The 112,811-nt window shown below is 61.3% G+C and carries 104 protein-coding genes, 1 tRNA gene, 1 pseudogene and 1 riboswitch (1 of these 107 running past the window's edge); of the genes and pseudogenes, 59 read left to right on the forward strand and 47 right to left on the reverse strand.

Annotation, left to right across the window (positions count from 1 at the left end):
• The first annotated feature begins 191 nt into the window (after positions 1-191).
• Positions 192-692 carry a cytochrome b gene (locus tag AC1D2N_RS21745; RefSeq protein WP_018448179.1) on the forward strand — a complete coding sequence of 167 codons (501 nt, stop codon included), beginning with the start codon at positions 192-194 and terminating at the stop codon, positions 690-692.
• Positions 693-704: 12 nt separating this feature from the next.
• Here AC1D2N_RS21745 and AC1D2N_RS21750 read toward each other — a convergent pair whose 3' ends face one another.
• From AC1D2N_RS21750 to AC1D2N_RS21760, 3 genes are all read right to left on the reverse strand, one after another.
• Positions 705-1,760, reverse strand: coding sequence for a TraB/GumN family protein (locus AC1D2N_RS21750; RefSeq protein ID WP_130653201.1), 1,056 nt, complete (start codon positions 1,758-1,760; stop codon positions 705-707).
• A 108-nt stretch (positions 1,761-1,868) separates the two neighbouring features.
• Positions 1,869-2,945, reverse strand: a complete 1,077-nt coding sequence (locus AC1D2N_RS21755; protein ID WP_130653200.1) for a TraB/GumN family protein — start codon at positions 2,943-2,945, stop codon at positions 1,869-1,871.
• Positions 2,946-3,127: 182 nt separating this feature from the next.
• Positions 3,128-4,063, reverse strand: coding sequence for a tyrosine recombinase XerC (locus AC1D2N_RS21760; protein ID WP_130653199.1), 936 nt, complete (start codon positions 4,061-4,063; stop codon positions 3,128-3,130).
• Positions 4,064-4,202: 139 nt separating this feature from the next.
• Between AC1D2N_RS21760 and AC1D2N_RS21765 the strand changes: the two genes are divergently transcribed.
• Both AC1D2N_RS21765 and AC1D2N_RS21770 read left to right on the forward strand, forming a co-directional pair.
• Positions 4,203-5,153, forward strand: a complete 951-nt coding sequence (locus tag AC1D2N_RS21765) for a GNAT family N-acetyltransferase (protein ID WP_130653198.1) — start codon at positions 4,203-4,205, stop codon at positions 5,151-5,153.
• Between the two features lie 16 nt (positions 5,154-5,169).
• Entirely contained in the window at positions 5,170-5,667 is a 498-nt protein-coding gene (locus AC1D2N_RS21770) for a GNAT family N-acetyltransferase (protein WP_130653197.1), read from the forward strand.
• On the opposite strand, the gene AC1D2N_RS21775 is transcribed toward AC1D2N_RS21770, so the two are convergent.
• Genes AC1D2N_RS21775 through AC1D2N_RS21785 form a run of 3 tightly spaced genes read right to left on the reverse strand, consistent with a single transcriptional unit; the run spans position 5,648 to position 9,176 of the window.
• On the reverse strand, positions 5,648-6,580 hold the full coding sequence (locus AC1D2N_RS21775; RefSeq protein WP_018448175.1) for a dihydrodipicolinate synthase family protein: 933 nt from the start codon (positions 6,578-6,580) through the stop codon (positions 5,648-5,650). The two genes, AC1D2N_RS21770 and AC1D2N_RS21775, sit on opposite strands and share 20 nt — an antisense overlap.
• 14 nt (positions 6,581-6,594) lie before the next feature.
• The gene (locus AC1D2N_RS21780; protein WP_130653196.1) at positions 6,595-7,467 is read right to left on the reverse strand and encodes an amidohydrolase family protein; all 873 of its coding nucleotides are present in this window, start codon (positions 7,465-7,467) and stop codon (positions 6,595-6,597) included.
• Positions 7,464-9,176 (reverse strand): IlvD/Edd family dehydratase, encoded by a 1,713-nt coding sequence (locus AC1D2N_RS21785; RefSeq protein WP_130653195.1) that lies wholly within the window; start codon positions 9,174-9,176, stop codon positions 7,464-7,466. The genes AC1D2N_RS21780 and AC1D2N_RS21785 overlap by 4 nt, the downstream gene beginning before the upstream one ends.
• A gap of 240 nt (positions 9,177-9,416) precedes the next feature.
• On the opposite strand from AC1D2N_RS21785, the gene AC1D2N_RS21790 reads away from it, so the two are divergent.
• Positions 9,417-10,442: a Gfo/Idh/MocA family protein gene (locus tag AC1D2N_RS21790; RefSeq protein WP_130653194.1), complete on the forward strand. Its 1,026-nt coding sequence runs from the start codon at positions 9,417-9,419 to the stop codon at positions 10,440-10,442.
• Positions 10,443-10,559: 117 nt separating this feature from the next.
• Entirely contained in the window at positions 10,560-11,231 is a 672-nt protein-coding gene (locus AC1D2N_RS21795) for a GntR family transcriptional regulator (protein ID WP_018243866.1), read from the forward strand.
• Positions 11,232-11,291: 60 nt separating this feature from the next.
• Here AC1D2N_RS21795 and AC1D2N_RS21800 read toward each other — a convergent pair whose 3' ends face one another.
• Entirely contained in the window at positions 11,292-12,920 is a 1,629-nt protein-coding gene (locus AC1D2N_RS21800; protein WP_130653193.1) for a GH39 family glycosyl hydrolase, read from the reverse strand.
• A 351-nt stretch (positions 12,921-13,271) separates the two neighbouring features.
• On the opposite strand from AC1D2N_RS21800, the gene AC1D2N_RS21805 reads away from it, so the two are divergent.
• From AC1D2N_RS21805 to AC1D2N_RS21865, 13 genes are all read left to right on the forward strand, one after another.
• Positions 13,272-15,173 (forward strand): ABC transporter substrate-binding protein, encoded by a 1,902-nt coding sequence (locus AC1D2N_RS21805; RefSeq protein WP_130653192.1) that lies wholly within the window; start codon positions 13,272-13,274, stop codon positions 15,171-15,173.
• Positions 15,174-15,240: 67 nt separating this feature from the next.
• Positions 15,241-16,245, forward strand: coding sequence for an ABC transporter permease (locus AC1D2N_RS21810; RefSeq protein ID WP_018243863.1), 1,005 nt, complete (start codon positions 15,241-15,243; stop codon positions 16,243-16,245).
• A 6-nt stretch (positions 16,246-16,251) separates the two neighbouring features.
• Complete coding sequence (locus AC1D2N_RS21815) at positions 16,252-17,109, forward strand: ABC transporter permease (protein ID WP_028734232.1); 858 nt, start codon at positions 16,252-16,254, stop codon at positions 17,107-17,109.
• Between the two features lie 4 nt (positions 17,110-17,113).
• Entirely contained in the window at positions 17,114-18,148 is a 1,035-nt protein-coding gene (locus AC1D2N_RS21820; protein ID WP_080764057.1) for an ABC transporter ATP-binding protein, read from the forward strand.
• Complete coding sequence (locus AC1D2N_RS21825) at positions 18,145-19,035, forward strand: ABC transporter ATP-binding protein (protein WP_477981985.1); 891 nt, start codon at positions 18,145-18,147, stop codon at positions 19,033-19,035. The genes AC1D2N_RS21820 and AC1D2N_RS21825 overlap by 4 nt, the downstream gene beginning before the upstream one ends.
• Before the next feature lie 106 nt (positions 19,036-19,141).
• Entirely contained in the window at positions 19,142-21,358 is a 2,217-nt protein-coding gene (locus tag AC1D2N_RS21830; RefSeq protein WP_477981987.1) for a primosomal protein N', read from the forward strand.
• A 69-nt stretch (positions 21,359-21,427) separates the two neighbouring features.
• Complete coding sequence (locus tag AC1D2N_RS21835; protein ID WP_018243858.1) at positions 21,428-21,817, forward strand: AGROH133_08824 family phage infection protein; 390 nt, start codon at positions 21,428-21,430, stop codon at positions 21,815-21,817.
• Between the two features lie 255 nt (positions 21,818-22,072).
• Positions 22,073-22,639 carry a F0F1 ATP synthase subunit delta gene (locus AC1D2N_RS21840; protein WP_018243857.1) on the forward strand — a complete coding sequence of 189 codons (567 nt, stop codon included), beginning with the start codon at positions 22,073-22,075 and terminating at the stop codon, positions 22,637-22,639.
• A complete protein-coding gene (gene atpA / locus AC1D2N_RS21845) occupies positions 22,639-24,168 on the forward strand; it encodes a F0F1 ATP synthase subunit alpha (protein WP_018243856.1) in 1,530 nt (509 codons plus the stop codon). Before AC1D2N_RS21840 ends, atpA begins: the two co-directional genes overlap by 1 nt.
• 28 nt (positions 24,169-24,196) lie before the next feature.
• Positions 24,197-25,081, forward strand: a complete 885-nt coding sequence (locus AC1D2N_RS21850) for a F0F1 ATP synthase subunit gamma (protein ID WP_018243855.1) — start codon at positions 24,197-24,199, stop codon at positions 25,079-25,081.
• A 23-nt stretch (positions 25,082-25,104) separates the two neighbouring features.
• Positions 25,105-26,541: a F0F1 ATP synthase subunit beta gene (gene atpD / locus AC1D2N_RS21855; RefSeq protein WP_018243854.1), complete on the forward strand. Its 1,437-nt coding sequence runs from the start codon at positions 25,105-25,107 to the stop codon at positions 26,539-26,541.
• Positions 26,541-26,780, forward strand: coding sequence for a hypothetical protein (locus AC1D2N_RS21860; RefSeq protein WP_018243853.1), 240 nt, complete (start codon positions 26,541-26,543; stop codon positions 26,778-26,780). The genes atpD and AC1D2N_RS21860 overlap by 1 nt, the downstream gene beginning before the upstream one ends.
• A complete protein-coding gene (locus AC1D2N_RS21865; protein WP_018243852.1) occupies positions 26,780-27,187 on the forward strand; it encodes a F0F1 ATP synthase subunit epsilon in 408 nt (135 codons plus the stop codon). Before AC1D2N_RS21860 ends, AC1D2N_RS21865 begins: the two co-directional genes overlap by 1 nt.
• A 149-nt stretch (positions 27,188-27,336) precedes the next feature.
• Here AC1D2N_RS21865 and AC1D2N_RS21870 read toward each other — a convergent pair whose 3' ends face one another.
• The 7 genes and pseudogenes from AC1D2N_RS21870 to AC1D2N_RS21900 form a co-directional block, all read right to left on the reverse strand.
• On the reverse strand, positions 27,337-28,074 hold the full coding sequence (locus tag AC1D2N_RS21870) for a sugar transferase (protein WP_018243851.1): 738 nt from the start codon (positions 28,072-28,074) through the stop codon (positions 27,337-27,339).
• Positions 28,075-28,241: 167 nt separating this feature from the next.
• Complete coding sequence (locus tag AC1D2N_RS21875) at positions 28,242-29,462, reverse strand: acyltransferase family protein (protein ID WP_130653189.1); 1,221 nt, start codon at positions 29,460-29,462, stop codon at positions 28,242-28,244.
• A 181-nt stretch (positions 29,463-29,643) separates the two neighbouring features.
• Positions 29,644-30,654 carry an ABC transporter substrate-binding protein gene (locus tag AC1D2N_RS21880; RefSeq protein WP_018243849.1) on the reverse strand — a complete coding sequence of 337 codons (1,011 nt, stop codon included), beginning with the start codon at positions 30,652-30,654 and terminating at the stop codon, positions 29,644-29,646.
• A gap of 68 nt (positions 30,655-30,722) precedes the next feature.
• Positions 30,723-31,533, reverse strand: a pseudogene (locus AC1D2N_RS21885) (ABC transporter ATP-binding protein).
• Entirely contained in the window at positions 31,530-32,336 is an 807-nt protein-coding gene (locus tag AC1D2N_RS21890) for an ABC transporter permease (protein ID WP_130653188.1), read from the reverse strand. The pseudogene AC1D2N_RS21885 and the gene AC1D2N_RS21890 overlap by 4 nt, the downstream one beginning before the upstream one ends.
• A gap of 12 nt (positions 32,337-32,348) precedes the next feature.
• The gene (locus AC1D2N_RS21895; protein ID WP_130653187.1) at positions 32,349-32,957 is read right to left on the reverse strand and encodes a YkoF family thiamine/hydroxymethylpyrimidine-binding protein; all 609 of its coding nucleotides are present in this window, start codon (positions 32,955-32,957) and stop codon (positions 32,349-32,351) included.
• A riboswitch (TPP riboswitch) is annotated at positions 32,948-33,061 on the reverse strand. (Overlaps the previous gene by 10 nt.)
• Positions 33,062-33,305: 244 nt before the next feature.
• Positions 33,306-33,902, reverse strand: coding sequence for an NADPH-dependent FMN reductase (locus AC1D2N_RS21900; RefSeq protein ID WP_028734244.1), 597 nt, complete (start codon positions 33,900-33,902; stop codon positions 33,306-33,308).
• An 83-nt stretch (positions 33,903-33,985) separates the two neighbouring features.
• Between AC1D2N_RS21900 and soxR the strand changes: the two genes are divergently transcribed.
• The 10 genes from soxR (at position 33,986) to AC1D2N_RS21950 (ending at position 44,780) form a co-directional block, all read left to right on the forward strand.
• Complete coding sequence (gene soxR, locus AC1D2N_RS21905; RefSeq protein ID WP_028734245.1) at positions 33,986-34,450, forward strand: redox-sensitive transcriptional activator SoxR; 465 nt, start codon at positions 33,986-33,988, stop codon at positions 34,448-34,450.
• A 150-nt stretch (positions 34,451-34,600) separates the two neighbouring features.
• Entirely contained in the window at positions 34,601-35,371 is a 771-nt protein-coding gene (locus AC1D2N_RS21910; protein WP_018517248.1) for an SDR family NAD(P)-dependent oxidoreductase, read from the forward strand.
• A gap of 106 nt (positions 35,372-35,477) precedes the next feature.
• Complete coding sequence (locus AC1D2N_RS21915) at positions 35,478-35,819, forward strand: ArsR/SmtB family transcription factor (RefSeq protein ID WP_018069028.1); 342 nt, start codon at positions 35,478-35,480, stop codon at positions 35,817-35,819.
• A 78-nt stretch (positions 35,820-35,897) separates the two neighbouring features.
• Positions 35,898-36,791 carry a LysR family transcriptional regulator gene (locus tag AC1D2N_RS21920; RefSeq protein WP_003543441.1) on the forward strand — a complete coding sequence of 298 codons (894 nt, stop codon included), beginning with the start codon at positions 35,898-35,900 and terminating at the stop codon, positions 36,789-36,791.
• A 135-nt stretch (positions 36,792-36,926) separates the two neighbouring features.
• A complete protein-coding gene (locus tag AC1D2N_RS21925; protein WP_064649762.1) occupies positions 36,927-37,406 on the forward strand; it encodes a formate dehydrogenase subunit gamma in 480 nt (159 codons plus the stop codon).
• Positions 37,403-38,959 (forward strand): formate dehydrogenase beta subunit, encoded by a 1,557-nt coding sequence (locus tag AC1D2N_RS21930; protein WP_130653186.1) that lies wholly within the window; start codon positions 37,403-37,405, stop codon positions 38,957-38,959. Before AC1D2N_RS21925 ends, AC1D2N_RS21930 begins: the two co-directional genes overlap by 4 nt.
• A 57-nt stretch (positions 38,960-39,016) precedes the next feature.
• Positions 39,017-41,896, forward strand: coding sequence for a formate dehydrogenase subunit alpha (gene fdhF / locus AC1D2N_RS21935; RefSeq protein WP_112905423.1), 2,880 nt, complete (start codon positions 39,017-39,019; stop codon positions 41,894-41,896).
• A gap of 37 nt (positions 41,897-41,933) precedes the next feature.
• Positions 41,934-42,758 carry a formate dehydrogenase accessory sulfurtransferase FdhD gene (fdhD, locus tag AC1D2N_RS21940; protein WP_028734248.1) on the forward strand — a complete coding sequence of 275 codons (825 nt, stop codon included), beginning with the start codon at positions 41,934-41,936 and terminating at the stop codon, positions 42,756-42,758.
• Entirely contained in the window at positions 42,748-42,978 is a 231-nt protein-coding gene (locus tag AC1D2N_RS21945; protein WP_028734249.1) for a formate dehydrogenase subunit delta, read from the forward strand. Before fdhD ends, AC1D2N_RS21945 begins: the two co-directional genes overlap by 11 nt.
• Positions 42,979-43,121: 143 nt before the next feature.
• Positions 43,122-44,780 (forward strand): OFA family MFS transporter, encoded by a 1,659-nt coding sequence (locus AC1D2N_RS21950; RefSeq protein WP_065276380.1) that lies wholly within the window; start codon positions 43,122-43,124, stop codon positions 44,778-44,780.
• A gap of 119 nt (positions 44,781-44,899) precedes the next feature.
• On the opposite strand, the gene AC1D2N_RS21955 is transcribed toward AC1D2N_RS21950, so the two are convergent.
• From AC1D2N_RS21955 to rocF, 5 genes are all read right to left on the reverse strand, one after another.
• On the reverse strand, positions 44,900-46,660 hold the full coding sequence (locus tag AC1D2N_RS21955) for a methyl-accepting chemotaxis protein (protein WP_028734251.1): 1,761 nt from the start codon (positions 46,658-46,660) through the stop codon (positions 44,900-44,902).
• A gap of 292 nt (positions 46,661-46,952) precedes the next feature.
• Entirely contained in the window at positions 46,953-47,429 is a 477-nt protein-coding gene (locus AC1D2N_RS21960) for a chemotaxis protein CheW (protein WP_003543427.1), read from the reverse strand.
• Positions 47,429-47,659 carry a hypothetical protein gene (locus AC1D2N_RS21965; protein WP_176707448.1) on the reverse strand — a complete coding sequence of 77 codons (231 nt, stop codon included), beginning with the start codon at positions 47,657-47,659 and terminating at the stop codon, positions 47,429-47,431. The genes AC1D2N_RS21960 and AC1D2N_RS21965 overlap by 1 nt, the downstream gene beginning before the upstream one ends.
• A gap of 53 nt (positions 47,660-47,712) precedes the next feature.
• A complete protein-coding gene (gene rocD, locus AC1D2N_RS21970) occupies positions 47,713-48,912 on the reverse strand; it encodes an ornithine--oxo-acid transaminase (RefSeq protein WP_065276382.1) in 1,200 nt (399 codons plus the stop codon).
• Between the two features lie 71 nt (positions 48,913-48,983).
• Positions 48,984-49,919 (reverse strand): arginase, encoded by a 936-nt coding sequence (rocF, locus tag AC1D2N_RS21975; protein ID WP_065276383.1) that lies wholly within the window; start codon positions 49,917-49,919, stop codon positions 48,984-48,986.
• Positions 49,920-50,043: 124 nt separating this feature from the next.
• Here rocF and AC1D2N_RS21980 point away from each other — a divergent pair, with 124 nt between their 5' ends.
• A complete protein-coding gene (locus tag AC1D2N_RS21980; RefSeq protein ID WP_176707449.1) occupies positions 50,044-50,481 on the forward strand; it encodes an Lrp/AsnC family transcriptional regulator in 438 nt (145 codons plus the stop codon).
• 70 nt (positions 50,482-50,551) lie between these two features.
• On the opposite strand, the gene AC1D2N_RS21985 is transcribed toward AC1D2N_RS21980, so the two are convergent.
• From AC1D2N_RS21985 to AC1D2N_RS21995, 3 genes are all read right to left on the reverse strand, one after another.
• A complete protein-coding gene (locus AC1D2N_RS21985) occupies positions 50,552-56,977 on the reverse strand; it encodes a translocation/assembly module TamB domain-containing protein (RefSeq protein ID WP_130653577.1) in 6,426 nt (2,141 codons plus the stop codon).
• A gap of 66 nt (positions 56,978-57,043) precedes the next feature.
• On the reverse strand, positions 57,044-58,972 hold the full coding sequence (locus AC1D2N_RS21990) for an autotransporter assembly complex protein TamA (protein ID WP_197728269.1): 1,929 nt from the start codon (positions 58,970-58,972) through the stop codon (positions 57,044-57,046).
• Between the two features lie 169 nt (positions 58,973-59,141).
• Complete coding sequence (locus AC1D2N_RS21995; protein ID WP_012759223.1) at positions 59,142-59,399, reverse strand: YMGG-like glycine zipper-containing protein; 258 nt, start codon at positions 59,397-59,399, stop codon at positions 59,142-59,144.
• A gap of 325 nt (positions 59,400-59,724) precedes the next feature.
• Here AC1D2N_RS21995 and hemA point away from each other — a divergent pair, with 325 nt between their 5' ends.
• The 7 genes from hemA to AC1D2N_RS22030 all read left to right on the forward strand — a co-directional run bounded on the left by hemA (position 59,725) and on the right by AC1D2N_RS22030 (position 68,453).
• Positions 59,725-60,939 carry a 5-aminolevulinate synthase gene (hemA, locus tag AC1D2N_RS22000; RefSeq protein ID WP_018517247.1) on the forward strand — a complete coding sequence of 405 codons (1,215 nt, stop codon included), beginning with the start codon at positions 59,725-59,727 and terminating at the stop codon, positions 60,937-60,939.
• A gap of 368 nt (positions 60,940-61,307) precedes the next feature.
• A complete protein-coding gene (locus AC1D2N_RS22005; protein WP_245484479.1) occupies positions 61,308-62,267 on the forward strand; it encodes a LacI family DNA-binding transcriptional regulator in 960 nt (319 codons plus the stop codon).
• 54 nt (positions 62,268-62,321) lie between these two features.
• Positions 62,322-63,560: an ABC transporter substrate-binding protein gene (locus AC1D2N_RS22010; RefSeq protein ID WP_018448143.1), complete on the forward strand. Its 1,239-nt coding sequence runs from the start codon at positions 62,322-62,324 to the stop codon at positions 63,558-63,560.
• 74 nt (positions 63,561-63,634) lie between these two features.
• A complete protein-coding gene (locus AC1D2N_RS22015; RefSeq protein ID WP_112905415.1) occupies positions 63,635-64,552 on the forward strand; it encodes a carbohydrate ABC transporter permease in 918 nt (305 codons plus the stop codon).
• Complete coding sequence (locus AC1D2N_RS22020) at positions 64,549-65,412, forward strand: carbohydrate ABC transporter permease (RefSeq protein WP_028734257.1); 864 nt, start codon at positions 64,549-64,551, stop codon at positions 65,410-65,412. The genes AC1D2N_RS22015 and AC1D2N_RS22020 overlap by 4 nt, the downstream gene beginning before the upstream one ends.
• Positions 65,413-65,432: 20 nt before the next feature.
• Positions 65,433-67,355 carry a glycoside hydrolase family 127 protein gene (locus AC1D2N_RS22025; RefSeq protein ID WP_130653185.1) on the forward strand — a complete coding sequence of 641 codons (1,923 nt, stop codon included), beginning with the start codon at positions 65,433-65,435 and terminating at the stop codon, positions 67,353-67,355.
• A gap of 24 nt (positions 67,356-67,379) precedes the next feature.
• On the forward strand, positions 67,380-68,453 hold the full coding sequence (locus AC1D2N_RS22030; protein ID WP_197728268.1) for an ABC transporter ATP-binding protein: 1,074 nt from the start codon (positions 67,380-67,382) through the stop codon (positions 68,451-68,453).
• A 56-nt stretch (positions 68,454-68,509) separates the two neighbouring features.
• On the opposite strand, the gene dxr is transcribed toward AC1D2N_RS22030, so the two are convergent.
• Positions 68,510-69,700, reverse strand: a complete 1,191-nt coding sequence (gene dxr / locus AC1D2N_RS22035) for a 1-deoxy-D-xylulose-5-phosphate reductoisomerase (RefSeq protein WP_112905411.1) — start codon at positions 69,698-69,700, stop codon at positions 68,510-68,512.
• A 383-nt stretch (positions 69,701-70,083) separates the two neighbouring features.
• Here dxr and AC1D2N_RS22040 point away from each other — a divergent pair, with 383 nt between their 5' ends.
• A complete protein-coding gene (locus tag AC1D2N_RS22040; RefSeq protein ID WP_047620344.1) occupies positions 70,084-70,734 on the forward strand; it encodes a hypothetical protein in 651 nt (216 codons plus the stop codon).
• 63 nt (positions 70,735-70,797) lie between these two features.
• On the forward strand, positions 70,798-71,088 hold the full coding sequence (locus tag AC1D2N_RS22045; protein ID WP_112905409.1) for a BON domain-containing protein: 291 nt from the start codon (positions 70,798-70,800) through the stop codon (positions 71,086-71,088).
• 83 nt (positions 71,089-71,171) lie between these two features.
• Here AC1D2N_RS22045 and AC1D2N_RS22050 read toward each other — a convergent pair whose 3' ends face one another.
• Both AC1D2N_RS22050 and AC1D2N_RS22055 read right to left on the reverse strand, forming a co-directional pair.
• Positions 71,172-71,324 carry a hypothetical protein gene (locus AC1D2N_RS22050; protein WP_018243821.1) on the reverse strand — a complete coding sequence of 51 codons (153 nt, stop codon included), beginning with the start codon at positions 71,322-71,324 and terminating at the stop codon, positions 71,172-71,174.
• Positions 71,325-71,442: 118 nt separating this feature from the next.
• The gene (locus tag AC1D2N_RS22055; protein ID WP_130653183.1) at positions 71,443-71,685 is read right to left on the reverse strand and encodes a hypothetical protein; all 243 of its coding nucleotides are present in this window, start codon (positions 71,683-71,685) and stop codon (positions 71,443-71,445) included.
• A 147-nt stretch (positions 71,686-71,832) separates the two neighbouring features.
• On the opposite strand from AC1D2N_RS22055, the gene AC1D2N_RS22060 reads away from it, so the two are divergent.
• On the forward strand, positions 71,833-72,351 hold the full coding sequence (locus AC1D2N_RS22060; RefSeq protein ID WP_113543692.1) for a DUF2937 family protein: 519 nt from the start codon (positions 71,833-71,835) through the stop codon (positions 72,349-72,351).
• Positions 72,352-72,584: 233 nt separating this feature from the next.
• On the opposite strand, the gene eat is transcribed toward AC1D2N_RS22060, so the two are convergent.
• The 5 genes from eat to AC1D2N_RS22085 all read right to left on the reverse strand — a co-directional run bounded on the left by eat (position 72,585) and on the right by AC1D2N_RS22085 (position 78,015).
• The gene (gene eat / locus AC1D2N_RS22065; protein WP_018243818.1) at positions 72,585-73,949 is read right to left on the reverse strand and encodes an ethanolamine permease; all 1,365 of its coding nucleotides are present in this window, start codon (positions 73,947-73,949) and stop codon (positions 72,585-72,587) included.
• A gap of 29 nt (positions 73,950-73,978) precedes the next feature.
• Positions 73,979-74,725, reverse strand: coding sequence for an ethanolamine ammonia-lyase subunit EutC (gene eutC / locus AC1D2N_RS22070; protein ID WP_130653182.1), 747 nt, complete (start codon positions 74,723-74,725; stop codon positions 73,979-73,981).
• Positions 74,722-76,158: an ethanolamine ammonia-lyase subunit EutB gene (locus AC1D2N_RS22075; RefSeq protein ID WP_113543690.1), complete on the reverse strand. Its 1,437-nt coding sequence runs from the start codon at positions 76,156-76,158 to the stop codon at positions 74,722-74,724. Before AC1D2N_RS22075 ends, eutC begins: the two co-directional genes overlap by 4 nt.
• 562 nt (positions 76,159-76,720) lie before the next feature.
• Positions 76,721-76,797 (reverse strand) — tRNA-Arg (locus AC1D2N_RS22080).
• Between the two features lie 54 nt (positions 76,798-76,851).
• Positions 76,852-78,015: a M20 aminoacylase family protein gene (locus tag AC1D2N_RS22085; RefSeq protein ID WP_018517244.1), complete on the reverse strand. Its 1,164-nt coding sequence runs from the start codon at positions 78,013-78,015 to the stop codon at positions 76,852-76,854.
• 157 nt (positions 78,016-78,172) lie between these two features.
• Between AC1D2N_RS22085 and AC1D2N_RS22090 the strand changes: the two genes are divergently transcribed.
• Together AC1D2N_RS22090 and AC1D2N_RS22095 are read left to right on the forward strand one after the other, a co-directional pair.
• Positions 78,173-79,306 (forward strand): D-alanyl-D-alanine carboxypeptidase family protein, encoded by a 1,134-nt coding sequence (locus AC1D2N_RS22090; RefSeq protein WP_018243814.1) that lies wholly within the window; start codon positions 78,173-78,175, stop codon positions 79,304-79,306.
• Positions 79,307-79,324: 18 nt separating this feature from the next.
• Positions 79,325-80,503 (forward strand): CobW family GTP-binding protein, encoded by a 1,179-nt coding sequence (locus AC1D2N_RS22095; RefSeq protein WP_130653181.1) that lies wholly within the window; start codon positions 79,325-79,327, stop codon positions 80,501-80,503.
• A 99-nt stretch (positions 80,504-80,602) separates the two neighbouring features.
• On the opposite strand, the gene AC1D2N_RS22100 is transcribed toward AC1D2N_RS22095, so the two are convergent.
• The 5 genes from AC1D2N_RS22100 to AC1D2N_RS22120 form a co-directional block, all read right to left on the reverse strand.
• Complete coding sequence (locus tag AC1D2N_RS22100) at positions 80,603-80,827, reverse strand: sulfurtransferase TusA family protein (protein ID WP_018448128.1); 225 nt, start codon at positions 80,825-80,827, stop codon at positions 80,603-80,605.
• Positions 80,828-80,832: 5 nt separating this feature from the next.
• The gene (locus AC1D2N_RS22105; protein ID WP_018448127.1) at positions 80,833-82,071 is read right to left on the reverse strand and encodes a L,D-transpeptidase family protein; all 1,239 of its coding nucleotides are present in this window, start codon (positions 82,069-82,071) and stop codon (positions 80,833-80,835) included.
• Between the two features lie 197 nt (positions 82,072-82,268).
• On the reverse strand, positions 82,269-83,222 hold the full coding sequence (locus AC1D2N_RS22110; protein ID WP_018448126.1) for an acetyl-CoA carboxylase carboxyltransferase subunit alpha: 954 nt from the start codon (positions 83,220-83,222) through the stop codon (positions 82,269-82,271).
• Between the two features lie 62 nt (positions 83,223-83,284).
• Complete coding sequence (gene xerD / locus AC1D2N_RS22115; RefSeq protein WP_113543687.1) at positions 83,285-84,238, reverse strand: site-specific tyrosine recombinase XerD; 954 nt, start codon at positions 84,236-84,238, stop codon at positions 83,285-83,287.
• A 5-nt stretch (positions 84,239-84,243) separates the two neighbouring features.
• Entirely contained in the window at positions 84,244-84,420 is a 177-nt protein-coding gene (locus tag AC1D2N_RS22120) for a hypothetical protein (protein WP_012759201.1), read from the reverse strand.
• Between the two features lie 148 nt (positions 84,421-84,568).
• On the opposite strand from AC1D2N_RS22120, the gene AC1D2N_RS22125 reads away from it, so the two are divergent.
• The 3 genes from AC1D2N_RS22125 to AC1D2N_RS22135 are packed head-to-tail and all read left to right on the forward strand — an operon-like array spanning position 84,569 to position 87,596.
• Positions 84,569-85,159, forward strand: a complete 591-nt coding sequence (locus AC1D2N_RS22125) for a shikimate kinase (RefSeq protein ID WP_018243808.1) — start codon at positions 84,569-84,571, stop codon at positions 85,157-85,159.
• Complete coding sequence (gene aroB, locus AC1D2N_RS22130; protein WP_018448123.1) at positions 85,156-86,286, forward strand: 3-dehydroquinate synthase; 1,131 nt, start codon at positions 85,156-85,158, stop codon at positions 86,284-86,286. Before AC1D2N_RS22125 ends, aroB begins: the two co-directional genes overlap by 4 nt.
• A complete protein-coding gene (locus AC1D2N_RS22135) occupies positions 86,286-87,596 on the forward strand; it encodes an HlyC/CorC family transporter (protein ID WP_047620352.1) in 1,311 nt (436 codons plus the stop codon). Before aroB ends, AC1D2N_RS22135 begins: the two co-directional genes overlap by 1 nt.
• A 98-nt stretch (positions 87,597-87,694) precedes the next feature.
• Here the strand turns inward: AC1D2N_RS22135 and AC1D2N_RS22140 are convergent, their stop codons facing one another.
• Positions 87,695-87,979 carry a BolA family protein gene (locus tag AC1D2N_RS22140; protein WP_018243805.1) on the reverse strand — a complete coding sequence of 95 codons (285 nt, stop codon included), beginning with the start codon at positions 87,977-87,979 and terminating at the stop codon, positions 87,695-87,697.
• 102 nt (positions 87,980-88,081) lie between these two features.
• Here AC1D2N_RS22140 and AC1D2N_RS22145 point away from each other — a divergent pair, with 102 nt between their 5' ends.
• The 5 genes from AC1D2N_RS22145 (at position 88,082) to AC1D2N_RS22165 (ending at position 93,688) form a co-directional block, all read left to right on the forward strand.
• Positions 88,082-88,699, forward strand: coding sequence for a J domain-containing protein (locus AC1D2N_RS22145; RefSeq protein WP_018243804.1), 618 nt, complete (start codon positions 88,082-88,084; stop codon positions 88,697-88,699).
• Between the two features lie 310 nt (positions 88,700-89,009).
• The gene (gene cobS, locus AC1D2N_RS22150; RefSeq protein ID WP_018243803.1) at positions 89,010-90,002 is read left to right on the forward strand and encodes a cobaltochelatase subunit CobS; all 993 of its coding nucleotides are present in this window, start codon (positions 89,010-89,012) and stop codon (positions 90,000-90,002) included.
• Positions 90,003-90,014: 12 nt separating this feature from the next.
• A complete protein-coding gene (cobT, locus tag AC1D2N_RS22155; RefSeq protein ID WP_112905400.1) occupies positions 90,015-91,916 on the forward strand; it encodes a cobaltochelatase subunit CobT in 1,902 nt (633 codons plus the stop codon).
• A 24-nt stretch (positions 91,917-91,940) separates the two neighbouring features.
• Positions 91,941-92,978: an esterase-like activity of phytase family protein gene (locus AC1D2N_RS22160; RefSeq protein ID WP_130653180.1), complete on the forward strand. Its 1,038-nt coding sequence runs from the start codon at positions 91,941-91,943 to the stop codon at positions 92,976-92,978.
• Positions 92,979-93,121: 143 nt separating this feature from the next.
• Complete coding sequence (locus AC1D2N_RS22165; protein WP_130653179.1) at positions 93,122-93,688, forward strand: ATP-binding protein; 567 nt, start codon at positions 93,122-93,124, stop codon at positions 93,686-93,688.
• 6 nt (positions 93,689-93,694) lie between these two features.
• Here AC1D2N_RS22165 and AC1D2N_RS22170 read toward each other — a convergent pair whose 3' ends face one another.
• Together AC1D2N_RS22170 and rpmB are read right to left on the reverse strand one after the other, a co-directional pair.
• Positions 93,695-94,330, reverse strand: a complete 636-nt coding sequence (locus tag AC1D2N_RS22170; protein WP_047620355.1) for a VUT family protein — start codon at positions 94,328-94,330, stop codon at positions 93,695-93,697.
• A gap of 112 nt (positions 94,331-94,442) precedes the next feature.
• Positions 94,443-94,739, reverse strand: a complete 297-nt coding sequence (gene rpmB / locus AC1D2N_RS22175) for a 50S ribosomal protein L28 (RefSeq protein WP_018243798.1) — start codon at positions 94,737-94,739, stop codon at positions 94,443-94,445.
• 243 nt (positions 94,740-94,982) lie between these two features.
• On the opposite strand from rpmB, the gene AC1D2N_RS22180 reads away from it, so the two are divergent.
• Together AC1D2N_RS22180 and yddG are read left to right on the forward strand one after the other, a co-directional pair.
• Positions 94,983-95,765, forward strand: coding sequence for a DUF3108 domain-containing protein (locus AC1D2N_RS22180; RefSeq protein ID WP_018448115.1), 783 nt, complete (start codon positions 94,983-94,985; stop codon positions 95,763-95,765).
• A gap of 31 nt (positions 95,766-95,796) precedes the next feature.
• A complete protein-coding gene (gene yddG / locus AC1D2N_RS22185) occupies positions 95,797-96,687 on the forward strand; it encodes an aromatic amino acid exporter YddG (protein WP_130653178.1) in 891 nt (296 codons plus the stop codon).
• A 3-nt stretch (positions 96,688-96,690) separates the two neighbouring features.
• Here yddG and AC1D2N_RS22190 read toward each other — a convergent pair whose 3' ends face one another.
• Positions 96,691-97,113 carry a cupin domain-containing protein gene (locus AC1D2N_RS22190; protein ID WP_130653177.1) on the reverse strand — a complete coding sequence of 141 codons (423 nt, stop codon included), beginning with the start codon at positions 97,111-97,113 and terminating at the stop codon, positions 96,691-96,693.
• On the reverse strand, positions 97,113-97,883 hold the full coding sequence (gene gloB / locus AC1D2N_RS22195) for a hydroxyacylglutathione hydrolase (RefSeq protein ID WP_018243794.1): 771 nt from the start codon (positions 97,881-97,883) through the stop codon (positions 97,113-97,115). The genes AC1D2N_RS22190 and gloB overlap by 1 nt, the downstream gene beginning before the upstream one ends.
• Before the next feature lie 53 nt (positions 97,884-97,936).
• Between gloB and AC1D2N_RS22200 the strand changes: the two genes are divergently transcribed.
• The 4 genes from AC1D2N_RS22200 (at position 97,937) to AC1D2N_RS22215 (ending at position 101,399) form a co-directional block, all read left to right on the forward strand.
• Complete coding sequence (locus AC1D2N_RS22200) at positions 97,937-98,728, forward strand: class I SAM-dependent methyltransferase (RefSeq protein ID WP_018448111.1); 792 nt, start codon at positions 97,937-97,939, stop codon at positions 98,726-98,728.
• 225 nt (positions 98,729-98,953) lie between these two features.
• The gene (gene hisC, locus AC1D2N_RS22205) at positions 98,954-100,051 is read left to right on the forward strand and encodes a histidinol-phosphate transaminase (RefSeq protein WP_018448110.1); all 1,098 of its coding nucleotides are present in this window, start codon (positions 98,954-98,956) and stop codon (positions 100,049-100,051) included.
• Positions 100,048-100,971 carry a prephenate/arogenate dehydrogenase family protein gene (locus tag AC1D2N_RS22210; RefSeq protein WP_018243792.1) on the forward strand — a complete coding sequence of 308 codons (924 nt, stop codon included), beginning with the start codon at positions 100,048-100,050 and terminating at the stop codon, positions 100,969-100,971. Before hisC ends, AC1D2N_RS22210 begins: the two co-directional genes overlap by 4 nt.
• Before the next feature lie 8 nt (positions 100,972-100,979).
• Positions 100,980-101,399 (forward strand): GNAT family N-acetyltransferase, encoded by a 420-nt coding sequence (locus AC1D2N_RS22215; RefSeq protein ID WP_018448109.1) that lies wholly within the window; start codon positions 100,980-100,982, stop codon positions 101,397-101,399.
• A gap of 106 nt (positions 101,400-101,505) precedes the next feature.
• Here AC1D2N_RS22215 and AC1D2N_RS22220 read toward each other — a convergent pair whose 3' ends face one another.
• Positions 101,506-102,522: a DUF2125 domain-containing protein gene (locus AC1D2N_RS22220; protein ID WP_130759063.1), complete on the reverse strand. Its 1,017-nt coding sequence runs from the start codon at positions 102,520-102,522 to the stop codon at positions 101,506-101,508.
• A 51-nt stretch (positions 102,523-102,573) separates the two neighbouring features.
• Between AC1D2N_RS22220 and AC1D2N_RS22225 the strand changes: the two genes are divergently transcribed.
• Entirely contained in the window at positions 102,574-103,116 is a 543-nt protein-coding gene (locus tag AC1D2N_RS22225) for a gamma-glutamylcyclotransferase (RefSeq protein ID WP_018517241.1), read from the forward strand.
• 87 nt (positions 103,117-103,203) lie between these two features.
• Here the strand turns inward: AC1D2N_RS22225 and AC1D2N_RS22230 are convergent, their stop codons facing one another.
• The 4 genes from AC1D2N_RS22230 to ftsE all read right to left on the reverse strand — a co-directional run bounded on the left by AC1D2N_RS22230 (position 103,204) and on the right by ftsE (position 106,691).
• Positions 103,204-104,001, reverse strand: coding sequence for a lysophospholipid acyltransferase family protein (locus AC1D2N_RS22230; RefSeq protein ID WP_018448107.1), 798 nt, complete (start codon positions 103,999-104,001; stop codon positions 103,204-103,206).
• 240 nt (positions 104,002-104,241) lie between these two features.
• Complete coding sequence (locus AC1D2N_RS22235; protein WP_018243787.1) at positions 104,242-104,952, reverse strand: YdcF family protein; 711 nt, start codon at positions 104,950-104,952, stop codon at positions 104,242-104,244.
• 73 nt (positions 104,953-105,025) lie between these two features.
• The gene (locus AC1D2N_RS22240; protein WP_018243786.1) at positions 105,026-106,039 is read right to left on the reverse strand and encodes a cell division protein FtsX; all 1,014 of its coding nucleotides are present in this window, start codon (positions 106,037-106,039) and stop codon (positions 105,026-105,028) included.
• Positions 106,032-106,691, reverse strand: a complete 660-nt coding sequence (gene ftsE / locus AC1D2N_RS22245; protein ID WP_003543317.1) for a cell division ATP-binding protein FtsE — start codon at positions 106,689-106,691, stop codon at positions 106,032-106,034. Before ftsE ends, AC1D2N_RS22240 begins: the two co-directional genes overlap by 8 nt.
• 205 nt (positions 106,692-106,896) lie before the next feature.
• Here ftsE and AC1D2N_RS22250 point away from each other — a divergent pair, with 205 nt between their 5' ends.
• The 3 genes from AC1D2N_RS22250 to AC1D2N_RS22260 all read left to right on the forward strand — a co-directional run bounded on the left by AC1D2N_RS22250 (position 106,897) and on the right by AC1D2N_RS22260 (position 108,703).
• Entirely contained in the window at positions 106,897-107,550 is a 654-nt protein-coding gene (locus tag AC1D2N_RS22250) for a hypothetical protein (RefSeq protein ID WP_130653575.1), read from the forward strand.
• Between the two features lie 134 nt (positions 107,551-107,684).
• Entirely contained in the window at positions 107,685-108,227 is a 543-nt protein-coding gene (gene hpt, locus AC1D2N_RS22255) for a hypoxanthine phosphoribosyltransferase (RefSeq protein WP_003567049.1), read from the forward strand.
• A 116-nt stretch (positions 108,228-108,343) separates the two neighbouring features.
• Positions 108,344-108,703, forward strand: a complete 360-nt coding sequence (locus AC1D2N_RS22260; protein ID WP_003543311.1) for a response regulator — start codon at positions 108,344-108,346, stop codon at positions 108,701-108,703.
• Between the two features lie 241 nt (positions 108,704-108,944).
• On the opposite strand, the gene AC1D2N_RS22265 is transcribed toward AC1D2N_RS22260, so the two are convergent.
• Positions 108,945-111,572, reverse strand: a complete 2,628-nt coding sequence (locus AC1D2N_RS22265; RefSeq protein WP_130653175.1) for a TIGR02302 family protein — start codon at positions 111,570-111,572, stop codon at positions 108,945-108,947.
• Between the two features lie 265 nt (positions 111,573-111,837).
• Positions 111,838-112,811, reverse strand: partial view of a diaminopimelate decarboxylase gene (lysA, locus tag AC1D2N_RS22270; RefSeq protein WP_130653174.1) — the 3' portion only. It continues 295 nt past the right edge of the window; 974 of the gene's 1,269 nt are visible here — the last part of the coding sequence; its start codon lies beyond the right edge, outside the window — the gene reads right to left on this strand; it ends in the stop codon at positions 111,838-111,840.

Genomic DNA, 112,811 nt, shown 5'->3' on the forward strand with positions numbered 1-112,811 from the left:
TGCCCGGCCCTTCGGGTTGGCTGAAACGGGCCGGCTGATCGACCGGCCGGCTTGGCCGTAGAGCTGGGCTACGACGCGCGCCGGCCGGTCGACCATCCGACTCCGTTTGAGCCAACAGAATGCTTCAATCTAACCCGGAAAGGCTCTAGTTGTTGCGTATCGTTGAGTTCAGCATCCGTGAAGGTCCAGAAATGCAGCAGCCGTCCATCGTGAGTTACAGCCTGAGCCAGCGTTTTCTTCACTGGGCCGTGGCGCTGCTGATCTTCTTTAACCTGCTGTTTCCCGATGGCATGAATATCTGGCATCGGCTGATGCGCAGAGGCCAGGTACCGACGCCGGAGCAGATTTCGTCGGCGAATATCCATGCCTATGTCGGCATCGCCATCCTGATGCTTGCCGTCCTCAGGCTCGGGCTGCGTTTTACCAAGGGCGTCCCGGATGAGGTCGCACAGGAGCCGGCGATCTTCCGTCTTGCAGCGAGGCTTGCTCACGCCGGCCTCTACATCCTGATCTTCGCGATGCCGCTTTCGGGCATCGCCGCCTACTATTTCGGTATCGATCCCGCCGGTTCGTTCCACGCGGGTGTCCTGAAGATCATTCTCTGGGCGCTGATCGCGGCGCATGTCGCCGGCGCCCTCGTCCATCAGTTCTATTGGAAAAGCAATGTTCTGCGCCGCATGACGCTCGGCTGACCGCCAGCGGGTTCAGTTCACCGCGGTGACGGTAAAGCCCTGCCGGCGTAGCAGTTCAACCAAGCCGTCGTCGCCGGGCAGGTGCGCCGCTCCGACGGCGATCATGGTGCGCCCCTTGTCGAGGTAGGGCTTCGCCCGCTCCGCCATGACCTTGTTTCGATCCGTGATCATACGGTTTTCGAAGGCTTTTTCAGCAGCGAGATCTGTCGAGACGACCTCCATGAGCGAGAAGATCATTCCGATCTTACCCTGATCGTAGAGGCTGATCATCGTCTCGGTTATGTCATCCATACCATTCGGAAACGCCAACAACTCCCGCAGGTTCTGAAGCATGCGGTCGTCCGGGACATCCGACAGGGCCTTAATTTGCTCGACTGGCGTTTCCAGGCCGACCAGATTGACACCATCATCTAGCGCCTCGAGGGCGAGAGATTCGTCCAGTACCCTGAGGCCGCTTGCTCTGCGCTTGATATCGCAGCCACGTGTCTGGAGGCTGGCGTAGATGAACCAAGGTCGCATCTTAGCCATCAGGTTCACGTTGATGCCCTTTTTCTTCAAGCCGGCAGCGACTTCGCTGGTCGCGTCAGGGGGCAAGATGTGATCGAGGGTCTTGTCACCCGGGAGCGTGGTCAGCTCGGGATGCTTGAAGATCTCCAGCACAAGTTTTTCCGGCTCTGCGATTTCCGCTAACTCGACAGTCAGAGTGTCGATAGCGTCGTACGCTTCGTAAAATCCTTCCGGCATGTCCAATACACGAGAATCGCTCACATGCATCGTGCCGAGCAACCAGGAAGGCTGGAGACCGGGCTTTTCGATTTTCCAGAAGATCGCATTGCCGTTCGGTATCGTCTCGGCTTTCTCGACAGCCTTCCTGAAACGGACGGGATCTTCCTTTTCCAGTTGGATCAAAAGGTTCTGACCCGGGCAAGCCAGTTCGTCATCGGCCAAGGCAGGCGAAAAGGAAAATATCGTTAGCATCGCCGCCGCCACTAGCAGTGCGCCGTTACCGAACGTGGGAAGACCTTTCGAGGCCGCTCTCGAGGTGAAAACCATATTCTGGCTGAGCATTGAAACTCTTTTGGGAACAAAGGGCTGTAAATGCCGCCATGTGACGTATGCAAACTGGAGTTGTCAATCTCAGAGAGCTGCCGCTACCGCAAATTACTGAGGTTGGACCTAATTGACGGCTGTCACCGTGAAGCCCTGCTGGCGTAGCAGTTCGATGACGCCGTCCTTGCCGGGCAGGTGCAGGGCGCCGACGGCCATGAAGACGTTGCCGCCGTCGAGAATGGGGGCGGCGCGTTCGGCCATTACCTTGTTGCGGTCGAGGATGACACGCTGCTCGAAGGCGGCATAATCGTTATTTTCGCCCTCTTCTTCAGGCGTCACCGTTTTCAGCATCGGCATGGTCATGCCAATATCACCGGAGAGGTAGAGGTCGGTCATCGTCTCGACGACATCGCTCATCTTGTCGCCGAGTTCCAGCGTCTCGATCAGCGACTTCAGATGGAATTCGACCGGCAGATCGGCCATGGCCTGGATCTGTTCGGCAAGGGTTTCCAGCCCCTTGACCTGCTTGCCCTGAGCAACGGCATCGGTGGCGATCTTCTGGTCGAGGAACTGTACGCCCTTTGCCTTGCGGGCGATTTCGCAGGCCGGCAGGGCGACGGCGCTCGAGATCATCCAGGGCCGCATGCGGGAAACGGCGCTGAGCGGGATACCGCGCTGCTTGAGGCCGGTCTCGAGGCGCTTGTAGTCCTCGGGAGAAAGCAGCTTGTCGATCGTCGTGCCGTCGGTGAACATCGTCAGTTCCGGCTTTGCGAGCAGGGCGGCGGTCGCCTTCCGCTCATCGAGGATCTCGTCGGATTCGATGATGATCGTGTCGGCAGCGTCATGGGCTGCCTGGGCGCGCGGCGGCAGGGCGAGCACGCGCGGATCGGTGACATGCATGCTGCCGAGCAGCCACGAAGGTGCAAGTCCCGGCTTCTCGATCTTCCAGAAGATGCCCTTGCCGTTCGGCGTGGCGTCGGCTTCCTTCAGCGCCTCGGCATAGCGTGCAGGGTCGTTCTGCTGCAACTCGACCATCAGGTTGCGGCCGGTGCAGGCCACGTCTTCGGCCGCCGCCGGCCTTGCAGCCAGGAAAGCGACAAAGAGGGCCGCAAGAAGCAGCATGTGAAAGGCTGCGATCAGCCAGAGCAACAGATTGGCCGGCACTGCGAGGTAAGACGTCCGGCGGCCGATTGATGTCGTCATGATGGGTGTTCCGATCACATGCCTTGTGCGTTTCATGGTCTACGCCCGGCTTGCGCATATTCCTTTAAGAGAATGCGTTAACGAAAGTTAAAGTGCATCACATCAAATCGGATTCATGACGATGCACTTTAAATCAACGCATCGTGCTTCCAAAAATCAATTCCGATTTCCGGGCCGATGCGCTAGGCGCGCGGATGCGCCCGATCATACACCTCGAGCAGCCGTGACGCATCGACTCCGGTATAGACCTGCGTTGTGGAAAGGCTGGCATGGCCGAGCAATTCCTGAATGGTGCGCAGATCGCCGCCGCCGGCAAGCAGGTGGGTGGCGAAGGAATGGCGCAGGGCATGCGGTGTCGCCGTTTCCGGTAGACCGAAGGCGCTGCGCATCTTCTGCATGGTGCGCTGGATGATCGCCGCCTGCAGCTTGCCGCCGCGGGCGCCGCGAAACAGCGGTTCGCCGCTTTCGAGATGGTATGGGCAGAGCGCGCGGTATTTCTCGACCGCGTCGAAAACCACAGAGAGCAACGGCACCAGCCGCGTCTTGTTGCCCTTGCCGGTGATGCGCAGCACCGTCGCGCCCTTCTGCAGGTCGGCGGGAGCAAGATCAAGCGCTTCGGAGATGCGCAGGCCGCAGCCGTAGAGCAGCGTCATGACAGCCGCATCGCGCGCCGCAATCCAGGGTTCGTCATGCAGTTGGGCGTCGTCGCTGACGACGGCGATCGCCTGCGTGTCCGACAGCGGCTTGGGCAGCGATTTCGGTTGTTTCGGCGAGCGCACTGCGCCGGCGCCGGCGGCGTTGACCAGGCCCTTCTTTTCGAGATGGCGCAGCAGCGAACGGAGACCGGCGAGATTGCGGCCGAGCGAGCGGGCGCCGGAGCCCTGCTTGCGCCGGGCCGCCAGGAAGGCGCGGAAATCGGCGGGGCGCAACTCCTTGATGTCGCGGAGCGTCACCGGGCCGGCGAGATGGCCGGTCAGGAAGGTCAGGAACTGGCGGGTGTCGCGCTCGTAAGCGTCGAGCGTATGCTCGGAAAGACGGCGCTCACGGGCGAGATTTTCAAGCCATGCGGCACGCTCCGCCATCAGGCGCGGATCGGCGATAACAAGCAGTTCGTTCACGTTGCTGGCCTTGATTTTGCCTTCAAGTCCGCCAATTTGGAGCAGGAACAGTTATGGAATTGCTAATGCCGGCCAAGCCTTTGTCATCCTTCGATCATATTGTACTGCGATAGCTTTTACCCCATAGACAGGATCTTTCATGGCACGGCGCGATTCCATGACGGCTTTCGGACAGCTCGCGGAAGCGATCGCTCTCGTTTCACAGGGAAAGCCCGGTCATATCGTCGATACGCTGATTGCCGAACGCGGCCAGAGGATCGTGAAAAATCCGCTCTGGCCGGTCATGCGGCCATTCCTCTACACGCTGCTGCGTTACAACAAGGCGCTCGAATTCGCCAATGCGGTTGCCAAGATGCCGGGTTTCCAGTCGTTCGAATATCTGAGTGATGTGCTGAAGCTCGACATCGGCATCACCAATGGCGAACGCATCCCTGATACCGGCGGCTTCATCCTCGTCAGTAACCATCCCACAGGCATCGCCGATGGCGTTGCCGTGTTCGATCTGTTGAAAGCGCGCCGGCCGGACATGATGTTCTTTGCCAATCGCGATGCCATCCGCGTCAATCCGCGCTTTGCCGAGATGATCATTCCTGTCGAATGGCGGGAGGAGCATAAAAGCAAGCTGAAGGCGCGCGAAACGCTGCAACTGACCAACCATGCGGTGAAGGAAGGCAAGGCGACAGTGCTCTTTCCCTCAGGCCGCATTGCCTACTGGGCGAACGGCCGGCTGAACGAACGGCCGTGGAAGACCTCGGCCGTCGGGCTGGCGCGCAAATACAACCTGCCGATCCTTCCCGTGCATGTGACGGCGCGCAATTCGGGGCTGTTCTACTGGCTGGCGAAATGGTCGACGGAGCTTCGCGACATGACCGTGTTCCACGAACTGTTGAACAAACGCGGCGACCGCTTCGATTTCGTGATCGGCAATCTTATTCCCGCCGAACAGCTAGAGGGCGATCTCAATGAGGTGACGAAGGCGCTGGAGAAACATACGGTGCAGGATATGGCCGGGGATGGCGACGCGACCTTCGTGCCGGTCGGCCCGCCGGCCGCGGCGATGCACCGCGAGGTTCCGGTTCCTGCAATCTAGAACCACCGGCATTGCCATGACAATCAATATCCGCACGTTCCGCGATCGGTTGCCGCAGGAGATCGCAGATCTCGAAAGCGAGGCCCGGCAAGAAGGCTATCGCCATATCGCCCGCCTTATCGACGAATGGTCGACCGGCGCCGTCAGATTCGATCGTGATGGCGAAAGGCTGCTTGGCGCCTATGCCGATGAGGTGCTCGCCGGCATCGGCGGCATGACTGTTGAAACGGCCATGTCAGGGGTGCTGCGGATGCGGCGTTTCTACATCAGTCCCGCAATGCGCGGGCGCGGCATCGGCCGGATGCTTGCCATGGCTCTGCTTGATCATGCGTCGTCCTTCTGTACCGTCGTCACCGTTCATGCGGGAAACGATGGTGCGGCAAGGTTCTGGGAGTCGCTCGGGTTTCAGTCTCACGGACGAGATGGACATAGCCATCTGCTCGCGCTGCAGCACCATAACGGTGGTCCAGCGGCTTCGGATTTGCGCCAGTGTGTTACGCCCCGATCTCCTTGAGGCGGATGGCCTGGCGCGCCAACAGCCGCTCGACATCGGCAATATCCAGTGTCGAGAGCTTGGCGCCCGGCTTGCGCAGGGTGGCGGACTTGATCACGCCGCGCTTGGCAAGCACATATTTGCGCGAGGCAAGGCCAATGCCCTGCTGCTGTTCGTAGCGGGCGAGCGGCAGATAGGCGTCGAAGATCGCATGGGCGCGATCGGGATTTCCGGCTGCATAGGCCTCGACGACGCCAACCATCATCTCCGGATAACAAAAGCCGGTCATTGCGCCATCGGCGCCGCGGCCCATCTCTTCGGGCAGGAAAAGCCCGCCATTGCCGCAAAGGATGGAGATACGCCGCATGGCGCCCTTGTCGCTGGCGGCGCGAAGCGCGGTGATTTTCGATAGACCCGGCCAATCCTCGTGCTTGAGCATGACACAATTCGGCACCTCGTTGACGATGCGCTCGATGACCTTAGGCGCGATGGTCACATTGGTGGTGAGCGGATAATCCTGCAGCACGAAGGGCGTATCGCCCAGGGTCTCGCCAACCGACTGGTAGAAGGCGAAGGCCTGATCGTCAGTCTTGACGGTCCAGGGCGGCGCGACCATGACACCGGCCGCCCCCTCGCCCATAACGGCTTCGGCAAGTTCGCTCATCGGCGCAAGCCCTGGCGCCGAAACGCCGACAACGACGGGGAGGCGCCCGTCGAGGCGCTTCAGCACCCGTTGGACGACTGTCCGCGATTCCTCGGCGGTCAGCTTCGGGGCCTCGCCGAGCTGGCCAAGCACCGTCAGGCCGGTGACGCCGGCGCCCTCGTAGAAATCGACCATGCTGTCGATACTGGCGAGATCGAGCGCGCCGTCATCGGTGAAGGGGGTTACGGCGATCACATAGACGCCCTTGGCATCTTCGGTCAGTCTGGCCATTCGTACTCTCCAATTCAGCGGCCGAAGAACAGCGCCTCGGCATTTCGAACAAAAATCTTTTCGGCAATCGTGGGATCGTCAATGGCGGCCTGTATGGTCTCGATCAGATCGGCGTCATCGGGCATGCCGTCCCACAATTCGGTGTGCGGCCAATCGCTGCCCCAGAGCAGCCTTTCCGCATGGCTGGCGGCAAGGGCGCGGCCGACCTCGGCGAAACCTTGGTCATTCATGTCCTTCGTCAAACGGTAGGGCGCGGTGACTTTGACGTAGGCCTCGGCTCTGTCCATCAGTCTTTTCAGGGCATCGACATGCAACGATCTCGTCTCTCTGGCAAGTGGAATGAAGCCGAGATGGTCGATGACGAGGGACAGGCGGATGCCGGACAGCGTTGCCGCAATATCGGGAAGTTGTTCGGGATTGATCTGCAATTGCAGCGACCAGCCGAGAGGGGCAATGCTTTCCGCCAGTGTCTTGGCGGCGGCGAGCGGGAGGCCACCCTTGTTGCGCGTATTGATCCGCACGCCGCGCACGCCGAGCCGATCCAGACGCTCCATCTCGGTCGCCGTGGTGTCAGGATCGATGACGACGATGCCGCGCAGACGATCTGGATAGGCGGCAAGCGCCTCCAGCAGCACCCTATTGTCGAAGCCATAGACGCTTGGTTGCACCAATACGCCCCTGGCGATGCCAATACTGCCGGAGAATTCGATCCAGTCGGCAATCGTCGCGATGTCAGGCGTGTAGCTGCGTGGAGTGTTGAGCGGAGCGCCGGCGCGAAAGACGTGGAAATGCGTATCGACCGTGCCTTGCGGCAGCGCCGGCTGCGGCAGCCGCGTCAGTTGCCGGCGGGGCAGGCAAAGCGGCGCCTCCCGATCAGCGGCACTCATCGCGCGTCGAGCTCCTCGCTTTGCAGGAAGTCAAAGTCGGCGCCTTCGTCAGCCTGGAGCACGCGCTCCTGATAGAGCTTGGCATAGCCGCGCGCCGGGGCCGGGGAGGGCCGGTTGACGACATCAAGCATGCGGCGATCGAATTCCGCCTGCTCGATGTCGAGGTCGATGCGCCGGCCCTCGACGTCGAGGCGAATGCGATCGCCGGTGCGGACGATAGCCAGAGGACCGCCATCAGCCGCCTCGGGCGCGATATGGAGGATGATCGTGCCGAAGGCCGTGCCGCTCATGCGGGCATCGGAAATCCGCACCATGTCCTTCACGCCCAGGCGGGCGAGCTTGCGGGGGATGGGTAGATAGCCGGCTTCCGGCATGCCGGGCGCACCTTTCGGCCCGGCATTGCGCAGAACCAGAACGTCATCGGCATGAACGTCGAGATCGTCGCTGTCGATGCGCAGCGTCATATCCTCGACGGAATCGAAGACGACGGCGCGTCCGCTATGCTGCAGCAGATCCTTGGAGGCGGCGGATTGTTTGATGACGGCGCCGCGCGGCGCCAGATTGCCGCGCAAGACGGCGATCGTTCCGATCGGCTTCAACGGTTTCTCGACGGTGCGGATAATGGTCTGGCCCGGCTCATCGACGACATCGTCGATGATCTCGCCGATCGTTCTGCCGTAGACGGTCGGGGCGCTGGCGTCGATTTCATGGCGCACCGCCTTCAACAGAGCCGGAACGCCGCCGGCCTCATGGAATTGCTCCATATAATGCTGGCCGGAGGGCTGCAGGTCGACGAGCAAGGGAATGCTCCGGCCCAGCCGGTCGAGCTCGGCCATGTCGAGGCGCAGACCGAGGCGGCCGGTTATCGCGGCAAGATGCACGACGGCATTGGTCGAGCCGCCCATCGCCTGCAGTGCGACGAGGCCATTGCGTATCGCCTGCGGCGTCAGGATATCGCGCACCGTCGGTGCAGCCTCATCCATGGCGAGACGCGCGGCGACACGGCCGGTCTCCTCGGCAAGGCGGACTCGTTCAGATTCGACGGCGGGTGCCGAACCGGCGCGGGGAAGGCAGAGACCCATGACTTCGGTGAGGTTCGCCATGGTGCTCGCCGTGCCCATCACCGTGCAGGTACCGATCGAGCTGGCCAGCTTGTTGTTGACGTCGGCGATCTCGGCCTCGTCGATCTCTCCGGCGCGGAAGCGCCCCCAGAAACGGCGGCAATCCGTGCAGGCGCCAAGCCGTTCGCCCTTGTGGTGGCCGACGGCCATCGGGCCGGTCGGCAGGAAGATCGCCGGTATCTCGCTGCTGGCGGCCGCCATGATCTGGGCCGGCAGGGTCTTGTCGCAGCCGCCGATCAGGACGACGGCATCCATCGGCTGGGCGCGGATCATCTCTTCCGTTTCCATCGCCATCAGATTGCGCAGATACATCGAGGTCGGCGAGGCAAAGCTCTCGTGGATCGAGATTGTCGGAAACACCATGGGCATCGCACCCGTCAGCATGACGCCGCGCTTGGTTGCCTCGATGAGTTGCGGCACATTGCCGTGACAGGGATTGAAATCACTGTAGGTATTGGCGATGCCGACGATCGGACGGTCGAGCGCATCGTCCGAATAGCCCATGGCCTTGATGAATGCCTTGCGCAGGAAAAGGGAGAATCCCTGATCGCCGTAACTCGTCAGCTTGCGACGAAGACCGTTCGACAAACCTGTTCCTCCCTCGCCAAATTGATCCATGGCCGTGGTGTCAGCGTAGAGGGATAAGGATGATTGTCAATAAATAAGATGGTGTCACTGTATCGTATTTTTGGATTTCTTCGACGATCACCATAAATTACAATGGGAATCAGCGAAATTAGCACTTTTGTTCGACTATCAAACGATTGGCTTTTGCGATGAAGATGGATAGATTATTGATAAAATGAGACTGTATGCAGAGGAAGCGCAATGACGGGAACGAGACGACGGCGTATCGGCGTTATCGGTGCCGGCTGGGTCAGCGCCTACCATCTGCCTGCATGGATGCGGCAATCGGAAAGAGCCGAGGTCGTGGCGATTGCCGACCCGTCGCCAAGCGCCGTCGAAGCCCGGCTTGCCGCCTTCGATATCGCGCGCCGCTATGCGAGCGCGCAGGTGATGCTGGATGCCGAGCAGCTCGATGCCGTGGATATCTGCGCGCCACGGGAGTTCCATGCCGAACTGGTGCGTCTGGCGGCGGCAAAGGACTTCGACATCATCTGTCAGAAGCCGCTCGCACCCTCCTACGGCGAGGCGGTCGACCTGCTGGCAGGTCTTTCAGGCAGGGGTAGGTTGATGATCCATGAGAACTGGCGGTTCCGCGCTTATTATCGGCGGCTGAAGGCGTGGCTCGACGAGGGACTTGCCGGCGAGATCCGCCAGGTGCAGTTCGAATTCCTGTCCAGCGGCATGATCGCGGATGCGGAAGGAAAAAGGCCGGCGCTGGTGCGCCAGCCCTTTTTCCGGACGCAGGAGCGATTGCTGGTTATGGAAGTCATGATCCATCATCTCGATACGCTGAGATATCTTCTGGGTGAGATGGAGGTGGTGAGTGCGCGGCTTGAGAGGAGCAATCGCGATATCGTCGCGGAGGATGTCGCAAGCGTCGTCCTGCGCCGGACGAGCGACGGTGTTCTCGTCACCATCAACGCCAATCTCGCCGTGCATGGCGCGCCGCCGGCGCCGCGTGATCACTTACGCATCTTCGGAACACGCGGCACGCTCGAACTTAATGGCAATCTGCTCTCGGCTGAGGGTGCGCGGCAGTGCCGGGAGAACTTCGATCCCGACCAGACCTACCAGGGTTCCTATGACGCGACCATTGCGCATTTCCTCGACAGCCTCGATGGAAAGGTGGCGATGGAGACATCGCCGGGCGATAACATCAAGACGCTTGCTCTGGTCGAGGATATCTATCGCTTGAGCCGGTTCGACCCGGAACGCAATCCACTGTAACATGGCTCGCCGTTAGAGCGCCGCGCGTCCAGGACGCTCTATCACTTTAGATTGGCGCATAATCCCTTTCCGAAAATCGAATCCGGTTTTCGGGGTTATGCTTCAGAGGAGATGACGTTGCAGACGCTCAACGAAAGCCGCGAAGACGGCATCGAGCATGATGATCTAAGCATTGCCCGCGCGCTGGAGGAGGACATCATTTTCGGACGGCTGGCGCCTGGAACCCGCCTGACCGAAGACACGCTCCTTGCCCGCTTTCACGTCACGCGCCATTTCGCCCGGCAGGCGATCGTGCAGCTCGAGACGATGGGTATCGTGGTTCGCGAGCGCAACAAGGGCGCGACCGTCCGCTCGTTGACGGCCCGCCAGGTCCAGGAAATCTACGACGTTCGGGAACTGCTGCAACGGCAGGCAGCGCTGTGGATAAAGCTGCCGGCGCCCGAGGCATTGATCGAGGAACTGCTGGCGCTGCACGAGGAGCATGGCCGCCACATCGAATCCGGCTATCTCAGGGGTGTGCACGAGGCCAACGATAAATTCCACCTGACGCTCTTCGGCGCCTGCGGCAATTCGCATCTGGTGCAATCGATCGAGCTCTATATGCGGCTCAGCCTGCCGGTGCGCGCCAATTCGATGTCGAGCAAGGAATCGCTGCGCATCTCGCACGAACATCACCGGCTGATGATCGAGATGTTGCGCGGTGGGGATAACTGGGTTCTCGCCCAGCTCTGCGTCGACCATCTGCAGCCGAGCAAGAAACGCTATCTCGCCTATGTTAGTGACAACTGACGCGACCGGTCGCTTGAAAGGGAGCGCAATCTTTTGATTGCGCTCCCTCCGCCTACCGGCTCACCAATCGAGGCGCAGGAGAGACACGCCCTGACGCGGTAGGGAGACTTTGAGGGCGATCTTGCCGTCATCGACCTTGACCGACGCCTCGCCGTCGATCTCGGCGAGTTTTCCCGAGGCTTCCAGCCTGGCATAGTCTTCGCCGGCCGGATTCTGCGGCTTGCCCATCGCCTTCCAGACGCCGAAGGCGTTGGAATGCTCCCCGTCCATCCTGAAATGCTTGAGCGAGGCGGAATTGTCGCCCCAGCCGTCGAGATTGACCGTGATGTCGGCGGACGGCCCGGCTTCGTCATCGTCGTGGTAGTGCCAGAGGAGAATGGAAACACCCTTGTCGTCGCGGGTCGCCACGACATTGACATCGGGCTTGCCGCGCACGCCGTGGCTCATAATATCCTCGATATCGCGGCGATAATCGCTTTCCGATTCCAGCCACTCGCCGCCGAGCTTGCCGAGCATGCGGAAGCCGTTGAGAACAGCCTTGTCGACGCCGTTGGTGGCAAGATCGCGGAAGCCGTCGAAATAGGGCTGGTCGTCGAAGAGGAAAGCCCAGGTCACCGCGCCTTCGATATGGATGTCGGCGCGTCTCGCCAGTTCGTAAGTGCGAATCATGCTCTCGACGACATAGACGCCGTAGAGTGGGCCGTTGCGATAACCGTTCTGCGGATGGACGCGTGCAGAGCAGGCCGCACAGCCTTCCGGATCGGATTCGCCGATCACCACGGGCAGGTGTCGGAGTTCCGGAAACTCGTTGATGATCGCAAGGTTCGTCTCGATGTCGCGGAGCTGCTTGTGCAGGCCCATCCGGACGTGACCCTCATAGATCACCGGATTGCCCTTGGCATGGAAGGCGAGGAAATCGATCGGCGACTTGTTGTCGACCACGTGCTGGAGGAAGGCGCGCAGGAAAGTCTGGGCCTTTTCATTGGCAAAGGCGCCGCAAGTGTGCGGGCCGCCGACGCGGGCCTTCGGCAAGGCACGCTTCAGGGCCTTGGCGCTGACATCATACATTTCGCAGAATTGCGGGATGGTTCCGGTCCAGTAGTGACCGTCCGGCTCGTTCCACACTTCCCACGGCCAGCTTGAAACGACGTCTTCGCCATATCTTTCGGCCAGATGGCGCGCCCATGCTTCGATGAGGTCGCCCCATTTCTTCAGATCCGTCGGCGGCGCCGTCCAGCCGGTGGTGATTGTTGCGTATTTGTCGGCCGGCTCCCATTGGTGGCGATAGGGACCGTCGAAATCGGAGAGCGCCTCCGGCGTGAAACCGATCTGGATCAGCGGAATGTTGCCGGCTTCCACATAGGTGTCGAAGATCTTGTCGATGATCGTCCAGTCATAGACCGGATTGCCGTTTGCATCCTCGGTATAGGCATTGGTCGAACCCCATTTGAGCGCAGGCATGCCGTCGCCGCTGGTCAGAAGATTGTGCGCGCGGATGCGGGGCGGCTCGGGGCTCAGCTCTGTCAGTTCCTTGAGCAGCTTCCTGCCGTGCGGGGAGTAGGTGTAGTTCGGCTCGTCGTAACCGAACCAGTTCCATAAGGGTTCGTATTTGCCGGTTGGCCGATTGGCGTGAACGGAGATTGTCACGTCATAGGGGCTGCTCATCCTGGTGTCCTCTTGAACGGTCATGCCAAAGCCTCCTCCCGAAAGCAGCCGACCTGTCTGGTGATGAAGTGCGGCCTCTTGGGAGGGCGCCGCGCTCGCCGCAAAAGCTAAGCCAAACGCTCACTTTGTCAATAATATAAAAAATCAGATCGGCGGCGTTCGCCAAAAATGCCTGTAAATACGCTATTTTTTATGACTGACAAAATTATCAGTTGCCGTTTCTCAAAAAATTGTCGATAACTGTGGCGTGAGTTCGCCCGCCGCCGAGGAGTGCATGTGTCCCTGCGGCACGCGCAGGCAGGGGTTCGCTGGACGCCATCGTCAATCGATTACGGGAAGCGCTCGCCGCGGCGAGTTGAGGAGGAGGAACATCCGATGAAGTTCCGTAAATATGCAGCCATTGCCTTATTGTCGCTCATGGCCCTTCCGGCATTTGCGCAGGATTTCATTGCCGGCATACCGCGCAATGAAACGCTGATCATCCAGGGTACGCCGCAGCAGAATGCAGACTGGTTCAACCTCTGGGCTCCGGGCGGCGGGGCGGCTGCAAATCTCAACGGCCTGCAGCAGCTGACCACCGATACGCTATGGTTCATCAATCCCGAAGGCGGCAAGGATGCCTGGCAGAATGCGCTGGCCAGCGAACCGCCGCACTACAACGCCGATTTCACCGAGATGACGGTGAAGCTGCGCAAGGGGATCTTCTGGAGTGATGGCATCGAATTCACCAGCGACGACGTGGTCTATACCGTGCAGACGCAGATCGACCATCCCGGCATGGCCTGGAGCGCGCCCTTCACCGTCAATGTCGCGAGTATCGAAAATCCGGATCCACAGACGGTCGTCATCCATCTAAAGAAGCCGAACTCGCGCTTCCATACGCTTTTCACCGTGCGCTGGAATGCCGCCTGGATCATGCCGAAACACGTCTTCGAGAAGGCCGCAGATCCGCTGTCCTTTAACAACAACCCGCCGGTTTCACTCGGGCCCTACCAACTGCAGAGTTATGACAAGGGCGGCAACTGGACGATCTGGAAGCTGCGCGACGACTGGCAGCGCACGTCGATCGGCCTGGCTGCAGCACAGCCGCCCGAGGTCAAGTACGTCGTCTATCGCGCCGCCGGCAATCCGGAGGCCCGCGTCATCGAGCAACGCAACCACAATCTCGACGTCATCAACGACATGGCGCCCGAGGGCATGTTCTCGATCATGCGTGACAGCAAGAGCACGGCCTCCTGGCTGAAGGGCTTCCCTTTCGCGCATCCGGACCCGACGCTGCCCTCTGTTCTTTTCAATACGAAGAAGGCGCCCTTTGACAATAAGGACGTGCGCTGGGCTCTCGCTCTGCTGATCGACATCCGCGAAGTGGCGCTTGGTTCCTATCGCGGCGCGGCCAATATCGCCGCCCTTGCCACGCCGCCGACGGGTTCTGCCCCGGACGATTATTACGCACCGATGCAGGACTGGCTGACGAACTTCGAGCTCGACACCGGATCCCGCAAGATCAAGCCCTACGATCCCAACATCTCGTCGCAGATCGCCAATATGGTGCGCAGCCAATGGGCCGATCAGATCCCGACCGATCCGGCCAAGCTGCAGCGTACCTTCGGCTTCGGCTGGTGGAAAAAGGACGTTGAGGCTGCGACCGAGCTGCTGCAGAAGGCGGGCTTCAAGAAGAGCGGTCGCCAGTGGATGAAGCCTGACGGCACGCCCTTTACGATCCGCCTGCAGGTGGAAGGCGATGCCATCCCGACGCTTGCCCGCGCCGGCACCGTGATTGCCCAGCAATGGACGCAAGCCGGCATCGCCACCAAGGTCGATGTCGCCGGCCCGACCAATGGCCAGCGCCTCAGTACCGGCGATTTCGAGACGGCGATCTACTGGAGCATCGAGACCTGGGGCGGTCATCCCGATCTCTCCTTCTTCCTCGACAGCTATCATTCGGAGTTCATCAAGCCGGTCGGGCAGATCCAGCCGCCGCGCAATCTGCAGCGCTGGCAGGATCCGCGTCTCGACCAGCTCATCGAGCGCAATCGGTCGATCGCCTTCGACTCGCCCGATGTCGCCAAACTCGGCCAGGACTTTCTGAAGCTTGCCGTCGAGGAAATGCCGATGATCCCGCTGATGGCCTACAACAAGTTCGCGCCGCTCGATACGACCTACTGGACCAACTATCCGAGCGCGGACAATCCCTATTCGGCCTCGGGTCCGAACTGGTCGAACATTCGCTACATGGTGGTCGGTCTGAAGGCCAATCCGGACGCGCCGAAGCCTTGATCGAGGCAATATCGAGGGAGCAGCCGGCCGCCGGCTGTTCCCGTTCTGCTATTGAAAGGTCGATGTCATGAACGGCTTTCTGATCTATGCGGCAAAACGCTTTCTGCAATTTCTCTTCGTGGTCTTCACCGGCATCACGCTGGCCTTCCTGATCGCGCATTTTTCGCCGGTCGATCCGATCGAGCAGACAGTGTCGCTGTTGACGAGCTTCGGCTCCACCGATCCGCAGGCCGTCGAGATCCTCCGCGAATCGCTGCGTGAACTCTATGGCACCGGCGGCCCGCTGCTGGAGCAGTATTTCACCTTCTGGGGCCGCGTCCTGACCGGCGATTTCGGCCCGTCGCTTTCCTCTTTCCCGACCCCAGTGATGACCGTTATCGGCCGTGCACTGCCCTGGACCGTCGGGCTTCTGACGCTCGCAACGATCATCTCCTGGATCATCGGCAATTTTCTCGGCGCGCTTGCCGGTTATTTCCACAGCAGCAAGCTGCTGAAGGTTGCCGGTATCGTCATCATGGCGCTGCAGCCGATCCCGACCTACATCATCGGTCTCAGCCTGGTGATCCTCTTCGGTTTCATCTGGCCGATCCTGCCGATCAGCGACGGCGCGCAGGTCAATCTCGCGCCTGCCTTCAACTGGGCCTTCATCAGCTCGGTGATCGAGCACGGCATCCTGCCGGCCCTGACCCTCGTGCTTGTCGGCATCGGCGGCTGGTTCATCTCGATGCGCTCGCTGGTTTCCAACATCGTCACCGACGATCACGTCGTCTATGCCGAACTTGGTGGCGTGCGCTCGCGCAGCATCTTTTCGCAATATGTGGCGCGCAACGCCATGCTTCCGCAGGTCACCGGCCTGGCACTCAGTCTCGGCAATGTCTTCGGCGGTGCCGTCATCGTCGAGTTCGTCTTCAACTATCCCGGGATCGGCAAGCTTCTGATCTCCGGCATTTATTCCGGCGATTACAGCCTCGTGCTCGGTGTCACCACAATCGCCATCATCGCGGTTGCCGCCGCGGTCTTCGTGATCGACATCATCTATCCGCTGATCGATCCACGCGTGAAACTGGGGTAATCCGTGATGTTCAAAGTCCTCAGAGACCTGCTGCGTTACAACAAGGAGTTCCTGCTCGGAACTATCCTGATCTCAATCATCCTGGCGCTGATCGCGGCATCGTTCTTTTCGCCCTATGACGAGAATGCCATCTATGTCGTCGCGCCCGACATGCCGCCTTCGGCCGAATTCTGGCTCGGCACCACCTCGCGTGGCCAGGAGGTTTTCTGGCAGATCGCCGCCTCGATGCGCAATACGCTGTTCTTCGGCATCATCGTCGCCTTCGTCAGCCGCATCATCGCCATCGCCGTCGGACTGATCTCCGGCTATATCGGTGGGCGAACCGACCAGATCATCATGGCGGTCAACGATACGCTCGGCGCACTGCCGAATATTCCGATCCTGCTGCTTCTGGTCTTCGTGCTTCGCGACCAGATGACGTGGTTCATGCTGGCGATCACCGCGGCGCTGCTCGGATGGACGCATGACAGCCGCCTGATCCGTTCCGTTGCCCTGTCTCTCCGCCACCGGGAATTTACCCGGCACGCGGTCTTCTCGGGCATGCGGACACGACAGATCCTCATCCGCGAGCATCTGCCCTATGTCATGCCGATCGTCTTCTTCACGACTATGAACAATCTGATCTGGGCGATCGGCCTCGAGGTGACGCTCTCGGTGCTTGGATTTTCCGACATCAACCGGCCGACGATCGGCGGCATGATCTACTGGGCCAATGCGCATTCCGCGATGGTATCGGGCGTATGGTGGTGGGTCGCCTTTCCGATGCTCTTCGTCGTCATCCTGTTCCTTGGCCTGTTCATGCTCGCCATGTCGGTGAACGAATATATCGACCCGCGCTCGCGCCTGGCCCGCATGGGAGCTTGAGGAGATGCAGAACCTGATGAGGACGCAGCCTTTGACCCTTGCCGAAAACGCCATGGATGCACTGACGATCGACGGGCTTAAATGTTATTACGTCAATGATTATTTCGGCGTGCGGCGGGAGATCCGCGCAGTCGACGATATCAGCCTGACCATCCGCAGGAACGAGATCTACGGCATTGCCGGCGAATCCTCGAGCGGCAAGACATCGCTGATCAAGACGCTTGCCGGCGCCATCCGCCCGCCGATGCGCGTCGTCGGCGGAACGGTGAAATTCAATTTTGCCGACGGGCCGATCAATGTCTATGCTGAACCGAGCAAGATGAAGGCGGCACGCTGGCGCCACCTTTCCTACATCATGCAGGGCTCGATGAATGTGCTGAACCCGGTCAGAAGGGTCAAACACGCCTTCACCGATTTCGCTTCCCGCCACATGAACCTCGATCCAGATGCCTTCCGCGCGCGCGTCGAGGCGCATCTTGCCCGCCTGCATCTCGATCCGCATGTGCTCGAGGCCTTTCCGCACCAGCTTTCGGGCGGCATGCGCCAGCGCCTGACGATCGCTCTCGCCACTGTCTGCGAGCCGGAATTCATCATCGCCGACGAACCGACGACGGCGCTTGACGTGCTCGTGCAGCAGGACGTGCTGGCGCTGATCAAGGAAGTGCAGATGCGCTTGCAGTCCTCGGTCATCTTCGTGACCCACGACATGTCGGTGCATGCCGCCATCACCGACCGGCTGGCCATCATGTATGCGGGACGGCTGGCGGAAGAGGGGCCGACGCAGGCGATCTTCGACAATCCCCAGCATCCCTACACCGTTCACCTGATCGGCAGCCTGCCACGCATCGGTGATGTCTCGACGCGAAAGAGCCTCAGGGGCAAGCCGCCGGCACTCTCGGATCCGCCTTCGGGATGCCGGTTCCATCCGCGCTGTCCGATCGCGATCGACAAATGCGCACGGGAGGTGCCGGCCATGCTGCCGAGCGCGACCGGAGGGCGGGTCGCGTGCTTCCGTGCCGGGGAGTACCAGATTCAATGAGCAGCCATTTCCTTCTCGAACTCGACCACGTCACCAAGCTCTTTCCGATCGGCGGTTTCTTCTCGCGCGAAAAGATGAAAGCGGTCGACGATGTCAGCTTTGCCCTCGCCGCCGACAAGCCCGAGATCTTCACGATCGTCGGCGAATCCGGCTCCGGCAAGTCGACACTGGCAAAGATGATTCTCGGTAACGAAAAGGTCGATCGGGGCAGCATCCGCTTCGACGGCGCCGATGTGAAGGCGGTGCGTTCCCGTAGGGATCGTGAGACTTTCATGGCCAAGGTCCAGCCGGTCTTTCAAAATCCGTTCGAGGCCTTCAATCCGCTGACCCGGATCGACGAGTATCTGCTGGCCACCGCCCATCGCTTCAAGGGCGCGAAGAGCCGCGCCGAGAAAGAGGCGCTTGCCGACGTTGCCCTTCAACGTGTCGGCCTGTCGATGGCGGAGATAAAAGGTCGTTTCTCGCATGAGCTTTCAGGCGGCCAATTGCAGCGCATCGCCGTCGCCCGTGCGCTGATCCCTGAGCCGAAGCTGATCGTGGCGGACGAGCCGGTCTCGATGGTCGACGCATCGCTGCGCATGTCGATCGTCAATCTCTTTCGGGATCTGCGCGACGCGCTCAACGTCTCGATCGTCTACATCACCCATGACCTTGCGACCGCTTACTACATTTCCGACCGCGTGGTGATCATGCGCAAGGGCGTGGTGGTGGAGAGCGGCGATGCCAGGGATGTGCTGGAACATCCGAAACACGCCTACTCTATCGCCTTGAAGAACGCGGTCCTGCCGCCCAATCCTCGCGAGGCGTCGGCGATCATTCGCCTGCGGCAGCGCAATGGCAAGGCAAATGAAGCCTATTCCGACGATGGCGACCGCCTTGCCAGGTGAAGCTCAATTTCTGAGCTTCACTCTTTAAATCGCTGCGGCGACCCGCAGTGCGTGGCTCCGTCTTTGCAGTTTCAATTCCATCGATTTGCGGGCATGGTCTCGCGCGATGAGCACAGATTCGTCCGATCTCTTTGGCGCGCTTTTCGAGGCACCGCCCGCGAACCGAACGGTTCCGGTGCTGGTGCCGATGCCGGCGCCCAAACCCTATTCCTATTCGGTGCCGGATGGCATGGCGGTCGAGCCCGGCTCGGTCGTGCAGGTGCCGCTCGGGCCGCGGCAGGTGATCGGCGTCGTCTGGGACGGCGGCGAAGACGGCGTCGATCCGAAGAAGCTTCGGCCGATCAGCCATGTCTTCGACTGCCCGCCGCTTTCCAGGGAGATGCGGGATTTCATCGATTGGGTGGCGACCTATACGCTCTCGCCGCCTGGGCTCGTTGCTCGCATGGCGCTGAGGGCGCCGAACGCCTTCGAGCCGGAACCGATGGTGGAGGGGTTGAAGCTCGTCGGCGGCGAACCGGAGCGGATGACGCCGGCGCGCGCCCGGGTGCTCGATACCGCCTCCGACGGCTTTTCCTGGACACGCAGCGGTCTTGCGCATGCGGCGGGCGTCTCGACGAGTGTCGTCGATGGGCTGATCACGCTCGGCATTTTTGAGGCGATATTCCTGCCGCCGCCGCCGGTTGTGGCGATGCCCGATCCGGATTTTGCTGCCGCACGTCTCGAAGGGCCGCAGAAGGAGGCAGCCGAAGAGATTGTTACCGACGTTCGCAAGGGCGAATTTTCGGTGTCGCTGATCGACGGGGTGACCGGCTCCGGCAAGACCGAGGTTTATTTCGAGGCGATTGCCGAGACGCTGAAACGTGGCAAGCAGGTGCTGATCCTGCTGCCGGAGATCGCGCTGACGGCCAGTTTCATGGAGCGCTTCCAGGACCGCTTCGGGGCAAAGCCGGCCGAATGGCATTCCGATCTTGCGCCGCGCATGCGCGAAAAGGTCTGGCGCCAGGCGGTGACCGGCGAAGTGCGGGTGGTGGCGGGCGCGCGCTCGGCGCTCTTCCTGCCCTTCGAGGATCTTGGCCTGATCATCGTCGACGAGGAGCACGATCCCGCTTACAAGCAGGAGGATCGCGTCTTTTACAATGCTCGCGACATGGCTGTCGTGCGCGGCCGCATCGGCGATTTTCCCGTCATCCTGGTGTCGGCGACGCCGTCGGTCGAAAGCCAGGTCAACGGGCAGAGCGGACGTTACAGCACCGTCCACCTGCCGACCCGTTTCGGCGATGCGGCGATGCCGGATCTGCATCTGGTCGATATGCGCAGGCACGCGCCGGAGCGGGGCGGCTTCCTGTCGCCGGTGCTGATCCGGGCGATCGGCAAGACGGTGGAGAAGCGCGAACAGGCGCTGCTGTTTCTCAACCGGCGCGGTTATGCGCCGCTGACGCTCTGCCGGGTCTGCGGCTATCGATTCCAATGCCCGCAATGTTCGAGCTGGCTGGTGGAGCATCGTTTCCGCAAGCAGCTGCAATGCCACCAATGCGGCCATGCCGAGCGCACGCCGGAGGCCTGCCCGGAATGCGGCACGCTCGATCATCTCGTCGCCTGCGGGCCAGGCGTCGAGCGCATCGCCGAAGAGGTGGAACGGCATTTCCCGGAGGCGCGAACGATCGTTCTCTCCTCGGATATTATGGGTGGGGTGAAGCGGCTGCGGCTGGAGTTGGAAGCGATCGCCAAGGGCGAGGCCGATATCGTCATCGGCACCCAGCTTGTCGCCAAGGGGCATAATTTTCCGCTGATGACGCTGGTCGGCATCGTCGATGCCGATCTCGGCCTTGCCAATGGCGACCCCCGCGCGGCCGAGCGCACCTTCCAGCTTCTGTCGCAGGTGACCGGCCGGGCCGGACGCACCGGACTGAAGAGCCATGGGCTGCTGCAGACCTATCAGCCGCAGCATCCTGTCATGCAGGCGATCGTATCAGGTGATTCCGACGCCTTCTACGAGCGCGAGATCAGCGAACGCGAACGCGCCGTGCTGCCGCCCTTCGGCAGGCTTGCGTCGATCATCGTTTCTGCCGAAACCCGCCATGATGCTGAAAACCATGCGCGCGGCATGCGCAACGCCGCACCGCAGGTGTCGGGTATCTCGGTGCTAGGCCCGGCCGAAGCGCCGCTCGCGCTGGTACGCGCCCGTCATCGCTTCCGCCTCCTGGTGCACGGCCGGCGGAACTCGGACATGCAGGGGTTCCTGCGGGCGATGCTGTCGCAGTCACCCAAGGAGCGCGGATCGGTGCAGGTGCAGCTGGATATCGATCCGCAGAGTTTTCTCTAGACGCCATTTCCTCCTTTTTCGGCCCATGCCATAAAACACTGATTCATCCGGGTGATTTGGGGCTGACGCATGGAGTTTTATTTTCCGACCGAGCTTGGCGAGCAGCTTGCTTTTTGCTCTGCCGCTTTCACGGCGCTTGCCGGCTTCATCATGATGTTCGCGCCGGGGCAGACTTTCCGTCTTCTCGGTCTGCAGGCGCAGGAGGGGCGGCCGGAAGGTTTCGGCGAGGGACGCTCGATGGGCGGTTTCTATCTCGGTTTCGGCCTGTCGGCGATCCTGCTCGCCCAGGACTGGATCTACATGGCGCTCGGCGCCTCTTTCGCGATGGCTGCCTTTGCCCGTATCATCTCGATCCTGTCCGATAAGGGGAGTAATCTCGTCAACTATTTACTCCTGGTTGTGCAGATTGCTTTGGCCGCGCTACCGCTGCTCTACGTTTTCGGCTTCATCCAGACGTGACTCTCTCTGCCGGCAGACGGCATTTCTGGCCTCCTTCCAGGCCATTGCGCAATTTTGCGAACAGAAAATCATATGAAAGGCATATTCGGGCGTTACGCGTGTTGCGAGTCCGTACATCCTATGTTAGACGGACCCCGAATTTCGGAAGAAGCAAGAGGCTTCTCTTGTGATTTCTGGGGGAAATCAAAACGAATTCAAGATCATAGGTTCGGCGCCCGCCGAGAGCCGGATTTTGGGTTGAAATCAGGGAAATTTGTGCCAGTGGCAGACACGTCCCAGCTTACTTCTGGTGTTGCCGAGCGCTATGCCTCGTCGCTTTTCGAACTGGCGCTCGAGCAGGGCGCCGTCGACAGCGTAACCGCCGATCTTGACCATTTCCAGACGATGCTGGATGAGAGCGCCGACCTGAAGCGTTTCGTCGCAAGCCCGGTTTTCTCCGCCGAAGACCAGTTGAAGGCGATCGTCGCCATCAGCGAGAAGGCCGGCATCAGCGGTTTCTTCGCCAATTTTCTGAAGGTCGTGGCGCGCAACCGCCGCCTGTTTGCCCTGCCGGGCATGATCAAGGCCTTCCGCATCATCGCCGCGAACCATCGCGGTGAAATTTCCGCCGAGGTCACCTCGGCGCATGCGCTTTCGCAAGCGCAGGAAACCGAATTGAAGGTGGCACTCAAGAGCGTTACCGGCAAAGACGTGACGATTGCCGTCACGGTTGATCCGTCAATTCTTGGTGGTCTGATCGTGAAGGTCGGGTCCCGTCAGATTGATACGTCTCTTCGTACCAAACTCTCTACCCTTAAGCTCGCATTGAAAGAGGTTGGCTGATGGATATCCGCGCCGCGGAAATTTCCGCAATTCTCAAAGACCAGATCAAAAATTTCGGCAAAGAGGCAGAAGTCTCGGAAGTCGGCCAGGTTCTCTCCGTCGGTGACGGTATCGCTCGTGTCTATGGTCTGGACAATGTCCAGGCCGGTGAAATGGTCGAGTTCCCGGGCGGCGTCCGTGGCATGGCGCTGAACCTCGAATCCGACAATGTCGGCGTCGTCATCTTCGGCGCTGACCGTGACATCAAGGAAGGCGACACCGTCAAGCGGACCGGCGCCATCGTCGACGTTCCGGTCGGACCTGAATTGCTCGGCCGCGTCGTCGACGCGCTCGGCAATCCGATCGACGGCAAAGGCCCGATCAATGCGACGCGCCGCTCGCGCGTCGACATCAAGGCTCCCGGGATCATCCCCCGCAAGTCGGTTCATGAACCGATGTCGACTGGCCTCAAGGCCATCGATGCGCTGATCCCGGTCGGCCGCGGCCAGCGCGAACTCGTCATCGGCGACCGCCAGACCGGCAAGACCGCGATCCTTCTCGATGCCTTCCTCAACCAGAAGGCCATTCACGACAACGGTCCGGAAGGTGAGAAGCTTTACTGCGTCTACGTCGCCATCGGCCAGAAGCGTTCGACTGTCGCGCAGTTCGTCAAGGTGCTCGAAGAGCGCGGCGCTCTGAAATATTCGATCATCGTTGCCGCCACCGCTTCCGATCCGGCGCCGATGCAGTTCCTGGCTCCGTTTGCCGGCTGCACCATGGGCGAATATTTCCGTGATAACGGCATGCATGCGCTGATCGGTTACGACGATCTGTCCAAGCAGGCCGTATCCTACCGTCAGATGTCGCTTCTGCTGCGCCGCCCGCCGGGTCGCGAAGCCTATCCGGGCGACGTTTTCTACCTGCATTCGCGCCTGCTCGAGCGCGCTGCGAAGATGAATGACGACATGGGCGCCGGTTCGCTGACCGCTCTGCCGGTTATCGAGACGCAGGGTAACGACGTTTCGGCCTTCATTCCGACCAATGTGATTTCGATCACCGACGGCCAGATCTTCCTTGAAACCGATCTTTTCTATCAGGGTATCCGTCCTGCCGTGAACGTTGGTCTGTCGGTTTCCCGCGTTGGTTCGGCGGCGCAGATCAAGGCGATGAAACAGGTTGCCGGCTCGATCAAGGGCGAACTCGCGCAGTATCGCGAAATGGCTGCCTTCGCCCAGTTCGGTTCGGACCTCGACGCTGCGACGCAGCGCCTGCTGAACCGTGGCGCACGCCTGACCGAACTCCTGAAGCAGTCGCAGTTCTCGCCGCTGAAGACGGAGGAACAGGTCGCGGTGATCTTCGCGGGCGTCAACGGCTATCTCGACAAGCTGCCGGTTGCTTCGGTCAGCAAGTTCGAGCAGGGTCTCCTCTCATATCTGCGTTCGGAAGGCACCGCCATCCTCGACGCGATCCGCACGGAAAAGGCAATCAGCGATGATACCAGGGGCAAGCTTACCGCTGCTCTCGATAGCTTCGCAAAGTCTTTCTCGTAATCGGGCCCTAAGTTAGGACGGATCACGGATGCCTTCACTTAAGGATCTGAAAAACCGGATCGCCTCCGTCAAGGCGACGCAGAAGATCACCAAGGCGATGAAAATGGTCGCCGCGGCGAAGCTTCGGCGTGCGCAGGAGGCGGCCGAGGCCGCCCGGCCTTATTCGCAGCGCATGGGTGCGGTTCTGGCGAACATCGCCAAGGCCGTCACCGATGCGGATGGCGCGCCGACACTGATGACCGGTACCGGCAAGGACCAGGTTCACCTGCTGGTGGTCTGCACAGCCGAACGCGGTCTTTGCGGTGGCTTCAATTCGCAAATCGCACGCTTTGCGCGCGAGCATGTCCGCAAGCTGCTTGCCGAGGGCAAGACGGTGAAGATCTTTACCGTCGGCAAGAAGGGTTATGACATCCTTCGCCGCGAATATGCTTCTCTAATCATCGAGCGCAAGGAATTGCGCGACGTCAAGCGAATCGGTTTCGAGAATGCGGACCAGATCGGCAAGCGCGTCATCCAGATGTACGAGGCCGGTGAATTTGACGTCTGCACGCTGTTCTATTCCGAATTCAAGTCGGTGATCAGCCAGATTCCAACAGCGCAGCAGCTCATCCCGGCTTCGACGGGCGGAGTACAGAGCGAAGATGCCGCGCATGCAGGCGCCGTCTACGAATATGAGCCGGATCCGGCATCGATCCTCGAAGATCTGATCCCGCGCAATATCTCGGTCCAGGTCTTCCGTGCGCTCCTCGAGAACGTTGCCGGCGAGATGGGTGCGAAGATGAGCGCGATGGATAATGCGACGCGTAACGCCGGTGAGATGATCAACAAGCTGACGCTGAGCTACAACCGCCAGCGTCAGGCGCAGATCACCAAGGAACTCATTGAAATCATTTCGGGCGCGGAAGCGCTCTGAGGTTAGGAAAAGAGGGTCAGAAAATGGCTGAGGCAGCTACCCCCAAGACAGGCTCTGTCGGCAGAGTCACACAGGTTATCGGCGCCGTCGTCGACGTTGCTTTCGAAGGCGAACTGCCGAAGATCCTGAACGCGCTGGAAACCAGCAACAACGGCAATCGCCTCGTTCTCGAAATTGCGCAGCACCTTGGCGAAAACGTCGTTCGTACCATCGCGATGGACTCGACCGACGGTCTCGTGCGCGGCCAGGAAGTCACCGACACGGGCTCTCCGATCATGGTTCCCGTCGGCAATGAGACGCTCGGCCGCATCATGAACGTCATCGGTGAGCCGGTCGACGAAGCAGGTCCGCTGGTTACCGCCCACAAGCGCTCCATCCACCAGGATGCGCCGACCTATGTCGAGCAGTCGACGGAAGCGCAGATCCTCGTCACCGGCATCAAGGTCGTCGACCTTCTCGCCCCCTATGCACGCGGTGGCAAGATCGGTCTCTTCGGTGGCGCCGGCGTCGGCAAGACCGTCTTGATCATGGAACTGATCAACAACGTCGCCAAGGCGCATGGTGGTTACTCGGTTTTTGCGGGCGTCGGTGAACGCACCCGCGAAGGCAACGACCTTTACCATGAAATGATCGAATCGAACGTCAACAAGCACGGTGGTGGCGAAGGCTCGAAGGCTGCGCTGGTTTACGGCCAGATGAACGAGCCGCCGGGTGCGCGCGCGCGCGTTGCTCTGACCGGCCTGACGGTCGCCGAACACTTCCGCGACCAGGGCCAGGACGTGTTGTTCTTCGTCGACAACATCTTCCGCTTCACGCAGGCAGGTTCCGAAGTGTCGGCTCTGCTCGGCCGCATCCCGTCGGCGGTCGGCTATCAGCCGACGCTCGCAACCGACATGGGCCAGATGCAGGAGCGCATCACGACGACAACCACCGGCTCGATCACCTCGGTCCAGGCCATTTACGTTCCGGCCGACGACTTGACTGACCCGGCGCCGGCAACTTCGTTCGCTCACTTGGACGCAACGACGGTTCTGTCGCGCTCGATCGCTGAAAAGGGTATCTACCCGGCCGTCGATCCGCTCGACTCCACGTCGCGCATGCTCGACCCGTTGGTCGTCGGCGAAGAGCATTACGAAGTCGCCCGTAAGGTCCAGTCGACGCTGCAGCGTTACAAGGCCCTCCAGGACATCATTGCGATTCTTGGCATGGATGAACTGTCCGAAGAAGACAAGGTTGCCGTCGCCCGCGCCCGCAAGATCGAGCGCTTCCTGTCGCAGCCGTTCTTCGTCGCCGAAGTTTTCACCGGCTCGCCGGGCAAACTGGTTGCTCTTGAAGACACGATCAAGGGCTTCAAGGGCCTCGTCAACGGCGAATATGATCACTTGCCGGAGGCTGCCTTCTATATGGTCGGCTCTATGGACGAAGCTGTCGAGAAGGCCAAGAAGCTCGTAGCTGCTTGATGAGCGACGCGCTAGACGAAATATTCTGCTGCGACTCCCTGAGGGGGGTCGTGGCGGATCTTCCGGAACCAGCTGCTCCCACCGTTTATCGCGCCGATAATGGTGTGCTGATGATGGTGGTAGGTCTTGTCCAGAGCGAGGAAGGCCTCGGTTATCTCGATCAAGCGATACTGCACTGCCCGTTCTGCGGGACAAAATTGCAAGATGCAAAAGCCATAGCCGAGAAGGTAAGTCACTGATGGCTGACAATTTCAACTTTGAGCTCGTTTCACCGGAGCGCCTGCTGCTGTCGGAGATGGTGACTGAGGTCGTCATTCCTGCGACCGAAGGCGAAATGACGGTCATGGCAAACCATGCTCCGACGATGACGACGATCAAGCCTGGTGTCGTAAGCGTGCGATTCGCCTCCGGTAAGAAACAGGACTATGTGGTGTTCGGCGGTTTTGCTGATATCCTGCCGACCGGCTGTACATTGCTTGCTGAATCTGCAGTTCCGGTCGAAGAACTCCAAAAGGACGAGCTGACCCGCCGCATCGAGGCCGCCCGTAGGGAACTCGAACATGCCGAGTTGCACGAGCATAAGTCGAAGCTCGAGCACTTCATCATGGAAATGACGCATCTGAGCGGCATCGTTCAACAGGACTGATCGCAATCGACTATGACGATGAAAGGCGGCTGTAACAGCCGCCTTTTTTGTGTCCGTTCCATCTCTTAGGGGGCGGAAGACAGCGCCATTGGTGGCTTGAAATGAACAAGCGGTCGATATCGCCGCTTTTGCAACGTGCAAAGTTCGTCTCAGAAGCCCGTGCCGCCGCGCAGCTCGATGACGACCGTCCTGAGCAGTATCTTCAGGTCGAGCAGCAGGCTGAAATTCCTGACATAATAGATATCGCAAGCGATGCGGGCGCGGGCTTGCAGCGATCGCGCCGTCGGGCCCCGCCAGCCGCGTGTCTGCGCAAGACCGGTGATGCCGGGGCGCATGATGTGGCGTTGATGGTAGTCCGGCACCAGTTCTTCGTAGAGCTTGCCGGCTGCCCGCATGTTGATAGCGTGGCAGCGCGGGCCGACCAGCGACATCTCGCCCCTGAGGACGTTGAAAAGCTGCGGCAGCTCGTCGATATTGGTCTTGCGGAGCACCGCGCCGATGCTTGTCACCCGGCTGTCGCCCTTGACGGTCTGTTGAACGCCGCTTGGATCACAAGCTTCGGCGCGCATCGACCGGAACTTGAAGACCGTGATCTTCCGGCCGTTCAGCCCCCAGCGGATCTGGCGGAAAAACACCGGACCGCCATCGTCGAGTTTGATGAAAAGAGCGATGGCCAGAAAAAGCGGCGCCAGCACGAGGAGGGCGCTGACTGAGGCGACGATGTCGATCAACCGCTTCATGGCCAGCCGCAACGCCATTTTTCTTTCTACAGGGGAAAAGCTATCCGGCTGGCGAATGTTGGAGTTCGCTATAACCAGGGTCTTGGTTTTGTCCTGACGCTGAGACGGATCGAAGCGTGAATTCGTCTTCGAAGTAAAAGCATTCATTACGCAAGGTCCACAAGTTTAGATGCGATACTGAACAGCAGTGAGACAGATACATGGTCACGTATCGTTTGTCATCGGTATAAATATGAATTTGATAACCCTAAAGACACCAAAAATGGGAGTATTTCGCGTTAACCTTAATGCCTGTAGTTGCACTTCTGGGGAATTTATACTTTGAAAGGAGTAGCCCGATTGGGTAGGCGAGATGTCAGCCGGTTGCCGAAATCGATCGCCGGTTTTTCCAGCAGGAAGTAGCTGAGGCTCGCGACCAGAAGGATGAGCGCCGCCGCCAGCCCGCAAGATTGCAGCCAGCCGGCGACGACATTTTCCGAGGAAAAGCCAAACGAGCCCGGGTCGAGTCTCTGGATCAATATCAGGATGATCTCCTGCCAGATATAGATGCCGAAGGAGATCTTTGCGATGTAGCGGACAGGAGCGTTGTCGAACAGCCTTCCCAGGTGTTGCGAATGGCTGAGCGAAACGAGTGTCGTTGCGACCGCCAGCGGAAAGACCGGAAAACCGTAGGGGATTTCGAGCCAGCCGTAAGCCTCGTCGGAGCCGCCGGGCGATATGACGAGGCGGTAGCCGGCAACCGCGATCGCCAGGAGCGATACAACATCGAACCAGGAGGCGCGCCTTGTTGGGAGCATGACCTCGACGCTCGCGGCAAGCGCGCCGAGCGCGAAGACGGCAAAGAAGCCGATCGGATTATATCTCGGCATCCACTCCTTCGCGCCGCCCTGCAGGCCGTACTGCCAGCCGCGTCCGATGTCGTCGAGCGGAAATAAGGCCAGAATCAGCACATGGGCGAGAAGTACGGCTGCGATGACGCAAAACCAGGCGAAGCGGGCAAACAACGGGCGCCGCCTCAGGAGGGGCAAACGAAATAGCAGGAGAAAGCAGATCGGCAGGAGCACATAGCTGGTGACCTCGAAGGCAATGGACCAGAGCGGCCCGTCGGCTTCGACAGGAAACAAGGTACGCCAATGCCACTGGCTCATGAACAGCAGCCCGGAGACGTAGCGGAGCACAAGCTCCGGCGTCAGCGGCAGGGCAAGCAGCGTCAGGCTGAGAGCGAAGCCGATGGTGGCGGCGAACCAGAAGCCCGGAGCGATGCGCGCCGCCCTGCGGATCGCGTAATGGCGGAGGCTCGGCATGGCGCTACCGGCGTCGAGCGCGCGCCAGAAGGGATGGGCAAGAAGAAAGCCGCTGAGCACGAAGAAGATGGCGACGCCGAAATTGCCGAAGCGGAGGATATGTGCGGTCGGTCCGAGTTCGTCAGGGATTCTGCGCATATCCAGCCGCAGCGCGAAGTGGTGGGCGAGCACCAGCAGACAGGCCGTCGCACGCAGAAAGTCCGCTCCGGCCAGTCTCTCCTGTTGTCGCATCCTGCCTCCCCACCTTGCCCAGAGCATGATGCCGAAAAGTGTGAGCGGTGCTCGGACGACATCATGCACCACTTCCTTGATTTAGATACGGATTCAGCTCTTAGGCCGGAGCGGCCCAAGATCTGAATCCGTGTCTGCGATTTTGCAGCGGAAAGCCGCGACGGGCAAGGCAGGGCTGGGCTCAGTCGAGAAGTTCGTTGGTATAATAGGTGGAAAAGTCCGGCTTCTCCTTGAGTGCGGCGCCATTCGCATCGACCAGAATGCCATTCTCCATCAGGAAGCCGCCGAGGCCCTCGGCCTTTGCCGGGTCGAGCTTACCGATCACGCCGGCCTCGGATTTCAGGAAGTGCCCCTCGATCAATGCCTTTTGAGAAGCCTTTACCAGTTCCGTGTTCATCAGTGCGCCGTTGCTTCCAGAGATCAGCAGCTCGCAGGCTTCGTCGGGATGGTCGACGGAGTAGGCATAACCCTTTCGTGTCGCCTGGATGAAGGCGCGAGCGTGTTCCCGACTTGCGGAGAGATAGGCGTCGCTGGAGACGATGACCGTCGTCTGCTCGTCGGGAATGCCATAATCGGAATAGTGGAAGCGGCCGATCTTCCGGTTTTCCAGTTCGGCGGCGATGCCTTCCCAGGTGTAGATCTCCAGCGTGAAATCGATCGAGCCATTGTCCAGCGCCTCGTAGGCGGAGGTGCCGAGGGTGACGGTCTTGACGTCGCCTTTGCCGCCGTCATTGCGGATCATCGCGGAGATCAGCGCGCTCTCCCAGGTACCGCCAAAGCCGCCATAGGTCTTGCCGTCGAGGTCTTTCGGGCTCTTGATGTCGTCGCGTCCGCCCTTGAAGATCAGGCGTGCGGTTTCCGTCTGGACGACGCCGTAGACCATCTTCACGTCACCGCCGCCAGCGCGCTGCGTGAGGGTCTCGATCTCGCTGCTGATGCCGAAATCGGCGACGCCGTTGGACACCAGCGTTCCGGCGCTGGTGTCGGTGAAGGGAAGAATCTCGACATCGAGCCCGGCATCGGCATAGAAGCCCTTCGCCTTGGCGACATAGATGCCGATATGGTTGGTGTTGGGTGTCCAGTCGAGCGCGATGCGAACCTTTGCGGGCGCCGATTGGGCGAGGGCGGTACGGCCGGCGAGGCTTGCCGCGATGGCGGCGAAGATCGTCTGGCGACGAGTGAGAAGCAGCATGGTGACCTCCTCAGGTCTCTAGAGCATGATGCCGAAAAATGTGAGCGGTTTTCGGACGACATCATGCTCTAACTCTTTAAATCAGAACAGGATTCAGATTTGAGGCCGACTGGCCTAAAATCATCCTGTTCTAGGATGAAGCAGGGTTTGCAGGATTTCGGTTTCGATCGCCTGGGCCGCCGGCGAGCCGAGATCGGCAATGCTTCTCGGGCGGGGCAGGGGAACGCGGAATTCGCGGATGATACGCGCCGGACGGGCCGAAAGCACGTAGATCCGGTCGGAGAGGAACACGGCCTCGCGAACATCATGGGTGATCAGCAGCGCCGTCCAACGGTGTTCGGTCCACATGCCCTGCAGCCATTCCTGGATCTGCGTGCGCGTCAGCGCGTCGAGCGCGCCGAAAGGCTCGTCGAGCAGCAGCATGTCCTGGGTCTGGACGACGGTGCGCAGCAGCGCGGCGCGCTGGCGCATGCCGCCTGACAGTTCGGAGGGATAGTGGTGTTCGAAGCCGGCAAGGCCGAAGCTCTCGAACAGCGGCGCGACGGCGGCGCGGGCCGCGCGGCGGTTCATGCCTTTCACCTCGAGACCGAGTGCCGCATTGTCGATGATCCGGCGCCAGGGCATCAGCGCGTCGCGCTGCGGCATGAAGGCGAAGGAATGCGGCGCCTGTTCCAGCGGCACGCCCTTAAAAAGCATGGTGCCGGCATCGGGGCGCAGTGCCTGGGTCAGCAGTCGCAGCACCGTCGATTTTCCGGAGCCGGACGGGCCGACGATCGAAACGAACTCGCCGTCTGCGACGGCGAGCGAAATATCGCCGAGCACCTTCATGCCGTCGAAGGACTTCGAGATATTGTGCAGTTCAACCATTGTATCGCTCATCGGCGCCGCTCCGCGGTTGGCTGCCAGGGCATGACGAGGCGCTGGATCAATAGCGTCGCTCCGAAGAGGCAGAGTGTCAGAACGGCGCTGATGACGACGGCGGCGAGCACGAGATCGGGACGGAAATTGTTCTTGGCGTTGAGGATATAGATGCCGAGGCCGCGGGCGGCGCCGGCATATTCGGCAAAGATCGCGCCGACGACAGCATAGGTGATCGAGATCCGCAGGCCGGCGAAGAAATAGGGCAGCGAGGAGGGAAGCCGTGCCAGGCGGAAAATGTGCCAGCGGCTCGCCTTCATCGAATTCAGCAATTCGGCGATGTCGCGGTCAGTCGATTCATAGCCCTGCAGCAAGGCGACGAGCAGCGGGAAGAAGGTGACGAGCGCCACCAGCAGGATCTTCGGCAACAGGCCGAAGCCGAACCAGAGGACGACGAGGGGCGCGATCGCCACCAGCGGCAGGGTCTGGCTGGCGATGAAGATCGGCAGCAATGCCCGGCGCATGAAGGGCACGAAATCCATGAGGATCGAGGCGGCGAAGGCGAAGGCCAGCGACAGCGCGAAACCTCCGAGTGTCGCGCCGAGCGTCGGCCAGGTGTTTGATATCAGCGCCTCGCGGTTCAGCCAGCCCTGGATGACGATGCGCGAAGGCGCCGGCAGGATGGAAGGTTTGATACCGGAAAGATCGACATAGAGTTCCCATGCCGCCAAAAAGACGCAGCCGGCCAGCAAGGCGGGTATGCCCCGGTAGAGAGCGGCGCGGAGCGCGGCAAGGCGCGAAGCCGATGGTTGTGGCAGTGTCATCAGCGTTCGATTTCAGGCTTTCGTCGGGCTATTGGCAGACGCCGTGATGTCGAGGGTAACATGTCCCTCGGGGTCGCCGAAGCGATAGAAGGCCTCACGAATGGTTGCGAAGACGGCACCGGCATCGCCAGAAAGCCTGGTGCAGAAATTCTTGGCACGGTCGAAGGTGCCAGAGCGCTTCAGGAAGTCGATGCAGCCATAAATCTCGTCCATATGGGTACCGGTTGCCATGACGTAGAGCGAGAATTGCGCAGCGGTCGGCTGGCCGGTCTCGGTGGTGGTTTCAACGGCGGCAAGTGCGGCTGTTATGCGCTCGGCAAGCGGCTCCGCCTGACCGAGGGAGGGGTTGACGCCGCAGATGACGTCGTCGGGCTCGCCGGGGCAGCCGCGTGAAACGGCGGCTGACAGGACGCAATGCTCGCCGGTCTTTGCGGCGGCGACGAAAAGATCGTGCATGGCGGCGAAGAGAATGTCAGGCGGGCCGACCAGCAGTGTGGAGATGTCATCGGTCTCGATGCGCAGCCGGTCGCGATAGGGGTCGAGCGCCTTGACGGCATCAAGAATGATGCCGACGAAATTGCCGGACATCGGATAGAGTGACACCTGTGCGCCTGAGAACATCTGAACCTCGCTCCGCTGGCATTACCCAGATCAGCTTTGAAGGGTCCAGAGGCTGGCACCTCACATCTCAGCCCCGGCGATACGGAGCTCCCCTGTTATTTGCGCGGAAACTATCACCGGGGTTTCCTCCCCGCAACAGCAAAATTGCGAACCCGTCTGCGCGGTCGGGATGGACCTGATGCGACGGGAAACACCCGGACGGAGGTCCTGTCCGGGTGTTCCCAATGGTTCCGTACCTGCCGGGAACGGAACCGGAGCTCTCTGCCTCAGGCGGCTAGCGCATAACCCCGAAAATCGGAATCGATTTTCGGAAAGGATTATGCGCAGATTCAAAGTAATAGAGCGTCCTTAGCGCGTCCGAAAAGACGCGCGGCGCTCTGTGTCGGTATAGGGACGATCGCTGCGGGCAGTGACGAGCGCCTGCGTCCACCATTCCAGCCTCGCCATCATCCGATCGAGCAAACGCATTGCGTCGGCGGGATTGTCGAGCCGCCCGTCTGTGTCGAAGCGGTTCCAAGGTGCGGCAAAGCTGACCGAATCGCGGATCGTCACGGCGTGGAGTTCGGCAAAGACGAGCCGCAGTTGTTCGACGGCGCGCAGGCCGCCAGATATGCCGCCATAGGAAACGAAGGCGACCGGCTTGCCCTGCCAGGGCTCGAAGAAGAAATCGATGATCGACTTCAACGAGGCGGTGAAGCTGTGATTGTATTCCGGCGTGACGATGATGAAGGCGTCGGCCATGCCAAGCCGTCCGGCGAGCCTGTCGATTTCGGGGTGCGTCATGTCACGGTTGGCCGGCAGCGCGAAATCCAGCGGGTCGATGATGTCGATATCAAATTGCGGGAAGCGGACGAGCTCCTGCGTCAGCCATTTGACCACCCGGTCGCAGATGCGGCCCTCTCTCGTGCTCCCATAGATGACAGCCAGCCTGGTGGGTGTTTTCACGCGTCGCTCCTTGTTGCGATTGGACTTTACGATTGCAGGAGCCAAGGTTATAAAACCTCAACTAATATTGAGGTCAAGAGGTGATGGATACAATTCCTGCGGCGCCGCTCGGCAAGCTCCTGACGGTCGGTGAAGTGGCAGAGCGCAGCGGCCTGGCCGTCTCGGCGCTGCATTTTTACGAGACCAAGGGGCTGATCTCGAGCATCCGCTCCCGCGGCAACCAGCGGCGCTATGGCCGCGATGTGCTGCGCCGGCTCGGCATCATCAAGGTGGCGCAGCGTGTTGGCATTCCGCTTTCGGAAATCCAGGCGGCGTTCGAGTCCCTGCCGCAGGGACGCACGCCGACCGTCGCCGACTGGCAGACGCTGTCGGCGCGCTGGAAGGATGATCTCGACGCGCGAATCAGGCGGCTTAGCCTGCTGCGCGACCGTCTGACAGGTTGCATCGGCTGCGGCTGCCTGTCGATCGAAAGCTGTCCGTTGCGCAATCCCTGCGACCGGCTCGGCAGGGAGGGGCCAGGCGCGCGGCTTCTGGAGACCGAAAACTAAAAGGCTGGAACTTCTTGGGAAGAGCAGTTTCCGGGGCGAGACCAAGTCTCTCCCGGAAAGATCGATGCACGCCTTTCTTTCGGTCGGCGTGCTCATATGTTAAGGGCGAGTGACGCAACCGGCGGCACTGTCCGCGAGGAGGACGGCTTCGTGTTTCATCCCAGACTGTTCGAAAATCGCAATGTGGTCGTGACCGGCGCCGGTCGCGGCATCGGCCTTGAAGTGGCCCGGCAGTTCCTGGACTGCGGCGCGAAAGTAATCGTCCATACCGGGCGCAAGCCGGGACGCGACCTCCCGGATTTCCTGCTGACGGCTGAATCCGAAAGACGGGCGCTGCTGCTGCATGCCGATTTCTCCGCGGTCGGTGGGGCAGCGCAATTTGCTGAAGATGCTCTCGCCTTCTTCGACAGGGTCGATGTGCTCGTCAACAATGCCGGCACCATGCTTGGTCGGTTTCCCGCTGCGACGCTCACCGACGCAGAATATGAGGCGGTCGTGCGGCTCAACCAGACATCGGTGGTGGCGCTGACGCGCGCGCTGCTGCCGGCATTGAAGGCGGCTGAAGGCGCTGCCATCGTCAACACGGTTTCGATTTCGGCGCTGACCGGCGGCAGCCCCGGTTCCTCGATCTATTCGGCCTCGAAAGCCTTCGTTGCGACCTATTCCAAGGCGCTTGCCCGTGAGCTTGCACCGGACGGAATCCGCGTCAATTGCGTATCGCCAGGAACGATCGAGACGGAATTCCATGAGCGCTATTCTTCCCGCGAAAAGCTGGAGCAGACGAGAAAATCCATCCCCCTGCAACGGCTCGGCACGGCGGAGGACTGCGCTCCCGCCTATCTGTTCCTGGCGGCTCCCTCGCTCTCGGGCTACATCACCGGACAGGTGATCGAGATCAACGGCGGTCAGCTTATCTGCTGATTTGTTTGGACCTTTTTTGGCATTTCATCACTTTTGACCAATTCGCTTGTGCGAATATGCTATTGTGCTGATCTACCTCATCGCCTCCCTTCCGAGATAATACCGAATGCCGTTGCCCAAACCCGAGCCGGGGATGACCGGCCAGGAATTGCACAAACTCGCTGGAAAAGCCCACGAAGCGAGCGATCTGCTGAAAGCGCTAGCGCACCAGACCCGACTTCTGATCCTCTGCATACTGGCGAACGAGGAGCGGACGGTGAGTGAAATCGAGAACATCCTCGGCATACAGCAGGCCATGGTCTCGCAGCAGCTGGCGCGTTTAAGGCTCGAAGGCCTGGTCCATACGCGCCGTCAGGGCAGGCTGGTCTATTACAGCATCGGCAATGTCAGCGTGCTTGCCTTCCTCGAATCGCTGTTCGATCTTTTTCCCGCTGCAGAAAACAGTTAGCGATCGCCCTTGCGGAGCACGGCTGCTGCGTCAAAGATGAACTGACCCGGATGATGTGATGCCGGATCGGGAGACCGGATGATCGACAAGCTGGAATTCTTCATCGCCCTTGCCAACGAAAAGCATTTTGGCCGCGCCGCGGAGGAGTGCGGGATCTCGCAGCCGACGCTTTCGGCTGCCATCCGGCAGCTCGAGGATCAGCTTGGCGTCATGCTGGTGCAGCGCGGTTCGCGGTTCCAGGGGCTGACGCCGGAAGGGCAGCGCGTGCTCGAATGGGCGCGACGCATCGTCGGCGATGCCCGCACCATGCGCGAAGAGATGCGCGCCGCGCGCCGCGGCCTTTCCGGCCACATCCGCCTCGCCGCTATTCCGACCGCGCTCGCCATGCTTTCGCGCATTACTACGCCTTTTCAGGAGCGGCATCCCGGCGTGACCTTTTCGATCGTCTCGCGGAATTCGCTGCAGGTGCTGAGCATGCTCGAAAACCTCGAAATCGATGCCGGCATCACCTATCTCGAAAACGAGCCGCTCGGCCGCGTCACGACCGTTCCCCTCTATGCCGAGCGCTATAATCTGATCACTGCTGCAGGCAGTCCGCTATCCGATCGCGACAACGTGACCTGGCGGGAGATCGGCGATCTTCGGCTTTGTCTATTGACTGCCGACATGCAGAACCGTCGGATCATCAACCGCCACTTGACCGAAGCAGGCGCCACAGCGCATCCGACGCTCGAATCCAACTCGATGATCGTGCTGTTCTCGCATGTCAGGACTGGACGCTGGGCGAGCATCATGCCGCGCAATGTGGCCAAATCCTTTGGATTCCCAGTGGAAATTCGCATGATCCCGATCGTCGAGCCGGAGGCGCATCATCTGGTCGGCCTTGTTGCGCCTTATCGCGAGCCCTTTACGCCGCTTGTATCGGCCTTGCTGCACGAGGCGAGGGTGCTCGTGCAAGACGAAGAACTCTGATAGAAAAAACCTATCAAGCAACGAGATAGCTTTATTGATCGCCGGCTGCTTCCCTGAAATGGTAGTTCCGGAATAGCACTCGGCCGGGGGAGGCCCGCTATTCCGCAACGAGCAAGCCGCCGGGAGGGCTGCCTTATGACCATTCATATCGCCGAAGGCGATATTGCAGCGCGCACCCGAGCCATCGTCGCCGATCTTCGATTTCTCGAAGGGCCGCTGCTTCCCATTCTGCACGAGGTTCAGCAGGAATTCGGCTATGTGCCGCAGGAAGCCATGCCCGTCATCGCGGAGGAATTGAACCTCTCGCGTGCCGAGGTGCATGGCGTGGTGACCTTCTATCACGATTATCGCGACCATCCCGCCGGCCGGCACGTGCTGAAGCTCTGTCGCGCCGAAGCCTGTCAGTCGATGGGTGGCGACGCGCTGGCCGAGCGCGTCAAGGCGCTGCTCGGCATTGATTTTCATCAGACGACGCTCGATGGCGGCGTGACGCTGGAGCCGGTCTACTGTCTCGGGCTCTGCGCCTGCGCGCCGGCGGTGATGCTCGACGGCGAGCTCTATGGCCGGGTCGACGATCAGACGGCGGCGGAACTCGTCGCGGAGGTACGTCGATGACGGTGAGGATATATGTTCCGCGCGATGCCGCAGCGCTGGCGCTCGGGGCCGAAAAGGTGGCAAAGGCGATTGCCCAGGAGATCGCCGCCCGCGGCTTCGATGCCGAGATCGTGCGCAACGGCTCGCGCGGAATGTTCTGGCTGGAGCCGCTGGTCGAGATCGAGGTAGCCGGAAAGCGCATCGGCTATGGACCCGTGAAGTCCAAGGATGTGGCTGATCTGTTCGATGCCGGGATGATTGATGGAGCCGAGCATCGACTCTGTCTCGGGGAGGTTGAAGACCTCCCGTTCCTCAAGGAGCAAACTCGCCTGACCTTCGCCCGTTGCGGCGTCACCGATCCGCTTTCGCTGGCGGATTACGAGGCGCATGGCGGTCTTGCCGGCCTTCGCCGCGCCGTTTCGATGACATCAGCCGAAATCGTCAAGGAAGTCACCGATTCCGGCCTGCGCGGACGCGGCGGCGCCGGCTTTCCCACAGGCATCAAGTGGAAGACCGTTCTCGACGCCGCCGGCGAACGCAAATATATCGTCTGCAATGCCGATGAGGGCGACAGCGGCACTTTTGCCGACCGGATGATCATGGAGGGCGATCCCTTCGTGTTGATCGAGGGCATGGCGATATCAGGGCTGGCGACCGGGGCGACCAAGGGTTTCGTCTATACGCGTTCGGAATATCCGCATGCGATCGCTGTCATGACCGAGGCCGTCGGCCTCGCGCGCCAGGCCGGTATCCTCGGACCATCGGTGCTCGGATCCGGCCGCGCCTTCGATATCGAGGTGCGCACCGGCGCCGGCGCCTATGTCTGCGGTGAGGAGACGGCGCTGCTGAACAGCCTCGAGGGCAAGCGCGGCATCGTGCGCGCCAAGCCGCCGCTGCCGGCGCATAAGGGGCTGTTTAACTGTCCGACCGTCATCAACAACGTGATCTCGCTGGCTTCGGTGCCCGTTATCATGGAAAAGGGTGCGGCCTTCTACCGCGATTTCGGCATGGGCCGCTCACGCGGCACCATCCCGCTGCAGATTGCGGGCAATGTCAGATATGGCGGCCTCTTTGAGACGGCCTTTGGTCTTTCGCTCGGAGATATCGTCGACAAGATCGGTGGCGGTACAGTGACGGGACGGCCGGTCAAAGCCGTGCAGGTCGGCGGACCGCTCGGCGCCTATTTCCCGCGGGCGCTGTTCGACACGCCGTTCGATTACGAATCCTTCGCCGCCAAGGACGGGCTTATCGGCCATGCCGGCATCGTCGTTTTCGACGAAACGGCCGATATGCTGAAGCAGGCGCGTTTCGCGATGGAATTCTGCGCCGTCGAAAGCTGCGGCAAGTGCACGCCCTGCCGCATCGGCTCGACGCGCGGCGTCGAGACGGCCGATAAGATCGCCCGCGGTATCGAGCCGGAGAAGAACCGGGTGTTGCTTGCCGATCTCTGCAACACGATGAAGTTCGGCTCGCTCTGTGCGCTGGGTGGTTTCACGCCCTATCCCGTCATGAGCGCCATGACGCATTTCCCGGAGGATTTTTCGCCGGCACCTCTGGTGGAGGCGGCGGAATGACGAGTTTTTCATGGAACGCCTGCGCTGACGTCACCATCTCAAGCAAGGAGACCAATCATGTCTCTCATCCATGAAATCGACTACGGCACCCCTGCTTCGAAGTCCGAGGCCATGGTGACGCTCACCATCGACGGACAGCAGATCAGCGTGCCGGAGGGCACCTCCATCATGCGCGCCTCGATGGAGGCCGGCATCAAGGTGCCGAAGCTCTGTGCCACCGATATGGTCGACGCTTTCGGCTCCTGCCGGCTCTGCCTCGTCGAGATCGAGGGTCGCAACGGCACACCCTCCTCCTGCACGACGCCGGTGGCGGCAAACATGGTGGTGCACACGCAGACGGGGCGGCTGAAGGATATCCGCCGCGGCGTGATGGAACTCTATATTTCCGACCATCCGCTCGACTGTCTCACCTGCGCAGCCAACGGCGATTGCGAATTGCAGGACATGGCGGGCGCCGTCGGCCTGCGCGATGTGCGCTACGGCTATGAGGGCGACAACCACGTCAAGGCGCGCAGCAATGGCGACATCAATCTGAAATGGATGCCGAAGGACGAATCCAATCCCTACTTCACCTATGATCCCTCCAAGTGCATCGTCTGTTCGCGCTGCGTGCGCGCCTGCGAGGAAGTACAGGGCACCTTCGCGCTGACGATCGAGGGCCGTGGCTTCGGCTCACGCGTTTCGCCCGGCATGCACGAGCATTTCATCGATTCCGAATGCGTGTCCTGCGGCGCCTGCGTCCAGGCCTGCCCGACGGCGACGCTGACGGAGAAATCGGTGATCCAGATCGGCCAGCCGGAGCATTCGGCCGTGACCACCTGCGCCTATTGCGGCGTCGGCTGTTCTTTCAAGGCGGAGATGCGCGGCGAGGAACTGGTGCGCATGGTGCCGTGGAAGGACGGTCAGGCCAATCGCGGCCATTCCTGCGTCAAGGGCCGCTTCGCCTATGGCTATTCCACCCACAAGGACCGCATCCTCAATCCGATGATCCGCGAAAAGGTCAGCGATCCCTGGCGGGAAGTCAGCTGGGACGAAGCCTTCGCGCATGTGGCGATGGAGTTCCGCCGCATCCAGTATCAATACGGCCGCGAGGCGATTGGCGGCATCACCTCGTCGCGCTGCACCAATGAGGAAACTTATCTGGTGCAGAAGCTGATCCGCGCCGGCTTCGGCAACAACAATGTCGATACCTGCGCCCGCGTCTGCCATTCGCCGACCGGCTACGGCCTCGGCCAGACGTTCGGCACCTCGGCGGGCACGCAGGATTTCGACAGCGTCGAGCATTCGGATGTCGTCGTCGTCATCGGCGCCAATCCGACCGACGGGCATCCGGTGTTCGGCTCGCGGCTGAAGAAGCGGCTGCGCCAGGGCGCCAAGCTCATCGTCATCGATCCGCGCCGCACCGATATCGTCCGCTCGCCGCATATCGAGGCCTCGTATCACCTGCCGCTGAAGCCCGGCACCAATGTCGCGGTCATGACGGCGCTGGCGCATGTGATCGTCACCGAAGGCCTCTTTGACGAGGCGTTCATCCGCGAGCGCTGCGACTGGTCGGAGTTCGAGGATTGGGCGGCCTTTGTCGCCGAACCGCAGCACAGTCCCGAGCAGACCGAGATCTTCACCGGCGTGCCGGCGGCGGATCTGCGCGGCGCGGCAAGGCTCTATGCCAAGGGCGGCAACGGTGCGATCTATTACGGCCTCGGCGTCACCGAGCACAGCCAGGGCTCGACCACGGTCATCGCGATCGCCAACCTGGCTATGGCGACCGGCAATATCGGCCGTCCCGGCGTCGGTGTGAACCCGCTGCGCGGCCAGAACAATGTGCAGGGCTCCTGCGACATGGGTTCCTTCCCGCACGAACTGCCGGGCTACCGGCACATTTCCGACGATGCGACGCGTGACATCTTCGAAAAGCTCTGGGGCGTGAAGCTCAACAACGAACCGGGCCTGCGTATTCCGAACATGCTGGACGCGGCAGTCGACGGCTCCTTCAAGGGCATCTACATCCAGGGTGAAGACATCCTGCAGTCCGATCCCGATACCAAACATGTCGCAGCCGGGCTTGCGGCGATGGAATGCGTCGTCGTGCAGGATCTGTTCCTCAACGAGACCGCCAATTACGCCCATGTCTTCCTGCCGGGCTCGACCTTCCTGGAGAAGGACGGCACCTTCACCAATGCGGAGCGCCGCATCAACCGCGTGCGCAAGGTGATGTCGCCGCGCAACGGCTATGGCGACTGGGAAGTGACGCAGAAGCTTGCCCAGGCGATGGGGCTCGACTGGCATTATACCCATCCGTCGGAGATCATGGACGAGATCGCTGCGACGACGCCGAGTTTCGCGATGGTCTCCTACGACTATCTCGATAAAATGGGCTCGGTGCAGTGGCCCTGCAACGAGAAGAACCCGCTCGGCTCACCGATCATGCATGTCAATGGCTTCGTGCGCGGCAAGGGCAAGTTCATCCGCACCGAATATGTAGCGACCGACGAGCGTACCGGTCCGCGCTTCCCGCTGCTGCTGACAACCGGCCGCATCCTCAGCCAGTACAATGTCGGGGCGCAGACGCGGCGGACCGAGAATGTCATCTGGCACGCGGAAGACCGGCTGGAAATCCATCCACACGATGCCGAACAGCGCGGCGTTCGCGACGGCGACTGGGTGAAACTCGGCAGCCGCTCCGGCGACACTACGCTCAGGGCGCTGATCACCGATCGCGTCGCGCCGGGTGTCGTTTATACGACCTTTCATCATCCCAATACGCAGGCGAACGTCATCACCACCGATTTCTCCGACTGGGCGACGAACTGCCCGGAATACAAGGTGACGGCGGTGCAGGTCTCGCCCTCCAACGGGCCGAGTGAATGGCAGCTGGAATATGACGAGCAGGCGCGGCAATCACGCCGCATCGCTGGCAAGCTCGAGGCAGCGGAGTGAGAATGCAGGGGCGGCTCTGTAAGCAGGAACGCGCATCATGACCTTCACCGTCACTGCCCATGCGCCCGAAACCGCCCGCCGCAACGGCATTATGCACACGAGCTCTCGCATCGTGCCGGAAGAAGTGCCGATCGCCTTTTCCTACGGCGGCAGTTCGCATGCGGTGATGATGGCAACACCTGCGGATCTCGAGGATTTTGCCCTCGGATTCAGTCTGACCGAAGGGATCATTGCGGGGCCGGCGGAGATATCGGGCGTCGAGGTCATCGAGGGTGAGCAGGGGATCGATGTGCAGGTGAGCCTGGTCGACGATGTCGCCGATCGGCTGCGGGCACGGCGCCGCAGCATGGCGGGACCGGTCGGCTGCGGGCTCTGCGGCATCGAATCGATCGAACAGGCGGTGCGGCCGGTGCCTGACGTTTCGAAATCGCCGCTGGCGCTGTCGCATGCGGATATCGTCCGCGCCGTTTCGCTTCTGAACGAGGCACAGCCGTTGCATCGTGAGACACGGGCGGTGCATGGCGCCGGGTTCTATCTTCCTGGCAGAGGGCTGATTGCCGTGCGCGAAGATGTCGGCCGGCACAATGCGCTGGACAAGCTCTGCGGCGCCGTCATCCGCGCCGGTGAAAGAGGCGGCGACGGCGCCGTCGTCGTCACCAGCCGGCTTTCCGTCGAGATGGTGCAGAAGGCGGCGATCCTCGGCAGCCCTGTGCTTATCGCCATTTCCGCGCCGACGGCTCTCGCCATCCGCACGGCCGAAGAGGCCGGCATGACGCTCGTCGCGCTGGTGCGCGGCGAGGATTTCGAGATCTTCACTCACCCGCACCGCATCTCGCCCGGAAGCATTGCCGATGTCGCATGATACCAAGACCAAGCTCGTCTATATGGCAAACCAGATCGCCACCTTCTTCAAGAGCCAGCCGGAAAGCGAGGCCGCGCAGGGGGTCGCCACCCATATCAACAAATTCTGGGACCCGCGCATGCGGCGGCAGTTGTTCGAAATTCTAGAGAATGAGGAAAACGGCCTGGATGCACTCGTGCTTCAGGCCGTTCCTCTTATCCGAAAGCCGGTGACACACTAGAGCGCGTTCCTCGCGCTTTAGGTATTTATTTCAATGCTTTAGTTCAAAAAAAGCGAGGATCGGTCCGTGCGGGAGGGAAGGCAGGAGCAACCTGCCTGCGCAAAAGCTGAAATCAAAGCAGATTTGTATCAAGGAGGATTTTCATGACCGCAGCGGAAAGACGGACAGATGGGGCGTTGGCGGGGGTAGGCCTGCTCGATCGTGAAAGGATCATCGCAAGGCCCGGGTTCAATCGGTGGCTGGTGCCGCCGGCAGCGCTCGCCATCCATCTCTGCATCGGCATGGCCTATGGTTTCAGCGTGTTCTGGCTGCCGCTTTCCAAGTCGCTCGGGATCACGGCCTCGACGGCCTGCCCCGATCTGACACTCGCCTCGGCGCTGTTCACCACGACTTGCGACTGGCGCGTTGCCGACCTCGGCTGGATCTATACGCTGTTTTTCGTTCTGCTTGGTTCGTCCGCCGCCATCTGGGGCGGCTGGCTCGAGCGGGCCGGTCCGCGCAAGGCGGGCGTCGTTTCCGCTTGCTGCTGGTGCGGCGGCATCATTCTTGCCGCCATCGGCGTCATCACTCATCAGCTCTGGATGATGTGGCTCGGTGCCGGCGTCATCGGCGGCATCGGTCTCGGCCTCGGTTACATCTCGCCGGTCTCGACACTGATCAAGTGGTTTCCCGACCGGCGCGGCATGGCGACCGGCATGGCGATCATGGGCTTCGGCGGCGGTGCGATGATCGGCGCCCCATTGGCCAACCTGCTGATGAATACTTTTAAGACCGACAGTTCGGTCGGCGTCTGGCAGACCTTCATCGTCATGGCGGCGATCTATTTCGTCTTCATGATGGGCGGTGCCTTCGGCTACCGCATTCCGCCGGCTGGCTGGCGTCCCGAGGGTTGGACGCCGCCTGTGGCCAAGAGCACGATGATCACCACCAAACATGTGCACCTGCGCGATGCCCACAAGACCAAGCAGTTCTGGCTGATCTGGGCCGTGCTTTGCCTCAACGTTTCGGCCGGTATCGGCGTTCTCGGCATGGCCTCGCCGATGCTGCAGGAAATCTTCGCCGGCTCGCTGATCGGCCTGCCGGACGTCGGCTTCGCCCAGCTCGACGCGGGCCAGAAGGCATCGATCGCCACGATCGCCGCCGGTTTTGCCGGTTTGCTGTCGCTCTTCAACATCGGCGGACGGTTCTTCTGGGCGTCGCTGTCCGACAAGATCGGCCGCAAGAATACCTATTATTGCTTCTTCGTCCTTGGCATCGTGCTCTATGCATTGGCGCCCACCTTCGCGGGCATGGGCAACAAGGCGCTGTTCGTTCTTTCCTTCGGCATCATCCTGTCGATGTATGGTGGCGGCTTCGCGACCATACCGGCCTATCTTGCCGATATTTTCGGCACCCAGTTCGTCGGCGCCATCCACGGCCGGCTGCTGACCGCCTGGGCAACGGCCGGTATCGTCGGTCCCGTCGTCGTCAACTATATCCGCGAAGCGCAGATCGCCGCCGGCGTTGCGCCCGGTCCAACCCTCTATACCGGCACCATGTATATCCTCGCCGGCATGCTGGCGCTCGGGCTCATCGCCAATTCGCTGATCAGGCCGCTTTCGGACAAATGGTTCATGTCCGATGGCGAGGTCGCTGCGCTGCAGGCGAAGTCGGCGGCCGTCAATGCCGGTCCGACGGGTTCCTTCGGCATCGGCACAGGCGGGCTGGACGCCAAGGCGATGCTTGCCTGGGCCGTCGTCGGCGTGCCGTTGCTCTGGGGTGTCTGGGTGACGCTGCGGGCGACTTTGGCGCTGTTCGGCTGAGCCATCAAAGCGCGTCGCATGGGTGTTCATACGACGCGTTTATCTTCGTAGACGGTGCAATCTGATCAAAGTGCCGCCTGGCGGCGGCACAGTAAAATGACGATGTGCGGAGACTGGGATCAGAACTCTTCCCAGCTCTGGGCAGTTGCCGCGGCAGTCCCGTGCGCCTTTGCGACACGTGAAACAAGATGCAGCGCCGGTGAGCCCGTCTGTCTTGCCTCATGCCTGCCGGCGGTCTGGGTCTGGCCTGGCAGACGGAACCTCGTCAGCAGAACACGCAGCGTTTCGGCCTCTCTCGCAAGGCTGTGGCTGGCAGCGGTGCTCTCCTCGACCATGGCGGCATTTTGCTGGGTTGCCTGATCCAGTGTATTGACGGCCTGGTTGATTTCCTTGAGGCCGGTTGCCTGCTCCCTGGAGGCTTCGACGATGGCGACGACGTTGCCGTCGATATCGCCGACCTGGGTGACGATCTCCTCGAGCGCTTTACCGGTTTGGCCGACGAGGCCGACGCCGTTCCTGACATGCTCGCCCGACGTGTTGATCAGCGTCTTGATCTCCTTGGCGGCGTTAGCGGAGCGCTGGGCGAGCTCCCTGACCTCCTGGGCCACTACGGCGAAGCCCTTGCCGGCTTCGCCGGCGCGGGCTGCCTCGACGCCGGCATTCAATGCCAGGAGATTGGTCTGGAAGGCGATATCGTCGATGACGCCGATGATGTTGGTGATTTCGCGGGAGGACTGTTCGATCTGGCCCATGGCGGCGACGGCATTGCGGACCACGATACCGGACTGCTCGGCGCCCTGCTTGGTCATGGCGACAAGGCGGCCGGCCTCATCGGCGCGACGGCTGGAATCGTTGACAGTCGTGGTGATCTCTTCCAGCGCGGCTGCGGTTTCTTCGATGGATGCGGCTTGCTGTTCCGTCCGCTTGGAGAAGGAGTCCGCCGATGCGCCAATCTCGCGTGAGCCGGAGGCGATCGCGCTGGCATTCTCGCCGATCGTCTTCATCGTCTCGGCAAGACCTTTGATTGCGGTGTTGAAATCGTGCCGCAACTGTTCCATCGACGGGACGAAGGGCGTGTCCACCGTCCGTGTCAGATCACCTTCGGACAGCTGGCGCAGCGCGCCACCAAGCAGTGAAATCGCGCTCATGCGTTGGGTGACGTCGGTTGCGAACTTCACGACCTTGTAGACCTTGCCGTCGGCATCGACGATCGGGTTATAGGCAGCCTGGATCCAGATTTCGCGGCCGTCCTTGCCGAAGCGGACGAATTCGTTGGCAATGAATTCGCCATTGGCAAGACGGCGCCAGAAGTTGCCGTAATCCTCGGTGCTGACATAGGCCGGATCGCAGAATATGCTGTGATGCTTGCCGGTGATCTCGGCCAGGGAGTATCCCATGGCTTTGCAGAAATTCTCATTCGCGGTCAGGATCTCGCCCTTCGGGGTGAATTCGATCGCCGCCTGCGAACGCGAGATCGCCTCCAGCTTGCCGGAATCCTCGACCGCCTGCTTCTTGGCGGCAGTGATGTCGGCCGCGAATTTCACCACCTTGAATGGCTTTCCGCCCTTGAGAATGGGATTGTAGGAAGCCTGGATCCATATCTCTCTGTTGCCCTTGGCGAGACGCTTGTAAGCACCGGCATCATATTCGCCGCGCCCGAGCCGTGCCCAGAAGGCACGATATTCAGGCGTTGCCGTATAGGCCGGCTCGCAGAACATGCTGTGATGCTTGCCGACGATCTCGCTCAGGCGATAACCAAGTGCATTGCAGAAATTCTCGTTCGCCGTGAGGATATTTCCCTTGAGGTCGAATTCGATAATCGCCTGCGATTTGGAAATGGCATTGAGAATATATTTCGAATCGGAAGATAGACCAAACATTCCCGTCCCTCTGAAATGCACAGTTTTCTGCTGCTTCGTCTGGTAAGGCGAAGCCGATCGGACAAGGAATGCCGGTGATGAGAAGACAGACAGTACAGGTTGTCATTCCCAGATTGGCGGAATACGTGTCATCCTTGAGTATCCCATGATGACGGAACGTGGTTAATTTCCGGTATAGAAGCTGTTTCTAATCAAAAGCGCCAAGGCGGATAGTGGCGGCCGATACTTGCTCGCGATGCGCAACAAAAAACCGCCCGGGTGGGCGGTTTTTATTGAGAATTATATTGGCCGATCAGGCCGCCAGTTCATCCGTCTCGTTTTCCTTGAACATCTTGGCGAGATTCAGGAAGCAGATCATTCCGTTTTCCGAGGCAATGATACCTTCGCAATAAGCGCGGTCGAAGGAGGCGGTCACCTCGGGCACCGGCTGGACCTGGCTGGAGGAGATGGTGAGGATATCCGAGACGCGGTCGACAAGCATGCCGATGACCATGCTGTGAACTTCGGCGACGACGATGGCGCTGCGCTCATTGGCGACCGTGCTTTTCATGCCGAGTTTGAAAGCAAGATCGATGATCGGGATCACCGAGCCGCGCAGGTTCATGACACCTATGACATCGGCCGGCGCATGCGGGATCGGCGTCGACGGCGCCCAGCCGCGGATTTCGCGGATGGTCGTGGTCTTGACGCAGAATTCCTGGTCATGCAGGCGGAAGGCAATAATTTCGAGCGTATCGCCGCTGAAGTTAGTCGAATTGATCGTGGCCATTAGAATTCTTCCCAACTATCGTAAGCCAGGGCAGAAGCGGATGCGCCACCATTGGCGCGGCCAAGCTTTGCCTTCATACCACGCGATGGCTTTGCGCTCGGCGAAGCATCGTTACGGTTATCGACGACATTAGCGAAAGAGTGTTGCCCAAATCTAAATCGGGAGACGCGATTGCGAAGGTTTTTAATCTCGGATGAAAACCAGGCGGTTTTGCTGTCGATCTCTGGCATTCGGGATCTTCCATGCATATTCGAGATCGTGAAGAAGAATTGCGCCGATTTATTCAGCCTATCGTCTTCTCAATCTGCGAGACTGCCCAATCCACCTGCTCTTTGGTGATGACCAGCGGCGGAGCGAGGCGAATTGTGTGGTCGTGGGTATCCTTGGCGAGAAGGCCGCGCTCTTTCAGCGCATGGCAATATTGCCGTGCGCCGCCGGCTTCGGGTTCCAGTTCGATGGCCATCATTAGGCCACGGCCGCGCACGTCCCTGACGATGTTCGAGCGGATCGACCCGAGGCCTTCGAGGAAGTAGTCGCCCATGACGGCGGCGTTCTCGATCATGCCCTCTTCCGTCAGCACCTTGAGCGCGGCACGCGCCACTGCGCAGGCGAGTGGATTGCCGCCGAAGGTCGAGCCGTGTTGGCCGGGCTGCAGCACGCCCAGAACTTCGGAATTCGAAAGCACGGCCGACACGGGATAGAAGCCGCCGGACAGCGCCTTGCCGATCAGCGTCACGTCGGCCTCGATGCCTTCGTGCTCCTCCGCCAGCAGCTTGCCGGTACGGCCGAGGCCGGTCTGAATCTCGTCGAGGATGAGGGTGACGTTGTTTGCCGTGCAGAGTTCGCGGATGCGGGTGAAATAACCTGCCGGCGGAATGATGACGCCGGCTTCGCCCTGGATCGGCTCGATCAGGGCAGCCACCGTATTGCCATTGATTGCGGCGGCGAAAGCCTCGGCATCGCCGAAGGGAATGATGCGGAAGCCTGGCGTATAGGGACCGAAGCCGGCGCGGGCTTCGGGATCGGTGGAGAAACTGATGATGCTCAGCGTCCGGCCATGGAAATTATCAGCGCAGACGATGATCTCCGCCTTGCCATCCGGCACGCCCTTGACCTCGTATCCCCATTTGCGCACCGCCTTGATGGCGGTCTCCACCGCTTCGGCGCCGGAATTCATCGGCAGGATCTTGTGGGAGCCGGTGAGAGCCGCGAGCTCTTCGTAGAGATAGGCGAGCTGGTCGTTGCGGAAGGCGCGGGAGGTGAGCGTCAGCCTACCCGCCTGCTCGACCATGGCGGCGAGGATCTTCGGATGACAATGGCCCTGGTTGACGGCGGAATAGGCCGAGAGGCAATCGAGATAGCGGTTGCCGTCGGTATCCCAGACATAAACACCTTCGCCACGCGTCAGCACCACGTCGAGCGGCTTGTAGTTATGGGCGCCGAGCCGTTGTTCCGTGGCGATCAGTTTTTCCGAAGTGTTCATGGCCGTTCTCCCTCTAGTTTTATTTCAACGCATGTTCGCAAAACCGCTGCACACTTTTGTTCGACATGCTCTTATGCGGCGCGTGTCGGACGATCGAAGATGCGGCGGCCGAAGAGGCTTGCCGTCAGCTCCACCAGGATGCGGGCGCTCTTGCCGCGATCGTCGAGAAACGGATTGAGTTCGACGAGATCGAGCGACGAGACGAGGCCACTGTCCGAGAGCATTTCCATCACCAGATGCGCCTCGCGAAAAGTCGCGCCACCCGGGACCGTCGTGCCGACACCGGGCGCGATCTCGGGATCGAGGAAATCGAGGTCGAGGCTGACGTGCAGCAGGCCGTTTGCCCTGGTCACGACATCGAGGATCTCACGCATGATGGCGCCGATGCCCTGCTCGTCGATCGCGCGCATGTCGAAGACATTGACACCGTGTTCGTGGATTTCCTCGCGCTCGCGCGCATCGACCGAACGGATGCCGACCTGGAAGACATTCTTTGGATCGACGAACGGACGTCCCTTCGGCAGGATCTCGGCGAACTCCGCCTCGCCACAGAAGAAGGCGACAGGCATACCGTGAATATTGCCGGACGGCGACGTGGCCGGAGAGTTGAAATCGGCATGGGCATCAAGCCAGAGGACGAAGAGAGGGCGGTCTTTGCTGGCGGCATAGCGGGCCATGCCGGAAACGCTGCCCATGGAAAGGCTGTGGTCGCCGCCGAGAATCAGCGGAAAACGGCCGGAGGCGGCCACGTCGTGGACGCTACTTTCGAGGGCGCGCGTGAAGGCGCCGACGATCCTCAGATTGTGGGCCTTCGGGTGGTTCGGCAGATCCATCGCCGGCACGATCCTGAGATCGCCGATATCGGCGACGTCATGGCCAAGCTCGATCAGCGTCTGGTCGACGCCGGCAATGCGTAGGGCCGCAGGGCCCATGGCAGCCCCTCTGCGGCCGGAGCCTTCCTCCAGCGGCGCGCCGATGAGGGTGACAGATCGCGAATGGGTATTCATTTTGGAGGGCTCCGTGTTGAGGCCTGTTTCGGCCGATAGTGGGATAAAGGGCTGGCGGCAAAAAGATGGAAAAGTGTCAGAAATGGACTATGATTGCGCAGATTGATAAACCTATTTTGACAAAGTGATCAGCGTGGATGATCTCGACACTGAACTTCTGAGTGCACTTCGCCATAACGCCCGGATTTCCGTCTCTTCGCTTGCGGCAATGACGGGTGCATCACGGGCAACGGTTGCCGCCCGGATCGAGCGGCTGGTCGCCAGCGGCACCATCGTCGGCTTCACCATCCGCACCGGTCATGAGACGCGGTCCGCCGGCGTGCGCGCCATCGTCATGATCGAGGTGCTCGGCAAGCTCGCCGACAGGGTGGCCGATCAGTTGAGGGGCCTACCGCAGGTGCGGGCGCTTCACAGCACCAACGGCAAATGGGATTTCGTCGCCGAACTCGAGGATCGCGACCTTGCTGCCTTCGACGAGACGCTGCGCCGGATCCGGCTGATCAATGGCATCAATTCGACCGAGACCAACATCCTTCTCAAGACAAGCAAAACGGGTTTCTAGAGCAATTTCCAGGAAAAGTGCGAAGCGGTTTTCCGTCCGGAATAGCGTAAAAATAATAGGTTAAGCTGGCTCAGTATTCCCGTTCATAGACAATGCCAGCTTCGCCCGCACCATTACCCCCGGCCGCTCCCCGCAGCTTGACGCCGCGGCCGACATCGAGGTTGATCACCGCCTTGGCGCCGGCCGAACCGCCCTGCTGCAATTCGAAATAGGTGCGGTCGTTGAGATAACGGCCGACGCTGACGCTCGTCTGTCCCTTGGAATCGGTGCTGACGTCGAAATCGTCGACGCCAAGCTGGTTGCGCAGGCCTTCGAAAAGCGAGGTCGAGCGGTTGCCGGCCAGCTGACTGACGGCGTCGGCGAGCTGGGCGATCTGCACCGGCGAGAGCTTCGACATCGATTGGCCGAAGATCAGCTGCGCCAGCACCTCGTCCTGCGGCAGCTGGGGCGAGGAGGAAAAGGTGATCGCGGGGTCGGTGGCGAGACCCGCGACGTCGACGGTCAGCGTCGTCGAGCCGGAGGCCGAGGTCGCTTCCATATCGAGCGCCGGCGTCAGGTCGCCGGCGAAGGTGATCCTGCTCTTGTCGGAGAAATCCAGGCGGCGGTTGAGAATGGTCATGCGACCGCGGCGCATGATGAAACCGCCGGTCACGATGGGTGCAGCCGCTGTTCCGCGGATGGTCACCCGGCCGCCAAGCTCGGCATCGATGCCGCGGCCGCGTACGAAGATATGCGAGGGCGCATCGATTTCGAGATCCAGTGTGATCACGGAGGATTTCTCGCCGGGTTTCCGCTCACCGTCATCGCGTAGCTGCGCAAGCACCGCCCGCGGCGCATTCTTATGCCGGATGTCGACTTCTCTCAGCGAGGTCGGCAATTTTTCCGGGACCGTGATCGAGGTTTTGTCCAGCCGAAGCTTGCCGCTCAGCGTCGCATTCATGATCGGCCCGCGCAGGCCGACCGTGCCATTGACGGTCGAGACGACAAGCGTTCCATCGACATAGACCGCCTTGTCGAGCTTGATCGAAATGTCAGCGGGAAAGCCGCCGGCCGGCTGGATGCCGATGGTGCCGCTGGCCGAAATCGTGCCGCCGCCGCCAAGGTTGCCGCTGAGGCGTGATATCACCGCCTGGCTGCCATTGAAGGTCACGGTCGCCGCAAGATTGTTGACGGCAAGATTGCGTCGGACGTCGACGAGCTTCGCGCCTGATGTCGAGACAGTGCCGTTGATAACGGGCGCTGCGGCCGTTCCGCCAATCTGGAGGTTGACGGTGGCGACGCCGTCCGCAACGAGGCCCTGCTGCGCAAGCGGGGCGCCGAGCACGGCGAAAGGAAGATTGCCGTTGAACCGCATGTCGAGGGCGCGATTGCCTGTGATGACGACACTGCCGCCGCCTTTCAGCGACATGCCGGCGTCACCGGCAAGGCTGGTGTCGACCGTCAGCCTGTTTCCGGCCAGTTTGCCTGATGCACCGATGTTGAACGGCGAAAGGCCGGCACCTTTGGTCTGGCTCGTCGCCGCGTTCTTCCAGTCGACCTTGAAGTCGACGGAGGGTGCCGATAGCGCGCCTGTGGCCTTTGCGGTTGCCGAGACCGCGCCCTCGGCTGCAAGGCCGGGAACGAAGCCGTTGGCGATGCCCGCCGGAAGATTGGTGGTATTCGCCGTAACATCGAGAGACTTGATCGACGTGCCTGCGATGGCGAGATTGCCGGCGGCTTTCAGCGCAATACCGCCGCTGCCGTTGAGCGCGGCATCAAAATCCAGCCTGTCACCAGCGTATTTTCCCGTCGCCGCCAGCGCAAGGCGGGAAAGGCCGGCAGCCTTGGTGTGGCTGGTCGCGGCATCTTTCCAGTTGAGCTTGAAATCGACGATCGGATTTGCCGGCGTTCCCGACGTTATGGCGTTTGCCGAAAGCGTGCCCTCGGCGCCGAGACCGGGAACGAAAGCATTTGCGATATTTGCCGGCAGCGCCGGGATATCGGCATTGATCGAAAGGTCCCGGATGGCCGTTCCCGCGATCGTGACGCCGCCCGTCGCCTTGGCCAACACGCCGTCCTTGCCGGCGAGATTGGCATCGAAATCGACCCGGTCGTTGACGAACTTGCCGGACGCCGCAGCACTCAGGCCCGAAAGGCCGCTGCTCTTGGGCTGGGCGGTCGCGGCGTTCTTCCAGTCGAGCTTGAAATCGACCGCCGGTTTAGGCAGCGCGCCGGAGGCGGATGCCGTGCCCGAGACGGTGCCTTCGGCGGCAAGACCCGGGACGAAGCCATTGGCGAGGCCTGCCGGCAGGTTGGCAAGATCGGCCTTGACGTCGAGGGTTTTAACCGAGGTGCCTAATATCGCGACGTTGCCAGCGGCCTTCAGCGAGAGGCCGTCCTTGCCGGCGAGAGTGGCATTGAAATCGAGCCGGTCGTCGGCGAAGCGTCCGGATGTGGTGAGCGCGAGGCCCGAGAGATGAGCGCTTCTGGTCTGGCTGGTCGCAGCATCCGTCCAGTCGAGCTTGAAGTCGGCTTTCGGTGCGGCGAGTGTCCCTGAGGCGGACGTAGTGCCGGATATCGTGCCGCCGGCGGCCAGATTGGGAACGAAGGCATTTGCGAGACTGGCCGGAAGCTTGGCGATCTCGGCATCGACCTTGATGCTGTCGATCGCCGTGCCGGCGAGTGCGACATTGCCCATGGCCTTCAGTGAGAGGTCTTTATCGCCGCTGACTGCAGCATTGAAATCAAGCTTGTTTTCAGCAAATTTTCCCGATGCGGTCACGCCGAGCGCTGCAAGGCCGGCACGTTTCGTGTGGCTCGTCGCCGCATCTTTCCAAGTGAGATCGAAATCTGCATTCGGAACCGGGAGGGATCCGGTGGCCGAGATCCTTCCTGAGATCGCACCTTCGGCGGCGAGATCGGCGACGAAGCTGTTTGCGATATTTGCCGGAACATTCGCCAGTGTGGCGTCGACCGTGAGGTTGTCGATCGTCGTGCCTTTGATGGCAAGATTGCCGTTTGCCTTTAAGGACAGGCTGTTGGCGCCGCCAACCACCGCGTTGAAATCAAGCTTGTTGTCGGCAAATTTTCCCGATGCGGTCACGCCGAGCGCAGCAAGGCCGGCGCGCTTTGTGTGGCTCGTTGCCGCGTCTTTCCAAGTGAGATCGAAATCGGCACTCGGAGCGGAAAGCGACCCGCTGGCCGAGATCTTTCCGGAGATCGCGCCTTCGGCGGCGAGGTCGGCGGCGAAACTATTTGCGATATTCGCCGGGACATTTGCCAGCGCAGCGTCGACCTTGACGTTGCCGATCGTCGTGCCCGTGATGGCGACATTGCCGGTCGCCTTCACCGAGAGGCTGTTTCCGCCGCCGATCGCCGTATCGAAATCGAGCTTGTTGTCGGCGAATTTTCCGGTTGCCTTCACGCCGAGATCCGCAAGGCCGGCACGCTTCGTCTGGCTCGTCGCCGCGTCTTTCCAGTTGAGATCGAAATTGGCGGTCGGCGCAGCGAGGGAGCCGGAGGCCGTCACTTTTCCTGTAATCGTGCCTGCGGCGGCGAGATCGGGAACGAAACCGTTGGCGATGCGGGCAGGCAGGTTGAGGATATCGGCGTTGACATCAAGCACCGGTGCCTTCGGGTCGGCGAGCGCGACATTGCCGGCGGCCTTCAGCGAGAGGCCGTCATTGCTGCCGACCGTCGTGTCGAAATCGAGCTTGTTGTCGGCGAATTTGCCGCCGGCGGTGATGTCGAGCGGCGCCAGGCCGGCGCCCTTGGTCTGGCCCGTCGTCGCATCCTTCCAGCCGAGCTTGAAGTCGGCGACCGGTGCTGCCGGCGTTCCCGTCACGGCAATCGTTCCGGAGATCGTGCCGCCGGCTGAAAGGTTGGGCACGAAACCGTTGGCGAGCGCTGCCGGCAGCTCGCGGATATCTGCATCAAGCTTCAGCGTTTCGCCGGCGGAACCGCTAACGGTTACCGAGCCGGTGCCGGTTTTCAGCATCAGTCCGTTCAGATTGGCGGCGCCGCCGCCGATGGCGACCTGCGTCGGTGCGGCCAGCTCGATCGGGATATTGCGGGGGCTTGCCGAGAAGCGATCAAGGTTCAGGTGGATCGTGCCGTCCTGAGCCTCGATATTGCCCGCGGCCAGCACGGGATTGCCGTCATAGGCAGCATCGAGATCGAAGTCGGTATGGTTCTGCTGCTTGGTAAAACCCAGCGAAAGGCCGGCAAGCTTGTTCGTTCCGGCGCTTACCCCCTCGGCCTTGATAGTGCCGTTTGCGGCAAGGGCATTGAGATCGCTGATCGTGACATCGATATCCGGTTTGACGATCGCAAGCGTATCACGGTGGATCGAGCCGCCCGTTGCAAGCAGCTTGAGCGCAATCTTGCCACTGTCGCTGCTGACGCCGAGCGAACCCTTGAGATCGCCTTCGGCCTTCTGTCCGCCGAGTGCGGCGAGCAGGCCGACATTGGGGAAATCGAAGGTCAGTGCGGCTGTTGGCTCCAGGGTAGGCGAGAATTCCGCATTGCCGGTCAGTCGGTTGCCGCCGATATCGGCGGTCAGCGCCGGAATGCTTATCTTGCCGTCCTGCGAGGTGATGTCGCCGTTGATGCCGATCGGTTGGCGGCCATCGATCGTGCCGGTGGCGGCGATCCTGCCCTGCGGCGCCTTGGGATCGGCGAGACCCGACAGGTCGATATTGAGGTTGCCGAGCACGCGGTCGGCCATTTCAAGGCTGGCGGCCTTGAGATTGGCCGTCACGGAGATTGCCGGGAGCTCACCCCCCACTCTCAGCGCATAGCCCGCCCCACCACTGGCGCCGGGGATGAGCTTGCCGATGTCAGGCAGCCGGCCGGAGAGATCGGCATTCAACGTCCCGCCGTCGAGTGCGACGTTGCCGGCGGCTTCGAGCGTGCCGGATTTCAGGACGAGATTGGACAGTGCGAATTTTGAGGGGATGGTGCCGACCACCTGGCTTTCGAGCGAGATCGGTCCGTCGAACCTGCTTGTCATCGCAGCCGGCAGAGCTGCCGGGTTGATGGTGAGCTTGAGGTTGCCGGTCAGCGCTTTGTCCGCCAGCCGGTAGGAGCCGTTGAGGCCGCCGTTGATATTGGCGCTTTCGACGGTGGTACCGTTGAAGCCGATGCCGGAGGGCGAGATCTGCAGCGGCGAGGCGATCGTGACCGGGCCTTGGACGGCGCGATTGAGGTTCGGGTCGGTGAAGGTCGTATCGCCGGCAACGAGGCGCAGCTGGACGCTGCCGGAACGGGCGGCGAGATTGAAGGCGTCGCTCTTTGCGGTCAGCTTGATGTTGCCGATATTGGCCTGCGGAAGGGTTGCGGTGTCGAGCGAGCCGCTGACGTTCAGTCGGGCGGCCTGCGCATCGCCGGTTAGCGCCAGGTTGAGGCCAGAAATGAGGAAGCGCGCTTCGCCTTCAGCGAGCGGCCAGCGGAAATCGACAGGCCCCGACGTGCCGAGCAGATTGGCGTTCAGGCTGTTGTTGCCGGCTGGATCGAGGGTGCCCGAGGCGGCGATCACGACGCTGCCGGTGGCGATATTGCCGGTCTGGATATCGATCTTGCCGCGGTCGTCGAAGGTGGTGGCAAGATCGATATTGGTCTGGCCGGCAAAAAGCGGCCGGAATGCCGATGGAAGCAGCGAGCTCAAGTCACCGCCGCCCTTGAGGTCGAGGTGGTGCAATCCGTCTGCCGTGATCTGATGCCGGGCTTCGATTGCGGCGCGCTGCTGTCCGTCGAGGGCGGCCTGCACTTTACCTTTCCAATCGGATATCGGCCCCTGGCCGTCGAGATCGATATTGACGGCCGGGCTATCCGGCAAGCCGAGAAAGCCCGCCAGCAGCCCGCCCTTCGGCTCGGAAAGCTGCGCCTTCAGCCGCAGCCGGTTTTCAGCCGGCGCATAGGCGATGTCGGCGGCAAGCCGCGCATCCGGAACCGCGTGACGGCTGACATTGACGACGGCCTCGCCGCCATCGCCGTTCGCCGAAAGGCTGCCTTCGGCGGCGAGCGCAAAGGCGCGGCCGGCAACGGGTGCGGCAAGTTTGATATCGGGCAGCGCGACGCGGTCTATATCGACCTTGATCGGAAGAGCGAATCCGCCGGAATTTTCAGCTCCGGGCCGCGAGGGCAGGGTGCGCACCGGCTTGCGCAGCACGTTGATCGCTTCGATCTCGAAGCGTTTGGCGTGGAAGGTTCCGGTCAGCAGCGCCAGCGGATTCCAGTCGATCGCGATGCCATGAATTTCCGCAAAGACGCCCCTGGTATCGGAGATGGAGATCTCGGCGGCGCGAAGCCCGCCGGTCAGAAGACCTTGCGGTTCACGAACCTGGATCGTCATGTCGCGGTTGGAAAGCGTGGAGGCTATCTTTTCGGTGACGATGCGGGCGCCAAAACTGGTGAAGCCGAAGATCGCAAGGGCCGCGACAGCGAGAATCAAAGTGACGCCGACGGCATAGCCGGTCAGCCGTACGATCCAGTTGACGATTTTTGCCAGCATTTGCATCGGCGCGGACACTACCCCGTTTTCATGACGGCTCACAGATCGGAAAACACGGGGGAATCGGCAATTCTAGAAGGATTGGCCGATGCCGGCGTAGATTCCGTAATCTGTGCCATCTTCGTACTTGTTCAGCGGCATGGCAAAATCAAGCCGCAGCGGGCCGAAAGGCGTTGCATATCGTATTCCGGCGCCGGCACCGGCGCGGATATCGGAAAAACCCGGAAAGGTGCTGTCCGATACGGTGCCGACATCGATGAAGGGCACGATGCCGATCGTATCGGTGATCTTGATGCGGGCCTCCAGCGAACCGGTCACATAGGAGCGGCCGCCGGTGGCATCGCCATTGTCGTTATAGGGCGAGATTTCCTGATAGCTGTATCCGCGCACGGAGCCGCCGCCGCCGGCAAAGAAGCGCTGCGTGGCGGGAATATCCCCGATGCTATCGCCGCCGATCAGGACGCCGGCGGCAACCTTGCCGGCAAGCACCACGCCGTCCTCCTGGCCGAACGGCAGGTAGCCGGAGATCGAGCCCTCGAATGCCGCATAGGGCGTGGCGTCGAAGATTTCGTAGCCGGGCTTTGCCGAGAATGTCGCGCGATAACCCTCCGTCGGGTTGAACTTGTCGTCGCGTGCGTCGCGATCATATTGGATCGGCAGGGTGAAGGTCAGATAGTCGTTCTCGCCGAAGGCGTCATCGTCGCGCTCCCAGCTGACCTCGCCGCTGGCCGAGACCGTGTCCCGGTCGGTCAGCTCGTAGGAAAGGCCGAGCGAGGCGGTGACGAGCGTCGCGTTATAGGCATCCGGATTTTCGGTCTTGGCGACGATGCCCGCCTTCAGGGTCGCGGCGGGAAAGAAGGCGCCGGGCTTGGTGAAGAGGATGCCGGCGGAATAGTCGAGGCTGCCGACATCCGTCGTTTCGCCAAGCCGCGAGACCGCTCCCTCGATCCTCAGCGTTTCGGCTTCGCCGAACAGGTTGCGGTGGCCCCAATAGCCCTGAACGCCGAAGCCGTCGGTGGTGGAATATTGCGCACCGACGCCGAAGTAGCGCCTCTTGCCTTCCGAAACCTCGATCGTCATCGGCAAGGTGCCATCAGGCGCCAGCGCATCCCCTTCGTGAATGGTGACGCTCGAAAAGACGCCGAGGGCGCGAAGCCGCTCGCCGGCTTTCTTCAGCGCTTCCGGGGAGTAGGCTTCGCCCTTGTTCAGCCGGGAATAGCGCTGGATGAAACCTGGCCTGACGGTCTTCTCCCCGGTGACGCCGACATCGCCGATCGGGGCGATGGGACCGCCCTCGGCAGCAAGGACGATATCGACGGTGTCGCTGTTATGATCGGCGACGACCTTGCGTTCGGTCAATTTGGCGAAGGGCCGGCCTTCGCTCTTCAATTGTTCGACGATCTTGTCGCCGGCCCTGATGATGGCGAGCGAGCCGGCTTGCGCGCCCGGGGCGAGGTCGTAATCGGCGGGATTATGGTTTGCGGCATCGCCGCCGAACTGTACCTCCCTGACCTTGAAAACGGGGCCGGGAGCAATGTCGACGGTGACGGGGATCGGCCCTGACCGGTCGAATGTCGGATTGGGCGGCAGGTCGTCGATATTCTTACCGTCGATGGTGATCGTCACCAGGCCGCCATAACGGGCCTTTTCATACAGGGCGGCGATCAGCCGCTCACGGTCGTCGCGCGCCTTGACGACGATGCCGAGATCGCCGGAAACCGGCTGCTTCTGGTCACTGAGGAGACGGGAACTGTTTTCCAGCGCTTCTTTCAGGTCGGGATCGGCGGTATCGGCCCTGAGGTCGACGTGGTAGCGCACCGGATCGGGCACCTGTTCGCCTTCGTCTTCTTCTTTGCCGAAAATGGTGATGCCGAAAAGCTTGAAGGCATAAGCGTCGCCGATCAGGACCGGTGAGAACGCAGCTGCCGCTGCGACTACCATCATGGTGCCTGTTCGCCGATACGCAGTACCTGTTTTCGGGCCTGTCCCTCTGATCCGCATCCGCCGCTTTTGGTTGTGTCTACATTGAAGCTTCGTTGCCCAGCCATGAACAGCTTAGCGACAAAATCGCGCGGGGTGTACCATTTTAAATTGCCAACGCGCTAATTTAGCACAAAAAATCCCGGAGGTGTGTCCGGGATTTCCTGAATTTGCCGATTTCCAAGCGCTCTCAGCGCGGGCAACTATCGATGTAGCGGCGGCCGTAGCGGTCGCGATAGTAGCACTGGCCAGGCTGTTCGGCGACGCTGCCGATGAGGGCGCCGGACACGCCGCCGATAGCGGCGCCGACTGCCGCGCCACGGACGTTGCCGGTGACTACGCCGCCGATGACGGCACCTGATGCAGCGCCGATGCCGGCGCCTTGCTGCGTCGGCGTGCAGCTTGCGATCGACAGGCCGATCAATGCGAGTATGACAACTTTCTTCATCTTTTCTCTCCGAGGTTGTTGCCCAGCGGGCAAAGGCCGTCCCTTCTTATTTTTTGTCAGGCTAGACCGAAAACTATGTCGGAAGAAAGGGTTGTCCATCCGATGTGCTGATTTTTTTGCGATCAGGCTGGGTCGCCTTTTGCCCGGTCCGCAAACTCGGCTGCCTTCTGCGGCATCAATTTCGTTGATCGCGGCTCGCATATTTTTTATCTGGAATCATTCAAAAATCTGGGCCTTTTGCCGCAGTTGATGTTAAAGCAAAGGGTAAGCATTGACGCGCGGACGTCCAGTCATCAAGAACATCCGCGTGATACTGGAGCATATGATGGATTTCGAAGCGTTTTTCAAAAACGAGCTGGACGGGCTTCGTACCGAGGGCCGTTACCGCGTTTTTGCCGATCTCGAACGTCACCGCGGCAATTTTCCCCGCGCGACGCGTTACACCGTGGATGGCGAAAAGGAAGTCACGGTCTGGTGCTCCAACGACTATCTCGGCATGGGCCAGCATCCGAAGGTGATCGAGGCGATGAAGAACGCCATCGACCACTGTGGCGCGGGTGCGGGAGGCACCCGGAATATTTCTGGCACCAACCACCATCACGTCATGCTCGAGCGTGAGCTTGCCGACCTGCATGGCAAGGAAGCGGCGCTGATCTTTACGTCTGGCTATGTTTCCAACTGGGCAGCCCTCGGCACGCTCGGCGCGAAGATTCCCGGCCTCATCATCTTCTCCGACGCGCTGAACCATGCCTCGATGATCGAGGGCATCCGCTATGCCAAGTGCGACAAGGTGATCTGGAAGCACAATGATGTGGCCGATCTCGAAGCCAAGCTTAAGGCCGCCGATCCGAAGGCGCCGAAGCTGATCGCCTTCGAGAGCGTCTATTCGATGGATGGCGATATCGCCCCGATCAAGGAGATCTGCGATCTCGCCGACAAATATGGGGCGATGACCTATCTCGACGAAGTGCATGGCGTCGGCATGTACGGCCCGCGCGGCGGCGGTATTGCCGAGCGCGAGGGGCTGATGGACCGGCTGACGGTCATCGAGGGTACGCTCGGCAAGGCTTTCGGGGTGATGGGCGGCTATATCGCCGCTTCGACGGCGCTTTGCGATTTCATCCGCTCGTTTGCCTCCGGCTTCATCTTCACCACGGCGCTGCCGCCGGCACTTGCCGCCGGCGCCGTCGCCTCGATCCAGCATTTGAAGGTCAGCCAGTTCGAACGCGCCCGCCATCAGGACCGTGTCCGCAAGCTGAGAGCGCTGCTCGACCAGCGCGGCATCCCGCATATGCCCAATCCGAGCCATATCGTGCCGGTGCTGGTCGGCGATGCGGCCAAGTGCAAGTGGATCTCCGACCTGCTGCTCGACAATTGCGGCGTCTACGTCCAGCCGATCAACTATCCCACCGTGCCGAAGAAGACCGAGCGCCTGCGCATCACGCCGACGCCGCTGCATTCCGACGCCGATATCGCCCATCTGGTCGAGGCGCTGCATTCGCTGTGGTCGCGCTGCGCGCTCGCAAGGCACGTCGCCTGATTTTTCGATGATCGCTCGGTTCGAACCGTAATTCAGGGCCTCCACTGGAGGTTCTGACAGCGATCGGTCTTGCTCCCGCAAGACGCTGCAACAAGCCTCCCTTGCCCGTTCAAGATCATCCGCTCTGCGCCTGGTCTTAACACCGATGACACATCGCAATCGGCCCGACCGATGCGCATGGATCTTTCCCTGTGCTTGCGTCCTCCCGCAAACTGCGTCGCCTTGAGCTCGCGTGAGAAAACCTTTTCTCACTTGACATAGAGATTGGTAAAAGCTTTTCTCAGGTCACTTAGAAGGAGGACGTTCTGAACATATCGGGAGGAAAAAGAGGCAGGATCACCATCCACGAGGTGGCGGCGGCTGCCGCGGTGAGCATCTCGACGGCGTCGAAAGCTCTCAATGATACCGGCCGGATGGGGTCGGAAACGCGCGAGCGGGTGAAACGGATCGCCGCCGAAATCGGATATCGGCCGAATGCGCTGGCGAGAGGTCTTCTCAGCAAACGCAGCTTCACTATCGGGCTGCTGACGAACGACACCTATGGCCGGTTCACGCTGCCTGTCATGGCGGGTATTTCCGACGCTCTCGTCGATCACGGCGTTTCGGTCTTCCTGTGCGCCATCGAAGACGATCCGGCGCTCGCTCAGATCCATGTCGACGCGATGCTCGACAAACAGGTCGACGGCATCATCGCGACAGGAAAACGTCTGGACAGACGTCTGCCTGTCGATCTGTCGAATTTGCATGTGCCTGTCGTCTACGCATTCACGGAGGGGACGCAGAACAGCGTTACCTTCCGGTCTGACGACGAACAGGGTGCGCGGCTGGCGGTGGAATGGCTCGTGAAGATCGGGCGGCGGCGGATTGCGCACATCACCGGGCCGGAGGACTTCTTCTCGGTGCGGGAGCGTGCCGGCGCCTATCACGAGGTCGCAGGTCACCGCGAGCCGGTGCTCTACGGCGTCTGGTCGGAAAACTGGGGCCATGAGGCGGTCGAACAGCTTTGGAAGAGACCGGGAGAAAAACCGGACGCGCTCTTCTGCGGCAACGATCAAATCGCCCGCGGTGCTGTGGATGCGTTGCGCGAACGCGGCGTCAAGGTGCCGCAGGACGTCTCGGTGATCGGCTTCGACAATTGGGAGATTGTCGCTGCCCAGACGCGGCCGCCGCTGACAACGGTGGACATGGAACTGAAGGAGCTCGGGCGACAAGCCGGATTGACGGTGCTCGCGCTTGCGGAAGGACGGCCTGTCGAGCCGGGAGTGAGGAAATTGCCGTGCCGGCTGATCGTCCGGCAGTCATGCGGGGGGAAAGCCCCCACGGAATGAGAACACGTGAATGAGCAAAGGCGCGAGGAGATGCGCCATATCGGGAGGAGTGTCATGATCAAGCGTCTATTGGCGGCGACCAGCATCGCTACCCTATGTCTGGTGTCGGCCGCGTCGGCTGCCGAAAATGTCGAAATGTGGGTTCGCTCGGGGATCGGCGATGCCTTCAAGAAGGTTGTCGAAGCCTATAATTCCGGTCACGAGAGCAAGGTCGTGATGACCGAAGTGCCGTTCTCCGAGTTGGTGCAGAAATATGCGACGGCGATCGCCGGCGGACAGGCGCCAGACGCGCTGTCGATGGATCTCATCTATAACCCTGCCTTTGCTGCGGCCGGGCAGCTGGAAGACCTGACGGACTGGGCAAAATCCCTGCCCTATTTCAACTCGCTTTCGCCATCGCATGTTCGCCTCGGCACCTATCAGGACCGGATTTACGGCCTGCCGCTCTCGGTCGAAACCTCCGTCTTTGCCTGGAACAAGGATCTCTACAAGAAGGCCGGCCTCGACCCGGAAAAGGCACCGGCGAATTGGGACGAAATTACCGCCAATGCCGAGAAGATCCGGGCGCTGGGTGACGATACCTACGGCTTCTATTTCTCCGGCGGCGGCTGCGGCGGCTGCATGATCTTCACGTTCACGCCGCTCGTCTGGGGTGCGGGCGCCGATATCCTGTCGGCCGACAGCAAGACGGCGACGCTCGATACGCCGCAGATGCGCAAGGCCGTCGATATTTACCGCAACATGGTCAAGAAGGACCTCGTGCCGGCGGGAGCCGCCAGCGACAACGGCGCGAACTTCCTGACCTTCACCAACGGCAAGATCGGCCAGCAAAGCCTCGGCGCATTTGCCATCGGCACGCTGGTGACCGAGCATCCCGATATCAACTTCGGCGTAACCCTCATTCCCGGCGTCGACGGGAAGCCTTCGTCCTTTGCCGGCGGCGACAACTTCGTGATCACCAAGGGCACGAAGAAGATCGACGCGGTGAAGGAGTTCCTCGAATATGTGTATTCGATGGATGGCCAGAAGATCATGGCGAAGTATGGCAGCCTGCCGACGCGCGGCGATATCGCCGATAAGGTGTTGGAAGGTCTCGATCCGCGCATGCAGGTCGGCCTGAAGGCGATCGGTGTCGCCAAGACACCCTATACGCTGCAGTTCAACGACTTGATCAACAGCGCCAATGGGCCTTGGGCCAGCTTCACCAACGCCTCGATCTTCGGCGACGATGTCGACGGCGCGTTTTCAAGCGCCCAGTCGGAAATGCAATCGATCATCGACAGCGGCCAATAACTCTCTCCCGGCCGCGGCCGGGGAGCGGTGGCAGCTTCCCGGCCAATTCCACTCGACAGATGCGGAGCGTTTTGATGACCGGTTCCGGTTCAGAGATTCTATTGCCTCGGCGCAGGCGACGGCGCCGATCGAACTGGCGCGGCCTCGTCTACATTGCGCCGGCCATGGCGCTGGTCATCGTCTTCTTCATCATGCCGGTTCTCTTCACCGGATGGATGAGCCTGCATAACTGGCCGCTGATGGGGGCGTCCCGCTGGATCGGCTTCAATAATTATTTCCGCATGGCCAACGACACCCGCTTCATGACGGCGCTGAGTTTCACGGCCTATTACACCGTGATCGTCACCATCGCGATCTTCGCCATCGCCTTTCCGCTGGCAATCTTCGTCGAAAAGGAACGGCAGTTCGTCGGCGCCTACCGCACGATCATCTTCCTGCCCGTCGTGGTCGGTCTTGCCACAGCCTCCCTGCTTTGGGTCTGGCTCGCCAATGTCGATAGCGGCTTCATCGGCCCGGCCTTGAAGGCGCTCGGCCTTGTCGAAAAGAGCCCCAATCTTCTTGCGACCTTCGACACCGCCTTTCTGACGATCGTGGTGATGGTCGTCTGGAAGATCGCAGGCTTCACCATGATCATTCTTTTGACCGGGCTTCAGGCTATTCCGTCCGAGCTGACGGAGGCCGCCCGCATCGACGGCGCCGGCCGCTGGCAGCGGTTCCGGCATCTGACGCTGCCGCTGATGCGCAAGACGATTGCGCTGGCGCTGATCGTCTCCGTCACCGGTTCGATCCTCGCCTTCGACCAGTTCTACATCATGACCGCGGGCGGTCCGCAGAACAAGATGATCTCGGTGGTCTACTATATCTTCAATCAGTCCTTCGTGTCGTTCAATCTCGGCTATGGCGCAGCACTCTCGATCGTGCTTCTCGCCATCCTGGTCGCCATCAGCATCGTGCAGCTCTGGCTGCTTCGCGTTGGGGAGGAGCGTCCATGACCACCTCAAAGGAACGCCGCGCGCGCAAGGCCGTCCGAACGAAGTCGGCCTATCATCTGACCGGCATCACTATCTCGATCTTCTTTCTCGCCCCCTTCGTGATCACGCTGTTGTCGTCCTTCCGGCATGGCACGGAGGCCAGCCTGCCGCCCTTGCCGCCGTGGCCGACCTCAGGCGTCAGCATCGATTCCTACGCGCTGCTCGATACGTTCGGCGCCGGCATCTGGCGGCACATGATCAATTCGCTGTTCGTTTCGGTCGCCACCGTGGTGCTGACCGTCGCCGTCAGCCTGCTCGCCGGTTACGGCTTCTCGCGCTATCGATTCCCGCTGAAGAATGCGCTCTTCGTGCTGATCATCGCGACGCTGATGATCCCGTTCCAGTCGATCCTGACGCCGCTCTTCATCATCCTGGCAAAGCTCGGTCTCAACAATTCGCTGCTTGGGCTGACGCTCGTCTATGTGACGCTGCAGCTGCCCTTCTCGGTCTTCATGATGCGCAACGCCTTCGACGCCGTGCCGAAGGAGATCGAAGAGGCCGCACGCATCGACGGCGCGCGCGACCTCAGGCTTCTGGTCCGGGTTCTTCTGCCGCTGGTGCTTCCCGGCGTCGCGACGGTTGCGATCTTTGCCTTCCTCAATGCCTGGAACGAGTTTCTCGCCGCGCTCGTGCTGCTCTCCAGCAATGAGAAATACACTTTGCCGGTGCTGATGACGGCGGTTCGCGCCGGACGGCTCGGCGCCATCAACTGGGGAGCGGTTCAGGCCGGTGTCGTCGTCATGACGATCCCTTGCCTGATCGTCTTCCTGCTCCTGCAACGCTACTACATGCGCGGGCTGATGGCCGGCGCGGTGAAATGATCTGAGAGAAAGTGGAGCCCATGACCAAACCAAGCAATGACCGCCAGTTTCGTCCCGTCGCCGTTCCCGATGTGGAGCTCGGCGGCTTCTGGGGCAAATGGCAGGACGCCGTCTGCAATTCCACCGCCGAGACCCTTCTCGACCGCTGCGTCGAGGCCGGCATGCTCAAGGCGATCGACGTCGATCAGCCAGGCCCCGGGGTCGTCATTCCCATTCAGCCATGGGGCGGGACGACGCAGATGTTCTGGGATTCCGACCTCGGCAAGTCGATCGAGACCATCGCCTATTCGCTCTATCGCCGGCCGAATCCGAAGCTGGAAGCGCGCGCCGACGAGATCATCGATATGTATGAGAAGCTGCAGGATGAGGACGGCTATCTGAACGCCTGGTTCCAGCGTGTGGAACCGAGCCGCCGCTGGACCAACCTGCGCGACCATCACGAGCTCTATTGCGCCGGCCACCTGATGGAAGCCGCGGTCGCCTATTATCAGGCGACCGGCAAACGCAAGCTGCTCGACATCATGTGCCGCTATGCCGATTACATGATCAAGATTTTCGGTCATGGCGAAGGCCAGATATCAGGCTATTGCGGCCACGAGGAAGTCGAGCTTGCGCTGGTCAAGCTCGCCCGCGTGACCGGCGAGAAGAAATATCTCGACCTGTCGAAATACTTCATCGACGAACGCGGCACCGAACCGCATTTCTTCACGGCGGAAGCAAGCCGGGACGGCCGCGATGTCTCCCAGTACCACCAGAAGACCTATGAATATGCGCAGGCGCACCAGCCGGTGCGCGCGCAGACAAAGGTCGTCGGTCACGCGGTACGCGCCATGTACCTCTATTCGGGCATGGCCGACATCGCCACCGAATACAAGGACGACAGCCTGACGGCAGCGCTGGAAACGCTCTGGGACGATCTGACGACCAAGCAGATGTACATCACCGGCGGCATCGGGCCGGCGGCCTCCAACGAAGGCTTTACCGATTACTTCGATCTGCCGAACGATACCGCTTATGCGGAGACCTGCGCCTCGGTCGGGCTGGTGTTCTGGGCGAGCCGCATGCTCGGACGAGGTCCGGATCGGCGCTATGCCGACATCATGGAACAGGCGCTTTACAACGGCGCGCTGCCCGGGCTTTCCACAGACGGCAAGACGTTCTTCTATGACAACCCGCTTGAAAGTGCCGGCAAACATCACCGGTGGAAATGGCACCATTGCCCCTGCTGCCCGCCCAACATCGCCCGACTGGTGACCTCGATCGGCTCCTACATGTACGCCGTTTCCGACAACGAAATCGCCGTGCACCTCTATGGCGAGAGCACCGCGCGACTGAAGCTTGCCAATGGCGCCGAGGTGGAGCTCGAGCAGACCACCAACTACCCGTGGGACGGTGCGATCGCCTTTACCACCAAGCTGGGGAAGCCGGCTAGATTCGCGCTGTCGCTGCGTATTCCGGACTGGGCCGATGGTGCAACCCTCAGCGTCAACGGAGGGATGCTCGATCTCAACGCCAATCTCCGGGACGGATATGCCTGGATCGATCGCGAGTGGGCCGACGGCGATCGTGTCGCCCTTTACCTGCCGCTGGCGCTTCGCCCGCAATATGCCAACCCGAAGGTGCGCCAGGATGCCGGCCGCGTCGCCCTGATGCGCGGCCCGCTCGTCTATTGCGTCGAAACGACGGACAATGGCGAAGACCTCAACGCCATCGTCCTGCCCCGCGAGCTGCCGGCCGCCGAAACCGTCGTGCTGAAGGATCTCAACGATGCCGTCGCCCTCGATCTCAAGGTCGAGCGCGAGGAAACGTCGAACTGGGGAACAGCGCTCTACCGCAAGGCGCCGGCCGAAAGGCAGGTCGCCACCGCACGTTTCGTGCCCTATCATCTCTGGGACAACCGCGCGCCCGGAGAGATGCTCGTCTGGGTCCAGTCGGACAGATAGGTCTTTTTGGGGATGACGAACGGTATGGCTAACAAGAGCGTCGTGCTCCAGGACGTGCGAAAAAGCTATGGCAATCTGCAGGTGGTCCACGGGATCGACCTGACGATCGCGGAGGGCGAATTCGTCGTCTTCGTCGGCCCTTCCGGCTGCGGAAAATCGACGCTTCTTCGCATGATCGCCGGCCTGGAAGACGTGACCGACGGGGAGGTCGAGATCAAGGGGCGTATCGTCACCGATCTCGATCCATCCGAGCGCGGCATCGCCATGGTCTTCCAGTCCTACGCGCTCTATCCGCATATGAGTGTGCGCGACAACCTGGCCTTCGGCTTGAAGATGGCGCGCACCAATGCCGCGGAGATAGAGACGCGCGTCAAGGCCGCCTCCGCGATCCTGAAGATCGATCATCTTCTCGACCGGCGGCCGGGACAGCTTTCCGGCGGCCAGCGGCAACGTGTGGCGATCGGCCGGGCGATCGTGCGCAAGCCCGATGTCTTCCTGTTCGACGAACCGCTGTCCAATCTCGATGCCGAACTGCGCGTTTCGATGCGCATCGAGATCGCTCGCCTCCACCGCGAACTCGGCAACACGATGATCTATGTCACGCACGACCAGACCGAGGCGATGACGCTCGCCGACAAGATCGTCGTGCTGCGCGACGGCCGCGTCGAGCAGGCCGGAACGCCGCGGGAAATCTACGAGAATCCCTCGAATACCTTCGTGGCGGGCTTCATCGGCTCGCCCCGGATGAACCTTTTGAATGCCCGCTGGGGTGAGGGAGGCCTGGTCGAAGTCGCCGGCCGGCAGATCGAAAGCGGCCTGCCGCCCGCAAACCGGCCGGTTGGTGCCGCGGTGACGCTCGGTCTGCGGCCGGAGCATCTGAAGGTGGCATCCGATCTATCGGGCAGCCTGACGGCCAGGGTCGATTTTTCGGAGTATCTCGGGGGAACGCAATATCTCTATTGCCAGCTTGCCGATGGCCAGTCGCTGACCGTCGAGCATCGCTCACCGATCAGCATTGCGGCGGGCGAGCAGGTGAACCTGCTGTTTGAACCGTCGGATTGCCGGTTGTTCGACGAGAGCGGGAACCGGTTGCGCTAATGGCGGTCGTCGGGATCACAGGCGGGCGACCACTCGGCGATCGGCCCGTCTGATCTTCACTCGGCGATCGCCAGTGTCATGAGCTCCGCCGCCCTTTGCCGGGCCTCCCTGTCGGCGGCGAAGACATCGTCCATGCCGGCAGCCGGCGGCAGGCCGGCCAGATCGTCCATGACCCTCTCGGTGACTTCGGCCATGGCGAGGAAGGACAGCCGCCCTTCGATGAAGGCTTCGAGCGCCACTTCCTTGGCGCCGTTCAACACCGCGCCCTGAACGCCGCCGCGCATCATCGCCAGGCGTGCGAGCCGCAACGCCGGAAACCGCACCTCATCCGGCGCCTCGAAATCCAGCCTGGCGAGCTTGGCGAAATCCAGCCGCTCGACCGGCAAGTTCGGCCGGCGCGGAAAGGACAGGGCATAACCGATGGCGGTGCGCATATCGGGCGCGCCGAGCTGCGCCAGCACCGACCCATCGGTATAGCCGACCATGGAATGGATGATCGATTGCGGATGGAAGATGACTTCGATCTGTTCGGGTCTGAGACCGAAAAGGTGCCGGGCTTCGATCATCTCCAGCGCCTTGTTGAACATCGAGGCGCTGTCGATCGAGATCTTCAATCCCATCGACCAGTTCGGATGGGCGCGTGCGGTTTCCACCGTCACATCAGCCATGTCACGCAGCGAGGCGGTGCGGAAGGGACCGCCCGACGCCGTCAGGATGACCCGCTCGATGGCGTGACGCTGGTTCTCTTCCAGCACCTGGAAGATGGCGTTGTGCTCGCTATCGACAGGAAGCAGCCTGCCGCCGCCTTCGCGGATCGCGGCGATGAACAAATCGCCGGCCGATACCAGGCATTCCTTATTGGCAAGTGCGATATCGGCGCCGCGGCGCGCGGCGGCAAGCGTCGGCGCCAGGCCCGCGGTGCCGACGATTGCCGCCATCACCCAGTCGACTTCGCGGTCGGCGGCTTCCATCAGGCCGGATTTTCCCGAGGCGACCTCGATGCCGCTGCCGGAAAGTTCGCTCTTCAGTGATTCGTAGTGCCGGTCGTTTGCTGTCACCGCCAGCCGCGCACCGGATGATTTCGCCTGCCGGGCCAGCAATTCGACATTGCCGCTGCCGGTCAGCACGGAGATTTCGAAGTTCTCCCGTCCGCCCAGATGATCGACGACATTGAGTGTATTCTGGCCGATCGAACCCGTCGAACCGAAGATGCTGAGGCGCCGCGGCGCGCTTTTGCCGGTCATCATGTGGAATTTCGCGAAAATTTCTCTCGTAGGCTCAGGCTCTACTAGGCTTTGGAGGGGGCGGCAAGTGTGCGGTGCAGCAGATTTCAACCCTTAAGGGGTTTACAGAACGGCGGTTGGATGTGATCCTTATAACATTGCTTGAGGAATCGCGGTTCCGCTGCGGCTGGTTTCGGTCGCATGGGCAATTCGGGGCGTTAAGGCGTCTATTGAAGAACAGGCACTCAGTGCCGCCGGCTTTCCGAGCCAACCATTAAATCAAGGATGAAACCGGGATGAGCGGCTTGGCCGTGATCCCTCATCGCGTTCGCTGCGAGCGCTTCATGTGTGCTGCTGCTTCGGTTTCGGAGCCGCGGCCCTGTGTCAGGCAAAATGTTCTTAACCTCATGACGACATCCAAAATAGCATGCATTCTATTCGCCATCCTGCCCTCGCTCACCACCGCGGCGCGGGCGGACGACCTGCTGATCTGGTCGCCGACCAAGCTTTCGGACCGGTCCTACAAGGCGACGATGGGGTTTCGCCTGCCGGCGGAATGGGAAACGAGCGCTGGCGCCGACATCGCGCTTGCCTCGACCAAGGGCGGGGCGCCACTGCCCGATTCCGAACAGGCAATGCTTTGGGGCAGGATCACCAGAACGAACGTCACCCCGGCAAGCCAGTCACAGCAGGGCGCGAGCGTCAGCGTCGATACGCTGCGCGGCAGCGGCGCGCTGACCCTCAGCCGCTCGCGTAGCTGGATCCTGTCCGATTCGCTCGACATGCAATCGAGCCGGTCCATCAGCGTTCAATTTGATGCGGTCGATGCCCGGCAGGCTTCTGTGACGGCATCCCAAGCGCTGAAACTGATCCATCCCTGGACGGGAACCTCGCTTTCGGCAGGCACAGGCGTCAGCAATGCCACCGGCGATTTCTCGAGTACGGTGGCGGTCAGCCAGGCCATCCTGCCGAACCTCAACCTCGATGCGTCGATGAACAATCCATTTTCGGGGGGTGAGGCTGGCAGCGTCAATCTCCGCTATCGCGTTAACTGGTAGCGGTGCTGAAACCAAACTCTGTCGAAGGGCGTTTCCTCCGCAGGTTTCACGGAGGAATGGATCATGGTTTTCAAGGAGCAGACATTTCACGGGCTCGAACCCGAGATGGAAGCCGAAATCGCCAATCGCGCATCCGTCGAGGCGGCCGTTGCCAATGCGCTGGCGATCGCCGGCGGCATCGATGCGTCTGATGTCGAAGTGACGATGGAGAACGACCAGATCGTGTTGAGCGGCACAGTCGGCACGGTGGGCGAAATCGAACGGGCAACCGCGGTCGCCAAGGCTGTCGAGGGCGTGCATTCGGTGCAGAACCGGATTCTGCTTGGCGGATATTCGCTTGACGGTACGCATTGATCAGACGACGGGCAGCTCCGAAGCCAGACCTGCCGGACGAGGACTATTTCTACGTCTTCGCCTATAAGCCGGCGCTCAGCTGATCAACCGGCGAAGCGTTCGACAAGGAAGGACGAGCCGGCCAGACGATCCGTTTTCTGCATGGCGCCCGAACTCTGCGGCTGGTAGGCTATGGCAAGCAGCACGACGCTGACGGCGACATAAGCGATGGCCAAAAGAATCATCTTGATACGCATGATGAATACTCCCGTTTCACAATAAACGCGGCTGATATTGCGAAGTTCCTCATCGGCGAGATCAGATGAGAAAAGCCCGACTGAAGGATCAGCCGGGCTTTTTCTGCATGGATTTGCCTTATCGGCAGATTCGGGTTTCCTTGACGACCGTATGGCCGTGACGGCGGATTTTTTCCGTCTTGGTGAAGCAGTCCTGGGAGACGTGGCGCGGCCGCATGTGATGGCGGTAATAGGGCCGTTCCGCATGACGGTAAGTGGGACTGGCATCATCCGTGGTGATGGTCACACTTGCCGCCTGGGACGGCATTGCGGAAAAGATGGACGCTGCAGTGAGCGTGCAGGCAAGGATAATCTGCTTCATGACAAGCCTCTCTTTCTGAGTTGGTCACGGCATCAACTCGCTGGAAGCACAGTCGGTTCAATCACATAGAGTTACCGATTGTGACGGAGGCAGAAACCTTTGACGCGCCGGATCGTTAGCGCAGGGGGATAGCCGGAGGCATCATTCATGGGACCGATTGCAAGGATCATCGCCGTCGTCGCCGGGCTTGCCGGCGGCACGGTCTTTTCGCAGGCGCCGGAATTTGCGCAGCAATATCGCCAGCGGATCGGCGGGGCTATCGACGAATTGCGGGTCATCGTCGAGGATTTCAATGCCCAGGCGGCCGAACACCATCTCGATCGCCAGCAGGCGCTGAACGCCTATGCCCAATCATCCGACGATTTCCTGCGCGACCGCGGCGTTTCCATGCGAAGCACGATCACACGTTACGAAACGCTAATGTCGCAGCAACTCCACCTCGGCACCGCCGCACCCGTCGCCAAGCCTTTCGTGCTGCTGCAAGACGCAGATGACGTCGTTTTCGCCAATACCTGGCGCGACTTCGTGCCCGGCGTCCCCGTCAGCTTTGCGGGTCTCGTCTGGGGAGCGATCGGTTTTATCGGTGGCTGGATCGTGGTGGCGCTGCTGGGATTGGGCGCGCGGCGGGCCGTGAGGACGCGACGGGTCCATCGTCAGGTGCGGTAAACCAACGACGGCGAACGCGACCTGATGCACGGAAGATCGAATAGCCTCGAGCTTGTCTCGAGGAGGAATTTAAGAACTATGCGAGCGGGCTGACCCATCTGAATGGGAACGTGATGGTAAGGCCATCCGGGCTTTGCGCTCGAATTCCCCCGCCAAACTCGGCGAGGGTCGTTGATATCGTTCGGAACCAGTTCGTCCGATTGCCTGCTGGATGATCGAGCCAGAGAGCCTTGTTACGCGGAAGCTGCCGCTTCCTTGGCGACGCCGCCTGACAGCAAGCGCCAGATACCGAAGGCCACCGCGCCCATCGCAAGGAAGATCAAAAAGATCAGGAAGTTGTAGTAGATCATCGCCGCCAGCGCGACGAGCGCAAGCCCAAGGGCAATGGCCGGGACAACGGGATAGCCCCAAGCCTTGAACGGTCGGGCAAGCTCGGGCTCGGTCCGACGAAGTTTGAACAGCGATGCCATGGAGACGATGTACATGATGATCGCGCCAAACACCGACATCGTGACGATATTGGCAGTCAGCGGCAAGCCGCCGATCTGGATCAGGTTGTCGGAGAAGATCGCGGCAATGCCGACAACGCCGCCCGCGAGGATAGCAAGATATGGCGTGCGGAATTTCGGATGGATCTTCGCGAGAACTTCCGGCAGGTAGCCTGCGCGGCCCAACGCGAAAATCTGCCTGGAATAGCCCATGATGATGCCATGGAACGATGCGATCAGGCCGAACAGACCGATCCAGACCAGCATATGCAGCCAGCCGGAGGATTCTCCGACGACAGCCTTCATCGCCTGCGGCAACGGATCGTTGATGTTGGACAGCGTGCGCCAGTCGCCAACGCCTCCCGCGAAGATCATCGTGCCGAAAGCCAGGAATACGAGAGTGAGAATACCTGCGATATAGGCAATCGGCACGGTGCGGGTGGGGTTCTTGGTTTCCTCGGCAGCCATTGCCGCGCCTTCGATCGCCAGGAAGAACCAGATGGCAAATGGAATGGCGGCAAAGATGCCTCCAATGGCGCCGACCGAGAATTCGGGGGCGCCAGCCCAGCCATTGGCCGCGAAGTTGGCGACGGAGAAGCCGGGCAGAACGACACCCATAAAGACCAGGAGTTCAATAATGGCGAGGATGGTAATGAAGAGCTCGAATGTCGCAGCGATGGTGACGCCGACAATATTGAGCGCCATGAAGACGATATAGGCGCCGACGGCCGCCATTTTCGGATCAAGCCCCGGGAACTGCACATTGAGATAGGCGCCGATGGCAAGCGCGATGGCCGGAGGGGCGAAGACGAATTCCACCAGTGTCGCAAAGCCCGCAACGAAGCCGCCGAGCGGGCCGAAGGCCCTGAGCGCGTACGCAAACGGTCCGCCGGCATGGGGAATAGCCGTCGTCAACTCGGTGAAGGAGAAAATGAAGGTGGTATACATGACGGCAATCAGGATCGTGGTGATCAAAAAGCCGAGTGTGCCGGCGGCCGCCCAGCCATAGCTCCAGCCGAAATATTCGCCCGAGATGACGAGGCCGACTGCAAGTCCCCATAAATGCAGCCCGGTCAGGCTCTTGGCGAGCGTCGGTTGAGAATTTGACATGATTGTTCCCCTTTTTTGTAGATTGAACTTTATGTTTCTTGGTGTGGCAGCGCTTCTATGGCGCCTTCGGCATTTTCCTTGAGATCGACACCGGTCAGCTGCAAGCGAAGCGCCTCCCGGACGATCCAAACGATCTTGTCCGCTGCGATCTCGTAGCTGAGCCCGTCGGCATGAATATTTGAAATACAGTTGCGCTCGCTGTCCCGCCGTCCCGATTGCGGTCGGAACGTGATGTAGGCGCCGAGACTGTCAGGCACGCTTAGTCCCGGCCTCTCGCCGATCAGCACGATGGCGACTTCCGCACCAAACGCCGCCGCCGCCTCATCACCAAATGCCACCCGCGCCTGCTCGCCCAATATCACCGGGGCGAGGCTGAAGCCCCCGAGACGCTTCATGCATGCCTTAAACAGCGGCACCGCGTGGTGCTCGACCGCCGAGGCCGAAAGCCCGTCTGCAATGATGAAGGCGATATCGTAACGAGCGCCTGGGTTCGGGAGATCGTCTGCGTTGGTCTGGCGGCCGAGATCCGGGCGCGCCAGATAGATCGTACGGTCTTTGGCGCGAGACCGAATCCGGACCGTCGGCACGGGCGCAAGCTGCTTGGCAAGGGCGACAAAATCCACGTGCCCATGCACGGCATCCCGCGCCCGGGCATGGGCAAGCTGGAAGTCGAGAATTGCCGATGTCGGCAGCGCGTCGCCGGCCCTTCCAAGCCCGATCCGGGCGCGTGTGGCGTTGCGGAACCGCGCAAACGGATCTCGTTCGAAGGGACTCATGCCGATGCCCTGTAGCTCAAGAGATTGCGGGAAAAGGCACCCGAGGCGCTGGCCGGCGCAAGACGACCCGTGTGATCAAGCATGCCCATGCGATGAAGCCAGGCTTCGAATTCCGGAGCGGGCGGACGATTGAACTGGTGCCTGAGGCCGACAATATCGTGGTAGGAAAGGCTCTGATAATTGAGCATGACGTCGTCGGCGCCGGGCACTGCGATCAGAAAACTGACGCCCGCGACAGTCAGCAACACCATCAGATTGTCCATATCGTCCTGGTCGGCTTCCGCATGGTTCGTGTAGCAAACGTCGACCCCCATCGGCACGCCAAGCAGTTTGCCGCAGAAATGATCTTCGAGCCCGGCGCGGATAATTTGCTTGGCGTCGAAAAGATATTCGGGGCCAATGAAGCCAACCACCGTATTGACGAGCAACGGATTGAGTTCACGTGCAACGGCATAGGCCCGCGCCTCGACCGTCTGTTCGTCGACACCATGATGGGCGTCGGCCGAAAGAGCGCTGCCCTGGCCGGTCTCCAGATACATGACATTGTTTCCGACCGTGCCGCGTTTCATGGAAAGTGCTGCCTGCTGGCCTTCTCTGAGGATGGCGAGATCGACGCCGAAACCCTCGTTGGCGGCTTCCGAGCCGGCGATTGACTGGAACACCAGATCGAGCGGCGCTCCAGCCTCGATCGCCTTGATTGACGTGGTGACATGGGTCAGTACGCAGGATTGGGTCGGGATATCGAACCGTTCGCGCAGCCGGTCGAAAAGAACCATCAATCTTGTGCAGGCTTCAAGATTGTCGGTAGCCGGGTTGATGCCGATGACCGCATCGCCGATCCCATAAAGAAGTCCGTCGAGCGTCGAGCCGGCAACGCCTTCAGGATCATCGGTGGGATGATTGGGCTGAAGGCGGCTCGATAGTCGGCCGGGCAGACCGATCGTGGAGCGAAAGGCCGTGACCACCTTACATTTGCCGGCGACGGTGATCAGATCATGGTTGCGCATGATCTTGGAGACCGCCGCGACCATTTCGGGGGTGAGGCCTGGTGCAATGGCGAACAGTTTTTCGGAGGTTGCGTCGTAGGAGAGAAGCCAATCGCGAAACTCACCGACCGTCATATGAGATACCGGCGCGAACGCCATCCAATCATGGCGGTCGACGATCAGTCGACTGACCTCGTCGACCTCGTATGGGATGACGAGATCCTCCAGGAAGGTCTTGAGAGGCATATCCGCGAGCAGGTAACGGGCGGCCACGCGCCGCTCATTGCTCGACGCTGCGATCCCGGCCAGCACGTCACCTGATTTCAGCGGCGAAGCGCAAGCCAATACTGATTTCAGATCCTGAAAGACATGGCGTTCGCGTCCTAGAACGATCGAATATGTTGTCATCTGCTCCTGGCCGTCGATCAGCCTATCCTCAATGCCCATCCACCCTTTGTGGGCATTCGCCGGCTTCCGCCGAGCATGTTTTTGCTCGGCCCCATATCCAGCAACGCAAGATGCGTGCCATTTAGTGGGCTAACGTACGAAGGCAACCGGCTCTGCATGGCGGGCTATGACCGCTTACGCAGCTCGCCTCTCGCAGCGACTGTTTTCAATTTAGGGTGGTTGTATCCACATTACGATAACATGCTCCGATATGCGCACATTTGCGCCCGGCTCAACGCTGATTGCGAAAATATTCGTTGATCGTGCTGATCCCGTGGTTCTGGCACGAGGTGCTTGTTCGGTGGGGCAGTCTGTGCTGAGACGCGATCGTCAATTTTGAGCGAACTGACCGTGGATCGACGCCGATGTTGAAAAACTAGCCAGCTGAATGAGTCCAGTCGATCGCCAATTTCTTCGTCCCAAGAGCTCGGTGTGCGACCTCAGCGCGACACTTGGCCTCGCTATTGCCGATCAAAGGCCGGTTTCTCATGACATCATTATTGCGTTCTTGCATGTCTGCAGGAACGTGCGTTCGGTCAAGGGAGATAACCATCTGATTGACTGGTGATCCCGGCGCGATTCGAACGCGCGACCCCCAGATTAGGAATCTGGTGCTCTATCCTGCTGAGCTACGGGACCACTTGAGTGCCATGCATACAAAAGGCTTGGCGTGAAGCCAAGCCTTAATTGTTGCTAGAGGCCGAGGCGCTGTTCGGCGAGGCGGACCCAGTAGGAGATGCCGTGGGCGATGGCTTCGTCGTTGAAGTCATAGGCGGGATTGTGGAGACCGGCGCTGTCGCCGTTGCCGATGAAGATGAAGGCGCCGGGGCGGGCGTTCAGCATGTAGGAGAAATCCTCGCCGCCCATCATCGGATCGATCTCGGCGTTGACGTTCGCCGCGCCGGCGATGGCGCTGGCGGTGGCGACCGCATGCTCGGTCTCATCGGGGTGGTTGACGGTGACGGGATAGTTGCGGTGGAAGCTGATTTCGGCCTCGGCGCCGTGGGCCGCAACCAATCCCTCGACGATCTGCCGGAACCGCGTCTCGGCGAGCGTGCGCACCTCGGGGTCGAGGGTACGGACCGTTCCGGCGAAGGTCGCATCGTTCGGAATGACGTTATGGGCGAAACCGGCATTGAACTTGGTCACCGAGACGACGACCGAGCGCAGCGGATCGGCACTGCGCGAGGCGATCATCTGCAGGTTGGCGACGATCTGGGCGCCGATGGCGATCGGGTCGATCGTCCGGTGCGGCTGGGCGGCGTGGCCGCCGCGGCCCTTGATGGTGACGGTGAATTCGTCGGTCGCCGCCATGATCGCGCCCTTGCGGGTGGCGAACTGGCCGACCGGCAGGCCCGGCAGATTGTGCATGCCGTAGACCTCTTCGATAGCGAAGCGCTCCATCATGCCGTCCTTGACCATCAGATTGCCGCCGCCGCCGCCTTCTTCGGCGGGCTGGAAGATGACGGCGACATTGCCGTTGAAGTTGCGGGTTTCGGCCAGGTATTTCGCGGCGCCGAGCAGCATGGCGGTGTGGCCGTCATGGCCGCAGGCATGCATCTTGCCCGGCGTCTTCGAAGCCCAGGGTTTGCCAGTGATCTCGGTGAGCGGCAGGGCGTCCATGTCGGCGCGCAGGCCGACCGTGCGGGAGCCTTCGCCCTTGCCCTTGATCAGGCCGACGACACCGGTGCGGCCGATGCCGGTGACAATCTCGTCGACGCCGAATTCCTTGAGTTTTTCGGCGACGAAGGCGGCCGTATTTTCCACCGCGAAGAGGAGCTCGGGCCGGGCATGAATATGGCGGCGCCATTCGGCGACCTCGTCCTGCAACTCCGCGGCTCTGTTCAAAATCGGCATATCGGCGTTCCTGTTATGAAATCTCGACAATCTTTCATCGCATCACAAGGGTGTGAGGCTGTGGAAATTACTTAGTCAATGACCTTTGCCATGTCATAGCCATATAGGCTAAATAGGGGAAGATTTCGAGATTTTCCTGATATCTGAAGGACGAACCGTGTCGACGCGCCACTTCCGTTTGTTTGCTGCCTTGCGGCCGCTTTCTTTCGTATCAGCGGCGACTGCCGTTTTTCTGGGCTCCGTTTCGCTTGCCCAGGCCAATCCGCATATTCTCGTCGACGTGCAGACCGGCCGCGTGCTCGAGCATGAAGAAGCCTTCCGCAAATGGTATCCGGCCTCGCTGACCAAGCTGATGACCGTCTATACCGTGTTCGATGCGATCCGCGCCGGGCAGATCAGCCTCGATACGCCGATCGTCATGAGCAAGCGCGCCGCCGCGCAGCCTGCCGCCAAGATGTATTTCAAGCCGGGCCAGAAGCTGACGCTCGACAGCGCGCTGAAGATCCTGATGGTGAAATCGGCTAACGACATCGCGGTCGCGGTCGCCGAAGCCATCGGCGGCACGCAGGAAGGCTTCGTGACGCGGATGAACGGCGAGGCGCTGAAGCTCGGCATGACGGATTCGCATTTCGTCAATCCGAACGGCCTGCCCGGCAAGGGTCAGTATACAACGGCGCGTGACCTTGCGGTGCTGACGGTGGCGCTGCGCCGCGATTTTCCGCAATATGCCGGTTACTTCGCGCTGGAGGGCTTCACCACCGGCCAGCAGAACGTGCCGAGCCTCAACATGCTGATCGGCCGCTTCGCCGGCGCCGATGGCATGAAGACCGGCTTCATCTGCGCCTCGGGCTTCAACCAGATCGGTTCGGCGACGCGCAATGGCCGCACGCTGGTCTCCGTCGTGCTTGGCACCGATAGCCTTGCAGCGCGCGCCGATGCGACGGCGAACCTTTTGCAGAAGGGTTTCACCACCCAGCCTGCCAGCAACGACACATTGGGTTCGCTGAGACCCTACGGGTCGGGACAGGACCAGGTGACCGACATCAGCGCCGATATCTGCAGCGCCAAGGGCGCCAAGGTGCGCAGCGAAACGCGCGACGAGGTCGGCCGCATGAGGGTGCAGTCACCCTATATCCAGCCGATGGACCACGATCCGCAATTCGTCTTTGCCGGCCTGATTCCGGGCCAGGATCCGCAGCCGGCTGCGCAGCCGGAAAAAATGGCACGGGGCGATACCGCGGGAACGCTCGCCAACGTGCCGGTGCCGATGCCGCGCCCGACATCCTTTTAAGCTTTTAAGGTAGATGACATGAGCGCGCTCAACGACAGGATTCCGGTCACAATCCTGACCGGCTTTCTCGGCGCCGGCAAATCGACGCTGCTCAACCGCATCCTCAAAGACCCTGTGATGAAGGATGCGGCCGTCATCATCAACGAATTCGGCGATGTCGGCATCGACCATCTCCTGGTCGAAAGTTCCGGCGATTCGATCATCGAGCTGTCCGACGGCTGCCTTTGCTGCACCGTGCGCGGCGAGTTGGTGGATACGCTGGCGAACCTGATGGACGCGGTGCAGACGGGCCGCGTCAAGCCGGTCAAGCGCGTCGTCATCGAGACAACAGGCCTTGCCGATCCTTCGCCGGTCATGCAGGCGATCATGGGCAATCCCGTCATCGCCACGAATTTCGAGCTCGACGGCGTCGTTACCGTCGTGGACGCGGTGAATGGGCTGCAGACGCTCGATAATCACGAGGAAGCGCGCAAGCAGGCGGCGGTCGCCGACCGGCTGATCGTCTCGAAAAAGTCGATAGCCGAGGCGACGGACGGGCTGGAAAAGCGCCTGCGGGCGCTCAATCCGCGTGCCGTGATGATGGATGCCGACAGCACTGATGCCGGCAGTGCCGCAGTACTGGTCAACGGGCTCTACGATCCGGCGACGAAGATTGCCGATGTTGGCCGCTGGCTGCAGGACGAGGATGCACACGAGGCGCATCACAATCACGACCACGGTCGTGATGGCGATCATGGCCATGATCATGATGGTCACCACCATCACCATCACCATCACCATCACGCTCATGCGGATCAGGATCCGCATGACGTCAATCGTCACGATGCCTCGATCCGCTCTTTCTCGATCATTGAGGAGAAGCCGATCGATCCGATGGCGCTCGAGATGTTCATCGATCTGCTGCGTTCGGCCCATGGCGAGAAGCTGTTGAGGATGAAGGCGATTGTGTCGGTCTCCGACCGGCCGGATCGGCCGCTCGTGCTGCATGGGGTGCAGAGCATCTTCCATCCGCCGGTGCGGCTCCCCGCCTGGCCGGGGGAAGACCGGCGCACACGCATGGTGCTGATCACCAGGGATCTGCCGGAAGCCTTCGTGAAGGATCTCTTCGACGCCTTCCTCGGCAAGCCGCGCATCGATATGCCGGATCGTGCGGCGCTCTCCGACAATCCGCTCGCCATTCCCGGCCTCAGAATTTAGAGCATGTCGCGCAAAAGTGTGCAGCGGTTTTGCGATAACGACATGCGTAAAACAAAGAGCTAAAGCGCGGGAAGCGAATCTGAAAGATCGCGACGCGCTTTAGCGCTTGCGGATCAGGAAGCGATGGCCGCTTTCGGTCTTTTCCGTCTCGACCAGTTCGTGGCCGTCCTCATTGCAGAAATGCGGCATGTCGATCACAGCAAGCGGATCGGTGGTGTCGACGCGAATGAGCGTGCCGCTCGCCATGGCGGCGAGCTTCTTGCGTGTCTTGATCACGGGGAAGGGGCATTTCAGGCCGCGAAGGTCGTAGAGAACGGGGGTCAAGCCGTTCAGTTCCGCGCCCAGAACTTCCAGAACGGCTTCTTTGCCGCGGCCTCTGCCGTTTCCTGCGGTTCGGGAGCCGTGTAGGCGAGCGGATTCTGCATCGGGTTCTGCATCGGCACCGGCACGACCGCAGGTGTCGCGGCAGCGACGGCCATTGGCTGCGGCTGGGCAGGTGCTGCAGGCGTGGCGCCAGGCGCGCTTTTGGCGGCAAGGCCCTGCGCGGTGCGCTTGGCCATCAGGTCTTCGAGTTCGGCGACCTTGACCATGCGGCCGGCTTCCAGCGAGGTGCCGGTCGGGGCGTAAGCAAGTTCGCGGCCCTTGCGCGTCTTGGCGACCACGGCCTTGCGCTCGGCTTCGGTGGGATCGTACCAGGCCATGCCGTCAAATTTGCTCATCGCCTTGGCATAATCGGCATCGTAGGTCTTGCCGTAGGAGGCGAGAGCTGCGGTCAGCGCCGGCGGCGTCGACATAGCCGGGCACTTGCCGGCGGCGTTGAAGGCGCCGCCGTCGGTTGCCTGCTGATTGAAGACGTATTTCTTCTCGCAGACATTCACCTCGGGCGGGCGCTTCGTCACTTCAAAATTGTCGTAGCCGACCTTCAGCATCTTCCAGAAGTCGTAGCTGCTGTCGAGGCGATGCTTGACCATGTTTTCCGCGGTCATGCGGAAGGGGAAGGCCTGCAGCTGCACCGTCGCCTGGCCGCCCTTGAAAGCGTCGCGGGCGAAGGCGTAGATCTCCAGCACCTGCTGGTCGGTCATCGAATAGCAGCCGGAGGAGGAGCAGGCGCCATGGATCATCAGATCGGAACCGGTGCGGCCGTTCGCCGCGTCGTAGCGGTTCGGGAAGCCGGTATTGATCGCCAGATAATATTTGGAATTGGGGTTCAGGTTGGCGCGCGTCAGGTCGTAGAAACCTTCCGGCGCCTGCCGGTCGCCGGTCTTTACCTTCGGGCCGAGACGGCCGGACCAGGCGCAGATCTTGTAATCGGCGATCTTGTCAAAACGGTTGTCGGTCTTCGCCTTCCAGATCTCCATGGCACCTTCTTCCTTGAAGATGCGGATCATGATCGGCGAATTGCGGTCCATGCCCTTGGCGGACATCTGAGCGAGGATGTGGCCGGGAAGCGGCTGCTCGACCTTGTTCTTGACCTTGGAAAGATCGACCTGCGCGGTTTCCAACGCGTCATTGCAGCCGGACAGAGCCAGCGCCATGAGGGAAATATAGGCAAAATGACGTATGCGCATCCAAACTAGCCCATAAAGATAGTGCCACCCGGTCCGCCTATGGAGTCCGGGCATCAGAAGGAATCATAGGCCGCTTATACTTTATAAACCCTTACCAGCCTATGACTTTGCCACGAACGTCCCCGCAAGCGCGAGTGTTACAGATAACATCAATGTGGCCAAGATTTGGCCCCAATCGGCGAAGAGCCGAATGTCTGTTAGAGATTGCGGCCCATTGCGAGGAATTTCTGCCGGCGGTCGTTGCGCAACTGCTCGCCGGAACGGGACGCCATTTCGGCCAGGGCATTGGCGATCATATCGCCGGTCGCGGCAATGACGCTGTCGGGATCGCGATGCGCGCCGCCGAGCGGCTCGGAAATGATGCCGTCGATGATGCCGAGCGATTTCAGGTCTTCAGCGGTGATCTTCATGTTGGTCGCCGCTTCCCGGGCGCGGGTGGAATCGCGCCAAAGGATGGAGGCTGCCCCTTCGGGCGAGATGACGCTGTAGATCGAATGCTCGAGCATGTAGACCCTGTTGCCGGTGGCAATGGCGATGGCGCCGCCCGAGCCGCCTTCGCCGATGACGACGGAGACGAGAGGAACCTTGACGCCGAGACACATTTCCGTCGAGCGGGCAATCGCCTCGGCCTGGCCGCGCTCTTCGGCGCCGACGCCGGGATAGGCGCCTGCCGTATCCACCAGCGAAATCACCGGCAGGCCAAAACGATCGGCCATTTCAAGAATGCGGATCGCCTTTCGGTAGCCTTCCGGACGGGGGCTGCCGAAATTGTGCTTGATGCGGCTCTTGGTGTCGTTGCCCTTTTCCTGGCCAATGACGGCGACCGGCTGGCCGCGAAAGCGGGCAAGGCCTGCCTGGATCGCTGCATCCTCGGAAAACTTGCGGTCGCCGGCGAGCGGCGTGAATTCCTGGAACAGCGTCTTGGCGTAATCGACGAAATGCGGGCGCTGCGGATGGCGGGCGACCTGCGTCTTCTGCCAGGGATTGAGCTTGGAGTAAATTTCGACGATCGCCTCACGGACGCGAACCTCCAGCCGGCCGATCTCATCGGTGGTGTCGATGCTCTCGTCTTCCGTCGCGAGCTTCTTCAGCTCGATAATCTTGCCTTCGAGGTCGGAGATCGGCTTTTCGAAGTCGAGATAATTGTGCATGAGGTGCGTTTCCGTTCCTTGTGCCCGGGGCGTTTTCCTGGCTCCGCCCCATGTCGCCGGTCCTATTCGTGCTTTTTCGCCTGTTTGGCAAGGGGGTGATGCGTCTGGACAAGCTGCTGCAGCCTCTCTTCGAGGACATGTGTGTAGATCTGCGTGGTCGAAATGTCCGAATGGCCGAGGAGTTCCTGTACGACGCGCAGATCGGCGCCGTTGGCCAGCAGGTGGCTGGCAAAGGCGTGGCGCATGACATGCGGCGAGATCAGCGACGGCGTCAGGCCGGCGCGGATCGCCAGGTTCTTGAGGTCGCGGGCAAAAACCTGGCGCGGCAGATATCCCTCCTTCGAGGCGGAGGGAAACAGCCAGGCGCTTTCCGGCGGTTCCTTCGCTGCTGCATTTTCGGTCGCCAGCAGGCGCCCGTAGGATTTCAGGGCTGATATCGCCGATTGCGACAGCGGCACCAGCCGTTCCTTGTTGCCCTTGCCGCGGATCATCAGGAAACGGCCTTCCTGATCGAGCACGCGGGCAGGAAGCGAAACGAGTTCGCTGACACGCATTCCGGTGGCATAGAGCAGCTCCAGCAGTGCCAGCATGCGCAGGCGGTGCAACTGGCCCGGAGCCGCATCCTCCGCCTCGGCCTCGGCCTGCGAAAGTAACCTGCCGACCTCCTCGACACCCATCGTCTTCGGCAGCGGGCGGCCCTTCTTCGGCGCATCGAGAATGCCTGTAGGGTCGTCGGTCCTTAGGCCCTCGGCATAGAGGAACTTGTAGAACTGCCGCATGGCCGCAAGCCGGCGCGCCTGCGAGGAGGGTTTGAAGCCCTTTCCGGCGAGTGAGGAGAGATAGGCGGCAAGATCGGCGGAGGCGGCTTCGGTAAGCCGTATGCTGCGCTCCTTCAGGAAGGATCTGACATCGTCGAGATCGCGTTCATAGGATTGCAGCGTGTTGGCGGCAGCACCCCGCTCGGCGCTCATCATCTCCAGGAAGGATTCCACATGGACGCGACCGAGATCCACCATGCCGGTCACTTCCTGGTCGTGTCGATCGCACCCGTGGCGGGCGGATTGACCCGCTCGGACGGAATGCGGATCGTCACGTCGCGCTGCTGCGGCTCCACGAAGGTCACAAGCGCCAGCATCGCTCCGTAGACCGTCCCGGCGAGGATCGCGCAGACGAACAGGAAACGGAACAGGGTCGGCATTCAGCAACTCCTTCATGCTCTGCTTCTGTTATAAGAAGCCTATCTGCAAGTGCAAGAAGCGGTATTCAAGCCATGATTCCCTTGTCCGCGACTTGACGCTCCACCTGCATTTGTCGATACCGTTTGCAAACAAAGTGTGAATGGACCGATGAGTGAACAACTGCTGACCGTTGCTGACAGCTTGAGAGACAGAGCTCGCGCCGCGCTCGGTTCACGCAATCTGATCCTTGTCGGCCTGATGGGCGCCGGCAAATCCTCCGTCGGCCGCATCGTCGCCAGCCAGCTCGCCATTCCCTTCATCGACAGCGATCTGGAGATCGAGCGGGTGTCGCGCATGACGATCGCCGAGCTTTTCGCCGCCTATGGCGAGCAAGAGTTCCGGGCGTTGGAAGCGCGGGTGGTGAAGCGGCTGCTAAAGAGCGGGCCGCGTGTCGTCTCCACCGGCGGCGGCGCCTTCATCAACGACCGGACGCGCAAGCATATCAAGAAGGGCGGCCTTTCCGTCTGGCTGAAGGCCGATCTCGACGTGTTGTGGGAGCGAGTCAACAAACGCGACACGCGGCCGCTGCTGAAGACCGAAAATCCGAAGCAGACGCTCGAGGGCCTGATGAATGCGCGCTATCCGATCTATGCGCAGGCCGATATCACCGTGCTTTCGCGCGACGTGCGCAAGGAAATCATGGCCGACGAGGTCTTAAAGGCCGTGATCGAAGCTCAGAAGGAAAGTGCAGCGTCATGAATGCGATAACCTCCGCCTCCGCCATCCGAACGGTGCATGTGCCGCTCGGCGAGCGCGCCTACGACATCCTGATCGGGCCGGGGTTGATTGCGCGAGCCGGCGCCGAGATCGCCACCCGGCTCAAGGGCCGCAAGGCGGCTGTTGTCACCGACGAAAATGTCGCGCCGCTCTATCTCAAGGCCCTCGTCGCAAGTCTGGATGAAGCGGGTATCGCCTCGGCTGAGGTCGTCCTGCCGGCCGGCGAGAAGACCAAGAGCTTCGAACATCTGATCACAGCCTGCGACAAGGTGCTCGAAGCCCGCGTCGAGCGTAACGATTACGTCATCGCGCTCGGCGGCGGCGTCATCGGCGATCTTTCGGGATTTGCGGCCGGCATCGTCCGCCGCGGCGTGCGCTTCGTCCAGGTGCCGACTTCGCTGTTGTCGCAGGTCGATTCCTCCGTCGGCGGCAAGACCGGCATCAATTCCCGCCATGGCAAGAATCTGATCGGTGTCTTCCATCAGCCGGACCTGGTTCTGGCCGATACAGATGTGCTGAATTCGCTGAGCGCGCGCGAATTCCGCGCAGGTTACGCCGAGGTCGCGAAATACGGGCTGATCGACAAGCCGGATTTCTTTGCCTGGCTGGAAGCGAACTGGAAGGCGGTTTTTACCGGCGGCTCCGCGCGCATCGAGGCGATTGCCGCGAGCTGCCAGGCGAAGGCCGATGTCGTCGTCGCCGACGAGCGCGAGAACGGTCAGCGGGCGCTGCTCAATCTCGGCCATACCTTCGGTCATGCGCTGGAAGCGGCGACCGCCTATGACAGCTCCCGCCTCGTGCATGGCGAGGGCGTTTCGATCGGCATGGTGCTGGCGCATGAATTCTCCGCACGGATGAACCTTGCAAGCCCCGACGATGCGCGGCGCGTCGAGCGGCATCTGAAGGAGGTCGGCCTGCCGACCCGCATGTCCGATATTCCAGGCGACCTGCCGCCGGCCGAAACGTTGATGGACGCGATCGCCCAGGACAAGAAGGTCAAGAGCGGCAAGCTCACCTTCATCCTGACGCGCGGCGTCGGTCAGTCCTTCGTCGCCGACGATGTTCCGGCGTCCGAAGTGATCAGCTTTCTCCGGGAAAAACACGCCTGATGTCGATCGAAGGCGCTCTGGCATTTCTCGAGACATACTGGCCGGAGATCCTTTCGATCACGGCGCTCGTGCTCATGTCCGCCTTCTTTTCCGGCTCCGAGACCGCGCTGACCGCCGTTTCGCGCAGCCGTATCCATACACTCGAAGTCAACGGCGACGAACGCGCCGGCCTCGTCCGGCAGTTGATCGAGCGGCGCGACCGGCTGATCGGCGCGCTGCTCATCGGCAACAATCTCGCCAACATCCTGTCCTCCTCGATCGCCACCAGCCTCTTTCTCGGGCTGTTCGGCAGTTCCGGCGTGGCGTTGGCGACACTCGCGATGACCGTCATCCTGGTTATCTTCGCGGAGGTGCTGCCGAAGAGCTGGGCGATTTCGGCGCCTGAGCGCTTCGCTCTCGCCATCGCGCTGCCGGCCAAGCTCTTCGTCACCGTCGTCGGCCCGGTTTCCTCCTTCGTCAATGCGATCGTGCGGCAGATTCTTTCGCTGTTCGGCATCAATCTGTCACGAGAGACATCGATGCTGACGGCGCATGAGGAGCTGCGTGGCGCCGTCGACCTGCTGCACCGCGAGGGATCGGTGGTGAAGGCCGACCGCGACCGCCTCGGCGGCGTGCTCGATCTCAGCGAACTCGAACTGTCCGACATCATGGTCCACCGCACCGCCATGCGGGCGATCAACGCCGACGATCCGCCGGAAGCGGTGGTGCGCGTCATCCTCGAAAGTCCCTATACGCGCATGCCGCTGTGGCGCGGCACGATCGACAACATCATCGGTGTCGTCCACGCCAAGGATCTGCTGCGGGCGCTTGCCGAGCCGAACATGGAGCCGCAGAACCTCGATATCGTGAAGATCGCGCAGAAGCCGTGGTTCGTGCCCGACAGCACCAACCTCGAGGATCAGCTCAACGCCTTCCTGCGCCGAAAGCAGCATTTCGCCGTCGTCGTCGATGAATATGGCGAAGTGCAGGGCATCGTCACGCTGGAGGATATTCTCGAGGAAATCGTCGGCGACATTTCCGACGAGCACGATATCGAGATACAGGGCGTGCGTCAGGAGGCCGATGGTTCCGTCGTCGTCGACGGCGGCGTGCCGATCCGCGACCTGAACCGCGCGCTCGACTGGAGCCTGCCCGACGAGGAGGCGACGACGATTGCCGGCCTCGTCATCCATGAATCGATGACCATCCCGGAAGAGCGCCAAGCCTTCACCTTCTACGGCAAGCGTTTTATCGTCATGAAACGGGAGAAGAACCGCATCACCAAGCTGCGCATCCGTCCCGCCGGGGAAGACGGCACAAAGCCCACCTGATCCCAGTCATCAAATTGCTACAGCGTGTAGCGCGTCTGAAAAGGCGCGCGGCACTGTAGGATTGCGGGCCGCCAATGCCCATATAGGCTTTGGCGCCGCTACCAGCGGGTCGGTTCGCCGGGTGCTGCCGGTTCGACGGCCAGCGCATGCAGGCCGGCATCGAGCTCCGGTTTCAACAGGTCGGTGATTGCCCGGTGGCGCGCCAGCCGCGACATGCCGGCGAATTTTCCGGAAACGATCCTCACCCGCATATGGGTTTCGCCGGTGCCGGTGATATCAGGCTGGTGGCCGGCATGCAGATGGCTTTCGTCGATGACGCTTACGCGTTCGGGCGCGAAGGCTTCGACAAGTTTTTCTTCGATGCGGGTTCGCAGGGTCATCATCCGGTCTTGCTGGTTCGCGAAAAGGGTACCTACCAAGCCAGCAACATTCCCGTTTGTCAATTCTTGTTGTCGCTTCGCGACAGCCCCATAATTAGCGCCGTCATGAGACTTGATTCCAAATATTTCGATCGCATCCGAACACGCCGCAAACGCGAGCAGGAGACAGAGCAGGCGCCGCCTACCTGTCAGTGGGACGGCTGCGACAAGAAGGGGGCGCATCGCGCTCCCGTCGGCCGCAATGCGGAAGGCCAGTTCTTTTTGTTCTGCTTCGAGCACGTCAAGGAATACAACAAGGGCTACAATTATTTCTCCGGTCTTTCGGACGGCGAGATCGCGCGATACCAGAAAGAGGCGATCACCGGCCACCGGCCGACATGGACGGTCGGCGTCAACAAGGCGGCGAAGGACAGTCCGCTGCATTCGGAGGTGCGCTCCGGCGCCTATACGCGTGTTCGCGATCCCTTCGGCTTCGTCAAGGAAGGCGGCAAGGGCAGCGGGCCGCGTTTCCCCCAGGCGCGCAAGCTGAAATCGCTCGAAACCAAGGCCTTCGAAACGATGGGCCTCGACGCCAATGCGACATCGGCGGAGATCAAGAGCCGCTACAAGGAACTGGTGAAGAAACACCATCCGGATGCCAATGGCGGCGACCGCGGCTCGGAGGAGCGTTTCCGCGCCGTCATCCAGGCCTATCAATTGTTGAAGCAGAACGGTTTTTGTTAATTCCCGTCCTTGCTCTTGGGCTTCAATCGGGTATGGTCCAAATCGGCTGAGGCCGCAGGCAAACGCGGCTCATATTTGTGCGTTTTCCCGACATCGCCTCCGCCGACCTTCCGGACGCGGCGTTTCTTGTCCGGGACTCTTTCAAGAATGCTCGCACGCGGTCATTATCCCGCCGAGGTTTCGTTTCAGTCCCGGAGAAGCATCGCCGACGTTCCGACCTGGACGGGCGCGGAATAAAAAACGCGGCGTCACGGTTGCGACATGGCCTGAGATAGTATGGCCGGGTGGCATCACCCGCCTTGGAGACATGATGAGCAAGATCGACCTTGATATATCCGAACTGCCCGATACCACCGTTTCGGTCCGCGAGACCTTCGGCATCGATTCCGATATCCGAGTTCCCGCCTACAGCAAGGGCGACGCCTATGTGCCGGACCTCGATACCGACTACCTGTTCGACCGCGACACGACGCTCGCCATTCTCGCCGGCTTCGCCCATAACCGCCGCGTGATGATCTCCGGCTATCACGGCACGGGCAAGTCCTCGCATATCGAGCAGGTGGCGGCGCGGCTCAACTGGCCTTGCGTGCGCATCAACCTCGACAGCCATGTCAGCCGTATCGATCTCGTCGGCAAGGATGCAATCGTCGTCAAGGACGGGCTGCAGATCACCGAGTTCAAGGATGGCATCCTGCCCTGGGCCTACCAGCACAATGTGGCGCTCGTTTTCGACGAATATGATGCCGGCCGCCCCGATGTGATGTTCGTCATCCAGCGCGTGCTCGAATCCTCCGGCCGCCTGACGCTGCTCGACCAGAGCCGCGTCATTCGGCCGCACCCGGCCTTCCGTCTGTTTGCGACTGCGAACACGATCGGCCTCGGCGACACGACCGGCCTCTATCACGGCACGCAGCAGATCAACCAGGCGCAGATGGACCGCTGGTCGATCGTCACCACGCTGAACTACCTGCCGCATGATCACGAAGTGAATATCGTCGCCGCCAAGGTGAAGAGCTTCGGCAGTGACAAGAACGGCCGCGAGACGGTTTCGAAGATGGTGCGCGTCGCCGACTTGACGCGCGCGGCCTTCATGAACGGTGATCTGTCCACAGTCATGAGCCCGCGCACGGTCATCACCTGGGCCGAAAACGCCGAGATCTTCGGCGATCTCGCCTTCGCCTTCCGCGTCACCTTCCTCAACAAGTGCGACGAGCTGGAACGCCCGTTGGTCGCCGAGCACTATCAGCGCGCCTTCGGCGTCGAGCTGAAGGAAAGTGCCGCCAACATCGTTCTCGGGGCTTGAGACCGACCGATCATGGCAGCTCGCGGTGACAATTCGAAAGCAAAACCCGGCGCGCCTGTCGACGTCGAGCCATTGCGCCGGGCGATAACCGGCTGCGTGCGCTCGATCGCCGGCGACGGCGATGTCGAGGTGACCTTCGCCAATGAACGGCCGGGGATGACCGGCGAGCGCATTCGGCTGCCGGAACTTTCCAAGCGGCCGACGGCGCATGAGCTGGCGGTCACCCGCGGGCTCGGCGATTCGATGGCGCTGCGCCTCGCCTGCCATGACGAGAAGGTGCATGCGACGATGGCGCCGCAGGGCTCGGACGCCCGGGCGATCTTCGATGTGGTCGAGCAGGCGCGCGTCGAATCGATCGGCGCGCTGCGCATGGAGGGCATGGCGTCGAACCTGCGCTCCATGACGGAAGAGAAATACTCCAAGGCGAATTTCACCGGCATCGAGCGCCAGGAAGACGCACCGGTCGGCGAAGCCGTTGCGATGATGGTGCGCGAGAAGCTGACCGGCCAGCGCCCGCCCGGCTCCGCCGGCAAGGTGCTGGACCTCTGGCGTGACTTTATCGAGGACAAGGCAGGGCCTGAACTCGACAACCTGTCGAGCGCGATCAACGACCAGCAAGCCTTTGCCAAGGTCATCCGCAACATGCTGTCGGCCATGGAAATGGCCGAGGAATACGGCGACGACGACAGCGATGCCGACAATGACGATCAGTCGGAGCAGGAAGACCAGTCGAGCGGCGACGAGCAGGACCAGGACGAGGTCGACGAGGATGCCGGCACGGATGCCGCCCCTGTCGAGGACAGCGAGGTTGCCGACGAGCAGATGGAGGACGGCGAGACCGAAGGCGCCGAAATCTCCGATGACGACATGATGGAAGAGGGCGAGGACGATTCGGAAACGCCGGGCGAGACCCGCCGTCCAAACACGCCTTTCGCCGATTTCAACGAAAAGGTCGATTATCACGTCTTTACCGAAGAGTTCGACGAGATCATCACCGCCGAGGAACTCTGCGACGCCGCCGAACTGGAGCGCCTGCGCGCCTTTCTCGACAAGCAGCTGGCGCATCTGCAAGGTGCGGTCGGCCGTCTCGCCAACCGGCTGCAGCGTCGCCTGATGGCGCAGCAGAATCGCTCCTGGGATTTCGACCTGGAAGAGGGTTATCTCGATCCGGCCCGGCTGCAGCGCATCATCATCGACCCGATGCAGGCGCTTTCCTTCAAGATGGAGCGCGACACCCAGTTCCGCGACACCGTCGTCACCCTGCTCATCGACAATTCCGGCTCGATGCGCGGCCGGCCGATCACGGTTGCCGCCACCTGCGCCGATATTCTCGCCCGCACGCTGGAGCGCTGCGGCGTCAAGGTCGAGATCCTGGGCTTTACGACCAAAGCCTGGAAGGGCGGGCAGGCGCGTGAGAGCTGGCTCGCCGGCGGCAAGCCGCAGACGCCGGGCCGCCTCAACGACTTGCGCCATATTATCTACAAGTCGGCCGACGCGCCGTGGCGGCGCGCGCGCGCCAATCTCGGGCTAATGATGCGCGAGGGCCTGCTCAAGGAAAATATCGACGGCGAGGCGCTGATCTGGGCGCATAATCGCCTGCTCGCGCGCCGCGAGCAGCGCCGCATCCTGATGATGATCTCGGACGGGGCGCCGGTCGACGATTCGACGCTGTCGGTCAATCCGGGCAATTATCTGGAGCGGCACCTGCGTGCCGTCATCGAACAGATCGAGACGCGCTCGCCTGTCGAGTTGCTGGCGATCGGCATCGGTCACGACGTGACGCGCTATTATCGCCGCGCCGTGACGATCGTCGATGCGGATGAGCTTGCCGGTGCGATGACCGAGCAGCTTGCTTCGCTGTTCGAAGACCAATCCGTCCAGCCGCGCGGCGGCCGGCTACGCCGTGCCGGCTGACGCGGCTCAAAGGAAATGCCTGGCATGACGCTCAAGCGCCTCTGCCATACGGCGTCGATTGTTCTTTGTCTCGCGTCAGGCGCTTTCCCGTCGTTGGCCGGCGACGACGTGCCGGTCATTAGCCGGCAAATCTCCGATTTCAGGATCGGCTCTTCGGAGACGAAATTTGGATCGCTGGAATTTGTCGGCGGGCTGGAGATGGTCTCCAGCAGAGCGCTGTTCGGCTCGCTCTCATCCATTCGTTTCCGGCAGGACCAAAAAAATTTCGTCGTCGTGCTCGATACCGGCCAGTGGCTGACCGGCAGCATCGAACGTGACGTCAAGGGCAGGCTTTCCGGCCTTTCGGATGTCGAGATCACGCCGATGAAGAACAGCGCCGGGCGCAGCTTCGAGGGCAAGGGGCATATGGATGCCGAGGGCCTGACGCTCGATGGCGACCGGATCCTGGTTTCCTTCGAGCAGGATCATCGCGTCGATGTCTATCCGGATCCCGGCTTTGCCGATTCGGGCGCGATCGCCACTTTGCCGATCCTCATCCCGCGGAAGATGCTGAGCGACAATCGCGGCATCGAGACCATCACCGTGGCGCCGGCATCGAGCCCGCTTAGGGGCGGCGTGGTCATCGTCTCCGAACGTGGTCTCGACAATGACGGCAACCGGTTGGCGGCCATTCTCAGCGGGCCGCTGAAAGGGCGTTTCGCGGTTAAGCGGGACGGCAGCTTCGACATCACTGACGGCGCCTTCCTGCCGAACGGTGACCTGCTGCTGCTGGAGCGTCGCTTCAACATGGCCGAAGGCATCGGCATGCGTCTTCGGCGCATCAGGGGCGCCGATATCAGGCCTGGCGCCGTCATTGAGGGCGAATTGCTGCTGGAAGGCAATTTCAACTCGCAGATCGACAATATGGAAGGGCTCGATGCTTTCCAGGCTGCGGACGGCGCGACTCATATCATTCTGGTCTCGGACGACAATCATTCGATCCTGCAGCGCAATCTGATGCTGGAATTCCGGCTTTCGGAAGAGGCCGCGTGGGCAGCGCCGAGTTCCCAGAAGCGGAATTGATCCAAGCCATCGACCCGAAAATCGGAATCGATTTTCGGAAAGTACGATGCCTGGATTCACGTCAGACCGATGTCCTATGCCTCGGCTATCCCGCCGCAATCGGCCGGCTGCGGCATCGGGAAGCAGTCTTCGGAGGGAGATTCATGGTGCATATCCACGTCATGGGCGCGTCCGGTTCCGGCACGACATCGCTCGGCCGCGCGCTTGCCGAAAGGCTCGATATCGCCCATCTCGACACCGACGATTTCTTCTGGATGCCGACCGATCCGCCGTTCACGACGCCGAGGAATGCCGACGAGCGCATCCGGCTTCCGCTCGAGGAAGCGGCGCGGCATGACGGCTGGGTCCTCTCCGGATCCGCGCTGAAATGGGTTGGGCCGCTGGAGCCGCTTTACGATCTGATCGTATTCCTCAGGATCGAGCCGGAGCTGCGGATGGCGCGCATCCGCGCGCGGGAGATTGCCCGATATGGAAACAGGATCGGGCCTGGTGGCGACATGGCCGCAAAAAGCGGGGAATTCCTCGAATGGGCGGCCAGTTATGACACAGCCGGCCCCGAACGCCGCAGCCTTGCGGCGCATGAACAATGGCTGGAAACGCAGACGTCGCCGGTGTTGCGGCTCGATTCATCGCTTGGTATCGACGATCTGGTGGCGGAGGTGCTGCTGCATCCTGCCATCGCCACCGGTGCAGTCCGGCGGCGTCCGTAATCTAAATTAGCTGGCGCGAGCGGCCTGCATCGGCCGCAGCACGTTCATCAGCGCACCATAGGGCAGCAGCATGACGAGGCCGACGATCATCTTTACGGCGAAATCGCCGATCGCCCAGGAAATCCAGCGTGGTGCCTCCGTGGCGAAGACGCCGAGGATAGGGGCTGCTTCCAGAGCGAAGGGATCGTTCGGGCCGAGGAGGACGAAAAACGCGGCGAAGGACAACGAGAAGAACATCACCGTATCGAGCGCCGAGCCGATCAGCGAGCCGACCAGCGGGGCGCGCCACCAGGCCTGGCGGCGGAGGCGGTTGAAGACGGCGATATCGAGCAGCTGGCCGGCGAGATAGGCCGAGCCGGAAGCGATGGCGATGCGCGGCACCGAGGTGAAGAAGGAGAGCGTTACGCCGACGACGAAGCCGGCAAAGACGACCTTGCGGGCTGCCTGCGGGCCGAACTGGCGGTTGGTCAGATCGGTGATCAGGAAGGCGATCGGATAGGAGAAGGCGCCCCAGGTCAGGATGTCGGCAAGGTTGATGCCGGCGACTTCGGCGTTCAGCGGAAACTGGACGAGGAAGTTGGAGGCGACGACGACGAGCGTCATCAGCGCGACATAGGCGATGGTATAGCGGGTCTTCAGCATTTTTTTATCCTGGGTGATGCCACCAGTTGGAGGAGCAAACCGGCAAAGCAAAAGGCTTGTCCGGTATTATCCGTTCAAGCCTTTTGAAGCCGTATGAAAGAAGGGCAGAAGCTTACGCAGCAGCGGCTTCGGCGGTCTTCTTGGCGATCTGACGGCGCAGCAGGCGCGCGCGCATCGACAGTTCGTTCTCGCTAGCCTTCAGCAGGAAGGCATCGAGGCCGCCACGATGCTCGACGGAGCGAAGAGCGGCAGCCGAAACGCGAAGACGATAACGCTGGTTGAGAGCGTCGGAAATCAGCGTTACCTGGCACAGGTTCGGCAGGAACCGGCGCTTGGTCTTGTTGTTGGCATGGCTGACATTGTTACCAGTCAGGACGGCCTTGCCGGTCAATTCGCACACGCGGGACATGGAACACCTATTCTTGTTTTTCTCGGGCCATCGAATTGCCATTCCCGGCAAAGCCAGGCGCGCAATCCAACGGGCATGATTGGAAAGTTGCGGTTCTATAGTCAGACAGGCCGCGCGCGTCAAGCCAAACCTTGGCCTTTCCCGCAATTCTGTCAAAAAGCTGCTGTTTTCTTCCCTTCACGGCAGGAGTATAGAGCGCTCAGCAAGGGCCTGCCAGCGCGCAGCAAGACAAGGCTTTTTTCCATGGCTCATTCGGGCAGACGGATTTTCATTTCGGCCATCGCCGCACTTCTTGCCATACCGGCATCGGCGGCCGAAATCCAGCATCGGACGGAATACCGTGTGGCGCTTGCCGGCCTGCCGATCGCGCGCGCGGCGTTCCTGACGCAGATCGAGGACGATCACAGCTACAAGATCGCCGGCGACATCAATTCCTCCGGTCTTGCCGATCTCATCACGACGATTTCGGCGAAGACCAGCGTCACAGGTGTCGTACGCAATGACAGGCTGCAGGCGCTGAAGTACTCACTCTACTACAAGAGCGGCAAGAGGAAGGCCCGCGTCTACGAGGTCAGTTACCGCAACGGTAACATCATCTCGGCGACGACGACACCGATGCCGAAGCGTCCGAAGAACTGGATCGACGTCACGCCGCGCGACATGCGCTCGGTGCTCGATCCGATCTCCGGCCTGGTCTTCACCGGCGATACCAAGGTCTGCTCGCAGACGCTGCCGATCTTCGACGGCGAGACACGCATGGATCTGGTGCTGTCGCCAAAGGGCGACGAGGATTTTTCCACCAATGGCTTCAAGGGCAAGGCTGTTGTCTGCGGCGTGCGCTTCGTGCCGCGCTCGGGCTACAAGAAGGGCCGCAAGGACATCGACTATCTGAGCAAGAGCGACCGCATGGAAATCTGGTTTGCCAAGTCGGACGCGGCAAATGTATACGCTCCTGTCTATGTGCGCATTCCAACCGAATATGGAATGGTGACGATCACTGCCGTCAAATACGGCAGCAACAGCTGACGGGGCTTCTGTCTCCGTGAAGGGGGGACAGGTGAAGCTTCGCGCGACGTTGATCGGTTTTACGGCCATCCTGATGTGGTCGTTCCTGGCGCTGTTGACGGCTGCCTCCGGCAAGATGCCGCCGTTCCAACTTTCAACCATCTGCTTTGCGATCGGCAGCATTCCCGGCCTCGTCGTGCTTATCCTCAACCCCGCGCGGCTGGCGCTGCTGAAGCAGCCGGCCAAGGTCTGGGTGACAGGTATTTCAGGGCTTTTCGGGTATCATTTCCTCTACTTCACTGCGCTCCGGAACGCTCCGGCGGTGGAGGCGGGGCTGGTCGCCTATCTCTGGCCGCTGTTGATCGTCGTCGGTTCGGCGCTGCTGCCGGGCGAACGGCTGCGCTGGTATCACCTGGCGGGTGCGCTTGCCGGGCTTTGCGGCACCTTCCTGATCGTCGGCCGCAACGGCATCGATTTCGACGGCGCCTATGCCGTCGGTTACGGCGCGGCCTTTCTCAGCGCTTTCACGTGGTCCGGCTATTCGCTGCTGACGCGCCGTTTCGACGCCGTCTCCACGGATGTCGTCACCGGCTTCTGCCTTGCGACCTCCATGCTGTCGCTCTTCTGCCATCTCGGCCTGGAGACGACCGTCTGGCCGGAAACCGGCTTCGAATGGGTCGCCGTCATCGGGCTCGGCCTCTTTCCGGTCGGGGCGGCCTTCTATGTCTGGGATTACGGCGTCAAGAACGGCGACATCCAGATCCTCGGCGCGGCAAGTTACGCAGCACCGCTGCTTTCGACGCTTATTCTGGTGCTGTTCGGATTTGCCGAGCCGAGCTGGCGCATTGCCTTGGCTTGCCTGCTGGTGACCGGCGGGGCGGTGCTGGCTGCCCAGGAGATGTTTCGCCGTAAAATTCCGGCACAGTCCGCGGCCGCGGAATAGGCTTCAGCTGCCGGGCTTCCAATCGGGCGGCGCCATCTCGAAGCTTGAAAATTCGAAGCCGGGCGAGACGGTGCAGCCGACCAGGGTGAAATCGCCGAGAGTTTCGGCCGATTGCCACCAATTGGCGGGAATGATCGCCTGCGGCCGCTCGCCGGCAGGAAGATTCGTTCCGAGCGTCAGGGTCTCGCGTGCCGTTCCGTCTTCCGAGCGGTGCAGCGAGAGCGGCGCGCCGGCGTAATAATGCCAGACCTCGGCCGCATCGTGGACGCGATGCCAGTGCGAACGCTGTCCCCTGGTCAGCAGATAATAGATCGCGGTCGAGTGGCCGCGTTCTCCGCCCGCCGTATCGCGGAATGTCTGCACGTACCAGCCACCTTCGGGATGCGGCTGCATGCCGAGTTCGCGGATGATGTCCTCGGGCGACATCAGAAATTGTCCTTGCGCTTGCGGATCTCGGCAAAGACTTCCTCGTTCGTCTTGCCTTCCATCAGCAGATTGCGGCGGATCGCCGGGTCGGCGGCGCGCAAGAACGGGTTGGTTTCCTTTTCCAGCCCCAATGTCGTCGGGATGGTGAATTTGCCGTCGGCGCGCAAGGCTTCGATCTCGGCGGCGCGGCTCTTGAGGCGCTCATTGTCGGGATCGACGGTCAGCGCGAAACGGGCATTGGACAATGTGTATTCATGGCCGAAATAGACGGCGGTCTCATCGGGCAGAACGGCGAGCTTCTGCAGGGAATGCCACATGTCGGCAGCCGGGCGTTCGAACAGCCGGCCGCAGCCCAGCGCAAACAGCGTGTCGGCGGCAAAGAGCAGCTTATCGTCGACAAAATGATAGCAGATGTGGCCGGCGGTGTGGCCGGGCGTCTCGATGACGTTGACCGTGTGATCGCCGAAATGGAAGCTGTCGCCATCGGCCATCGTCCGATCGAGGCCGGGAATGGCGATGGCCTCGTTGATCGGGCCGATGATCTCGCAGCCGAATTGCTCCTTCAGCGCCAGATTGGCGGTGACGTGATCGGTGTGATGATGTGTGGTGAAGATATGGGTGATTTTCCAGCCGCGACGTGTCGCCGCTTCCAGGATCGGCGCCTCCTCCGGCGCATCGATCGCCGCGGTAAAACCTGTCTCCGGATCGTGCACGAGAACGCCGAAATTGTCGGTGCGGCAGAGAAAAACGTCTAATTCCAAAGGTTTCATCGTCCAATAATCCCTTATCCCAGGAGTCTCGCGGAAATGTAGAGGTTCCGGCCTTGAAGTCCAACCGCCCGCTGATAACATTTGTCGCAATGCACGCCGATATCGTCGACCTACGCCAATTCTATCACTCCGAGCTTGGACGTCTTGCCGAGCAGTCGATCGCCATGGCGCTGTCATCGCTCTGGGTGCGGCTGCCGCAGGAGCGTCTGGTCGGGCTCGGTTATGCCGTGCCCTTCCTCGACCGTTTCCAGGCCGATACCGAGCGCACCTTCGCTTTCATGCCGGCCGGGCAGGGCGCGGTGAACTGGCCGATGGGCTCGCTCTCGACGACGGCGCTGATTTTCGACGAGGAACTGCCGCTGCCGGATTCCTCGATCGACCGGGTGCTGATGGTGCATTCGCTGGAATTCGCCGAAAGCCCGCGCGAGACGCTGAAGGAGCTCTGGCGGGTGCTGGCGCCGGGCGGACGGCTGGTCATCGTCGTGCCGAACCGGCGCGGCGTCTGGGCGCGCATGGAGCATACGCCCTTCGGTTCGGGTCGGCCCTATTCCCGCGGTCAGTTAACAAATCTGCTGCGCGAGACGAACTTCACACCGGGCGCAACGGCTGAAGCGCTGTTCTTCCCGCCCTCGAAGCTCAGGACCATCCTGCGGCTTCGCCGCGCCTTCGAGCGGATCGGCCGAACATTGTGGCCGGCCTTCTCGGGCGTCATCATCGTCGAAGCGCAGAAGCGGCTCTATCAGGGATTGCCGGTGGCGGCGCGGGCCTCCCGCCGCGTCTTCGTGCCGGTTCTCGCCCCGCATGGCGTGCCGACCACACGCACTACAGCGCCGCGCGTCTTTTGAGACGCGCAAAGGACGCTGTAGCACTTTGAATTGCTGCATAATTTTATCCTTAAATCGATTCCGATTTTAAGGAATTATGCAGTAGATGACGTCGCTATCGGCGGTCTCCAACTGCTTGTGTCACGCCCATACCTCTCGACAACAATCGCATTCCGCTTTAATGCCACTTGGTGTTTTTCAGCCCGGATTTCCGGCAATTCCAAGGTCGAACCCATGAGCGTTGAGATGAGCAAGCCCGTTCCGCGTCCCGGTATTCTCGATATCGCAGCCTATGTGCCGGGCAAGGAACATGCGCCGGGTGTTGCCCGTGTCTACAAGCTTTCGTCCAACGAAACGCCGCTCGGCGCCAGCCCCAAGGCAATCGAGGCCTTCAAGACGGTTGCCGACAATCTGGGGCGTTATCCTGACGGGCAGGCGATCGAACTGCGCGAGGCAATCGCCGCCGTGCACGGTCTCAATCCGGCAAACATCCTCTGCGGCAACGGTTCCGATGAGCTGCTCGGCCTGCTCTGCCATGTCTATCTCGGCGCCGGCGACGAGGGCATCATCACCGAGCACGGTTTCCTCGTCTACAAGATCCAGATCCTGGGCGCGGGCGCCACGCCTGTCGTTGTCAAGGAGAAGGACTATACCGTCGATGTCGATGCGATCCTTGCCGCGGTGACGGAGAAGACGAAAATCGTCTTCATCGCCAATCCCGGCAATCCCACAGGCACCTATGTTTCCGTCAGCGAGATCCGCCGCCTGCAGGCTGGACTGCCGAAACATGTCGTCCTCGTGCTCGATGCTGCCTATGCCGAATATGTGCGCCGCAACGATTATGAAGCCGGCATAGAGGTCGTATCCTCCAATGCCAACGTGGTGATGACCCGCACCTTCTCGAAGGCCTATGGTCTCGCGGCGCTGCGCGTCGGCTGGATGTATGCGCCCGTTGAGATCGTCGACGCGTTGAACCGTGTGCGTGCGCCGTTCAACTTGAACGCGCCGGCAATCGCCGCCGCTGCCGCTGCCATCCGCGACCAGGCCTTCGTCCAGCAGACCGTCTCCTTCAACCAGATGTGGGTGGAGACGCTGACCCAGGCGCTCGAAGCGATCGGGCTGAAGGTGACGCCATCCGTCGCCAATTTCGTCCTCATCCATTTCCCCGAGATCGACGGCAAGCGGGCCGCGGATGCCGACGATTTGCTGACGAGCCGCGGCTACATCCTGCGCGCCGTGCGCGGCTATGGCTTCGCCAATGCGCTGCGCATGAGCATCGGTCCTGAGGAGGCCAACCGCGGCGTGATTGCCGCGCTCACCGAATTCATGGGACATCAGGCATGAGCGTGCAGTTCGATCGGATTGCGCTGATCGGCATCGGCCTGATCGGCTCTTCGCTTGCCTACGACATCAGACGGCTTGGTCTTGCAAGGGAGATCGTCGTCGCCACACGCAGCCCCGATACGCTGAAGCGCGCGGAAGAACTCGGCCTCGGCGACCGCTACACGACGTCTTCGCAGGATGCCGTCAAGGATGCTGATCTGGTGATCGTCTCGGTGCCGGTCGGCGCCTCGGAAAGTGTGGCGAAGGAGATCTCGGGAAGCCTGAAGCCCGGGGCTGTTGTCACCGATGTTGGCTCCACCAAGGCTTCTGTCATTGCGCAGATGCTGCCGCATATGCCTGATAATGTGCATTTCATCCCCGGCCATCCGCTGGCCGGCACCGAAAAATCCGGCCCGGATGCCGGCTTTCCCGGCCTCTTCGAAGGCCGCTGGTGCATCTTCACGCCGGTCGCCGGCACCGACGAGACGGCGCTGAAGCGGCTGCGCAGCTTCTGGGAAGCGCTGGGCTCGAAGGTCGACGAGATGGATGCGGAGCATCACGACAAGGTGCTCGCCATCGTCTCGCACCTGCCGCATATCATCGCCTACAATATCGTCGGCACAGCCGACGATCTGGAGACGGTGACGGAGTCTGAGGTCATCAAATATTCCGCCTCTGGCTTTCGTGATTTCACTCGCCTCGCTGCCTCCGACCCGACCATGTGGCGCGACGTCTGCCTGCACAACCGCGATGCGATCCTCGAAATGCTGGCGCGCTTCTCGGAGGATCTCGCCTATCTGCAGCGCGCCATCCGCTGGGGCGAGGGCGACAAGATCTTCGAACTCTTCACCCGCACGCGCGCCATCCGCCGTTCGATCGTCCAGGCCGGCCAGGATGTCGACGCGCCTGATTTCGGTCGTCATGCGCTGGACAAGAAATAGCCGCCGCGATGGTGGAGGTGGCACGTGCCGGCCGGGCGGATATTGACTGGCTGGTTCGCGAGGACGCCAGCTCCGGTGAGGCATGGGTATCGCGCTGCGTCGCGCTCGGCGAATATCTCCTTGCCTGGCAGGCCGGCGAGATCGTCGGCTTCCTGCGCTTCTCCCGCTTCTGGGGCAGGGTTCCCTATATGGAAATGATCCGCGTCCTGCCCGAGCATCGCCGGTCGGGCGTTGGAACGGCGCTTTTTCTCGCCTGGGAAGAAGCCATGCGCGGCGACGGCGCCCGCCTGCTGATGACGTCGAGCGAATGCGACGAAAGCCGACCTCAAGACTGGCATTGCCGCAACGGATTTTGCGAAACCGGCGCGATCGAGCTGCCCGGCGTGCAATCGGTGCCGGAAGTCTTCTTCATCAAGCGAATAGCCTGAAGCGCATCGCGTCGAACCGGAATCATGCGACGCGCTTCAGGCTTTTTCCTATTTCCTATGCATCCCCGTTATCCCAAAACCGCTGGACACTTTTGGGCGAGATGCATCAGATCGGCGGAATCCGGCCGAGCGGGATAAAACCACTGACGGTGGCATTGCCACGATCGACGACGAGATCGACAGAGACCTTGTCGCCGCCGCCGGCGAGCGCCTTCAAGAGCTTCGTTGCCGTGTTGACGGTCGAGGTGATATCCGGAAAGGCCTGTTTCAGGCTGTCGCCCCAGGGGCCGAGCTGTTCGATCTCCAGTTTGAATTTTCCCGAGAGGAAGCCCTGTTCGTCGAAGGAGAAGGGGCCGGTGAGCGTCATCACCTTGCCATCGCCGATGTCGGCGACGATGCGGCGCAGTTCACCGGTGGCGCCATTGAGGCCGCTTCGGTCGCTGCCGTCGATCAGGCCGGCCTTGCCGGCGACGGTCAGATCGATGCTGGCAGACATTTTCGGAAAGATCTGCGGCCAGTCCTTGATCGCCGTGTTGGCATCCTGCACGGAGATCGCGCCATCGAGATCGGCGCCGTTCTGGCGCAGATGGATTTCGGTGCGGGCGGCATCGAAGCTGATGGCCTGACCGGTGTAGGAGGAGACGGCCATCGCCTTCAGACCCTCGATGACGGTCGAGCTGCGGTCGACGCCCTGCAGCCTGGTTGCAAGACTCGCCTGCAGGTTCGTCCATTGGGCCGAGATCGAAAGCCCGTTGCCGGTGCGGATTTCGGCCGGCGAATCGAGTTCCCAGACGATATTGCCGGGCGCATAGACCTGTGCTGCCGAGCGCAACGCGCCGAAGGTGGCGGAGACGCCGTTGACATTGTCGTCGACGTCGATCTTGGAGCAGAACAGGCCGATACGGAAGGGATAGCCGCGGAATTCGATATCGGAGCATTCGCCGCTGACGCCTGCCTGATCGCGCGGCGCGATCGCCTTCAGCACCGTGGTCTTCAATGCTGACGCCGCATAGAACCAGCCGCCGGTATAAAGCGCGATCACCAGGAGGACGCCTCCACCCAGCAACCAGAATTTCTTACCGCTGCCGGATTGGCTGCTGCCGGATTGGCTTGACGCTGCCATGATGTTCTCCAATGGTGAATCGCAAATGTGATTCCCGGTCTGGCGTGCGATATGGACGAATTTTGGGTGTTTGGCTACGGTTCGCTGATGTGGAATCCGGGCTTCGAGTTCATGGAGCGGGCAGAGGCCCTGGTCTACGGCTACCGGCGTTCGCTCTGTGTCCGCTCCTTTGTCCATCGCGGCACCCGCGACAATCCGGGCCTGGTTCTCGGCCTCGACAGGGGGGGCGCCTGCCGCGGCATGGCTTTCCGCATTTCGCCTGAAAAATGGGATGAGGTGATCGATTATCTTCGCGCCCGCGAGCTGGTCACCAATGTCTACCTGGAACGCCGGGTGCGGCTGCAGCTTGCCGGCCGGCGCCGAGTGGAAGCGGTCGCCTACATCATCGATCGTGATCATGAGCAATATGCCGGCGCGCTGGATGCGGTTGCGGCGGCACGGGTGGTGAACGAAGCAGAAGGCCAGTCAGGTCCGAATGATGCCTATGTCTTCAATACGCTGACGCATCTGAAAGAGATGGGCATTCGCGACCATTGGCTGGAGCAGGTCGTCAACGAAGTGGAGCGGCTGCGCGCCGTCTGCATAACTCCTTAAATCGGTATCGATTTAAGGAGTTATGCAGCCATTCAAAGTGCTGCAGGATCCTTTGCGGCTCTCGAAGAGACGCGTGGCGCTGCAATCTCAGGCCGTCGCAGCGTTCAATTTTCGCAGCTCCGCCAGCCTTTCTATCGCCGTCGGCGGGAGCGGCAGATGCGGATTTCGCTCGACGGTTTCGAGCAGAAGCTCGTCGCTTGCCCGCTCCGATACCTCGATCAAATGGGCGAAGAAGGCGTCCGGATCCATTCCCGGCATGATCGGCGGCAGGATTCTCACTTTGAAATGACCGGGATAACGACGAATGCTCCGCCTCGGCCAGAAGAGACCGGGATGCATGGCGACCGGCACGACGGGGAGGTTAAGGTCGCGGTACATGCGGGCGATGCCGTATTTATAGACCGGCTCCGCGCCCGGCGCGCGGCGGGTCCCCTCGGGATAGATGATGAGCTGGCGGCCGGTCGAAAGCTCTTCCTTCGTGCGTTTCAGCACTTCCACCATCACCTTGCCGCGAGCGCCGCGATCGACCGGGATCATACGCTGCTTCTTCGCATACCAGCCGAAGAGGGGAATCCACATCAGTTCGCGCTTCAGGATATAGACCGGATCCTTCAACCAGGGCAGCAGCGCGTAGGTATCCCAGAAAGACTGGTGCTTCGGCGCCAGGATGTAACTGCCATCCGGCAGGTTCTCCAGGCCCTCGATCTCGAAGGTGGTGCCGACGATCACTCGCATCAGCCAGTGGTTGGAGCGCGCCCAGTTCTTCGGGATCGCATAGGCGATCTTGCGCGGCACCACGAAATAGTAGGGTGAGAGCACGATCATCCGGATGATGAGGTTGGCATAGAAGATCGTGTTGAAGAGAACGGAACGCAGGGCGATCATGAAACTTTCCCGAGGCATGCTCACGCGACCGGCCTACACGATATTGCCGGTCATAAAAAGCATTTGATGACGCCCTGATGTAAAAGCCTAGAGCAATTCCAGCAAAAGTGCGCAGCGGTTTTACGTCCGGAATTGCGCAAACGCAAAAGATTGCGCATGACCCCGAAAATCGGAATCGATTTTCCGAAAGGATTATGCGCAACTTTTAAATCGATGGAGCGTCCTATCCGACGCGCGGCTCTATTGCTGACCGGACGCATTTGCCGAGCGCAGCCCGGTGTGGCGGCCGAAGCCGGTGATGTTGCGGGCGCCCGCCAGCAGCACTTTCGCATATTCGGCAAGCATGACGCGCATCGCATTCGGGTCGGTGAACCAGTTGCTGCTCTTCAAATCCGAATTGACCACGGGATAAGCGATGAACTCGATGTCGGGATCGACATAGGAGAGTTCGGCGAGGCTTCGCGGCATGTGGTAATTGTTGGTGACGATCAGAACGCTCCGGTATCCCTTGGCGTGGATCCAGTTCGAAGCTTCCTCGGCATTGCCGATCGTGTCGATCGCATCGTAGCCGATATCGACACAGCAGGAGAAGAGATCGGCCGAGCCTTGCGTCATCTTGCGGATCTGTGCCGGTGTCGTCGTCGGGTGGACGCCGGAAATGAGCAAGCGTTTGCCGGCACCCTTCTGCAACAGCTCCACCGCCTGGTCGATGCGCTGGTAGCCACCCGTCAGTACCACAATCGCATCCGCCTTCGGCTCGGCCGGCGGCCGGAGCGTCGTCACCGAATCAGCAAAACGCAGAAAACCGCCGAACACCAGGGCGATTGCCAGCAGGCAGGCAAAGCCGCCCCAGCGCAGCAGGCGGCGGATCGGCCCGCGCCGCGGCGGCAGACCCACCGGGCGATCAAGCTCCGGGCCCTGATGAATCGGGTTGGGTGTCGTATGTCCCATGGTCATGAATCGTGATTATACGCTGATTGCGGCGCAGAACAGACGCTTTCATGGCAAAACGGCCCGGTCACGATCAACTTCCGATGCCGTCGGTGCGTGTCGGGTCCGAGCGTAGTGTATCGATCTCGTAGATCGTCCGCATGACGGTCAGCCGCGCGGTGAAGGTGGTGAGGAGCGCGATGACAATCATCGTTGCGAAGATGCCGGCATAACCGAGCACGCCGACGGAGAAGGTGCCGAAAAGCGCGGTCGCCTGGTCCGTTTCCGGGGTGGCGAGGGTGCGGCTCTGCCAGAAACCGGCGGTGGCGAAGAAGAGAGCGGCAAGCGCGCTGCCGATCGCCGAGCCCTTCAGGCTGATCTTCAGAAAATGCTTCTGGAATTCGGTGGCGACGAAGGAGCTTTCGGCGCCGACGAAATGCAGCACTTCAACGACGTGACGATTGCCCGACAACGCGCCGCGCGTAGCGAAGACGACGGTAAGCACCATCGCCGTGAAAACCAGGAGCAGGATGCCGGTGCCGATCATCACAGTCGTGTGCGCCATGGACACCAGCCGGTCGACCCAGGTGCGGTGATCGTCGAGGCTGGCCTGCGGGATACTGTCCTTGAGCAGCGCTCGCATCGAATCGAAATCCGGCGGATTGCTCTCGTCGATGGTAATGATGACGAGACGGGGAACGGGCAGATCCTTGAGATCGAGACCGGGGCCGAGCCAGGGTTCGAGCAGGCGAGCGGTCGCCGCCTCGTCGACGATCTGGCCGCTCTTGGTGCCGACGAAGGTCAGCGCCAGGTCGCGCGCCTGGGTCAGCGCCTTCTCCATGTCGAGATTGTCGTCCGGCTTGATCTGAATGGTGATCTCGCGGGAGATCTGGCTCTCCCAACTTGCCGCCGTCGAGCGCACCATGCTGACGCCGCCGAGCGTCAGGCAGGCGAGAAAGGCCATGATTGATATCACCACCATCAACGCACTGCCCTGGATGTTGGAAGGCGGCAGGATCGGCGCCGTCGGACGCACGCGCAGTTCCGGCCGCTTCTGCTGGATCTTGGCCGACGCCTTCTCGGGGTTTCTGGACGGGGGCTCAGTCATAGATATCGAGATGCCCCTCTGAGAGGATCATGCGGCGGGCTTCCACCTGTTCCATCAGCGCCAGGTCATGGGTGGCGATCACGACCGCCGTGCCGAGGCGGTTCAGCTCGAGGAAAAGATTGAGCAGGCGCTTGGCCATCGGCGGATCGACATTGCCTGTGGGTTCGTCGGCCAGCAGCACTTCCGGCCGGTCCATCAGCGCCCGGGCGATTGCGGCGCGCTGCTTCTCGCCGCCGGAGAGCACGGGCGGCAACACATTGATGCGTTCGCCAAGGCCGACCCATTTCAACAGTTCCAGGACATCGGTCTTGTAGGAGCTCTCATCCTTGCCACGTACCCGTAAGGGCAAAGCGACATTCTCATAGGTTGTGAGATGGTCGAGGAGGCGGAAATCCTGGAAGACAATGCCGACGCGGCGGCGCAGAAGCGGCAGTTCGGGGCGGGGGATTTCGGAAATATCGCGCCCGAACATGCGGATCAGGCCGCGTGTCGGCTGCAGCGACATGAAAAGCATCCGCAGCAGCGACGTTTTGCCGGCGCCCGATGGGCCGGTCAGGAACTGAAAGGATTTCTTCGGAATGTCGAAGGTCAGGTCCCGGAGGATTTCCGGGCCCATGCCATAGCGCAAACCGACATTCTCGAAGTGGATCAACGGGCAGCTCAGTCTGTTGTGGGTTTCACCGCACGACTTGTTAACCAACACCGTTAACAGCCGGTAAATTTTGCTGGAAAGACGCCCGTTTGATGGCGATCTTTGCGAAGCATTAACCATTAAAATTTACGACTGAGCAGGATTCGTTTCAATGCCAGATTTCTCCTGGCAACGAAACCATGTGGACATCTGCGAGGCAGCCACCATGGAAGCATCCTCCTTCAGTCGCCGGACGCCGGGCCAGGCCTATGATTTCCTGCCGCCGGAACCCGCCAACCGCCAGTACCGCTCGGCGCGACCTGCCGATATCTCCGACGCCGAATTCGTTACCCTCGGCAAAGTGCGGCCCAGGGAATTCAATGCAAGGAGTTATAACGACAACCGCAAGCGCATGGCTGCCGCACAGGCCGCACAGCCGGCGCTGATGCCGGCGATGGCTGCTTCCGTTCTGAGGACAGTGGAATCCTGGCTGCAGCGCGCGTCGATGCGGAGCTTCGCAGCGCTGGTGTTCGCGCTCGTCGTGCTCGTCTTCGGGCTTGCAGGTGGTTTTTCCGGCCTTTCCGCTGAGCGAGCCACTTCCGGAGCGCCGCTGCATTTCACCCATGTCACGGTGACGCCGCGTGATGCGAACGGCATGCGCGTTCTCGTCATCAACGGCATCATCGAAAATGAGAGTGGCACGACGCAGACGGTGCATCCGATCCGTGCCGATCTCGTGACCGACGAGCGGCTGACCGCAAGCATCGTCATCAACCCGCCGGCGGATGTGATCTATAGCGGCCAGAGCCGGGGCTTCTCGGCTCGCGTCCAGCATGCCGGCGGAAAAATGCCGGAGGTCCGGCTTTCCTTCCTGCCATAGATGTAACAGGACATGGAATGGCCGACTTTCCCGCCACAGGTCGCGCCAATCGCGTTAATTTCATAGCCGATGAGGCTGTTTCAGGCTCGCATATGTGCTAACGGCTTACCCTTCTTTTCATGGAGCAAGCCCTTATGCCTGTCGTGCGCGGAAAAAACATCGAGCCGCTCTTCACCGCCGAGCAGATCGCCGAGCGCAATCATTCGATGGCGCGGGAGATCGCCAATGGCCCGACCAAGGACCTGCTCGTCATCGCCGTGCTGAAGGGCTCCTTCATCTTCGCCGCCGACCTGATCCGCGCCCTGCATGATAGCGGGCTTGCCCCGGAGGTCGAGTTCATCACCCTGTCGAGTTACGGCATCGGCACGGTTTCGCAGGGCGTGCGCATCGTCAAGGATATCGACAGCGACGTCCATGGCCGCGACGTTCTGCTGATCGACGATATCCTCGAATCCGGCCGAACGCTGCTCTTTGCCAAGGAACTGCTCTTCGAGCGTGGCGCGCGCAACGTCACGATCGCCGTGCTGCTCGACAAGCGCGTCAAGCGCAAGGAAAAGCTGGAGGCTGACTATGTCGGCTTCGAATGCCCCGACTATTTTGTTGTGGGCTACGGCATGGATGTCGCCTATGCCTTTCGCGAACTGCCCTTCGTCGGCGTGGTTACCGGGGACGCCTGAACGGTTGCCTTCAAGACGGGTTGTTAACCATCTCGTCCATCGCTTCGTCATCTTTACCGATCGAAAAGGAAAGTCTGGTGATTTCCGTCGCGGGGCAGATACGGAGCGATGCACATATGGCAAGAATTCTGATTACGGAAGACGAGGACTCCCTGCGGTCCTTCGTAGCCCGGGCCCTTAGGCTTGATGGCCACGAGACCGATGAGGCGGCCGATGGGGCCGAGGGCTTGGAGAAGCTCAAAGACGGGGTCTACGATCTACTGCTTTCAGATATCCGCATGCCCGTGATGGACGGCATTGAACTCGCCCATCAGGCAAAAGACGCTTTTCCTGGCTTGAAAATCCTGCTGATGACCGGCTATGCCGAACAGCGCGAACGGGCCGACGATCTTGCCGAAAAGATCATCGACGTCGTCGCCAAGCCATTCGCGCTTCCCGATATCCGCAAGGCAGTCGCCCGAGCGCTTGTCGCTTAGAGCCAGGATGCTGAAAAGCGTGATTTCGGGCGAAATCATGCTCCATTTCTTTGATTGAGATCACGATTCAGATTCTAAAGCGCGTCGCGATCTTTCAGATTCGCGCCTTGCGCTTTAGGTCTTTGTTTTTACGCAAGTCGTTATCGCAAAACCGCTGCACACTTTTGCGCGACATGCTTTAGGCCGGTTCGGCCTGGAATGATCTTGTTCTAACGCGCCTGCTGTCCATCGCGTTGCGGTGCTACTGGATGTCCAGCAGCCGCTCGAGATAGCGCCGTTCCATTTCCTGCGGCGGATTGTTGCCGAGCTTTTCCCGGATCGCGTCAAGGATTTCTCGCGCCCGCTGAACGTCGATTTCGTCGGGCACCTTCACGCTGTTGTCGCCGAAATCCGGCCCTTGGGGCCGGCGTGGCCGGCCGAGTGGGTCGCGGCCGTTCTGGTCGCCCTGGCCAACCTGGCCGTTCGGACCTTGACCCTGTTGGCCCTGCTGCGCCTGCATCATTTGGTTCATCATGTCGCGGGCGCCCTGGCGAAGCGCTTCCAGCGCGCGGCCCTGGCCCTCGACGGCCGGTTGGCCGCGGCCCTGGCCGAGTTCACGGCCGGCGCCTTCCATTTCACGCTGCGCCTGGCCAAAGCCCGGGCCAGGCTTCATGCCCATCTCGCCGAGACTCTTCTGCAATTCGCCGAGCTGCTTGCCGAGCGCATCCTGCTGGGCGCGCAGCTGTTTTAGCGCCTCGCGCAGCTGCTCGGCCGTCATCTGGTCGGAGGGCTGCTGGCCTTCCTTGCCTTGCTGGCCCTGCTGCTGATCCTGAGGCTCGCCGTTCTCTCCGGGGTTCATCTCGTCGAGCAGCGGATCGTTCTCGCCCATATCAGACTCACCGCGCTGCATGCGGTCCCTGAGCTGCTGGTCGAGCCGGAAGGTCTGTTCCATCAGCTTCTGTTGGTCGCGCAGGATCTCGCCGAGCTTGTCGATCTGCTTGCGGGCCTCGCTGTTTTCCTGACTCTGCTGGCCGCGCTGTGGACGGCCCGCCTGCAGGTTGTTCATCATCCGCTGCAATTCCGACAGCATCTGCTGGGCGGCGTCACGATTGCCGGAGCGGGCGAGATTCTCGATCTGGTCCATCATCCGTTCCAGATCCTGCTGACGCAGGATATTCTGCGCGTTCTGGTTCGGCTGCATCGGCGCGTTCTGCATGCGTTCGGCGAGCTCGGTCATATAGTCCTGCATCGCCTTGCGCAGTTCGTCCATCAGCTTCTTGATCTCCGCGTCCGGAGCGTTGCGATCCAACGCGTCGGCAAGGTTCTGCTGGGCCTCACGCAGCTTGCGCTCAGCCAGCGAAAGATCGCCGTCCTCCATGCCGAGGGCGATCTCCCACAGATACTGGGCCGTATCCTTCAGCGCATCTTCGCCCCTTGCGAGCTTCATGCGCGCCAGGGCGGATTCCAAGAGCAGGTAGTTGGTGAGCTTGGGGATCGTCTCCTCGGGGCGGATGGTCAACGCCTCGTTCAGCGCGATCGCCTGCGGCATCTTGCGCGTGTCGAGCGCGAAAACCTGCCGCTCTTCGGCGACGGCCGCGGCAAGCGGCTCGTTGAAGGGCCGCGACGGCAGCGCCATCTCATACGGCGGACTGCGGCCGGTCTGGCCGGCGGCATCCTTGGCGACGAGCGTGATGCGCACGCGCTTGCCGGCAAGCGGATGTTCGGTCAGGTTCCGGCTGGTCACACCCTTGGCGTCGCGGGCGTTGCGGCGGGGAATATCCAACCGGTATTCCGGCAGCGGATAGAGCGGCGTTGCCGTCGGATCGGTTTCGACGGGAACGATCTCCGCATGCGCCTCCTGGACCCCGTAATCGTCCTTGACCGTGAAGGCGATTTCAAGCGCGCCGTTGACGCTGCGCTTCGGCAGGCCGTCGAAGGCAATTTCTGGCGCCTTGTCGGGGAGCACCTCGAAGCTCCAGCGCCGGCCGTTGACCTCAAGTGCACCGTTCTCCTGGAGCTTCATCATATGCGTCTGCGCGACGAGAGCCTGGCTGGCAGGTGCCGCCGTCTGCTGCGGTTTGGTATCCGCCTGTACTGATATATCCTGCGCCTCGCCGTTCGCCTTGCGGAACACGACTTTTTCAGCCGTCTTTCCGCCGCTGACCCGTACGGTAAGGCCCGAAAACTGCGGAATGCCGATCGGCGCCTGCTCGCTGCCGTCAGCCGTCAGATAGATCGGGGCGCGGCCGGTATAGGAAGGCGGCGTCACCCAGGCGTCGATGCGCACCGCCGGATCGCTGACCACCTGCTCGGGTGCTGCCTGCAACGCGTCGCGGATCGAGCCGCCGTTGATCGACAGCGAATAACCGAAGGCCGTGACGAGTAGCAGCGCCGGGACGGCGCGCAGCGCAAAACGGTCATGCGCGGCGATATCAGGCCGCGGCAGTCCGGCATCGAGTGCTGCGATCTTTTCGGCCATGCGCGTCTGGTGCTCGCGCCAGAGAGCTCGGCCAAAGGGCGTATCAAAGGCCGGCTCGTCTTCCTGGACGGTGACCGGCTGGTGCGGCAGGCCGTTGCGCTCCTCCAGCATGCGGTCGGCTTCCGCGATCCTCGGCCAGCGCAGGGTGCGGAAGGGGAGGAGCGAGACGAGAAAAGCGCCAGCAAAGGCGATGAGCAGCAGGATGCGCAGCCAGTCTGGCACGCTGCGGAAGAGACCGAACCAGGAGGCGGAGAGATAAAAGGCGATGACGGATAGTACCGGCATCAGAGGCGGCAGCAGCTGCTCGAAAAAGAGCACGATGCGCGCCAGCAGGCGTTTCGTCGTCACCAGCCGGGCAAGCGAGGGCCGGAACGCAAATGCACCTTTCTTCTGCCTCGAGGGGCTTCTCATCGGTCCGGTCTCCGCGATCTGGCGTTCTGGAACAGAGGGCGCTTCCGGCGATTGCAGGGCAATACGCTCATGAACGAAAGGATAACACTCTTTGTGGCGAAGGCGAGGGCGAGCGGCCAGTAATACTGGCTTTTCACGGTTATTCGCCAAAAAGTGATGCGACTTAAAGCGCGTTGCGATCTTTCGGATTGCTTCGCGCGCTTTAGGTCTTTGTTTTACCCATGTCGTTATCGGAAAACCGCCGCGCACTTTTGCGCGACATGCTTCAGTCGAGCCAGGCCGGAACGGAATCGAGGCTGATCAGTTCGGCATAGGTTCTGCGCGGTCGAATCGTATGGAAATCGCTGCCCCTGACCAGAACTTCGGGCACCAGCAGGCGGCTGTTATAAGTGCCGGCCTGGACCGCACCGTAGGCGCCGGCAGTGCTGACGGCCATCAGGTCGCCGGGCTTCGGCATCGCCATCTCGCGGTCGAGCGCCAGATAATCGCCGGTCTCGCAAACGGGGCCGACCACGTCGGCGCGGATGCGGGGGGCGTTGGCCGCCGAAATCGTTACCGGCCGGATCTCGTGATAGGCCTCGTAGAGCGTCGGGCGGATGAGATCGTTCATCGCGCCGTCGACGATGACAAAGGTCTTTTCGCCGCCATCCTTCACATAGAGGACCTCGGTCACGAGGATGCCGGCATTGCCGACGATCAGGCGGCCGGGCTCGGTGATGATCTTGCAGTTTAGACCGCGCAGCTGGTTCTTGACGATTGCCGCATAGGCGTCCGGCAGCGGCGGCGGATTGTTGTCGTCCTTGTAGGGGATGCCGAGGCCGCCGCCGATATCGACGTGGTGGATGGTGTGGCCGTCGGCGCGGAGCGTCGCGACAAGGTCGTGCAACAGCTTGAAGGCGTCGTCGAAGGGCTGGAGCTCCGTGATCTGGCTGCCGATATGCATGTCGATGCCGGTAACCTCGATGCCCGGCAGCTTGGCGGCATAGGCATAGATGGCGCGGGCGCGCTCCCAGGAGATGCCGAACTTGTTTTCCTTCTTGCCGGTCGAGATCTTGGAATGCGTCTTCGCATCGACATCCGGGTTGATGCGGAAGGAGACCGGCGCTTTCTTGCCCGCGCTGACGGCGCGCTGATTGAGGATCTCGAGCTCGGGCTCGGATTCGACGTTGAAGCAGTAGATGCCGGCCTCAAGCGCAAAATCCATCTCGGACGGCGTCTTGCCGACACCTGAGAACATGA

The organism is Rhizobium sp. P1_B8 (genome assembly GCF_056406515.1).

Excerpts from the sequence above, each read along its gene's own strand:
- AC1D2N_RS22170 (WP_047620355.1), bottom strand. The coding sequence starts at position 94,330 with ATGCTGAAGACCCGCTATACCATCGCCTATGTCGCGCTGATGACGCTC.
- AC1D2N_RS21930 (WP_130653186.1), top strand. The coding sequence starts at position 37,403 with ATGACGGTGAGGATATATGTTCCGCGCGATGCCGCAGCGCTGGCGCTC.
- atpD (WP_018243854.1), top strand. The coding sequence starts at position 25,105 with ATGGCTGAGGCAGCTACCCCCAAGACAGGCTCTGTCGGCAGAGTCACA.
- AC1D2N_RS21945 (WP_028734249.1), top strand. The coding sequence starts at position 42,748 with ATGTCGCATGATACCAAGACCAAGCTCGTCTATATGGCAAACCAGATC.
- soxR (WP_028734245.1), top strand. The coding sequence starts at position 33,986 with ATGGATACAATTCCTGCGGCGCCGCTCGGCAAGCTCCTGACGGTCGGT.
- AC1D2N_RS21995 (WP_012759223.1), bottom strand. The coding sequence starts at position 59,399 with ATGAAGAAAGTTGTCATACTCGCATTGATCGGCCTGTCGATCGCAAGC.
- AC1D2N_RS22050 (WP_018243821.1), bottom strand. The coding sequence starts at position 71,324 with ATGCGTATCAAGATGATTCTTTTGGCCATCGCTTATGTCGCCGTCAGC.
- AC1D2N_RS21810 (WP_018243863.1), top strand. The coding sequence starts at position 15,241 with ATGAACGGCTTTCTGATCTATGCGGCAAAACGCTTTCTGCAATTTCTC.
- AC1D2N_RS21745 (WP_018448179.1), top strand. The coding sequence starts at position 192 with ATGCAGCAGCCGTCCATCGTGAGTTACAGCCTGAGCCAGCGTTTTCTT.
- AC1D2N_RS22180 (WP_018448115.1), top strand. The coding sequence starts at position 94,983 with ATGGCTCATTCGGGCAGACGGATTTTCATTTCGGCCATCGCCGCACTT.
- AC1D2N_RS21960 (WP_003543427.1), bottom strand. The coding sequence starts at position 47,429 with ATGGCCACGATCAATTCGACTAACTTCAGCGGCGATACGCTCGAAATT.
- AC1D2N_RS22010 (WP_018448143.1), top strand. The coding sequence starts at position 62,322 with ATGATCAAGCGTCTATTGGCGGCGACCAGCATCGCTACCCTATGTCTG.
- AC1D2N_RS21860 (WP_018243853.1), top strand. The coding sequence starts at position 26,541 with ATGAGCGACGCGCTAGACGAAATATTCTGCTGCGACTCCCTGAGGGGG.
- AC1D2N_RS21820 (WP_080764057.1), top strand. The coding sequence starts at position 17,114 with ATGCAGAACCTGATGAGGACGCAGCCTTTGACCCTTGCCGAAAACGCC.
- AC1D2N_RS22260 (WP_003543311.1), top strand. The coding sequence starts at position 108,344 with ATGGCAAGAATTCTGATTACGGAAGACGAGGACTCCCTGCGGTCCTTC.
- AC1D2N_RS22140 (WP_018243805.1), bottom strand. The coding sequence starts at position 87,979 with ATGATGACCCTGCGAACCCGCATCGAAGAAAAACTTGTCGAAGCCTTC.
- fdhD (WP_028734248.1), top strand. The coding sequence starts at position 41,934 with ATGACCTTCACCGTCACTGCCCATGCGCCCGAAACCGCCCGCCGCAAC.
- gloB (WP_018243794.1), bottom strand. The coding sequence starts at position 97,883 with ATGAAACCTTTGGAATTAGACGTTTTTCTCTGCCGCACCGACAATTTC.
- AC1D2N_RS22135 (WP_047620352.1), top strand. The coding sequence starts at position 86,286 with ATGTCGATCGAAGGCGCTCTGGCATTTCTCGAGACATACTGGCCGGAG.
- hisC (WP_018448110.1), top strand. The coding sequence starts at position 98,954 with ATGAGCAAGCCCGTTCCGCGTCCCGGTATTCTCGATATCGCAGCCTAT.
- AC1D2N_RS21965 (WP_176707448.1), bottom strand. The coding sequence starts at position 47,659 with ATGCCAGAGATCGACAGCAAAACCGCCTGGTTTTCATCCGAGATTAAA.
- AC1D2N_RS22165 (WP_130653179.1), top strand. The coding sequence starts at position 93,122 with ATGGTGCATATCCACGTCATGGGCGCGTCCGGTTCCGGCACGACATCG.
- AC1D2N_RS22045 (WP_112905409.1), top strand. The coding sequence starts at position 70,798 with ATGGTTTTCAAGGAGCAGACATTTCACGGGCTCGAACCCGAGATGGAA.
- AC1D2N_RS22210 (WP_018243792.1), top strand. The coding sequence starts at position 100,048 with ATGAGCGTGCAGTTCGATCGGATTGCGCTGATCGGCATCGGCCTGATC.
- AC1D2N_RS22075 (WP_113543690.1), bottom strand. The coding sequence starts at position 76,158 with ATGGGCATTGAGGATAGGCTGATCGACGGCCAGGAGCAGATGACAACA.
- eat (WP_018243818.1), bottom strand. The coding sequence starts at position 73,949 with ATGTCAAATTCTCAACCGACGCTCGCCAAGAGCCTGACCGGGCTGCAT.
- AC1D2N_RS22220 (WP_130759063.1), bottom strand. The coding sequence starts at position 102,522 with ATGGCAGCGTCAAGCCAATCCGGCAGCAGCCAATCCGGCAGCGGTAAG.
- AC1D2N_RS22125 (WP_018243808.1), top strand. The coding sequence starts at position 84,569 with ATGAGTGAACAACTGCTGACCGTTGCTGACAGCTTGAGAGACAGAGCT.
- dxr (WP_112905411.1), bottom strand. The coding sequence starts at position 69,700 with ATGATGACCGGCAAAAGCGCGCCGCGGCGCCTCAGCATCTTCGGTTCG.
- AC1D2N_RS22085 (WP_018517244.1), bottom strand. The coding sequence starts at position 78,015 with ATGCCGATTTTGAACAGAGCCGCGGAGTTGCAGGACGAGGTCGCCGAA.
- AC1D2N_RS22105 (WP_018448127.1), bottom strand. The coding sequence starts at position 82,071 with ATGCGCATACGTCATTTTGCCTATATTTCCCTCATGGCGCTGGCTCTG.
- atpA (WP_018243856.1), top strand. The coding sequence starts at position 22,639 with ATGGATATCCGCGCCGCGGAAATTTCCGCAATTCTCAAAGACCAGATC.
- AC1D2N_RS21835 (WP_018243858.1), top strand. The coding sequence starts at position 21,428 with ATGGAGTTTTATTTTCCGACCGAGCTTGGCGAGCAGCTTGCTTTTTGC.
- AC1D2N_RS22235 (WP_018243787.1), bottom strand. The coding sequence starts at position 104,952 with ATGGGACATACGACACCCAACCCGATTCATCAGGGCCCGGAGCTTGAT.
- AC1D2N_RS22145 (WP_018243804.1), top strand. The coding sequence starts at position 88,082 with ATGAGACTTGATTCCAAATATTTCGATCGCATCCGAACACGCCGCAAA.
- cobT (WP_112905400.1), top strand. The coding sequence starts at position 90,015 with ATGGCAGCTCGCGGTGACAATTCGAAAGCAAAACCCGGCGCGCCTGTC.
- AC1D2N_RS21865 (WP_018243852.1), top strand. The coding sequence starts at position 26,780 with ATGGCTGACAATTTCAACTTTGAGCTCGTTTCACCGGAGCGCCTGCTG.
- AC1D2N_RS22160 (WP_130653180.1), top strand. The coding sequence starts at position 91,941 with ATGACGCTCAAGCGCCTCTGCCATACGGCGTCGATTGTTCTTTGTCTC.
- AC1D2N_RS21915 (WP_018069028.1), top strand. The coding sequence starts at position 35,478 with ATGCCGTTGCCCAAACCCGAGCCGGGGATGACCGGCCAGGAATTGCAC.
- AC1D2N_RS21955 (WP_028734251.1), bottom strand. The coding sequence starts at position 46,660 with ATGTTTGGTCTATCTTCCGATTCGAAATATATTCTCAATGCCATTTCC.
- AC1D2N_RS21880 (WP_018243849.1), bottom strand. The coding sequence starts at position 30,654 with ATGCTGCTTCTCACTCGTCGCCAGACGATCTTCGCCGCCATCGCGGCA.
- AC1D2N_RS22110 (WP_018448126.1), bottom strand. The coding sequence starts at position 83,222 with ATGCACAATTATCTCGACTTCGAAAAGCCGATCTCCGACCTCGAAGGC.
- AC1D2N_RS21950 (WP_065276380.1), top strand. The coding sequence starts at position 43,122 with ATGACCGCAGCGGAAAGACGGACAGATGGGGCGTTGGCGGGGGTAGGC.
- AC1D2N_RS21850 (WP_018243855.1), top strand. The coding sequence starts at position 24,197 with ATGCCTTCACTTAAGGATCTGAAAAACCGGATCGCCTCCGTCAAGGCG.
- AC1D2N_RS22230 (WP_018448107.1), bottom strand. The coding sequence starts at position 104,001 with ATGATCGCCCTGCGTTCCGTTCTCTTCAACACGATCTTCTATGCCAAC.
- xerD (WP_113543687.1), bottom strand. The coding sequence starts at position 84,238 with ATGGTGGATCTCGGTCGCGTCCATGTGGAATCCTTCCTGGAGATGATG.
- AC1D2N_RS21920 (WP_003543441.1), top strand. The coding sequence starts at position 35,898 with ATGATCGACAAGCTGGAATTCTTCATCGCCCTTGCCAACGAAAAGCAT.
- hemA (WP_018517247.1), top strand. The coding sequence starts at position 59,725 with ATGGATTTCGAAGCGTTTTTCAAAAACGAGCTGGACGGGCTTCGTACC.
- AC1D2N_RS21750 (WP_130653201.1), bottom strand. The coding sequence starts at position 1,760 with ATGCTCAGCCAGAATATGGTTTTCACCTCGAGAGCGGCCTCGAAAGGT.
- AC1D2N_RS21990 (WP_197728269.1), bottom strand. The coding sequence starts at position 58,972 with ATGCGGATCAGAGGGACAGGCCCGAAAACAGGTACTGCGTATCGGCGA.
- AC1D2N_RS21925 (WP_064649762.1), top strand. The coding sequence starts at position 36,927 with ATGACCATTCATATCGCCGAAGGCGATATTGCAGCGCGCACCCGAGCC.
- AC1D2N_RS22120 (WP_012759201.1), bottom strand. The coding sequence starts at position 84,420 with ATGCCGACCCTGTTCCGTTTCCTGTTCGTCTGCGCGATCCTCGCCGGG.
- AC1D2N_RS21895 (WP_130653187.1), bottom strand. The coding sequence starts at position 32,957 with ATGTTCTCAGGCGCACAGGTGTCACTCTATCCGATGTCCGGCAATTTC.
- rpmB (WP_018243798.1), bottom strand. The coding sequence starts at position 94,739 with ATGTCCCGCGTGTGCGAATTGACCGGCAAGGCCGTCCTGACTGGTAAC.
- AC1D2N_RS22060 (WP_113543692.1), top strand. The coding sequence starts at position 71,833 with ATGGGACCGATTGCAAGGATCATCGCCGTCGTCGCCGGGCTTGCCGGC.
- AC1D2N_RS22265 (WP_130653175.1), bottom strand. The coding sequence starts at position 111,572 with ATGAGAAGCCCCTCGAGGCAGAAGAAAGGTGCATTTGCGTTCCGGCCC.
- AC1D2N_RS22015 (WP_112905415.1), top strand. The coding sequence starts at position 63,635 with ATGACCGGTTCCGGTTCAGAGATTCTATTGCCTCGGCGCAGGCGACGG.
- AC1D2N_RS22040 (WP_047620344.1), top strand. The coding sequence starts at position 70,084 with ATGACGACATCCAAAATAGCATGCATTCTATTCGCCATCCTGCCCTCG.
- AC1D2N_RS22225 (WP_018517241.1), top strand. The coding sequence starts at position 102,574 with ATGGACGAATTTTGGGTGTTTGGCTACGGTTCGCTGATGTGGAATCCG.
- aroB (WP_018448123.1), top strand. The coding sequence starts at position 85,156 with ATGAATGCGATAACCTCCGCCTCCGCCATCCGAACGGTGCATGTGCCG.
- AC1D2N_RS21790 (WP_130653194.1), top strand. The coding sequence starts at position 9,417 with ATGACGGGAACGAGACGACGGCGTATCGGCGTTATCGGTGCCGGCTGG.
- AC1D2N_RS21830 (WP_477981987.1), top strand. The coding sequence starts at position 19,142 with ATGAGCACAGATTCGTCCGATCTCTTTGGCGCGCTTTTCGAGGCACCG.
- AC1D2N_RS21825 (WP_477981985.1), top strand. The coding sequence starts at position 18,145 with ATGAGCAGCCATTTCCTTCTCGAACTCGACCACGTCACCAAGCTCTTT.
- AC1D2N_RS21985 (WP_130653577.1), bottom strand. The coding sequence starts at position 56,977 with ATGCAAATGCTGGCAAAAATCGTCAACTGGATCGTACGGCTGACCGGC.
- AC1D2N_RS21870 (WP_018243851.1), bottom strand. The coding sequence starts at position 28,074 with ATGAATGCTTTTACTTCGAAGACGAATTCACGCTTCGATCCGTCTCAG.
- AC1D2N_RS22095 (WP_130653181.1), top strand. The coding sequence starts at position 79,325 with ATGAGCGCGCTCAACGACAGGATTCCGGTCACAATCCTGACCGGCTTT.
- rocD (WP_065276382.1), bottom strand. The coding sequence starts at position 48,912 with ATGAACACTTCGGAAAAACTGATCGCCACGGAACAACGGCTCGGCGCC.
- AC1D2N_RS22240 (WP_018243786.1), bottom strand. The coding sequence starts at position 106,039 with ATGACTGAGCCCCCGTCCAGAAACCCCGAGAAGGCGTCGGCCAAGATC.
- AC1D2N_RS22030 (WP_197728268.1), top strand. The coding sequence starts at position 67,380 with ATGGCTAACAAGAGCGTCGTGCTCCAGGACGTGCGAAAAAGCTATGGC.
- AC1D2N_RS21775 (WP_018448175.1), bottom strand. The coding sequence starts at position 6,580 with ATGGCCAGACTGACCGAAGATGCCAAGGGCGTCTATGTGATCGCCGTA.
- rocF (WP_065276383.1), bottom strand. The coding sequence starts at position 49,919 with ATGAATACCCATTCGCGATCTGTCACCCTCATCGGCGCGCCGCTGGAG.
- AC1D2N_RS22190 (WP_130653177.1), bottom strand. The coding sequence starts at position 97,113 with ATGTCGCCCGAGGACATCATCCGCGAACTCGGCATGCAGCCGCATCCC.
- AC1D2N_RS21875 (WP_130653189.1), bottom strand. The coding sequence starts at position 29,462 with ATGCGACAACAGGAGAGACTGGCCGGAGCGGACTTTCTGCGTGCGACG.
- eutC (WP_130653182.1), bottom strand. The coding sequence starts at position 74,725 with ATGAGTCCCTTCGAACGAGATCCGTTTGCGCGGTTCCGCAACGCCACA.
- AC1D2N_RS21765 (WP_130653198.1), top strand. The coding sequence starts at position 4,203 with ATGGCACGGCGCGATTCCATGACGGCTTTCGGACAGCTCGCGGAAGCG.
- AC1D2N_RS21755 (WP_130653200.1), bottom strand. The coding sequence starts at position 2,945 with ATGACGACATCAATCGGCCGCCGGACGTCTTACCTCGCAGTGCCGGCC.
- AC1D2N_RS21890 (WP_130653188.1), bottom strand. The coding sequence starts at position 32,336 with ATGACACTGCCACAACCATCGGCTTCGCGCCTTGCCGCGCTCCGCGCC.
- AC1D2N_RS21815 (WP_028734232.1), top strand. The coding sequence starts at position 16,252 with ATGTTCAAAGTCCTCAGAGACCTGCTGCGTTACAACAAGGAGTTCCTG.
- AC1D2N_RS22020 (WP_028734257.1), top strand. The coding sequence starts at position 64,549 with ATGACCACCTCAAAGGAACGCCGCGCGCGCAAGGCCGTCCGAACGAAG.
- AC1D2N_RS21780 (WP_130653196.1), bottom strand. The coding sequence starts at position 7,467 with ATGAGTGCCGCTGATCGGGAGGCGCCGCTTTGCCTGCCCCGCCGGCAA.
- AC1D2N_RS22250 (WP_130653575.1), top strand. The coding sequence starts at position 106,897 with ATGGAAGCATCCTCCTTCAGTCGCCGGACGCCGGGCCAGGCCTATGAT.
- AC1D2N_RS22215 (WP_018448109.1), top strand. The coding sequence starts at position 100,980 with ATGGTGGAGGTGGCACGTGCCGGCCGGGCGGATATTGACTGGCTGGTT.
- AC1D2N_RS22025 (WP_130653185.1), top strand. The coding sequence starts at position 65,433 with ATGACCAAACCAAGCAATGACCGCCAGTTTCGTCCCGTCGCCGTTCCC.
- AC1D2N_RS22055 (WP_130653183.1), bottom strand. The coding sequence starts at position 71,685 with ATGAAGCAGATTATCCTTGCCTGCACGCTCACTGCAGCGTCCATCTTT.
- hpt (WP_003567049.1), top strand. The coding sequence starts at position 107,685 with ATGCCTGTCGTGCGCGGAAAAAACATCGAGCCGCTCTTCACCGCCGAG.
- fdhF (WP_112905423.1), top strand. The coding sequence starts at position 39,017 with ATGTCTCTCATCCATGAAATCGACTACGGCACCCCTGCTTCGAAGTCC.
- AC1D2N_RS21805 (WP_130653192.1), top strand. The coding sequence starts at position 13,272 with ATGAAGTTCCGTAAATATGCAGCCATTGCCTTATTGTCGCTCATGGCC.
- cobS (WP_018243803.1), top strand. The coding sequence starts at position 89,010 with ATGAGCAAGATCGACCTTGATATATCCGAACTGCCCGATACCACCGTT.
- AC1D2N_RS21770 (WP_130653197.1), top strand. The coding sequence starts at position 5,170 with ATGACAATCAATATCCGCACGTTCCGCGATCGGTTGCCGCAGGAGATC.
- AC1D2N_RS21800 (WP_130653193.1), bottom strand. The coding sequence starts at position 12,920 with ATGACCGTTCAAGAGGACACCAGGATGAGCAGCCCCTATGACGTGACA.